110 protein-coding genes, 1 pseudogene and 1 riboswitch (1 of these 112 running past the window's edge) are annotated in these 115,343 nt (G+C 36.9%); of the genes and pseudogenes, 88 read left to right on the plus strand and 23 right to left on the minus strand.

What is annotated here, in order from left to right; translation table 11 throughout:
• Positions 1-211: 211 nt before the first annotated feature.
• The 7 genes from ACFX4R_RS20035 (at position 212) to ACFX4R_RS20065 (ending at position 6,286) form a co-directional block, all read left to right on the plus strand.
• Positions 212-688 carry a hypothetical protein gene (locus ACFX4R_RS20035; RefSeq protein WP_237074710.1) on the plus strand — a complete coding sequence of 159 codons (477 nt, stop codon included), beginning with the start codon at positions 212-214 and terminating at the stop codon, positions 686-688.
• Between the two features lie 202 nt (positions 689-890).
• The gene (locus tag ACFX4R_RS20040) at positions 891-1,325 is read left to right on the plus strand and encodes a GNAT family N-acetyltransferase (RefSeq protein ID WP_377570136.1); all 435 of its coding nucleotides are present in this window, start codon (positions 891-893) and stop codon (positions 1,323-1,325) included.
• A 179-nt stretch (positions 1,326-1,504) separates the two neighbouring features.
• A complete protein-coding gene (locus tag ACFX4R_RS20045) occupies positions 1,505-1,927 on the plus strand; it encodes a helix-turn-helix domain-containing protein (RefSeq protein ID WP_377570138.1) in 423 nt (140 codons plus the stop codon).
• Positions 1,928-2,376: 449 nt separating this feature from the next.
• Positions 2,377-3,528 (plus strand): SLC13 family permease, encoded by a 1,152-nt coding sequence (locus ACFX4R_RS20050; protein WP_043979262.1) that lies wholly within the window; start codon positions 2,377-2,379, stop codon positions 3,526-3,528.
• 163 nt (positions 3,529-3,691) lie between these two features.
• A complete protein-coding gene (locus tag ACFX4R_RS20055) occupies positions 3,692-4,228 on the plus strand; it encodes a cysteine hydrolase family protein (protein ID WP_377570141.1) in 537 nt (178 codons plus the stop codon).
• A 149-nt stretch (positions 4,229-4,377) separates the two neighbouring features.
• Positions 4,378-4,863: a dihydrofolate reductase gene (locus tag ACFX4R_RS20060; RefSeq protein ID WP_165575350.1), complete on the plus strand. Its 486-nt coding sequence runs from the start codon at positions 4,378-4,380 to the stop codon at positions 4,861-4,863.
• A 128-nt stretch (positions 4,864-4,991) separates the two neighbouring features.
• A riboswitch (ZMP/ZTP riboswitch) is annotated at positions 4,992-5,070 on the plus strand.
• 49 nt (positions 5,071-5,119) lie between these two features.
• A complete protein-coding gene (locus tag ACFX4R_RS20065; protein WP_377570143.1) occupies positions 5,120-6,286 on the plus strand; it encodes a phosphoribosylaminoimidazolecarboxamide formyltransferase in 1,167 nt (388 codons plus the stop codon).
• A gap of 155 nt (positions 6,287-6,441) precedes the next feature.
• Here ACFX4R_RS20065 and yeiL read toward each other — a convergent pair whose 3' ends face one another.
• Positions 6,442-7,104 (minus strand): transcriptional regulator YeiL, encoded by a 663-nt coding sequence (gene yeiL, locus ACFX4R_RS20070; protein WP_043979256.1) that lies wholly within the window; start codon positions 7,102-7,104, stop codon positions 6,442-6,444.
• A 108-nt stretch (positions 7,105-7,212) separates the two neighbouring features.
• On the opposite strand from yeiL, the gene ACFX4R_RS20075 reads away from it, so the two are divergent.
• Together ACFX4R_RS20075 and ACFX4R_RS20080 are read left to right on the plus strand one after the other, a co-directional pair.
• Positions 7,213-7,848: a class I SAM-dependent methyltransferase gene (locus ACFX4R_RS20075; protein WP_080781613.1), complete on the plus strand. Its 636-nt coding sequence runs from the start codon at positions 7,213-7,215 to the stop codon at positions 7,846-7,848.
• 52 nt (positions 7,849-7,900) lie between these two features.
• Positions 7,901-8,230, plus strand: a complete 330-nt coding sequence (locus tag ACFX4R_RS20080; protein WP_322552493.1) for a cupin domain-containing protein — start codon at positions 7,901-7,903, stop codon at positions 8,228-8,230.
• 261 nt (positions 8,231-8,491) lie between these two features.
• Here ACFX4R_RS20080 and ACFX4R_RS20085 read toward each other — a convergent pair whose 3' ends face one another.
• The gene (locus ACFX4R_RS20085) at positions 8,492-9,958 is read right to left on the minus strand and encodes a serine hydrolase (RefSeq protein WP_377570145.1); all 1,467 of its coding nucleotides are present in this window, start codon (positions 9,956-9,958) and stop codon (positions 8,492-8,494) included.
• Positions 9,959-10,259: 301 nt separating this feature from the next.
• Here ACFX4R_RS20085 and ACFX4R_RS20090 point away from each other — a divergent pair, with 301 nt between their 5' ends.
• Positions 10,260-11,075, plus strand: a complete 816-nt coding sequence (locus ACFX4R_RS20090; RefSeq protein WP_043979252.1) for a class I SAM-dependent methyltransferase — start codon at positions 10,260-10,262, stop codon at positions 11,073-11,075.
• Between the two features lie 794 nt (positions 11,076-11,869).
• On the opposite strand, the gene ACFX4R_RS20095 is transcribed toward ACFX4R_RS20090, so the two are convergent.
• The gene (locus ACFX4R_RS20095; protein WP_043979250.1) at positions 11,870-12,142 is read right to left on the minus strand and encodes an AbrB/MazE/SpoVT family DNA-binding domain-containing protein; all 273 of its coding nucleotides are present in this window, start codon (positions 12,140-12,142) and stop codon (positions 11,870-11,872) included.
• 897 nt (positions 12,143-13,039) lie between these two features.
• Between ACFX4R_RS20095 and ACFX4R_RS20100 the strand changes: the two genes are divergently transcribed.
• On the plus strand, positions 13,040-13,225 hold the full coding sequence (locus ACFX4R_RS20100; protein WP_013060044.1) for a hypothetical protein: 186 nt from the start codon (positions 13,040-13,042) through the stop codon (positions 13,223-13,225).
• 13 nt (positions 13,226-13,238) lie between these two features.
• Entirely contained in the window at positions 13,239-13,487 is a 249-nt protein-coding gene (locus ACFX4R_RS20105) for a spore coat protein (RefSeq protein ID WP_013060045.1), read from the plus strand.
• 157 nt (positions 13,488-13,644) lie between these two features.
• On the opposite strand, the gene ACFX4R_RS20110 is transcribed toward ACFX4R_RS20105, so the two are convergent.
• The gene (locus ACFX4R_RS20110; protein ID WP_043979246.1) at positions 13,645-14,031 is read right to left on the minus strand and encodes a VOC family protein; all 387 of its coding nucleotides are present in this window, start codon (positions 14,029-14,031) and stop codon (positions 13,645-13,647) included.
• Positions 14,032-14,242: 211 nt separating this feature from the next.
• Between ACFX4R_RS20110 and ACFX4R_RS20115 the strand changes: the two genes are divergently transcribed.
• Positions 14,243-14,446, plus strand: a complete 204-nt coding sequence (locus tag ACFX4R_RS20115; RefSeq protein WP_043979244.1) for a hypothetical protein — start codon at positions 14,243-14,245, stop codon at positions 14,444-14,446.
• A gap of 593 nt (positions 14,447-15,039) precedes the next feature.
• On the opposite strand, the gene ACFX4R_RS20120 is transcribed toward ACFX4R_RS20115, so the two are convergent.
• A complete protein-coding gene (locus ACFX4R_RS20120) occupies positions 15,040-15,222 on the minus strand; it encodes an aspartyl-phosphate phosphatase Spo0E family protein (protein ID WP_043979242.1) in 183 nt (60 codons plus the stop codon).
• A gap of 612 nt (positions 15,223-15,834) precedes the next feature.
• Between ACFX4R_RS20120 and ACFX4R_RS20125 the strand changes: the two genes are divergently transcribed.
• Entirely contained in the window at positions 15,835-17,448 is a 1,614-nt protein-coding gene (locus tag ACFX4R_RS20125) for a C40 family peptidase (protein ID WP_322551922.1), read from the plus strand.
• 136 nt (positions 17,449-17,584) lie between these two features.
• Positions 17,585-17,971: a hypothetical protein gene (locus ACFX4R_RS20130; protein WP_043979239.1), complete on the plus strand. Its 387-nt coding sequence runs from the start codon at positions 17,585-17,587 to the stop codon at positions 17,969-17,971.
• A 545-nt stretch (positions 17,972-18,516) separates the two neighbouring features.
• Here ACFX4R_RS20130 and ACFX4R_RS20135 read toward each other — a convergent pair.
• A complete protein-coding gene (locus ACFX4R_RS20135; RefSeq protein WP_043979237.1) occupies positions 18,517-18,894 on the minus strand; it encodes a RidA family protein in 378 nt (125 codons plus the stop codon).
• Between the two features lie 44 nt (positions 18,895-18,938).
• Between ACFX4R_RS20135 and ACFX4R_RS20140 the strand changes: the two genes are divergently transcribed.
• From ACFX4R_RS20140 to ACFX4R_RS20165, 6 genes are all read left to right on the plus strand, one after another.
• Positions 18,939-19,838 carry a DinB/UmuC family translesion DNA polymerase gene (locus tag ACFX4R_RS20140; RefSeq protein WP_241771355.1) on the plus strand — a complete coding sequence of 300 codons (900 nt, stop codon included), beginning with the start codon at positions 18,939-18,941 and terminating at the stop codon, positions 19,836-19,838.
• A 14-nt stretch (positions 19,839-19,852) separates the two neighbouring features.
• Positions 19,853-20,188 (plus strand): YolD-like family protein, encoded by a 336-nt coding sequence (locus ACFX4R_RS20145; protein WP_043979234.1) that lies wholly within the window; start codon positions 19,853-19,855, stop codon positions 20,186-20,188.
• An 83-nt stretch (positions 20,189-20,271) separates the two neighbouring features.
• Entirely contained in the window at positions 20,272-21,474 is a 1,203-nt protein-coding gene (locus ACFX4R_RS20150) for a macrolide family glycosyltransferase (protein WP_043979231.1), read from the plus strand.
• A 278-nt stretch (positions 21,475-21,752) separates the two neighbouring features.
• Complete coding sequence (locus ACFX4R_RS20155) at positions 21,753-21,902, plus strand: hypothetical protein (RefSeq protein WP_165575345.1); 150 nt, start codon at positions 21,753-21,755, stop codon at positions 21,900-21,902.
• 73 nt (positions 21,903-21,975) lie between these two features.
• Positions 21,976-22,152: a DUF8096 family protein gene (locus ACFX4R_RS20160; RefSeq protein ID WP_483879959.1), complete on the plus strand. Its 177-nt coding sequence runs from the start codon at positions 21,976-21,978 to the stop codon at positions 22,150-22,152.
• A gap of 27 nt (positions 22,153-22,179) precedes the next feature.
• A complete protein-coding gene (locus ACFX4R_RS20165; protein ID WP_043979228.1) occupies positions 22,180-22,638 on the plus strand; it encodes an SMI1/KNR4 family protein in 459 nt (152 codons plus the stop codon).
• Positions 22,639-22,882: 244 nt separating this feature from the next.
• On the opposite strand, the gene ACFX4R_RS20170 is transcribed toward ACFX4R_RS20165, so the two are convergent.
• Both ACFX4R_RS20170 and ACFX4R_RS20175 read right to left on the minus strand, forming a co-directional pair.
• The gene (locus tag ACFX4R_RS20170; RefSeq protein WP_052500314.1) at positions 22,883-23,443 is read right to left on the minus strand and encodes a CBO0543 family protein; all 561 of its coding nucleotides are present in this window, start codon (positions 23,441-23,443) and stop codon (positions 22,883-22,885) included.
• A gap of 415 nt (positions 23,444-23,858) precedes the next feature.
• Positions 23,859-24,197 carry a winged helix-turn-helix transcriptional regulator gene (locus ACFX4R_RS20175; RefSeq protein ID WP_029324137.1) on the minus strand — a complete coding sequence of 113 codons (339 nt, stop codon included), beginning with the start codon at positions 24,195-24,197 and terminating at the stop codon, positions 23,859-23,861.
• 615 nt (positions 24,198-24,812) lie between these two features.
• Here ACFX4R_RS20175 and ACFX4R_RS20180 point away from each other — a divergent pair.
• The 7 genes from ACFX4R_RS20180 to ACFX4R_RS20210 all read left to right on the plus strand — a co-directional run bounded on the left by ACFX4R_RS20180 (position 24,813) and on the right by ACFX4R_RS20210 (position 29,722).
• The gene (locus tag ACFX4R_RS20180) at positions 24,813-25,355 is read left to right on the plus strand and encodes an ester cyclase (protein ID WP_377570263.1); all 543 of its coding nucleotides are present in this window, start codon (positions 24,813-24,815) and stop codon (positions 25,353-25,355) included.
• 50 nt (positions 25,356-25,405) lie between these two features.
• A complete protein-coding gene (locus ACFX4R_RS20185; protein WP_043979221.1) occupies positions 25,406-25,957 on the plus strand; it encodes an NAD(P)H-dependent oxidoreductase in 552 nt (183 codons plus the stop codon).
• A gap of 32 nt (positions 25,958-25,989) precedes the next feature.
• Positions 25,990-26,703, plus strand: coding sequence for an SDR family oxidoreductase (locus ACFX4R_RS20190; protein ID WP_165575344.1), 714 nt, complete (start codon positions 25,990-25,992; stop codon positions 26,701-26,703).
• 276 nt (positions 26,704-26,979) lie between these two features.
• Complete coding sequence (locus tag ACFX4R_RS20195; RefSeq protein WP_237074718.1) at positions 26,980-27,579, plus strand: hypothetical protein; 600 nt, start codon at positions 26,980-26,982, stop codon at positions 27,577-27,579.
• Between the two features lie 134 nt (positions 27,580-27,713).
• Positions 27,714-27,989 carry a hypothetical protein gene (locus ACFX4R_RS20200; RefSeq protein WP_377570153.1) on the plus strand — a complete coding sequence of 92 codons (276 nt, stop codon included), beginning with the start codon at positions 27,714-27,716 and terminating at the stop codon, positions 27,987-27,989.
• Positions 27,990-28,785: 796 nt separating this feature from the next.
• Complete coding sequence (locus ACFX4R_RS20205) at positions 28,786-29,127, plus strand: hypothetical protein (RefSeq protein ID WP_043979213.1); 342 nt, start codon at positions 28,786-28,788, stop codon at positions 29,125-29,127.
• A 145-nt stretch (positions 29,128-29,272) separates the two neighbouring features.
• Positions 29,273-29,722, plus strand: a complete 450-nt coding sequence (locus ACFX4R_RS20210; protein WP_043979212.1) for a DUF6843 domain-containing protein — start codon at positions 29,273-29,275, stop codon at positions 29,720-29,722.
• 204 nt (positions 29,723-29,926) lie between these two features.
• Here the strand turns inward: ACFX4R_RS20210 and ACFX4R_RS20215 are convergent, their stop codons facing one another.
• Both ACFX4R_RS20215 and ACFX4R_RS20220 read right to left on the minus strand, forming a co-directional pair.
• Positions 29,927-31,351, minus strand: coding sequence for a spore germination protein (locus ACFX4R_RS20215; protein ID WP_237074720.1), 1,425 nt, complete (start codon positions 31,349-31,351; stop codon positions 29,927-29,929).
• Positions 31,352-31,560: 209 nt separating this feature from the next.
• Positions 31,561-32,454: an EamA family transporter gene (locus ACFX4R_RS20220; RefSeq protein WP_043979210.1), complete on the minus strand. Its 894-nt coding sequence runs from the start codon at positions 32,452-32,454 to the stop codon at positions 31,561-31,563.
• A 336-nt stretch (positions 32,455-32,790) separates the two neighbouring features.
• Between ACFX4R_RS20220 and ACFX4R_RS20225 the strand changes: the two genes are divergently transcribed.
• Positions 32,791-33,324 (plus strand): GNAT family N-acetyltransferase, encoded by a 534-nt coding sequence (locus ACFX4R_RS20225; RefSeq protein ID WP_043979207.1) that lies wholly within the window; start codon positions 32,791-32,793, stop codon positions 33,322-33,324.
• Here ACFX4R_RS20225 and ACFX4R_RS20230 read toward each other — a convergent pair.
• Positions 33,305-33,682 (minus strand): L,D-transpeptidase, encoded by a 378-nt coding sequence (locus ACFX4R_RS20230; RefSeq protein ID WP_280559333.1) that lies wholly within the window; start codon positions 33,680-33,682, stop codon positions 33,305-33,307. The genes ACFX4R_RS20225 and ACFX4R_RS20230 overlap by 20 nt on opposite strands.
• A gap of 236 nt (positions 33,683-33,918) precedes the next feature.
• Between ACFX4R_RS20230 and ACFX4R_RS20235 the strand changes: the two genes are divergently transcribed.
• Together ACFX4R_RS20235 and ACFX4R_RS20240 are read left to right on the plus strand one after the other, a co-directional pair.
• Positions 33,919-34,404, plus strand: coding sequence for a PaaI family thioesterase (locus ACFX4R_RS20235; RefSeq protein ID WP_043979205.1), 486 nt, complete (start codon positions 33,919-33,921; stop codon positions 34,402-34,404).
• A gap of 38 nt (positions 34,405-34,442) precedes the next feature.
• Positions 34,443-34,691 carry a hypothetical protein gene (locus ACFX4R_RS20240; protein ID WP_377570155.1) on the plus strand — a complete coding sequence of 83 codons (249 nt, stop codon included), beginning with the start codon at positions 34,443-34,445 and terminating at the stop codon, positions 34,689-34,691.
• 254 nt (positions 34,692-34,945) lie between these two features.
• Here ACFX4R_RS20240 and zwf read toward each other — a convergent pair whose 3' ends face one another.
• A complete protein-coding gene (gene zwf, locus ACFX4R_RS20245) occupies positions 34,946-36,460 on the minus strand; it encodes a glucose-6-phosphate dehydrogenase (protein ID WP_162213936.1) in 1,515 nt (504 codons plus the stop codon).
• Positions 36,461-36,624: 164 nt separating this feature from the next.
• Here zwf and hxlR point away from each other — a divergent pair, with 164 nt between their 5' ends.
• The 10 genes from hxlR to ACFX4R_RS20295 all read left to right on the plus strand — a co-directional run bounded on the left by hxlR (position 36,625) and on the right by ACFX4R_RS20295 (position 50,377).
• Positions 36,625-36,990, plus strand: coding sequence for a transcriptional activator HxlR (gene hxlR / locus ACFX4R_RS20250; RefSeq protein WP_043979201.1), 366 nt, complete (start codon positions 36,625-36,627; stop codon positions 36,988-36,990).
• A 202-nt stretch (positions 36,991-37,192) separates the two neighbouring features.
• Positions 37,193-37,834, plus strand: coding sequence for a 3-hexulose-6-phosphate synthase (hxlA, locus tag ACFX4R_RS20255; RefSeq protein WP_377570157.1), 642 nt, complete (start codon positions 37,193-37,195; stop codon positions 37,832-37,834).
• A gap of 363 nt (positions 37,835-38,197) precedes the next feature.
• The gene (locus tag ACFX4R_RS20260) at positions 38,198-40,621 is read left to right on the plus strand and encodes a GcvT family protein (RefSeq protein ID WP_377570265.1); all 2,424 of its coding nucleotides are present in this window, start codon (positions 38,198-38,200) and stop codon (positions 40,619-40,621) included.
• 30 nt (positions 40,622-40,651) lie between these two features.
• The gene (gene solA / locus ACFX4R_RS20265; protein ID WP_043979198.1) at positions 40,652-41,812 is read left to right on the plus strand and encodes an N-methyl-L-tryptophan oxidase; all 1,161 of its coding nucleotides are present in this window, start codon (positions 40,652-40,654) and stop codon (positions 41,810-41,812) included.
• Between the two features lie 66 nt (positions 41,813-41,878).
• Positions 41,879-43,027, plus strand: a complete 1,149-nt coding sequence (locus ACFX4R_RS20270) for an aromatic ring-hydroxylating oxygenase subunit alpha (protein WP_043979196.1) — start codon at positions 41,879-41,881, stop codon at positions 43,025-43,027.
• A gap of 80 nt (positions 43,028-43,107) precedes the next feature.
• Positions 43,108-44,361: a quaternary amine ABC transporter ATP-binding protein gene (locus ACFX4R_RS20275; protein WP_043979194.1), complete on the plus strand. Its 1,254-nt coding sequence runs from the start codon at positions 43,108-43,110 to the stop codon at positions 44,359-44,361.
• A 2-nt stretch (positions 44,362-44,363) separates the two neighbouring features.
• On the plus strand, positions 44,364-45,227 hold the full coding sequence (locus ACFX4R_RS20280) for an ABC transporter permease (RefSeq protein WP_043979191.1): 864 nt from the start codon (positions 44,364-44,366) through the stop codon (positions 45,225-45,227).
• 21 nt (positions 45,228-45,248) lie between these two features.
• A complete protein-coding gene (locus ACFX4R_RS20285) occupies positions 45,249-46,130 on the plus strand; it encodes a glycine betaine ABC transporter substrate-binding protein (RefSeq protein ID WP_377570159.1) in 882 nt (293 codons plus the stop codon).
• Between the two features lie 620 nt (positions 46,131-46,750).
• Positions 46,751-49,504, plus strand: a complete 2,754-nt coding sequence (locus tag ACFX4R_RS20290) for a CHASE3 domain-containing protein (protein WP_322551931.1) — start codon at positions 46,751-46,753, stop codon at positions 49,502-49,504.
• A gap of 18 nt (positions 49,505-49,522) precedes the next feature.
• Positions 49,523-50,377, plus strand: a complete 855-nt coding sequence (locus ACFX4R_RS20295; RefSeq protein ID WP_013056253.1) for a CheR family methyltransferase — start codon at positions 49,523-49,525, stop codon at positions 50,375-50,377.
• A 28-nt stretch (positions 50,378-50,405) separates the two neighbouring features.
• Here the strand turns inward: ACFX4R_RS20295 and ACFX4R_RS20300 are convergent, their stop codons facing one another.
• Complete coding sequence (locus ACFX4R_RS20300) at positions 50,406-51,548, minus strand: SpoIIE family protein phosphatase (protein ID WP_028408099.1); 1,143 nt, start codon at positions 51,546-51,548, stop codon at positions 50,406-50,408.
• Positions 51,549-51,733: 185 nt separating this feature from the next.
• Positions 51,734-52,348, minus strand: coding sequence for a LysE family translocator (locus ACFX4R_RS20305; RefSeq protein WP_322551932.1), 615 nt, complete (start codon positions 52,346-52,348; stop codon positions 51,734-51,736).
• A 289-nt stretch (positions 52,349-52,637) separates the two neighbouring features.
• Here ACFX4R_RS20305 and ACFX4R_RS20310 point away from each other — a divergent pair, with 289 nt between their 5' ends.
• From ACFX4R_RS20310 to ACFX4R_RS20385, 16 genes are all read left to right on the plus strand, one after another.
• Positions 52,638-54,011, plus strand: a complete 1,374-nt coding sequence (locus ACFX4R_RS20310; protein WP_237074724.1) for an amino acid permease — start codon at positions 52,638-52,640, stop codon at positions 54,009-54,011.
• Positions 54,012-54,183: 172 nt separating this feature from the next.
• A complete protein-coding gene (locus ACFX4R_RS20315; protein ID WP_043979174.1) occupies positions 54,184-54,876 on the plus strand; it encodes a Crp/Fnr family transcriptional regulator in 693 nt (230 codons plus the stop codon).
• A gap of 36 nt (positions 54,877-54,912) precedes the next feature.
• Positions 54,913-55,629 (plus strand): YjjG family noncanonical pyrimidine nucleotidase, encoded by a 717-nt coding sequence (locus tag ACFX4R_RS20320; RefSeq protein WP_165575337.1) that lies wholly within the window; start codon positions 54,913-54,915, stop codon positions 55,627-55,629.
• A 230-nt stretch (positions 55,630-55,859) separates the two neighbouring features.
• The gene (gene ggt, locus ACFX4R_RS20325; RefSeq protein WP_043979169.1) at positions 55,860-57,548 is read left to right on the plus strand and encodes a gamma-glutamyltransferase; all 1,689 of its coding nucleotides are present in this window, start codon (positions 55,860-55,862) and stop codon (positions 57,546-57,548) included.
• A gap of 588 nt (positions 57,549-58,136) precedes the next feature.
• Positions 58,137-59,591 carry a glycoside hydrolase family 68 protein gene (locus ACFX4R_RS20330; RefSeq protein WP_043979166.1) on the plus strand — a complete coding sequence of 485 codons (1,455 nt, stop codon included), beginning with the start codon at positions 58,137-58,139 and terminating at the stop codon, positions 59,589-59,591.
• Positions 59,592-59,688: 97 nt separating this feature from the next.
• On the plus strand, positions 59,689-61,254 hold the full coding sequence (locus ACFX4R_RS20335) for a glycoside hydrolase family 32 protein (protein ID WP_165575336.1): 1,566 nt from the start codon (positions 59,689-59,691) through the stop codon (positions 61,252-61,254).
• A 107-nt stretch (positions 61,255-61,361) separates the two neighbouring features.
• The gene (locus tag ACFX4R_RS20340) at positions 61,362-61,796 is read left to right on the plus strand and encodes a ferritin-like domain-containing protein (protein ID WP_013056263.1); all 435 of its coding nucleotides are present in this window, start codon (positions 61,362-61,364) and stop codon (positions 61,794-61,796) included.
• Between the two features lie 301 nt (positions 61,797-62,097).
• Positions 62,098-63,558, plus strand: coding sequence for an MDR family MFS transporter (locus ACFX4R_RS20345; protein WP_043979162.1), 1,461 nt, complete (start codon positions 62,098-62,100; stop codon positions 63,556-63,558).
• 475 nt (positions 63,559-64,033) lie between these two features.
• Positions 64,034-65,224 (plus strand): glycine C-acetyltransferase, encoded by a 1,191-nt coding sequence (locus tag ACFX4R_RS20350; RefSeq protein WP_043979160.1) that lies wholly within the window; start codon positions 64,034-64,036, stop codon positions 65,222-65,224.
• A gap of 37 nt (positions 65,225-65,261) precedes the next feature.
• A complete protein-coding gene (locus tag ACFX4R_RS20355) occupies positions 65,262-66,221 on the plus strand; it encodes an L-threonine 3-dehydrogenase (protein ID WP_043979157.1) in 960 nt (319 codons plus the stop codon).
• 210 nt (positions 66,222-66,431) lie between these two features.
• Entirely contained in the window at positions 66,432-66,896 is a 465-nt protein-coding gene (gene hutP, locus ACFX4R_RS20360) for a histidine utilization transcription antiterminator HutP (protein ID WP_013056267.1), read from the plus strand.
• A 355-nt stretch (positions 66,897-67,251) separates the two neighbouring features.
• Positions 67,252-68,472, plus strand: a complete 1,221-nt coding sequence (locus ACFX4R_RS20365; RefSeq protein ID WP_237074726.1) for an MFS transporter — start codon at positions 67,252-67,254, stop codon at positions 68,470-68,472.
• A gap of 258 nt (positions 68,473-68,730) precedes the next feature.
• A complete protein-coding gene (locus ACFX4R_RS20370; protein ID WP_377570163.1) occupies positions 68,731-69,396 on the plus strand; it encodes a type 1 glutamine amidotransferase domain-containing protein in 666 nt (221 codons plus the stop codon).
• 203 nt (positions 69,397-69,599) lie between these two features.
• A complete protein-coding gene (locus ACFX4R_RS20375; protein WP_028408112.1) occupies positions 69,600-69,890 on the plus strand; it encodes a putative quinol monooxygenase in 291 nt (96 codons plus the stop codon).
• Positions 69,891-70,206: 316 nt separating this feature from the next.
• Complete coding sequence (locus ACFX4R_RS20380) at positions 70,207-71,646, plus strand: aldehyde dehydrogenase family protein (RefSeq protein WP_043979153.1); 1,440 nt, start codon at positions 70,207-70,209, stop codon at positions 71,644-71,646.
• A gap of 152 nt (positions 71,647-71,798) precedes the next feature.
• A complete protein-coding gene (locus tag ACFX4R_RS20385) occupies positions 71,799-72,647 on the plus strand; it encodes an MBL fold metallo-hydrolase (RefSeq protein WP_043979152.1) in 849 nt (282 codons plus the stop codon).
• A 139-nt stretch (positions 72,648-72,786) separates the two neighbouring features.
• Here ACFX4R_RS20385 and ACFX4R_RS20390 read toward each other — a convergent pair whose 3' ends face one another.
• The gene (locus tag ACFX4R_RS20390; protein WP_043979151.1) at positions 72,787-73,023 is read right to left on the minus strand and encodes a hypothetical protein; all 237 of its coding nucleotides are present in this window, start codon (positions 73,021-73,023) and stop codon (positions 72,787-72,789) included.
• 165 nt (positions 73,024-73,188) lie between these two features.
• Here ACFX4R_RS20390 and ACFX4R_RS20395 point away from each other — a divergent pair, with 165 nt between their 5' ends.
• The 3 genes from ACFX4R_RS20395 to ACFX4R_RS20405 all read left to right on the plus strand — a co-directional run bounded on the left by ACFX4R_RS20395 (position 73,189) and on the right by ACFX4R_RS20405 (position 75,497).
• Positions 73,189-73,815, plus strand: coding sequence for a LysE family transporter (locus tag ACFX4R_RS20395; RefSeq protein ID WP_080781608.1), 627 nt, complete (start codon positions 73,189-73,191; stop codon positions 73,813-73,815).
• 127 nt (positions 73,816-73,942) lie between these two features.
• Positions 73,943-75,286, plus strand: coding sequence for an amino acid permease (locus tag ACFX4R_RS20400; protein ID WP_377570166.1), 1,344 nt, complete (start codon positions 73,943-73,945; stop codon positions 75,284-75,286).
• 70 nt (positions 75,287-75,356) lie between these two features.
• Positions 75,357-75,497 (plus strand): hypothetical protein, encoded by a 141-nt coding sequence (locus ACFX4R_RS20405; protein WP_013082476.1) that lies wholly within the window; start codon positions 75,357-75,359, stop codon positions 75,495-75,497.
• A gap of 43 nt (positions 75,498-75,540) precedes the next feature.
• On the opposite strand, the gene ACFX4R_RS20410 is transcribed toward ACFX4R_RS20405, so the two are convergent.
• The gene (locus tag ACFX4R_RS20410; protein ID WP_014460817.1) at positions 75,541-75,693 is read right to left on the minus strand and encodes a YpzG family protein; all 153 of its coding nucleotides are present in this window, start codon (positions 75,691-75,693) and stop codon (positions 75,541-75,543) included.
• A 228-nt stretch (positions 75,694-75,921) separates the two neighbouring features.
• On the minus strand, positions 75,922-77,595 hold the full coding sequence (locus ACFX4R_RS20415; protein ID WP_043979148.1) for a ribonuclease J: 1,674 nt from the start codon (positions 77,593-77,595) through the stop codon (positions 75,922-75,924).
• Positions 77,596-77,813: 218 nt separating this feature from the next.
• On the opposite strand from ACFX4R_RS20415, the gene ACFX4R_RS20420 reads away from it, so the two are divergent.
• The 4 genes from ACFX4R_RS20420 to ACFX4R_RS20435 all read left to right on the plus strand — a co-directional run bounded on the left by ACFX4R_RS20420 (position 77,814) and on the right by ACFX4R_RS20435 (position 80,309).
• Positions 77,814-77,954 carry a hypothetical protein gene (locus ACFX4R_RS20420; protein ID WP_165575335.1) on the plus strand — a complete coding sequence of 47 codons (141 nt, stop codon included), beginning with the start codon at positions 77,814-77,816 and terminating at the stop codon, positions 77,952-77,954.
• A 68-nt stretch (positions 77,955-78,022) separates the two neighbouring features.
• Positions 78,023-78,169, plus strand: coding sequence for a hypothetical protein (locus ACFX4R_RS20425; protein ID WP_157842256.1), 147 nt, complete (start codon positions 78,023-78,025; stop codon positions 78,167-78,169).
• A 181-nt stretch (positions 78,170-78,350) separates the two neighbouring features.
• A complete protein-coding gene (locus tag ACFX4R_RS20430) occupies positions 78,351-79,937 on the plus strand; it encodes a DNA-binding protein (protein WP_323618872.1) in 1,587 nt (528 codons plus the stop codon).
• Positions 79,938-80,084: 147 nt separating this feature from the next.
• Positions 80,085-80,309 (plus strand): hypothetical protein, encoded by a 225-nt coding sequence (locus ACFX4R_RS20435; RefSeq protein WP_028408120.1) that lies wholly within the window; start codon positions 80,085-80,087, stop codon positions 80,307-80,309.
• 96 nt (positions 80,310-80,405) lie between these two features.
• On the opposite strand, the gene ACFX4R_RS20440 is transcribed toward ACFX4R_RS20435, so the two are convergent.
• A complete protein-coding gene (locus ACFX4R_RS20440; protein ID WP_377570168.1) occupies positions 80,406-81,137 on the minus strand; it encodes a ZIP family metal transporter in 732 nt (243 codons plus the stop codon).
• A gap of 461 nt (positions 81,138-81,598) precedes the next feature.
• Between ACFX4R_RS20440 and ACFX4R_RS20445 the strand changes: the two genes are divergently transcribed.
• The 3 genes from ACFX4R_RS20445 to ACFX4R_RS20455 all read left to right on the plus strand — a co-directional run bounded on the left by ACFX4R_RS20445 (position 81,599) and on the right by ACFX4R_RS20455 (position 83,718).
• Positions 81,599-82,984, plus strand: a complete 1,386-nt coding sequence (locus ACFX4R_RS20445) for an amino acid permease (protein WP_043979140.1) — start codon at positions 81,599-81,601, stop codon at positions 82,982-82,984.
• Positions 82,985-83,139: 155 nt separating this feature from the next.
• On the plus strand, positions 83,140-83,361 hold the full coding sequence (locus ACFX4R_RS20450) for a hypothetical protein (RefSeq protein ID WP_043979137.1): 222 nt from the start codon (positions 83,140-83,142) through the stop codon (positions 83,359-83,361).
• A gap of 156 nt (positions 83,362-83,517) precedes the next feature.
• A complete protein-coding gene (locus ACFX4R_RS20455) occupies positions 83,518-83,718 on the plus strand; it encodes a hypothetical protein (RefSeq protein WP_013056287.1) in 201 nt (66 codons plus the stop codon).
• Positions 83,719-83,807: 89 nt separating this feature from the next.
• On the opposite strand, the gene ACFX4R_RS20460 is transcribed toward ACFX4R_RS20455, so the two are convergent.
• Together ACFX4R_RS20460 and ACFX4R_RS20465 are read right to left on the minus strand one after the other, a co-directional pair.
• Entirely contained in the window at positions 83,808-84,017 is a 210-nt protein-coding gene (locus tag ACFX4R_RS20460) for an alpha/beta-type small acid-soluble spore protein (protein ID WP_013058452.1), read from the minus strand.
• A gap of 90 nt (positions 84,018-84,107) precedes the next feature.
• On the minus strand, positions 84,108-85,091 hold the full coding sequence (locus ACFX4R_RS20465) for a LacI family DNA-binding transcriptional regulator (RefSeq protein WP_043979135.1): 984 nt from the start codon (positions 85,089-85,091) through the stop codon (positions 84,108-84,110).
• Positions 85,092-85,418: 327 nt separating this feature from the next.
• Between ACFX4R_RS20465 and ACFX4R_RS20470 the strand changes: the two genes are divergently transcribed.
• The 12 genes and pseudogenes from ACFX4R_RS20470 to ACFX4R_RS20525 all read left to right on the plus strand — a co-directional run bounded on the left by ACFX4R_RS20470 (position 85,419) and on the right by ACFX4R_RS20525 (position 103,104).
• Positions 85,419-86,660, plus strand: coding sequence for an MFS transporter (locus tag ACFX4R_RS20470; protein ID WP_043979132.1), 1,242 nt, complete (start codon positions 85,419-85,421; stop codon positions 86,658-86,660).
• Positions 86,661-86,672: 12 nt separating this feature from the next.
• Positions 86,673-88,139, plus strand: a complete 1,467-nt coding sequence (locus ACFX4R_RS20475) for a glycoside hydrolase family 32 protein (RefSeq protein WP_377570170.1) — start codon at positions 86,673-86,675, stop codon at positions 88,137-88,139.
• A gap of 273 nt (positions 88,140-88,412) precedes the next feature.
• Positions 88,413-89,873 (plus strand): protein adenylyltransferase SelO, encoded by a 1,461-nt coding sequence (locus tag ACFX4R_RS20480; protein WP_280559348.1) that lies wholly within the window; start codon positions 88,413-88,415, stop codon positions 89,871-89,873.
• Positions 89,874-90,461: 588 nt separating this feature from the next.
• The gene (locus ACFX4R_RS20485; RefSeq protein ID WP_043980541.1) at positions 90,462-91,913 is read left to right on the plus strand and encodes a glycoside hydrolase family 68 protein; all 1,452 of its coding nucleotides are present in this window, start codon (positions 90,462-90,464) and stop codon (positions 91,911-91,913) included.
• Positions 91,914-92,264: 351 nt separating this feature from the next.
• Positions 92,265-95,051: a sigma-54-dependent transcriptional regulator gene (locus ACFX4R_RS20490; RefSeq protein ID WP_377570172.1), complete on the plus strand. Its 2,787-nt coding sequence runs from the start codon at positions 92,265-92,267 to the stop codon at positions 95,049-95,051.
• A 254-nt stretch (positions 95,052-95,305) separates the two neighbouring features.
• Positions 95,306-95,746, plus strand: coding sequence for a mannose/fructose/sorbose PTS transporter subunit IIA (locus ACFX4R_RS20495; RefSeq protein WP_014460796.1), 441 nt, complete (start codon positions 95,306-95,308; stop codon positions 95,744-95,746).
• Positions 95,743-96,237 (plus strand): PTS sugar transporter subunit IIB, encoded by a 495-nt coding sequence (locus ACFX4R_RS20500; protein WP_013056296.1) that lies wholly within the window; start codon positions 95,743-95,745, stop codon positions 96,235-96,237. Before ACFX4R_RS20495 ends, ACFX4R_RS20500 begins: the two co-directional genes overlap by 4 nt.
• 12 nt (positions 96,238-96,249) lie before the next feature.
• Positions 96,250-97,056, plus strand: a complete 807-nt coding sequence (locus tag ACFX4R_RS20505; protein ID WP_043979122.1) for a PTS mannose/fructose/sorbose transporter subunit IIC — start codon at positions 96,250-96,252, stop codon at positions 97,054-97,056.
• Between the two features lie 26 nt (positions 97,057-97,082).
• Positions 97,083-97,910, plus strand: a complete 828-nt coding sequence (locus ACFX4R_RS20510; RefSeq protein WP_013056298.1) for a mannose/fructose/sorbose PTS transporter subunit IID — start codon at positions 97,083-97,085, stop codon at positions 97,908-97,910.
• A gap of 86 nt (positions 97,911-97,996) precedes the next feature.
• The gene (locus ACFX4R_RS20515) at positions 97,997-101,575 is read left to right on the plus strand and encodes a GH32 C-terminal domain-containing protein (RefSeq protein ID WP_377570175.1); all 3,579 of its coding nucleotides are present in this window, start codon (positions 97,997-97,999) and stop codon (positions 101,573-101,575) included.
• Positions 101,576-101,769: 194 nt separating this feature from the next.
• Positions 101,770-102,565: pseudogene (gene map, locus ACFX4R_RS20520) on the plus strand (type I methionyl aminopeptidase).
• A gap of 230 nt (positions 102,566-102,795) precedes the next feature.
• Positions 102,796-103,104 carry a DUF5634 family protein gene (locus tag ACFX4R_RS20525; RefSeq protein WP_052500311.1) on the plus strand — a complete coding sequence of 103 codons (309 nt, stop codon included), beginning with the start codon at positions 102,796-102,798 and terminating at the stop codon, positions 103,102-103,104.
• 866 nt (positions 103,105-103,970) lie between these two features.
• On the opposite strand, the gene ACFX4R_RS20530 is transcribed toward ACFX4R_RS20525, so the two are convergent.
• On the minus strand, positions 103,971-104,444 hold the full coding sequence (locus tag ACFX4R_RS20530; protein WP_013082511.1) for a YbaK/EbsC family protein: 474 nt from the start codon (positions 104,442-104,444) through the stop codon (positions 103,971-103,973).
• A 315-nt stretch (positions 104,445-104,759) separates the two neighbouring features.
• Between ACFX4R_RS20530 and ACFX4R_RS20535 the strand changes: the two genes are divergently transcribed.
• The 8 genes from ACFX4R_RS20535 to ACFX4R_RS20570 all read left to right on the plus strand — a co-directional run bounded on the left by ACFX4R_RS20535 (position 104,760) and on the right by ACFX4R_RS20570 (position 112,446).
• Positions 104,760-104,951 (plus strand): hypothetical protein, encoded by a 192-nt coding sequence (locus tag ACFX4R_RS20535; protein WP_034275619.1) that lies wholly within the window; start codon positions 104,760-104,762, stop codon positions 104,949-104,951.
• Between the two features lie 37 nt (positions 104,952-104,988).
• On the plus strand, positions 104,989-105,813 hold the full coding sequence (locus ACFX4R_RS20540) for an aldo/keto reductase (protein WP_043979105.1): 825 nt from the start codon (positions 104,989-104,991) through the stop codon (positions 105,811-105,813).
• 356 nt (positions 105,814-106,169) lie between these two features.
• Positions 106,170-107,681 (plus strand): histidine ammonia-lyase, encoded by a 1,512-nt coding sequence (gene hutH / locus ACFX4R_RS20545; protein ID WP_237074731.1) that lies wholly within the window; start codon positions 106,170-106,172, stop codon positions 107,679-107,681.
• Between the two features lie 50 nt (positions 107,682-107,731).
• Positions 107,732-109,393, plus strand: coding sequence for a urocanate hydratase (gene hutU / locus ACFX4R_RS20550; protein WP_043979099.1), 1,662 nt, complete (start codon positions 107,732-107,734; stop codon positions 109,391-109,393).
• Between the two features lie 16 nt (positions 109,394-109,409).
• Positions 109,410-110,699, plus strand: a complete 1,290-nt coding sequence (gene hutI, locus ACFX4R_RS20555) for an imidazolonepropionase (protein ID WP_043979098.1) — start codon at positions 109,410-109,412, stop codon at positions 110,697-110,699.
• Positions 110,674-111,657: an agmatinase family protein gene (locus ACFX4R_RS20560; protein WP_377570178.1), complete on the plus strand. Its 984-nt coding sequence runs from the start codon at positions 110,674-110,676 to the stop codon at positions 111,655-111,657. Before hutI ends, ACFX4R_RS20560 begins: the two co-directional genes overlap by 26 nt.
• 189 nt (positions 111,658-111,846) lie before the next feature.
• Positions 111,847-112,278, plus strand: coding sequence for a MarR family winged helix-turn-helix transcriptional regulator (locus ACFX4R_RS20565; RefSeq protein ID WP_043979092.1), 432 nt, complete (start codon positions 111,847-111,849; stop codon positions 112,276-112,278).
• Positions 112,279-112,281: 3 nt separating this feature from the next.
• Complete coding sequence (locus ACFX4R_RS20570) at positions 112,282-112,446, plus strand: hypothetical protein (protein ID WP_164797590.1); 165 nt, start codon at positions 112,282-112,284, stop codon at positions 112,444-112,446.
• Between the two features lie 85 nt (positions 112,447-112,531).
• Here ACFX4R_RS20570 and ACFX4R_RS20575 read toward each other — a convergent pair whose 3' ends face one another.
• The gene (locus ACFX4R_RS20575) at positions 112,532-113,470 is read right to left on the minus strand and encodes a nucleoside hydrolase (protein ID WP_237074732.1); all 939 of its coding nucleotides are present in this window, start codon (positions 113,468-113,470) and stop codon (positions 112,532-112,534) included.
• A gap of 39 nt (positions 113,471-113,509) precedes the next feature.
• Complete coding sequence (locus tag ACFX4R_RS20580) at positions 113,510-114,580, minus strand: isocitrate/isopropylmalate dehydrogenase family protein (RefSeq protein ID WP_043979087.1); 1,071 nt, start codon at positions 114,578-114,580, stop codon at positions 113,510-113,512.
• Positions 114,581-115,014: 434 nt separating this feature from the next.
• Between ACFX4R_RS20580 and ACFX4R_RS20585 the strand changes: the two genes are divergently transcribed.
• Positions 115,015-115,343, plus strand: the beginning of a protein-coding gene (locus ACFX4R_RS20585; protein ID WP_377570180.1) for a YfcC family protein. Its footprint extends 1,093 nt past the window's final position; 329 of the gene's 1,422 nt are visible here — the first part of the coding sequence; the start codon lies at positions 115,015-115,017; the stop codon falls past the right edge of the window.

Below are 115,343 nucleotides of genomic sequence, written 5' to 3' on the forward strand. Positions count from 1 at the left end.
TGAGTCCAGTCGAATACCGTACTCATGCCAACTACGTTGCTTAAATATAAATTGTCTAACTTTTTGGGTTCAGTTCACGGAACCGTTCTGCGACAAGGGTTCTTTTTTGGTATGTGTTCCGGAAAGAGTGTTTATGTAAACTAGGAATGAATATGATATTCATATTATTAGAGATATAATTTAAGTAACTATTTGTAAAGGAGTTAGTTTATTGAAAAAGTATGAAAAGATGTTAATAGCATTCAATGATAAGGAATTAAATTGTTATGCGAATCAAGGAGATTGGCTTTATATTGCAACTAAGAAGGATACAAAAAAGGGATTATTTCGTTTAGCTAACTACTTGCATTATTTTGTTTCTTTAAATTCAGAACGCATTCCTTCTGAATTTGGGGTTGTAAAGAAGATTGAAGGCTATGTTACAGCAGAAGATTTAGCTAAATTGGATTATGAAAGTAGAAAACAGGATGTATCACTTATAACAGATCAAGTGTTAATAGATTATGAAAAATTCCTTCAAAAGATAAATGCTCAACCTGAACATACTCCTATGGCAGTTACATGGTTAGAAAAAAGGTTCCCTAATAATACAAAAGAGTTAAGGGTACATAAAAAGTTTTTTTCTGGCATGTCTAAAGCAGAAAAGAAATCTATATTTGAATTTACAATTAGAGATGGCTCTCAATAACACAAGCGCTAACAATTTGACGTTAGCGCTTATGTTGTTCCTAAAATCTTGATTATGTTAACTGATTTTGTATATTATATTCACTTTTCATATTAGCATTCGAAACTTTTATTAGTAAAAAAAAGAAAGAACAACATAACATTTTCTTCCTGTGATAGCATCAATTTAAGTGAATTCATAAATAAATTAGGGAGAGATCACAATGACAGTTCGTTTAGTGAAAGGATCAGATTATTATATAATATCTCCGTTAATTAACGATTGGTGGAATGGAAGACAAATGTCTGACTTGTTGCCAAAGCTTTTTTTTGATCATTTTAAAAATACTAGCTTTATTGTTGAAGAAGAAGGTAAAATCATAGGTTTTTTAATTGGATTCTTATCTCAATCCTACTCGAATGAAGCATATATTCACTTTGTTGGAATCGATCCGGAGTACAGGGGAAAAGGTATTGGGAAACAATTATATAATCAATTTTTCGATGTAATTAAACAAAATGCCCGCAATATTGTTCGCTGTGTGACTTCTCCTGTGAATAAAGCTTCAATTGCTTATCATACTAAAATGGGTTTTGAAATTGAACAGGGGAATAAACAAAATCAAGATAAGGTTCTATTTGTAAAGTACTTGAATTAATTCAAGTACTTTTTCTACCGATAACTGTGATTATGTAAAGTTGTCGTGTATAATAAACGATTTTGGAAGCTATTTTTATAATCTCTGCTCTGTTAACCAATGGTTTACACGGTGTTACTAAGCGTTTGTGGCTCTTTTACCATAAATGTTATAAAGTGGTATACAAGAGGTGAGTGTATATGGAATTGGGAGAACAATTACAAAGGCTTAGGGAAGAAAAAAATCTTTCTAGGGAAGAATTGGCCCAAGCAATGAATGTATCTAGACAAGCCGTATATAAGTGGGAAAATAATAAAGGGTATCCCGACATTGAAAATCTCATTAAGCTAAGTGATTTATATAATGTGACGTTAGATGAATTAATTAAAGGTGATCGTTCTTTTCAGAAAAAAATAGTAATCGATCAAAAAAAGAATAAAATTGAGGATATATCAGATCCTGGTTTTGTAATTGGAATCATCCTTGTATTTGTAGGGTTATTTTTAGATTTAGGTGCATTTTCAGCCGGTGTTACAATACTAGGGTTCTTAACAATGTTTTTTTATGATGATTTAAAGAAAACATTTTGGACTATAAAAAAGGATTTTAAAGAAGAAAAGTAAGTAAAACAGGCTTTAAGAGAACTTGAAGCCTGTTTTTGTGCCTATAAATAGTTTTATGGTAACTAGAAAGATAGTTAAGAACCCTTAGGAGGGTGCCTCATTATGGTTTTAATCTATGATCATAAATATTAGACTTAACTAACTTCTACTTCCATGTAACGGATTCCACAAAACGTGTAATATGTAACGCGATAATTTTAAATTGATTTTTGTGTCACACTGTTCCACTGGTATTCATCCAGTTTGGCATAGTAACTTTACACCGTAAATTTGTCAATTGGTGTAAATTACCCCTGCCCATCAAGTCGAGACAAATCATTACCCCCATAACGGAAAAATGCCATTTTTGTGTAATTTAATGGAATTGATGGTGTTTTTTAAGTGCATTGAGATTTCAAATGCAAGAAACAGGGGTGTGTAGTAGAATAGATAATACTGGAGGGGGATTGATGAAAGAATATATTTATGTAGAAAACGAAAAAAAAATGAAATTGAAATGTGGATTTTTTAAAAAAGACATCGTATTTACCATATCACTCTTGTTAGCAATCTTAAGCTGTTTATTCCATGCACCAAAGCTAGAATATATAAATTTTAAAGTATTAGTCAGTTTATTTAATCTTATGCTCGTAGTTAAGGCTCTGGAAGAGCTTAAACTATTGGATAAGTTCGCCATTGCTATACTAAGTAAATGTCATAATAGTAAAAGTGTTTCAGCAATCCTAATTTTATTATGCTTTTTTAGTTCCATGCTTGTAACGAATGATGTTGCATTAATAACATTTGTACCATTAACACTTATAATTAGTAAGATTATACAAACTTCTATGTTAGATACTGTTATATTAGAGACAATTGCGGCTAACATTGGAAGCAGTCTAACTCCAATGGGAAATCCTCAAAATCTTTTCATATTTACTAACTACGGAATAAGGCCTATACAATTTTTCACAACAATCCTTCTATTAGTGGTTCTTGGAATTATTCTGTTATTCTTTCTTAATCAAAGATTGAATAGTAAAACATTGGAAATGGAACTTCCGTATATTCCTATAAATAATAAAAAAAAAGCAACAGTATGGGGAATACTATTTGGCATCATATCTGTATCCATACTAGGGGTTTTAAGCTATAAACTTGCGTTTATCATCGTATTGGGAACCGCATGTATACTTGACATAAAATTATTGAAGAAAATTGATTATTTATTGCTTATTACTTTTATATGCTTTTTTATATTTATAGGAAACATATCGGAATTAAAGGTAGTACAGACATTTGCCAACGAAAATCTCAAAAGTCCCACATCTATCTTTTTCAGTTCCATAATTTTAAGCCAACTGATAAGCAATGTACCAGCTGCGATCTTTTTATCAAAATTCTCCGTGAATTGGCAGCCTTTATTAGTAGGTGTGAATTTAGGTGGACTTGGCACGATTGTGGCTTCCCTCGCAAGTGTAATTTCATTTAAACTTTTTATTAAGAGAGATCCACAAAAAAGTAAAATGTACCTTATAAGGTTTAGCTTTTATAACTTTTCGATTTTAGCTCTTTTAACTCTTGTTTATTATTTTACGATGAAAAATCAACATTTCTTTTAATACAAAGTAATTGGTTTAAACAACTTTGGGGTTCTACCAATATAAAAAAACCAATTTCTCAAATTTTAATACTGAGAAATTGGTTTTTTATTATGAGATTTTAATTTGATATAATAGTATTTTTAATTTTTTTCCACATAACTCAATAGGGGGATACAACGAAATGAGTAAAAAAACGGCTTTGTTGCTTATAGATGTCCAAAACATCATGTTTTCTTATGAAGGTGGATCTTTATGGAATGAACAGCAAGTGCTTCAAAATATTACTTATCTAAGGGAAAAAGCTCACCAATCTAATGTGCCAATTATCTATATCCAGCATACAGACCCTAGTTATAATAGTATGCTTAGTGAAGGAAAAGTCACATGGGAAATCCATCGTGATGTTAGCCCCTTACCAACAGACATAGTTATTCAAAAATCTTCTTGGGACGCATTTTATCAAACAACTCTACATAAAAAACTTCAGGAACTTGAAATTGGAAGATTAGTCATTGCAGGGATGCAAACTGAATTTTGTTTAGATACTACTTGTAGAAGAGCATATAGCTTAGGTTATAAAGAGAATATCTTAGTAAAAGATGCTCATAGCACATTTGATACGGCTGTGCTTTCAGCTTCAAAAATAGTAGAACATCATAATAATATTCTAGGCGGCAGATTCGTTACATTAAAAGAAGTAAAGAAAATTATATTTTAATCTAATAAATAACTTTTCAAAGGAAAAAACAGCCTTTCAAAGGCTGTTTTTTGTTCCTGGAACGCACATTATGGTAACTAATTTCGTATAGGATATACATCTAGTCCTCCTTTATTTGTTAAAATTAAAGAAAAGGGGGGAGGGACCATATGATCATATCTGCAATGGTTGCTGTAGGAAAAGAAAATGTAATTGGGAAGGATAATGATATTCCCTGGAGACTCCCAAATGATTGGAAATATCTAAGAAAAGTTACTATGGGGCATTCAATTATTTTAGGTAGGAAGAATTATGAATCCATCGGAAAACCTCTGGAGGGACGTAAAAATATTATAATGACCACAAATGAAAATTATAAAGCTCCAGGTTGTTATATAGCTCATTCAGTTGAACAAGCTCTTTCCATGTGCGAAGGGGAAGAAGTATTTATCCTTGGAGGAGAGGAAATTTATCGACAATTCCAACCCTACACTCATAAATTGTACATAACTAAAATCAATCATTATTTCAAAGGTGATCGCTTCTTTCCAGAGTTTGATTTTTCTCTATGGAAAGAGTTATCGGTTGAAAAAGGTATTGAAGATGAAAGAAATCATTATGAACATTACTTTCATGTATATGAAAAAATCAACTAATTAAGTTAAGATACCAATAAATACCTTTTATGTAAATTAGATTAGTATATAATATATAATTTAAAAAGAAAAATTTAGATAAAAGTATTGTTAAAATTACTTTTATTATGTAAAATTTACCTATAAAACAGACTATGTGTTACTGGCGTAAACATGGAGGACCATGAGGAAGCACATAGATAACGGCCGTACGCCTGGGCAAAGTATTTGAACATGAGTTCAAATACTTTTTTTATTTAGAAAGGGGATTTTTTACATGAAAGAGATTGGTTTACGGTACGGAATGAACCCAAATCAAAGTAAAGCTAAAGTTCAGAATGCTAAAAACACGCCTATTAAAATCTTAAATGGAGAAGCGAGTTATATTAACTTTCTAGATGCATTAAACGCTTTTCAACTGGTTCGGGAGCTTCGACAGGCTACTGATCAACCTGCAGCTGCATCCTTTAAACACGTAAGTCCAGCAGGTGCAGCTGTGTACTCTCCACTAAATGAGACACTTACTGAATCCTATTTTGTTAAAGGCCTAGACCTGTCTCCATTAGCGATTGCTTATGCAAGAGCGCGTGGGACAGATAGGATGTCTTCATTTGGAGATTGTGCTGCTTTTAGTGATGAAGTGGATATAACTGTAGCTAATCTCCTCAAAACAGAGGTTTCTGATATGATTGTTTCACCAAGCTACACTCAAGAAGCACTAGAGATTTTGAAACAGAAAAAGAAAGGAAAATATCTAATTTTAGAGATTGATCCAAATTATGTGCCTGATCTAATTGAAAAAAGAACGATATTTGGCATTACTCTAGAACAACAAAGAAATGATGTACAGATTGGGAAAGAAGTTTTCAATCAGATTGTTACGACTCAATGTGATATCCCTGATCATGCAAAGAGAGACCTTCTTGTTGCTCTTATTACATTAAAATATACACAATCAAACTCCATTTGTTTCGCATTAGATGGCCAAACAATTGGAATTGGTGCTGGACAGCAGTCCCGTATTCATTGTACGAGGTTGGCTGCTGAAAAAGCTGATAAATGGTGGCTAAGACAACATCCAAGAGCCCTTAACATGAAGTTCAGAGAAGGCATTTCTCGTGTAGAAGTTAATAATGCAATTGATGGATGGCTGAATGATGATATTACTGAGGTAGAAAATGAGCACTGGAAACAATGTTTTGAGGAGGTCCCTGCTAGGCTAAGTAAGAGTGAAAAACGAGAATGGCTAAAAAGATTAAAAGGCGTTTCCTATGCATCCGACGCTTTTCTACCTTTCCGTGATAATATCGATCGTGCGGCTCAAAGTGGCGTTAAATATGTGGTTCAAACAGGAAATTCTTTACGAGATGAACAAGTTACACAGGCAGCAAATGAATATGGGATGATCATGGCACATTCAGGTATACGTGTATTCCATCATTGAGCTATGAATTAAATATGATTAGCCCAAAAGAGCCAAGACTTATAAAGGGATTGGCTCTTCTAGAATGTTTTCGATACATGCGATTATGGCAACTACATTTTATATCATTTACATATAGTCATCTTTCTTATGAAACGAGGTTATTATGAGTGTCTTTAATTTAATTCAGCTAATTTTTTCAAACGTTCTTTGTCCCTAATAATGTAACCTCGCGACTGCTTTTCAATAGTCTTTGATTTACATAGCTGGGCTAGTACATGGAGTAGATGGCGATATGATACACCCAAGTATTCGCATACTTCAGTATGTTTTTCTTTATAAAAGTTATCATCAGCCGACAACATTATAAAAGCAGCAAGACGGTTCTCGAGTGGATAGGCCTGATTTTGTGTATACTTTGCTGAAATTTTAGTTGCTTTCTCACTTAAAAAACTGCATAAATATCTGAGAAATGTTACATCTGTTAAGAGCTTATTTTTACAGGTGTTAATAGGAATAGCTAAACAAATGGTTTTAGTGACAGTTTGTATAGCTTTAGAATATCTTTGTGAATTTAATAGTTCCACTTCCCCCATAAATGTTGGAGCTTGTAAAAAATTAATCAAGGACACTTTCCCATTTTCGTGTGTAACATAGAGTTTTGCCTTACCTTCAACAAGATAATAAATATATTGAGGATAGGAGCCTTCCTTATAGATAAATTCACCACGTTCAAATTCGCAGACCTGAATAAATGGAGTAATTGGAAAGGAAAAAAGTGATTGAATAGAGTATTTCTCGATATAGTAACTTTGCATAGGCTCGTTTAAAAATTTCATTTTTTCTCCTACTATTATAAAAATATGAGATATCTCACATTATTTTATGTTTTTACATGCTATGATGCAATAAAAGTTGATAGATCAATAGGGAGTTGTTTCATAAAGATGATCAAACAAGATGAATATTGGAATGAAGTAGCTAATAAAAAAGAATTTACTACGCCTTTTCAACCTGAATTATTCCTAACACATGTTAATCACAATGCTGCCATATTAGATTATGGTTGTGGGTATGGACGGACTTTATTGGAATTAAGAAGTTACGATTATAACAATTTACATGGTGTAGACTTTTCAGAAGAAATGATTAAAAGAGCTAAGTCTCATAACTCAGAAATCGATTTTCAAGTTATTCAAAGTGGGAAGCTTCCTTTTTCTAATGATTCTTTGGATGCTGTCTTACTTTTTGCAGTTTTAACATGTGTTCATAAAAGTGAGGAACAAAACGCTATTTTAAATGAGATTAAACGGGTACTAAAGCCAGGAGGTATTATTTACATCAACGACTTTCTACTGAATAGTGATGAAAGAAATAAATTACGTTATGAAAAGGCACTCACTAAGTATCATACATACGGGGTTTTTGAATTACCAGATGGGGCCATTTTACGTCATCATAGCGAAGAACGTGTGAAAGAATGGGTAGATCAATTTGAAACCTTAGAATACAAGAAAGTAGAATATACAACTATGAATGGAAATCGTTCAAATGGTTTAGTTTACATGGGGAAATTAAATTGAATTTATTATAGATAACATATAAAGGGGAATTGTAATGCTAGAGAAATTAGAGCTGGAAAAGATTAATCTTCAAGAAATTACAAAAGATATTAAAGATCAACACGTGAATTTTCCTGTATCGAATATTAATAATCACTGTCTTCGTATAGCTGTATTTTCAGGCGAATACAAATGGCACTATCATTCTAATTCAGATGAGCTTTTTATGGTTTTGGAGGGAGAACTTTTAATTGATTTTAAAGATAGGGATACAGCCGTGTTAAAACCGAATGATACGTTACTTATACCAGCTGGAACAATACATAGAACCAGAGCGAAACAAAGAACAGTAAATCTTTGTTTCGAGGATATAAACGCTGATACCATAATTATTGATGAGTAAATGAAATAACATAAACATTGTAAAAGCCATTTAAGATAAGTCTTAAATGGCTTTTACGTATGTACAGATAAATTCTTATAAGCTGTTTTATGTAAACAGAATATGTTACCGATCTTCCAAGAAAAAATTCTGAAAAGGTATGTTGAACATCACCATTTAGTGAGATATATAAATAAAATAATGAAAAAAGTATTAAGCGAGAAGGTGCGTCTCGTCTAATACTTTTTTCATTATTTTAAGTGGTAAGTTTTATGTTTAATTTTATGAAATCCTATCTGTGAGTCTACTAAATACAATCGGCTTTGTACTCAACATTGGTGGTAAATGCAATTTAAACTGTGATAATTCGCCTTCTACGTCCATCTCATAGGCAATTAACACAGTCATTTCCGTATGAGAAAGATTCCACTTTGTCGTGTATACATTGTAATGATGATGTTTCATCTCTATATTAACTGATTCCCACTTTAAATATAACGTATCGTTTTGTTTATACACTTCCATTTTCCCATATGCAGGATGCTCAAATATCCCTGTATATTCTTCTACTGCATGTGTAAGGGTTGTCTCTTTTACTTGTGGAAGAGGCTTACCTAATTCTTTCATCATTTCTTTAAATTTAGCTGTATCTTCTATAGCTCTTTTACGCCAGTCAATTGCATCTAGCTTCAGAAGCTCATCATAAATTTGATTCGCAAGGTAAGATGGTAATAATGTTGTACCAGTGTTTGTTAATATAACAAGTCCGACATTTTCCTCTGGTATAAAAGATACGAGTGCTGAAAATCCATCAATATTCCCACCATGATGGATTACTCTATAACCCCGATATGCACTAATAAACCAGCCAAGTCCATAGCAATTTAGTGTTGTTTCTGATGTAGATAAAAGTGGTTCATCTGGAATTGGAATATGCGGTTGATACATCTGCTGTAACATATCAGGTGTAATAAGTTCATGTTCGCCCACTTTTCCTTGATTTAAGTGGAATAGCACCCATTTGGCCATATCTTCTATATTTGAGTTTATGCAGCCCGCAGCACCAACTGTATCGATGTTACGAAATGGAACTTTGACTATATCTTCGTTCTTTTCAATGTATGGAAGTGCATGATCATCTTTTGCTTGTGAAGTAGTAACTGAAAAATTTGTATCTTCCATATGAAGAGGTTGCAGGATATGTTCGGATACATACTGTTCCCATGTCTGATTTGTAATTTCTTCTACCATATAGCTAATGGTTGCATACATTAAATTATTATATAAAAAGCTTGTACGAAATGGTGCATCTAGCTCCAAATATTGAATTTTTTCTGCGATGTCTTTTCGTGTTAGTGAAGATCCATACCATAGTAATTCATGACGACTAACACCAGAACGATGAGAGGCCAAATCACGAGCTGTAGTTTGTGAGCTTGCTAGAGGATCATGGAGTGAAAAAGCAGGAATATACGTTTGAACAGATTTATCCCAATTAAACTTTTGTTGCTGAGCAAGTAAACTTAGAGAAAGCGTCCCAAAAGCTTTTGTAGATGAACCAATTGCAAACAGTGTACTTGGTGTAACAGGTTTTTTATTTTCAATGTCGCGATACCCAAATCCTTCAGAAAGAATAATTTCTCTATCTTTTATGATTGCGACTGCTGCTCCTGGCACATTTAAATCTTTCATCATTTCCTTTGTATAACCACCCAGGCGACCTGTAAGAGAGGATTTTATTTTTTGCATAAGAATTTTTCTCCTTTACCATTTTTTTCTACAAGTAGGTTATTTCGAGATAAAGAAGAGAAAGACCTTGTTGTTAACAAAGATGTCATATTTTTAGTTTCTGACTAGGAGTTATAGTTGACATATAAATATATTCTTTTTAAGAACAATGGACAAAGATTTTAGATATCTTGACTATTCATAACGCACATTATGTTAATTAACTTTGTATGTAATCTCCATCAATAGTTTACAAATTCTACAAAATAAATAATACTTATATTTATTGGAAGTTGCATAAGACATAGAAGGGGAATTTTTTATGAACAAAGTTATGGATTATTACTCAACATTTGATGAGTGGGGACGCCTAGATAGAGAACCCTTAGAGTTTCAAATAAACTGGCATTATATACAAGAGTATCTACCGGAAAACGGCAGTATATTAGATAATGGGGCTGGTCCTGGTAAATATGCAATGACACTAGCCGAGAAAGGATTTCAGGTAACGCTAACTGATCTCACTCCTAAATTAGTAAAGGTAGCTGAAAATAAAGCACAAGAACTTGAGCTTTTTAATCAATTTAATGGATTTCATATTATGGATGCAAAGGATTTAAATTTATTAAAAGACAAAGAGTTCGATGCTTCCTTGATGATGGGGCCAATGTATCATCTACAGAATGAACAAGATCGTGATGCTGCTGTTAAAGAACTGTACCGCGTGACAAAAGATGAGGGAGTTGTATTTGTTGCCTTTATGTCCCGAATTAGGCACGCTATCTCTTCACTGTTAAATCCAGAGGCGTGGAAACCCAATAATACAATGGACAATATCGAAGAGTTTATTGCTACTGGCGAATTTAATCATCAGGATGAAGGAAGATTTACAGGAGCATATTACTTTGATCTACAAGAAATTAATCCTTTTATGGAATCTAATGGATTTGAAACCTTAAGTCTAATTGGATCATCTAGTATTGGTTCTCTTTTATCTAAAGAACAATGGAATTATTGGACAGACAAGGGACAAGTTGAGTTTGATCGATTAATTGAATTATTAAAGAAAACAGCAACCGACCCTTATACTTTAGGCGTTTCGTCACATTTGCTTTATATTGGTAAGAAAAAAAGATAACTAAATAGTTATCTTTTTTCACGATCAGTCTTTAGATATATCTGATTGCATTAAGTAAATAATAAAGTACTTTACATATTATTAAAGTTTCACTATTTATACTTAGGGGAGACACATGTAAGAAAAGCCCTCAAAATTAATTGAGGGCTTTTCTTACATGTGTGGTTGATCATAGCTGCTTTTAATAGTTGATAAAAGTGTAATATATACATGTACATATCTAAAATATAGTATTGGGTTATAACTTGTCCAGTCAAAAGGTAAGCAAAATAAAAAGCCACCCAGTATTTGCAGGACAGGTGGCTTTTTACTATAAAATGCATGTGCAGACACATAATAACATATTTTTGCTATATAGACTATATTTTTCCGTACGAGCATATGTATAAAACATGCGCTTTTTATACATTTTTTCTCGTTCGTCTCCTACTAAAGCGTTAGTATGTCAAAGATATATAAAAAGCTGCATTAACGAGAAAATATCCTCATCGAGAACCCCTACTGCCACAAGGGTTCTTTTGCTTTCTTGCTTCCTTGAAGATGTTTTATGCTAACTATAAAAAGAAAGATAACATTAGATTATTTGTGTCAGACATTATAACAAAGTTATAGCTTGTTTATATCAGTTTCCGGTAATATAAAGTTAGTTGATTGAAGATTCAGAAATCCTTTTTTTACATAAAGACAGCACCTAAATAATTAGGTGCTGTCTTTATGCAGAGTGGACAGACATTTTAATTAAAATACTAGGTATAAAAGTCGAAAAGAGTCTGCTTTCATTCTTCATATTTGAGTTATAACTTTACTTCTAACTCTCTAAGCAGTTGCTTTACTCCCTCACGGCTTAGAATTACTTTTCCTTTTGCCAAGATTAGATTATCTTCGGAAACTTCACCTGTCACTTTACAGGCTAAATTAGGTGAATATTTTTTCAACACAATGTTCTCATTATCTACAAAAATTTCAACAGGGTCGTTCTTTTTAATATTTAATGTTCTTCTTAATTCGATGGGTAAGACTACTCTTCCCAGGTTGTCTAGTTTCCTAACGATGCCAGTAGCTTTCAATTTAAAACCTCCATAAAATATTACTTACATACCCATTAAGTGTACAATATGCTTTTTATTGTTTTCATTAGTAATATATTACATTTTAGGTAGAGGAAGATATTTCAGTATCATAAGGTTAGGAAGAAAGGTTGCATGGAAGAATTATAATGGAAATTGTTAAATCACTCAGCATTTTTAGTTTAACTCGATGTAGTAATTAGAAATATAACTTATTCAAGTTATTTATAACCTATATAAGACTAACTTTAGCATATAAGTAAATCGTAAAACATTTTATAAGAATCATTAATTTCACCATTTACACTTATTGACGACAAATTAGGGTTTATTTTAATTATGTATATAAATGATATAGTTTTATAATACGTGATATATAGATAAAAAAGATAATGTTATTTATATAAGTTTGATTTAATGTTTTTAATATATGTAATAGTTAACTTACTTACTTAAAATTTGTCGTCATTTAGAGTAAATGATAAAACTATCATTTTTATAATAGAGTTTATACATTTACCACTATATATAAAATTAATCTATATTTCATCTTTAATGAAAACTACATTTTTAAAAGTAAATCGAATTTAAATATTTATAAATTTTATTTTAAGTTATTATAAATATAAAAATTTCTTGAAAGGTAAATATAAGATAGAGTGGTATATGATAGGGAGTAGAATTCTCTATTTGTCGCCACTTTATTTAAATAATAAAACCAATCAATTTAACGAGATACTTTATTATTTACTTAACGTAATGTGATTTATATGCAGGAACGTTTATGAAAAGTTATATCCACTGTCTCATCCGTTCATCTTATTTTTTATTACGCATATCTTTTTTTATTTGTTTCATAATAAAAAGGAATGAATGAAGAAAGGAAGCGAAATCAATATGCAAAACTTGACGGAGCTAGAAGTAGAGAATTTGCGTCATCTTATAGGAGCACATGGGACACTGATTAATAAATTAGAACAATACGCACAAGAATGCAATGATCCACAGCTTACAGCAATGCTACAAAAAGATGCACGTGACGCTAGAAATACAAAACAACAGCTCATTTCATTTTTAGGATAGGAGACAGATAAAGATGAATGAAAAGGATATCGTAAATGATTATTTAGCAGGTCTTAACGCAAGTTTAACAGGTTATGCCAATATTATTAGCCAAACAAATAATCAACAATTATATGAGACACTTATTCAAATACGTAATCAGGACGAGACACGCCAACGTAGTGTGTATGAGTATGCAAAACAAAAAAATTATTACCAACCAGCTGCTCCAGCAAATTCTACTATTGTACAACAACTTAAAAATCAATTACAACAAGGATAGAAGAGGCTACCTAAGCATTAGGTAGTTTCTTTACTTTTAATCTGTATATGTCATCATTTCTAATGACCATAATACAGCTGCTCGGTAGTAGCACAAATAACTCTGTTTGAATAAATCAAAACAGAGCCATAATAAGTATTAAAAATTTTTTAATTAATTACAGCATTTTATATATTTCAATAAGATTCTTATCTGGATCCCGAAAATGTGCAATACGTGATCCCCATTCTTTACGATCGTGTGGTTCAGTAACAAATTCAATCTCATTTTCTCTTAAATAATTATAGGTCTTATCAACATCTTCTACTTCAAATTGAAGTAAAAAGTTTGATTGAACTTCACCATGTAAAAGCTTATTTTCCTTTCCAATCACCTCTGTCATGGCCTTTTGAGATAAAAGTTCAATTTTTGTTTCTCCATTATTGAAAAGTGCATACTCCATTTCTTCCTCATACCAACTTATTGGAATTCCTAATAAATCTTTATAGAATTCAGCACTCTTTTTAAAATCATTAACTAATAGTCTGATTTGTAGCAGCTTCAATTTAATCCCCTCCTCATAGTATAATTCTCTTTATTTACCAAAAGACCTTTGTATTTTCCCATCCGTGTACCCTGCTCATTTTTAATTATTCTAATCGAAATTAGTGTATAGGATATACAATTGTAGTTACCATAATACCAATTATCGGTAGAAGTAAAACACATTTTAGATAAATATGATAAAATTGAGAAAACTAAACTTAGGGGTAAATATGAAAACAGATGATAAGAAAAAACAGATTCAACAAAAATATAAGGAAGAGCTTGAGAATAAGAGTGAGTCCAAGCATTATCCTAAGAAGTTGCTCATTTTTGCTGTAATTGTTGTTATCTTTTTTGTTTTTAGCTACTACTTTGGAATAAGACCTTTTCCAAAAAAAGAAGAACCTGAAATTATCAAACCAATAAGTGAATAAATAAAAGCCTTCTATATAGCTAGGAGGCTTTTATTTCATATCAATCATTACTTTAATTTAATATTATTGTTGTTTCTTTTTACTTCTTAATAAAACAACGATCCATATTAAAGCAATCGTATTAATTAATTCTAATAAATGGCTAATCCTAGCTAAAAATAAACTAATAACATTCCATAACATTTACTTTTCACAACCTTCTAATCCAAGCTTGATTTGTAACACTTTAAAATGTATGTATCGACTTTTCGCTATGAATACTATATACAACATCAGTTTACATAATTCCTCTTTCCGATACACAACCCAAAAAAGAACCCTTGTCGCAGAACGGTTCCGCCGAGGGTTCTTTTTCCGGAGTATGCAGCTTTTTATACATCCTTGATGTAGCAACGTTCTCTAGCAAGGGTATTAGCAAAAGTGATGTATAAAAAGTGCACCTTTTATCCATATGCTTGTACGGTAAAATATAGTCTTTATGGAAAGAATATGTTACTATTTATCTAAAGTTATAGAGTTACCTTAAAAAGCAACCTCACTCCAATGCCATTAGAGAATGAGGTTGTTTTTACTCTTTTCATAAAAAACCAAAACTAATCAGTTGAAGTGATCTTTTCTAAGTGGTTTAACAATTGATCAACTAATTGACTGATTAGAATGGTATTATGACTAGTAAACCCTTCTTCTAACCCTACTTTAATCATAAGTTCTCTTGCTGCCTCTATATCTACAAGTAAAGCCTTTCTTAAAGTACCGTCATATCTATATCTCTGCAATTATGTAGTCACCTATCCCTCTAAGTTGTTAAATCTTTATTTAACAACAACTGGACTTCTACCGTATAACAATAATTGTTCTTGTAAAATGTAATTAAGAGCGTAGAATGCGGATTTTAGGGTTTGAACAGTTAAGTTTTTATACTTAATGCATAGTGTAAAAGTATACATTTTTAGTTACCATAATGAAGTTTATAATGATGCTAGAATTGATAAAAAAGGCTTTTCTCTATTAAGAGAAAAGCCTTTTTCTTAATGCCTATCAGTTTGTAAACTGATTTGATCACATATTCATTATTTAATGCGATGAGTTTTATAAGTTTACCTTCCAAGTTCTTGTTCGCCATCTTGATGTATCATTCGCTATATTTGCATGTATAAGCTCTTTTTTCATTTTTATTAGAAAGAACTAAATTAGTAAAAATGCATAACTAGAGGTTTAACTGCAACAAAACAAATACAACTATATAAAAAGCGTATCTCTGTGATAAAATAAAATTCTGTTTTATCTAGTAGATATTGGGTAACTAGACAAAAAACAGTTTTTTTAGATGTTTTATCCACTATCTAGTTACCAAAATAATAGTGAAGTAAAAAGAAAGGGTGAGAGATTTGCCAAAATGGTCGCATATATATATATTCCTAGGCGTTTTTTTTCTATCTGTTTTTCTTACTAATCCAGCGCTGGCAGATGAAGAACTAAGTATTTCGGAAACAGCTCAAAAATACTTGGGTGCTTCTTACCTTACAGACGGTCAAGAACCCAGTGAGGGATTCAGTACAGGTGGACTAGTTCAATATGTCTTTAAAGAAGCTAAAGGTGTAGAGTTACCTTTGTATCCAAGAGAACAATTCAAGCTTGGTATAGATGTGGACAAGGGGGATCTACAGCCTGGTGATCTCGTCTTTTTTAAAGGGGCAAATACGGATAATGTCACAAGTGTTGGCATTTACAATGGCAATAATGAAATGATTATTAGTTCTGTTTCAAAGGGCGTCATAAAGACTGAACTAACAGAGGGAGGCTACTACAATGATAAGTATATTGGTGCAAAACGCCTAGATACTGATAATATCTATCAGGTCGAATCTCCTCTTTTAAAAGAAGCAATGAAATACATAGGTGTAGACTATTCAGACAGTGGAAAGACACCTGATGAGGGCTTTAATTCTGCAGGATTTGTTCAGTATGTGTTTGAACAAGCCTTAAATCTTAAAATCCCAGATAATTCAAGTGAACAGTGGAGTTTAGGACAAAACATATCAAAGGAAAATCTTCAGCCTGGTGACGTTCTTTTCTTTAAAAATCTAGATACAGACTATATTACAACAACGTCTTTTTATCTAGGAAATAGGCAAATGATTTATAGTTCACCTTCAAAAGGCATTACCTTAGCTAATTTTGAGGATTCTTCTTATTGGAATGATCGTTTTTATGGAGCTAAACGAATAGAAGAAGTTGCAGATATTGATCGTGGAGATCCCTTAATCACCGAGGCTTTGAAGTATATAGGGGTACCTTATCTCGAAGGTGGAAAAACACCAAATGGATTCGATTGTTCTGGATTCACAAAATATGTGTATGAAAAAGCGATGGGAATTTACTTGCCAGGTGCACCTGAACAACAATGGGAGGTAGGTACACCTGTTGAAAAGAAGGATATTCAAGTAGGCGATCTAGTGTTCTTTCAAGATACGCATCGACCAGGTATATCCCACGTGGGAATATATGCAGGAAACAATCAAATAATACAAGCGTCAAGAACTGATACGGCACAGGTAAGAATCAATTACTTGTCCTATAATTTCTATACAGAAAAATTCGCTGGTATTAGACGTGTGAGAAATCTAATCATTCCTAAGAATATCCCAGTTGTTAAAGAAGCTACAGATCTTCTAAATGTTCCCTATCAATCAGGGGGGACATCACCCCAAGGGTTTGATACTGGTGGGTTTGTTCAATATGTTTATAAACAAGTAGGTATCAACTTACCTCGTTATGGGAAAGACATGCTTCAAAATGGAACAGAAGTGAAAGAGGAGGATTTACAACCAGGAGACCTCGTATTCTTTGAATCCACTAGCATCATCCCTGCCATCTATGTTGGAAATGGGCAAATTGCAGTGGTTTCGAGAAACGACGGAGTTCAAATTGTTAATTATAAAGTGAGCTCTTATTGGAACCCCATTTATTATGGTGCCAGACATATCAACATCGGAGAGTAAATTATTCTCATCATCGCTTTAACTATGTGATGATGAGAAGTTTTGGTTCTGGTGTAAAAATACTTTTTAGAAATATAAAGCGTCAATTTTGTCCTTAATTTAAAAACTATAAAGAAAGAGAAAGAGAAAGAGAATAATGGATAATTATAATGTATTTAGATTAAATTTGATCTTACGTACGGATAGTATGAGAACCTTGAAATTACTCGTGAATGATATAGTAGCAGAGGACATCAAAGGAGACTATTTTTACAAACTTAAAAACCATGAAGATTTTGTGAAAAGTTTAGAGCATCTGGTAAGTCAAAAATCTATATTGACTAAATCAAATCTCCTGCTATCTGATATGGAATATGTCTTTTTAAATGCAAATAATTATTTATATGATTCATACCTTCAATATTATCTTATTGATAAAATGCCAGAAATAAAGAAAGCGAAGATTATGAGGGTAGGTGAACTAAGAAAATTAATAGAAGAATATAATAAATTACATAAAGAATTACATAAAGAAAATTTTTGACTTCATTCCTTTAACGTTTGAAATGAAAGCAAACACACAGTCCGTAAAAGTATAACTTTACGGACTGTTCCGAGTATTAATTTTTGGAGACTATTCTTAATAAACTTAAGCCTAAATTTGTAATTCAGACATTGTATTCCTCAACACTATAAAGGCTAAAAGAATTATCTAGTTATCAAACTTACCCTTCATAAAACCAAGCTATGTATAGAAAAGATTACTGTGTAGAAATTTGAACAGTAGTTTTCCTTGTTTCTAGACTGTAAAACATATACGTTCTCATTACAAAAATAATTGTAATTATGGAATATAGACTATAGGTGTAAACTTTCTAGGCATCAAGAATTTACGAGTTGCTATAGTAAGATAAATCATTTGTTTTTTTCCTCATTATTATAAATTGGCTCACTAAGTAATACTGTGCCAATTTATAATTCTTGTCAAATGGCTTTATCTTGTATTTTTAGTTATATAAAACATTCTTTCACTCAAGTATCCACTAGAGTAGAAAAGTGCTCTATCCACAAGATAATTTCCTATATTTGTTATCTCTTAGCGATCATCTCTATTTCAATTCGTGCACCCATAGGTAAAGAGGCCACGCCTATAGTTGTACGAGCTGGATATGGTGCAGAAAACCGCGAAGCATAAACTTCATTCATTTTCGCAAAATCATCCATATTTGTTAAAAATACATTCACTTTTTTTACATCCTCAGGAGTTAAACCTGAAGCTTCTAATACATTAAATAGATTCTTAAAACATTGCTCTGTTTGGTCTGCGATATCACCTTTCAAAAGTTTTTGTGTCTGTGAATCTATAGGAGTTTGACCAGATAAAAATATTAAATCTCCTGCTTCAACAGCATGAGAATATGGACCAACGGCCACAGCACCTTCGGAATTAAAGCATTTTCGTGTCATGCAGAACATCCCCCTTAGTAATTATCCTTACCATAATTAAATCAATGCATTTATTTGCCCGAACACCAGAGGAGCTAGCTCATCGAATACGTAATGAGATCTATCGTAAAACAAGACTGACAGCTACCGCAGGAATCGGTCCTAATCTCTTACTAGCTAAAGTCAGCTTAGATCATGAAGCAAAGCACAGCCCAACAGGGGTTGCTTATTGGCGATATGAGGATATTCCCTTTAAGTTATGGTGCATTCATCCAATGAAGGATTTCTGGGGGATCTCGTCAGCTACAGAAAGACGCTTAAATCGTTTAGGTATCCATACCATAAAAGAACTCGCTCTTTCTTCGAAGGAGATGTTACAAAAAGAATTTGGCATTATGGGCGAAGAATTACACCAACATGCGAATGGAATTGATTTTAGTCGTATTTCCGATGTGTACATCCCTAGTTCCCGTTCCTTTGGGAAAAGTCAGATTCTCTTTCGAGATAATACAAGCCGAAAAGAAGTGGAATTATTACTATTGGAGCTATTGGACGATGTTTGTTTTCGTTTACGCATGCATCAAGTGGTAGCTCAAACGATCCATTTATCCATTGGCTATAGCAAACAAACAGGTGGAGGCTTCTCAAGACAAAAGAAAATGGGGCGAGCTTCGAACTTAAGCCACGATATCTTTCCGTACTGCTTAACCATTTTACATACGTTTGATAGTGGCATGCCCATCCGTTCTATTGGGATTTCACTATCGGATACGAGCATTGAAGAAGAGGAGCAAATGAGCTTATTTGAGAATATCGATCAGCGTGAAAGAGCCTATGCTCTTGCCAAAACGATAGATGAAATTAGGCTGCGTTATGGGAAGAATAGTGTTCTGCGGGCTTCAAGCTATCTAGATCATTCAACAGCTCGTTATCGAAATGGTCTTATTGGCGGCCATAAAGCTTAAAGGAGGATGATATCATGAATAACGATAGAGGAATGAAAAAATGGCGCCCGTTTGCGAGTATGCCCGAACAATACCTAGGATTGCAGGAAGTTATAAACAAGCAAGCAGAGGTACCTCAACCTCTTTTAACAGAAGAACAAATGGAACATATTAATTTCACCTTGATTAAAGCCTTACATACAAATAAACAAGTTTATCTTACATACTACAAAAAGGGACAATGTATTACAGAAAAGGGATTCATCCAATTTGGTGATTCCCTGGGGAATTTGTTTGTTTTTATCGATGAAGTGTTTGAATTAAAGAACAAAATGAGGTTAAGTGAACTAATTGATGTTCGATTCGTTTAAAATTAAATTTAGTTTCATTATTTTAAGTTAAGTAAGAGTTTTCAGTGGAATCCAAATAATATTTAACTTGAGGAGGAGTTATATTGGCACGTGTTTTATTTATTAATGGTGGATCAGAAGGACATGTCAATCCAACCATTGGAGTTGTACAGGAGCTTATTTCGCGTGGAGAAGAGGTCGTATACTTTTCAATAGAAGAGTTTCAAGAACGTATTGAAAAGACGGGAGCTGATGTGAGAACATTTGACGGCCAAAAATTTTTAAAAGCTTTCATCTCAGGTGGAAGAAATTATTTGATTGAAAGAATTAACGGTCTTTTACATACAGCAGATATCGTTATACCTAGTGTTCTTGAACAGATACAGGGAGAACATTTTGATTACATCATTCACGATTCTATGTTTGGGTGCGGGCGTTTACTTTCTCAAATTCTAAATCTCCCGGCCATTAACTCATGTACATCTTTTGCTCAAACTGAAACATCGTTTAAAAAAATGTTCGAATATCTATCTCAAAATATTCCATTAGAACATGCTAACAGAATAAATGGTGAGTTTCAAAGCTTAACAAGAAAGATTAAAGAGAAATATGGGGTTGAAATCACTTCTCCTTACGAAGTTTTTTGTAATCCTGCACCACTTACTATTGTATATACAACGAGGGAATTTCAGCCTTCTGGAGAAATGTTTGATCAAACATACAAATTCGTAGGGCCATCTATTGCTACAATGGAACCACAAGGAAGCTTTGATTTTTCTGTATTAAAAGGAAAAGACGTTATTTACATTTCATTAGGTACTGTCTTTAATCAAGAGATTGATTTCTATAAACTTTGCTTTAAAGCTTTTGAGAACACTGACTATACCGTCGTTATGTCTATTGGTGAAAAAACTCAACTATCTGATTTAGGGAAAATCCCTAAAAACTTCATTGTGAAAAATTACGTTCCACAAACTGACGTGCTAAAGTACACGAAATTATTTATCACACATGGTGGAATGAATAGCACCAGTGAAGGTCTCTATTATGGGGTGCCACTTATTGTAATCCCACAGAGTGCAGATCAGCCAGTGATTGCTCAACAAGTTGAGCATCTTGAAGCTGGAATGAAGTTGCAAATGCAAAACTTAACTGTAAATCAACTATGTGAAACTGTGAATCATGTGTTGGAACATTCCTCTTTCCAGAAAGCCCTTACAGATATAAGAAAATCTTTTCAAAAATCAGGGGGATACCGTCAGGCTGTAAATGAGATTTTTAAATTTAACAGGAAATTTAATATTTAAATAGAGAGCATATAAGAAATGAACAGATGAATTTCACCTTAATTGAAGCCTTACATACAAATAAACAAGTGTACCTTACCTATTATAAGAGAGGCCAATGCATAACAGAGATAGGATTCACTCAGTTTGTTGATTCTCTAGGGGATTTATTTATTTTCATCGATGACGTATTTGAGTTAAAGAATAAAATGAGGTTAAGCGAGCTCGTCGATGTTCCCTTGGCCTAGCTCCTGAAGAAATCGCGTACAGGAATCATTTATTTTGGTGGAGGTATATTCATGTGCAATTTTAGAGTATACACCTTACGTGACGGTTCGAAGAGAATCATTAAACTAAAAGAAGGAGAATCATTTCAACAGGAACTCCAAAGAGCAGGTATTCAAGAAACGCAAATTTTTCAGATGCAGCTAGTGGAGAAACCTGAGTAATTTTAACATGCCCCTTTTATATAGACATAAGTGTGTTAGTCTAATAAAAGCCAAATAGAAAAGAGTGATTAACCTGGAAGAAACAAAAGAGCAAGAAACAGATCTTGATAAAGTGTATGAATACGATGAATTTCCGGATAAAGTTAGTGGAAGATGCGATCACTGCAACTCAGCTTACTTCAAAAGTTCCGTAAAAGGTGGCGTTTTCTTACGTGAATGCAGGGAATGTGGCATGAAGAAAAGCATTTAGTTGGTAAGGGTTGAAAGGGATGGGGAAATGAGAGATATTTGGGATGATGGATACAGTCAATCAAAAAAATTAACAGAAGAAATGGTCAACCAAGCAGAAAAGAAGTTGGGTGTGAAGTTACCAAAATCCTATATTGAGTTATGTAAAATACAGAATGGGGGCAATTTAAAGTATTGTGACTATCCTACCTCTGTTCCAACAAATTGGGCAAACGATCATGTAAACGTTCCTGAAATTTATGGAATAGGAAAAGAAGGCATTTTATCCAGTGATTATTATATAGAAGAATGGGACTTACCTAAAGATATTGTTCTGCTATGTGGAGAGGGCCATTGGTGGGTTGCATTTGATTATCGGAATACAAAAGATACTCCTCCTATAATTTATATGGATCTAGAATGGGGAGAAGACACACTTATTTTGGAATTAGCTCCTGATTTCGAAACATTCGTAAATGGCTTATTTATTTATAAAAATGAAGAATGACTACATTTATACAATAAAAAGGAACTGGCAATCAATTGTCGGTTCTTTTTTATTGTTTTCGTATGATTTGATTCACCAAGCTCCCACTTATTCTCCTTTAGTCGTCGGAACCTCTTTGGACCTCGTCCATATTGAGGTATATATGACTCTGTCCCCTAGGAACGTTCTAAATGGTTTCATTATCCTTTATTCTCAGTGATTCAGAATCTTTAACATTATAAAGGGTATTTACACCTGTTAACAATCACTTAAGTGGTTTAGTGGCCTTACTGTTAACCAAATAATGAGCAATTAGATATATGACTATAAAAAACGGAAAAGACAAAATTGAATTCCATCCTGGATAATGATAATAACCTAACCAAAGAAACAAAGGTTCTGCTAAGAACGCTGTTATACTTGCAAAAATTAAAGCTTTAATAAACGGATTTGCCTTTGGTTTAATCTGTAAGAAAAACATTACTGTAACTGGCATCAGAGCAAAATCCCAGGGTATATAATCTGGCATTAATGGTATTAATTTATTATAGTATCTCCATAAGCCCATTGTCACCCCAACATAATCTAACCATGTAGAAATAAACATAGCCCAAAGTCCTCCCAATAATAAAATAGTTTTACTCTCTTTATTTCTAAAGATAAACCATACTATCCATGGGATAACAGTAAGAAATAATGATGTCCACCAACCAAAAGAAAAGACGATATTATCTGTCCAAATTTCCGTTAATTTATTATGAGCATCATCTAACATTCTATATTTTTCGTCAATTTGTGTTTTTATATTTTCTGAAGGACTGAACAATATGGAGGATCTTCCCTTCCTTTTAATTTTATAATAATCTTTTAGTTATAGTTCCCATTCCAGGATTGTTTATCCTTTTTAGACTAACCTGCCCATTCAGCGTTTTTTAACAATTAACTTTGCCTAAATGTTCTATGCCAAGGGCAATAGCCTGAATGTTTTTGTATTACATTCAACTCTAGTCGTTAGGACATCTTTTGCTCTTTTTATAAAAAAGATAAGCTAATAGGCCAAGCCCCACCATGTAAAAACCCATTACTTTTTACATAATTACCTACCCCTTACCTACTGCGATAAGGGTTTTATGTTATTAACTACGCATAGCTGGTTCGGTTGTTCTCCATAAATCAAATCATATCTAATATCGTTCATAATTGACGCACTCAAATTTAAAGAATGATCTATATTTAATCTCCTATAAATTTAATCCAAATCTCTTTAATTCAATGAAGATACTTTCCAATCGTTTCCCTTTTTCCGTTAACGTATATTCCACACGAGGAGGGACCTCTGGAAACACCTTTCTTTCCACTATCCCATGATTCTCCAGTTCCTTAAGGCGTAATGAAAGTGTTTTTGGACTAATTCCATCCATTGATTTCAACAAATCACGGAATCGCATCGTTCCTTCGATAAGCAGATCCCGAATAATTAAAAAGGTCCATTTAGTACCGATCACGTCAAGCGTTTTAGCAATGGGACAAGGCTCCCCTGATGTTCCTTTGGTTAGTACAACCGGCTCAATAGCACTCATCTGACACATCCTTCCTAAAAATTTTTTTGGCTAATTTTCCTTATCATATCACAATAGTATACTTTCAGAAACTTTATGAAATAAATATCACTACTTCCCTAAAGAAACTTACTATACATATAATATCGATGAGCCTATTATTCTAACCCTACATTGAGGAGGTGATCAAAATTAGTGCGAGCAATCAACCAATCACACTGCCCTTATTGCTCATTACTCTCTTAATCAGTACTTTTGCTATTGGTACTACATATTTTGTCATCATTGATATTCTTCCAAATGTAGCAGAAGGTTTGAATGTTACCTTAGCGCAGCAAGGTTATTGGTTACGTCGTTCAGCTGGTCCCTGAATCGAGGAGAGGAAACGTATCCTACATTAGCTGAGCTTGAATAAATCTGCGTAACTGCAAATTATGTATAAACGTTTATTGATGGAGAGGCACTTTAGAAAAAAGCACAATATCTCATTCCCTTGGGGCTTTCATTGTAAGTCCACACTTAGGGAGAAAGATTCGCAACCTATATCAAAACATTTGAGGAGAAAATATGATGAGGTTACAAAAAAGAACGATTCGATCGATAGTTAGTATTACCATGGCTCTTGGGGTAACACTCATGAGCGCCGCATGTGCCAAGAACAATACTGACTATAAACCTGCTAAAACAGCTCATGCAGACATTCAACTATTAAAGGATTTACCTCAACCAAAATCGATGACAGTCGATCTGTCATTGAAACCAAAAGAAGCTACGGCCATGGTTCAAACCGCCCAGCGTTTTTATGGGTTCTGGAATACTGGAAATGAGGATCTTATTTCACAAGCCGTTGCCTCTAACTTCTTTGATAACACATTGCCGAAGGGAAGACCTCAAGGTCCGGAGGGATTGGCCTTCGCTTCTCGCAACTTTCGTAAAGCTGTTCCTGATTTACGCTGTACTATTGAGGATTTAGTGGTATCTGATAACAAGGCTACAGCCCGTCTCTCATTCACCGGGACATACAAGGGTGAGTTTATGGGGAGAACGCCAACAGGGAAGCCGGTTCATTTCTTTGCCATTGATATTTTGCATATCAGGAATGGGAAAATCGTTGAGGATTGGCACTTAGAGGATAATCTTACATTAATGCAACAGCTCGGAGTAGTGTCTGAAAATTAAAGATCAACGGATTTTTTAAAGATTACAGAATTAAAGGGGACGGAAAAAAATTGAAAAATATACTTGTTATTAACGGCCATCAGAAATATGGTTCAGCGAAAGGGACTTTGAACCAAACATTGATGAACAAAATGATCAGTTTGTTAAGTGAAAAGAACAATATTAAAACAACAAATATTCAAAATGGATATAAAGTCGAAGAAGAACACCAAAAGTTTTTATGGGCTGATATTATAATTTACCAAACACCTATCTATTGGTTCAGTGTCCCAGGCTTATTGAAGACGTATATGGATGAAGTTTATGCTTATGGTTTATTTTTTAAGGGTGCTGATCAATATGGAAGAGGTGGGTTATTGACCGAAAAGAAATATATGTTTTCGACTACCTGGAATGCTCCCGAACAAGCATTTAACAATCCAACTCAATTTTTTGAAGGGAACAGCTTAGAAGATACATTAAGCCATTTACATCGTGTACATAAATTCCTCGGAATGAAACCTTTAAAGAGTTTCACTTGTTATGATGTAATTAAAAATCCCAATATTGAAAAATTTATATTCGAACTTGATATACATCTGAAAGAAGTATTGGATCTTTAATCTATTAAGTAAAATCATGGGGAGGTAAAAGCATGTTAAAAGGTAAAAAAATTGTGATTATTGGTGGAAGCTCAGGGATTGGTTTTGAGTCAGCTAAACAAGTAATAGCTCAAGGAGCAGAAGTAATTATTGCTAGCCGTTCCAAAAATAAATTACAGAATGCAAAAGAGCAACTAGGGGCTAGGGCCACGGCTTTTACGCTAGATACAACTCAAGAACAGCAAGTTCAGTCTTTCTTTGAAAAAGTTGGCCAATTCGACCATCTTGTGGTGAGCGCCGCAGAAACATCCAGTGGGTCATTCCTAGACACCAATACAACCCAAGCTCGGCAATTGTTTGAAAACAAATTTTGGGGCCAATACTACGCAGCTAAATACGGAGCTCCAAAAGTTTTACCACACGGTTCGATCATTTTATTCTCTGGAGTGGTAGCCTACAAATCGATGGTTGGTTCGTCAATGCTAGGTGCAGTCAATGCCGCCGTTTCAAATTTAGCTCAGACCTTGGCATTAGAACTTGCTCCGATCCGAGTGAACATCATTTCACCCGGTATCATTGATACACCTTCCCGCAACAAAATGCCAGAAGAAATCCGTAACCATTTCTATGCTACGATGGGAAACAAACTTCCTGTGAAACGAATAGGAAGAGCTGAAGATGTTGCACAAAGCGTATTATACTTGCTCCAAAATAGTTTTGTGACTGGAACCGTTCTTCACGTGGAAGGCGGGCACATTTTATCTTAATAATTTGAAGAAGAATTAGAAAGAGCATATAGATATGGGGTGCACATTTTATACATCTTATCTTCAATTATCTGCAGAGAAAAACGCGTTCTATCAAGGATGTATAAAAAGAAACAGGACCTTATCTAGACCCCTTCTCCCAAGAGGATTCTTTTTAGCGATGTGTTCTGGGAGGTATTATGTAAACTGATTTTGTATATGGTATACAGTTGTTAATCCCGATAAAGGTATAATTAAAGAGTAACACTTTTCTTCTAAGGAGGGAGGGATGGCTGAATGATCGATAATAGATTATCTAAGATTAAGAATCATGAAGTGGATGATTCTTTGAGTGAACTTACTGACACAGACATTTTGTTGAATTTCCAACAAGCAATTACGAGCTTATACCCTCATCTAATTCCCATACATGCTCATGCTTATGATGCTTGGGACGATATTGTCATTCCATTGTTTTATGAAATGGTTTATAAGACGTTTACTTATAAATACGGTATTGAGATTGAGCCAAATGAAACACGCGCTTATATGTTTAGCTTAAGATGTTATGAAGGTATCCATCATATTGAATGCTTTCCAAAAATGATACCCTTTAAAGGCATACTGAATAACAATTATTTTGAGGTTAACGATAAGGAACTAAAAGGAAAAAGGCTTGTTTTCAAGTCTTTTGGAGATAGTGTTCACTATTTAACAACTGGTTTGGATACTGAAAATACTGATGCTATTAATTTTAAATTAGTTGAGGTAGACGTTATATGTTCTCAATCAAACAGGATTACAGATATTGATGGATGTACTACATTTTTTATCCATAAAGACGATGTAGAATTTATGTTTATTGCTGAGACTTTTAATCAAGACTTTCAGAAATAAAGAGGAGCTAGAGCTCCTCTTTTTACTTCCTAGAATTTTGATTATGTCAACTAGATATGTATATGATACACACTTCTTATAACGATTGGTATGATATAAATAAAGAAGCTTTTGGGTTGAAAGGTGGCGTTTTTTTGGATCATTTTTTTGTTGGGTTAATTCCCAATGGATTTTACGATTATGAAGAGAGTGAAACGCTACCAGCGCATGATTTAATTCTTCATCCACTGCTTACATATGCTCAGGAATGCTATGTTTATGGCCTTAACAAAGACACAGAGTTATTTCATCAGTGCACGGATATACTTTCTCTTACTCGTAACAAGTATCAACTAGATTTAAAAAAGAAGTTATCAAAGGATATGAACAGCTTTGGAATGCAACAGGATGGCAGAGGGGGTTTATTTTAATCTTTCTAGGGATAGAGAAGTTCAAGGAGCTAAGTATTTTTGCTTCCAGCTATGATCCTGGTATCTTGGAGAATCCGAATACAGGAGAAAGTATTGCAGCCATTAGGTTCTGTAAAGATGTAATCCGGAAAGAAAAAAAGTGGGTCTTTGTTTTTCAGTTTCTAATGGCATTGAGTGGATGAAAGTTTATGCAGAAAAGGATACATTGAAAGAGTTATACCAGTTTGCCATAGTACAGTCATTATCTTCAAGTTCAGACTCTATATATAAAGTTAAAAAAAACGTAGGAACTTGCCTAAATAGCAAGATCCTAAAATTAACATTAAGTTAACTTATTTTTCTATATGGGTTTCATAGACTAAAGTGGTTTTGTCATGGTACTTAACATGGTTGAGAAAATCGTAACAAATAACCATCTGGATCTTGAACTATAAACTCTTTTTAAATAAATCCACTATAATTATTTAGCATACTCTCTCTAAAAAGTTTGATTCTGTGCCTCTTTAAGTTTTGTAAGATACTTTCTATGTTTTCTACTTCAATTTGAAAGTTGATTCCTCGACCATATGGATATTCAAGTTCTCCAGTTTGCCAGTGTACATTACATTCTTCGATCATTATTTGAGCACCGTTGAGTGAAATAAATGCAAACTTTTCTTCTGCGCGTTCATATATAAGCTGAAATTCAAGAATTTCTAAATAGAATTCTTTTGATCTGTTTATATCTATTACTTTTCATATATTTCCTTTATTTGTAGTGCTATATTAATATTAAAAAGGAAAATTTATACATTTTATGATAAAGAAAAGAAAAAAGATGTTTGCTGTTGTTATCATTGCACTGTTATTAATCGGTTATTTCAAGCTGGCTTATACTCCATCTCATGATGTTGAAGAATTTCCTATACCTCGCGAAGCCCACTTAGTAAAAACAACTGTAGGTGAGGACTATGTCACTGAAAAATATAAATGGTTTATTGCCTCTGAAGCAGGAAGTATTCCTCCTTGGTACCAAGTAAGTATTTGGTTATATGGATGGAGAAAGGGAGAAACAATGGGGGCAGATCAAGTTTATAAAAAAGGTTCTAGAGAAGTTAATCTATCTACTTTTGATAAGGAATTTTACCTTAGTAAATAAAATAAAGATATGGAAAAGGACTTAATATGACCGCAGGCTCCTTAAGAGGAGTCCTTTTTATTAGCGATAACGTTTGTCATATGAACTAACCTTGTATTTTTTATAAATTTATTAAAGATTTGTGCTGAAATCGAAGGAGTAAAGAATGAAAAAAATCGGATACATATTTATGGGATTATTGTTGTTAGTTGGTACAATCTATTTTTTGTTTTTTCATGAACGAAAGGGAACAGACACGGTATATTTAATCCCGAATGGTTATACGGGTTGTGTGGGTATCTTTTATGATGTGAAAGGCAAGGCACCTTTAAAGGTCCAAAATGAGAAAATCATTCATAAAATTTCTAAAGATGGAAGGTTGGAAACGTCTTCCCCAGAATCTTTTGGTTGGTATTCAATGGTAGATTCAGGTTGGCATAACTCAGAATATTATTATGTGAATGAGCAGGGAAAAAAAGTAAAAAAATTAAATTGGGAAAAAGACATTAATTGGGAAATGACGGCTGAAGATGACTACAACGGGAACTATTTTACCTTTTTTGTAGGTGGGAAAGACGATGCTAGCACACTTCAACCCGAATGTTTTAGTCAGTAAGTATAAATTAGTGTTTTTGTATCCTTTTGCCTATAAGTAACATTATGGTAACTAACTTTGTATACGATATACAGCTTAAAAGCAGAAAAAACAACTGGGGCCAATCAGTTGTTTTTTCTATTTCATGAATGATAATCAATGCTTAGCTGACGTTTCAGAACATCTTGGATAATTTATTCAAAACGTTAAAAGTTTATGTTTTACCTATTCAACATTTGGAAATTCATGAGACTTTCTTTGAAGTTTACGCAAATTCCCACGGACGAATATATCTTGAAATTCATCACACCTAAATGGAATAAGAGGTGATAAATACGGTACACCTACTGATTTTAACTGTACAAGATATAGAATAACAATAGTTGAAACAAGCATAATGCTTGGCAAACCAAAGTAATAGCAAGTAAAGAAATATAAAAATCTTAATGAACCTATTCCACTTTGTCCTCGATAAATAACTAAAGTAGATAGATAAACACTTAATCCTGTTACTACTAAGCTTGCGGGATGGATAAGTTTAGCTGAAACAGACATTTCACCAATAACAATAGTTGCTAACAATGTGATGATGATAACCGTTCCTTTGGGAGCACGTGTGCCTATATCAATTAATATACGAAATAAAATAAGTAAAAGGGCTATTTCCCAAAACGTAGGTAATAATTCTCCATGGTTAAACAGATCTTTTTGGATTTTTTTACTGTATGTATCACTATGGAATTTTTCTAGACCAACATAAATGCCAGGAATAAGAATCGAAGTAATAAAGCCAAAATATCGAATAGACCGATTGATCAAACGTCCAGTTTTTAAATGAAAGTCATCTGCGGATTGAAAGAAATCGACAAATAAACTCGGGGCTATAATCGAATAAGGGGATCCATCTACGAATACAATTACTTTACCTTCTAAGAGAGCTGAAGTCGTTGTGTCCACACGCTCTTTTGTCATAACTAGGTTAACAAAAGTTTTAGGTTTTCCTTCAATAGCATCTTCGACTATTCTTGAAGCTAGTATGTAGTCTACATCTATCTTAGAGATTCGATGCTGTACTTCTTGTAAAATGGATCGATTCACCAAGTGTTTCATGTAAATGATAGATATATCTGTTTTTAAATGTGTGCCACATGGTTTTGTATCAATGATTAATTGGGGTGTCTGAATAATACGTCGTATTATATTTATATTGGTCGTTAGAGTTTCTGTGAAACCTACTGCTGGTCCTCTTATCGCTCGTTCTCCTAATGTTTCTTCTAACCCTCGCTCTATCCATTTAGTTGTAGGTATAAGCAATCCACTTGTTTCTCCCTCTATAAGAAGAAAGGTATTTCCTTTAACCAAAGCATCTTGGATCTCTTCAACTGACTGAGTTTCTTTCAGAGAAGCAGAATTAACAATAGTCTTTATTTGCTGGATAGATGGATTATCTTCATTAACCGTTTCCCATGTTTGCTGTAAAGGTTCAATAATATATTTTTGTATCTGGTCTTTATCTACAATTGTATTTAAATAAAATATTGTAATTTTATCTTTTAAAATAGTCCTTTTCTCAAAATCGCTTGTGATTTGAAATTGTCTTTCAATTCTCTTTGAAATATTTTGAGAAGATTTATTTAATGAAGAAGACATTATATTCACCTTTAAATTAGTTTTATTGTTTAATTTGTGCATATTCAACCATTATTATGCGGTGTATATAATCGTTAAGAAAATAAAGCTCTTACCCAATATCAGTTAGAATGGAATATTATATATCATTAAGTAAAAAAACTACCCTTTGCCAAAATAGATTGTTTGGCAGGGTAACTTTTCAATTATAGAAATAGTGAGTGCAAATGTTATACGTTTTTCTTTATTAAACGAGTGGTCTTATGACTCTGAACGTTTGGATACGCAATTCCACCTAGAATGATGATCACACCGATCCATTGAAGGAAGGTGACGGTTTCGTGGAGAACAAGTGTAGACATAATTACGGCCGTTGGTAACTCTGATGCACTTAGAATGGTCCCTAAGCTTCCACCTACTTTAGGCATGCCAATATTAAAAAAAATAGGTGGAACAAGTGAACCGAAGAATCCAGTAAGAAGACCATACATGAATAGTCCATCTGTAAGCGCACTGTTTATAAGAAATACTGGTGGTAATGAAATAAATATAAGCAATGACGCTCCGGTTGTCATAATAGCGCTTTTATAAATAGGATGCACAGATATATTTGTGTTCCCACTTATAAAAATAAAGAAAGCAAAGGAGCAAGCAGCAAGTATACCCCAACTGATTCCAGCAAAAGAAAAAATGATGCCAGTTTGCAAAAATCCAGAAGCAAGGACAGAACCGAGAAGAATAATTATCGTTGAGATGAAGCTTTTTCGACTGGGTGCTTCTTTAGTAAATACATATTGCAAAACCATACTTATCCATGTGAATTGCAGTAGAAGGATGATGGCAAATGAGGCATTAATATAACCAAGCGCTTGATTATAAAAAATACCTGTTAGCCCCATCGGTATGCCTCCTATGGCCAAAGTAACCCACTGTTTACATTTCAAACGGTCTTTTGGAACAAAGATTGCAATAGCCCACAACATGATAGCACCAAAAAAATATTGACTTCCTGTTACTTCACTTAGTCTAAATCCCTCACCATACCCTAATTTGACAAACGTTGATACCACTCCATAAGAACAACCACCCAGAAAAACAAGTAAAGCATAGTTTAAAATTTTCATTATTAAATCCTCCATACAACACAATAAAGCCACCCATCTCAAATATGAGATGGGTGGCGAAAAGTAAAATAATAAATTCAAACGAAAAATCCACCTGCTGTAAACAGACTTTTACAGCTTTTAGTTATTTTAATAATTTATATTATAGAATTCCCACCCTTAAGTATCAAGCTGAAATTTAGAGAAGACGCTGGAAGAACTATAATTTCCGGGAATTTACATTATGGTAACTACCTCTGTATATCACATACTTTCAATATTAGATAATAAAACTTTTTTTATATATAGTAAGTACATAAAGTTAATTATGTTTAGAATGTAGAAGGGGTGCTTAAGGTGAAAATTAGAAAAGCAAACATAAACGATATAAGGGTGATATCAAAGATTTATGTTGATACGTGGAAGACAACTTATAATGGTTTAGTTCCAGACAACTTTCTAAACGAACTATCGTATGAAGAAGCTAAAAATAAATGGATGAAATTTTTTAGTGATTCACTACATAAATCATTTATTTACATTGCTAGTAATGACTCTGAAGAAATTATTGGATTTGCAGCAGCTCAAATTAATAATGACAAGGAATTTAAAGGAGAATTATACGCACTTTACCTGTTACCTGCTGCTCAAGGACTAGGTACTGGAAGAAGTCTAATTTCAACTGTTGCTGAACATTTTATGAATGAAGGTATTTCTTCTATGATGGTATGGGTGATGAAAAATAACAAATCTGGACGTGGATTTTATAAACGTTTGGGAGGTAAGTATTATACTCACCGAGAGAGCCAATTTGGAGAGTGCATAGTAGAAGATGAAGCATATGGATGGAAAGATATTTCCATTCTATCGCTCAGTAATAGAAGTAAATAATTATGAAACAACAAGCATTGTTATTGCCGTGAATACCGTTTGCATTTAATCCTAACCACCTTTTTCCTAATGGGTTGCGAGGATCGCCCCCAGGAATATGTCCTGTATAGTAAGGGCGGTTTTTAATTTTGTTTACCACCTTAAAGAAGCCAACAGATGTTTTTCCCGTTGCTACTGGATCAACGATTTCAATATAACCATTATGAAAATAGGCAAGCTTGTTATAGTACTTGTTAATGATGATTAGATCTTGATTCGCTGGTTTACTTGCTGCTTCTGTTTTCACCTGATTTACTCCACATAATGCGACCATTAATAAGGTAAGAACGGTCATTGATTTCATAAAAATGTTCTTCATAAAAACTCTCCTCTTTTTTATATTTTTATAAGAAACAAAAAAGCACCTTTCAATTAGAAAGATGCTTTCTCGTCACCATCATTTATAAATAAAAACCTAGTTAATCGATTATTTTTCAAGTGAGGCTTTTCTTCTATGATGATTTTTAGTTATTTAAGCTTGAAAATAGTCCGTTTAGTTCTAACGATTGTAGGAGAAAATGTGTTAAAATATTCTGAAAAAAGGAGTGGTGAAGCATGGGAAAAGTAGTAAAAGCGATTCAAGACGAATATCCGGATGATTTTGCATGGTGTTACGGCTGCGGCCGATTAAATCAGGACGGCTATCATTTTCGGACAGGATGGCTAGGAGAAAAAACCATTACCCTTTATACACCTAAGCCTGAACATACAGCCATACCAGGATTTGTTTATGGCGGACTTCTTGCCTCACTGATTGATTGCCATGGAACAGGCTCTGCATCTCTTGCTCTATACCGTAAAAATGGCTACGAAATAGGAGATTCAGCAGAGCCGCCGCGGTTTGTTACCGGTTCTCTCCACGTGGATTTTAAAAAACCAACGCCGCAGGGTGAAGTACTAAAAGCAATAGGAACGGTTGAAGAAATTCACCCGAAGAAATGGAGAGTTAAAACAGAAGTATACGCGAGTGACATCATTGTTGCGACCGGAGAAGTTGTGGCAGTTGTTATGCCAAGTACGTTTAAACGAAAAGAAGACTAAAAAATGCAAAACAGTTACATAAAAAGGGAGGAAAAGGTATGGGTAAATGTAATTTAGACCACTCGGTAGAAGATGTACAGCAGAAGTTTAACTCGCAGTCACAATGGCTGCCAGAAGATATTCGCCCGTTATTTCATGAGTTTCTCGTACGAAATCCTTCGCAAACAACATTAAACGAGATGTTTCACTTGCTGAAGAAATATGATTTGGTTGATGAACACGAAAAAAAAGAGCGAGATCGAAAAATCAAATGGCTGATATTAAATAAAGAAGATACGAACAACTAATATACATGAGCTGAACAGCTTGTGATACGGCAGCTGATTTCCCTACAAGACTTCGCTTTCCGCAGGCGGCAGGAGTCTTCGTCTTGCCCTATCAACAATTAGAAGCAACTACATACATTAAACCTGCGTTTACAACCACAATGAAAACATCCGAACGAGTTGGATTCTCCATCAAGAATCTCGCTTCATCGTTCGGATCTTTCTTCAAATAAAATGCTTTTACCCCAGCCTCTTTTTAACGAGATTAAAAGTAATCACCACCACTTAAACCCGTCGTCTTCTAACAAATGATTTGAAGCTGCTGGGCCCATCGTACCCGCAGGATAAAAATGAAGAGGAAAGCGTTCATTATTAAAAACTTCTAAAATAGGTTGCACCCATTTCCAAGATAATTCAACCTCTTCCCAATGAGCAAAAAATGTGGAGTCTCCCTGTAAAGCATCAGATAACAGCAGTTCATAAGCTTCGGGTACTTCTTTTTGATTTGTTGAGAAATTGATGAAAATAGGTTCGATTTTATTGTCATTCAAAGGATTTTTGCTGTTTAATTGCAGTGAGATACCTTCATTTGGGCTGATTTCGACAACCAAAAGGTTAGGAATAACTTCTTCATCTTTATAAACATCTTTTAAAGGATGTTTAAATTCAATGACGATACGCGTGCATTTTTTACTCATTCGTTTTCCTGTGCGAAGATAGAAGGGTACTCCTTTCCAAAGCTCATGATCAATCCATACCCGGACTGCTATAAATGTGTCATTAACGGAAGCTGCATTGATGCCGGGCTCATCTTTATATCCTATAACGGAACGATTTTGGATTTTTCCTCCTTCGTATTGACCTCTTATGACGTTCGAATGGATAAACTCTTTTTGTAGAGGGCGAAGGCTTTTCATAATTTTTATCTTTTGTTGGCGAGTTTTTGCGATGTTAAGTGTCTTTGGCAGCTGCATGGCAGTCATCATCAGCATTTGAAGCATATGGTTTTGGAACATATCCCTAATTGCACCGGACTGATCATAGTAAGGCGCTCTTTCTTCTACACCAACTGTTTCACTAGCTGTAATTTGGACATTTGCAACGTAGTGATGATTCCATAGTGCTTGTAAAATAGGGTTTGCAGATGCTAGAGCCTCCAAATTTTGAATCATTGGTTTTCCCAGATAGTGGTCGATACGATAAATCTCTTCTTCATTGAACGTTTCAGTAAGCTTTTGATTTAACACTTGAGCAGATTGTAAATCGTGTCCGAAAGGCTTTTCGATAATAAGACGTTTCCAGCCTTTTGTAGATCCCAATCTGCCGCTATTTATATTTGAAGCAATAACGTCTACAAATTCAGGAGCCACTGATAAATAGAAAAGACGATTTTCAGGAATATTTAATTCTGCTTCGCCTTCTTGAATAGCCTGCAGCAACTGGTCATATCCATCACTATTGGTAACATCCATTTTATGATAGCCAACTGTCTTAAGAAATTCTTTTATCTTGGATTCACCTTGGCTAAAGCGCCTTGAAAAAGTCTTTACTGATTCTTCTACATATATTTGAAAGGCATCATTAGACCAGTTGCTTCTACCCGTACCAACAATAGAAAAGGAAGAAGGCAGTTTTTTATCTAAAAATAAATTATATAACGCAGGAAAAATTTTTCTTTTAGCTAAATCTCCTGTTGCTCCAAATAAGATAAAGGTCATGGAATCCACTTCTAACGCTTGTGGTGAATGAGACTTGAGACAATTATCACGTGAACGAGCTACACTGCCCAATTGATCTCCTCCTTTATTTTAACGGTCTATTACAGTGAATATAGTCTTTTACCGTCTTTACAGATTACAGTATAGCAGGTACAATTTTCCTTTATAAGTAGGCACTTTATTTTCATATAGTGTCTAAAACTATACTATTACGCATAAAAAGGGAGGAAAAAGGATTGAGCAGACTTTTTAGCAAAACGTTTAACTGTGAAAAGGAATTAACGTTAACGATTATTGGAGGCAAGTGGAAAATGTTGATTATGTGGCACCTAGGAAAAGAAGGGACGAAACGATTTGGGGAGTTAAAGTCCATGATGCCGGGAATTACTCAGCGAATGTTAGTAAGTCAGCTGCGAGAATTAGAAGAAGATCAAATCGTTCACCGAAAAGTCTATCCGGTTGTCCCTCCAAAAGTTGAATATTCCTTGACTGAACACGGGAGAAGCTTGATGCCCATCCTTGAGAGCATGGATGAGTGGGGAAAAAATTATATGGAAACCGTTATAGATCCTGAAATGAATAATTCCAGCCATATGGGTTAAAACCTTTTGTTGAAAAAGAATAAAACTACCCTTATTATTCAGAATTTTCTAAAATAAACACGAATGATACGCTGCATTGAAGCGTCCATAGTATATTTTTAGTGACTATATGTTTTAAAAGTGCCTACTTTTTTTTTGAAAGTAACGGTTTTACAATGAATTCATGCTAGACAACCCCATTTAATGAAGGAGTGAAGTAAGTATGGAACTTCAATTAGCATTGGATCTTGTAAATATTTCAGAGGCAAAAGAAGTAGTGCAGGAGGTTCAAGAGTATATCGATATTGTAGAAATTGGAACTCCAGTTGTGATTAACGAAGGGCTAAAAGCAGTCAAAGAAATCAAGGAAGCCTTTCCGTCTTTAAAGGTATTAGCTGATTTGAAAATTATGGATGCAGGTGCTTATGAAGTAATGAAAGCTTCTGAAGCGGGGGCTAGTATTATTACCATTCTTGGCGCTACTGATGATTCGACTATAAAAGGCGCTGTAGAAGAGGCCAAAAAACAAGGAACACAAATTCTTGTTGATATGATTAATGTAAAAAACCTTGAACAACGTGCAAAAGAAGTCGATGCACTCGGTGTTGACTATATTTGTGTACACACAGGGTATGATCTTCAAGCTGAAGGAGAAACCCCGTTCGATCACCTTCAAACGATTAAACGAGTTGTGAAAAATGCAAAAACAGCGGTCGCAGGAGGTATTAAACTGAATACACTTCCTGAAATCGTGCAGTCACAGCCGGATCTTGTGATTGTAGGCGGGGGGATTATAAGTGAAAAAGACAAAAGAAACGTTGCAGAAGAAATGAAAAAAGTAGTCAAACAAGCAACTTTGGTCTAAAAATAAGCAAAAGTATTTAGACCTTCAAAATTAATTAATCGGTAAATGGTTGAAAAAGAAGATAGCTAAGTTATTTTAGCTATCTTCTTTCCGTCATTTTTTGGTATAACCATTCATCGATAAGTGTCATTTTGACAGATAGATAGTTTCTTTAAAATTCGTTATTCGAAAGAAAAAGACGGCAGTTTTTCTGGTATTTTAAAGTTAAGAAAGCGTTATCCGAACATTAGCGGAAGAAAGTCTGAAAAAATCTATGTCACACTTTTTGACAAAATACTTTGAAAATTATGAATATTAAAAATATAATTAACTATCGACAATATTTAACATCTTCAAACCAAAAAAGGAGGGAGATATGAAGTGATGGAACATAAGAGGATAGTAGTGATAGGAGCTGGAATTGTCGGGTGCAGCATTGCCTACTATTTAAGCAAAATGGGGCAAAGAAACATAACAGTGATTGAGCAAGGCCCTTTGTTTGAAACGGGAGGATCTACTTCTCACGCTCCGGGGCTTGTATTTCAGCTTAGCTTTTCAAAAATCCTGACAACACTAGCTTCTCAAACAGTCGAGACCTTTAAAGAGTTGAGTACAGATGAACAGCGCTCGTTTTATCCTGTCGGCAGTTTAGAAGTTGCCCGTACACCAGAGCGATTAGAAGACCTAAAGAGAAAGGCTGGTGTTGCCAGCTCATGGGGAATCGAAGCTTTTCTTCTTTCACCGCAGGAATGCGCGGAAAAAAATTCGCTGATTTGTCCTGAGCGTATTTGCGGAGGTCTCTATGTTCCGTCAGACGGTATTGCCAAACCTTTGCATGCCGTTGATAAAATGACTCGTTTTTCTAAAGAGTGTGGAGTAGAATTTTACGGTCATACAGAAGTGAAGAATATCGAAGTGACAAATGGTCAAGTAAAGGCAGTGTACACGAGCGCTGGAAAATTTGAAGCAGATGTAATCGTGTGCTGTGCCGGATTTTGGGGACCTCGCATCGGAGAAATGGTTGGTGTAACGATTCCTCTTCAGCCGATGGCTCATCAATATGTGTTTACAAATGATTTACTTGAATTAAACGGAGAAACGGAAGAAGCCGCGACTCCTCTTATTCGAGATCAGGATAATGCAATTTATTTTCGTCAGGTAGAGAAAGGGCTTGGGATTGGATCATATCAGCATGAGCCGTTTCCAGTCGAACTCAGTGACATTACAAAATACGGAGAAACAAAAGAAATGCCTTCAGTTAATCCTTTTACACCAAAAGATTTTGAAAAACCGTGGGAAGATGCAATGGAGTTAATTCCGGCATTAAAACGAGCAGGAATAAAAAAAGGAATCAACGGCATTTTTTCCTTCACACCTGATGGGATGCCGCTGCTTGGCAAATCACAAGCAGTAGAGGGATTTTGGGTAGCCGAAGCCATATGGGTAACGCACTCTGCAGGTGTCGCTAGACAAATGGCTGAATGGATGATGAATGGTGCCCCGACTGTGGATTTGGAGCTATGCGATATCAATCGTTTCGATACGTATGCATGCAGCCCTGTTTATTACAAACAGCGGTCTATTGAAGAGTATGAAGAGGTTTATAGCATTCATCATCCATTTATGCAGCGAAAAGTATCGCGAAACATGCGCGTAAGTCCATTTTATATGCGTCAGCAAGAACTAAAAGCGTATTTTAACGAAAAAGCAGGGTGGGAGCAGCCGCAGTGGTATGAAGCTAACTATCCGCTTATATCCACATATGAAAAGAAGATGGTAATAAGAAAGGGATGGTCCGCTGAATATTGGTCACCGATTATCGAGGCTGAACAGTTGCATACTCGTCAGTACGCAGCGATTTACGATACAACGGCAGCAAAGAAAAGGTTGGAAATTAAAGGGGAAGGAGCTCTCCAGTTTTTACAGAAGCTAACGACAGGAAATATAGACATTACAGTAGGTCAAAGCATACGTACGTGTATGTTGCATGAGCGAGGCGGCATAAAAGATCAAATAACGGTTATTCGCAAAAATATATCCACTTTCTTGATTGTTTGTACGGGAGCTGTAGAAGCAAGCTGGATTCAAAAACACGTGCCTCAAAACGGTCAAGTCGTTTTTCAAGATGTAACGTCAGGGACATGCAGTATAGCATTAATTGGTCCTAGAGCTAAAGGAGTAATGAAGTCCGTGGCTCAACGATCAGACCTTAGCAGCGCTTGGATTCAAGGGCAAGCGAAAACCCTGTTTATTGAAAATAGTTCAGTTCTTGCTCTGCGTGATTCCTACGGGGGAATGGAGAGCTGGGAGTTGATTACGACTTCCGATCAAGGCCTGAATTTATGGGATTTATTAATTGAACAAGGACAGCCTTATCAGCTGATTGCCGCGGGAGACCGGGCTCTTGAAAATCTTCGAATTGAATCTTTTTCGTTAAAAAGCGGGAAAGACTTTTGGAGTGAGCATCATCCATATGAAGTTAACCTTCATAAAATGGTTGATTTAACAAAACCATTTTTTATTGGAAAAGAGGCATTGCTTGATCGTCAGCGAAAAGATTCTAAAACAGTATTAGCGACGCTCATATTAGATGATCCTTCAGCGATAGTAATGGGATATGAACCGGTCTTTTATGGAGAAACAGCCCTCGGATTTGTGACAAGTGCCGGCTATTCATACAGCTTAGGAAAAGGAATTGTACACACTTTATTATCTCGAGCTGTAGATGAAGAAATGGTTTTAGAAGTCGAATACTTTGGTCAGCGTTATAAAGCAACAATGATGACACACTCCCCAGCGGTAGTTTAATTGATCAATCGAAAGACAGGAGGAATGCAGATGTCAACACATTATGATGTCATTATTATCGGATTAGGAGCTATGGGGAGTACGGCTGCTTATCAGCTCGCCAAAAAAGGTCAGCGGGTATTGGGGTTAGAACAATACGGTCCCGCTCATGACCTAGGATCGAGTCACGGCGGTTCTAGAATCATTCGACAGTCGTATTTTGAAGACCCTGCTTACGTTCCATTATTGCTTCGCGCCTACGAATTATGGAATGAAATTGAAAGAGAAAGCGGTCAAGAAATTCTTACGGTTACCGGTGGACTTATGATGGGACCTCCTGATAGCTTGACGGTTTCTGGAAGCATCGAAAGCTCTAAACAGTGGAATCTTGCGTATGAGATTCTAGAAGCAAAGGATATTTACAAACGGTTTCCGGCGTTTACACCTTCACCTGCTACGGTTGCTCTATATGAAGAAAAAGCTGGATTCGTTAGGCCGGAAGCGAGCGTATATACTCACCTTCTTCAAGCAGAAAAGTACGGAGCTGAGCTTCATTTTTTTGAGGAAGTGGTGTCGTGGGAAGCTCATCCTTCTGGTGAAGGCGTGCGCGTTGTAACAGCTAATGGAATATATGAAGCTGGAAAAATCATTATTTCTGCAGGCGCTTGGGCACCCGATTTATTACGGGATTTAGGTGTTAGCTTACAAGTAGAGCGTCATATGCAAATGTTTTTTGAACCAACACAAGGAATAGATGTTTTTTCAGTGGGAAAACAGCCGATTTATATTTGGGAAGCAGATGATTATGTACAGTTGTATGGTTTCCCTTCTTTTGGATTAAAGGCTGAAGGAGCAAAAGTGGCGTTTTTTCGAAAAGGAACAGCGTGTACGCCGGAAACGATTGATCGAAATATATATGAAGACGAAGTGAACATGATGCGGCACTATCTATCTCAAGGTATTCCACAGCTTAACGGTCGATTTTTACAAGGGAAAACGTGCATGTATACCAATACACCAGATGAGCATTTTGTCATTTCACTGCATCCTGAATATCCTCAAGTAGCGATTGCAGCTGGATTTTCTGGACATGGTTTTAAGTTTGCAAGCGTAGTAGGAGAGATTTTAGCAGATTTAGTGATAGAGGGAAAAACTAATCACCCAATTGATTTGTTTACTCCGCAGCGATTTGCGGCGAATAAAATAGTATAAATCGTCGTCAGCTCTTGCGAATGGTTCTATTTAAATGTTTCTAAAGAAGCGAAGGAGGAATAGTAGATGGTTATGGAACATGGTTTAGTGAATGATAATGGGAGACTTGAGCCCACGTTGAAAGGAGAGCTGTATACATCTTCGGACATTTTTAAGTTAGAAAAAGATCATATATTTTCTAAATCATGGAGTTTAGTTGCATTTGAATACGAAATAGCAGAGCCGGGACAATATATTACGACGAGAGTTGAAGGCGAAAATATTTTAATTACTAGGGGAAAAGATCACGTGCTGCGTGGATTCTTGAACGTATGTCGGCATCGAGGAGCTAAGCTGTGCAGCCAAGCATCCGGTAAAGCAGGTGTTATTCGCTGTCCATATCATTCGTGGAGTTATAGCTTAGATGGTGATTTAGTGGGTGTTCCTAACACAAGCCACTGTCGAGAAGAACTCGTGCATAATGAAAATTACGGACTAACATCCGTTCACATTGAAGTGTGGCACGGTATGGTTTGGGTTAATTTATCTGACAATCCTATGTCTGTTGAATATCAGCTAGACGCACAAATTTTTGATCGTTTTGGAGAACTTTATACGTTTGCTAGATATGAAATTCAAAACTTGAAATCCGCTCATCGTGAAGAATATGAAGTCGAGGCAAACTGGAAGCTTATTGTAGAAAACTTTCAAGAGTGCTATCACTGTTCCTCTATTCATCCTGAACTTACGGCCACGCTGCCTGAATTTCGTTTGGGAGTGGGCACTCAAAATTCCGTGGGAGGCGGAGCTAAGTTTGGAAATGAATTAGAAGCTTTTTCAATCAGCGGGAAAGGAAGCCGTCCTATGCTAAAAGGATTGCTTCCGGAAGATGACCGCACGTATTTTGGCATTACCGTTCTGCCGCTTGTATTTATCAATTTAACACCGGATCACGTTATTATTCATCGTATTATTCCAATTAGTGCGGAAAAGTCTAAAGTGATTTGTGAATGGTTATTCGACCCGGAAGAAATGGCTAAGTCTGATTTTGACCCAAAAGATGCCGTGGAATTATTTCACCGCGTTAATTTACAAGACTTTGAAGCGTGTGAGTGGTGTCAAGAAAATATGAGCTCAAAATCTTATAAAGAAGGAGGTATTTTAGTACCTATCGAACAGCACGTTTCTCATTTTTACAATTATGTATTGGAAGCAATCGGTATGAAGGTCGAATAGTAAGTGGAGGTGGTCTGACACGTTACCTTGAGGTGTCAGACCACCTCTAACAATCTACTTTAAAATAAGGGGGAAATAAATTGAGTACAAGCTCTAAACTAACAGAACCCATTATCCGCGTTACCGATGTTTCAAAAGTATTTGGTCGCCAAAAAGAACAGGCTCTTAAGCTACGAGAAGCTGGAGAAAGTAAATATGAAGTCGAACAAGCTACTAAGACAACCGTTGCTATTTACAATGCTCATTTCGAAGTGAAAAAGGGAGAAACCTTTGTGTTAATTGGATTATCAGGAAGCGGGAAATCTACTTTACTTCGATGCTTGAACGGACTTGTAGAACCGACAGAAGGGACGGTATATCTAGAAAACAAAGATATTTCTCATATGCCAAAAAGACAACTTCAGGAAGTCCGGAGAAATAAAATTGGGATGGTCTTTCAAAATGTGGGCCTCCTTCCAAACCGCACCGTGATTGACAACATTACATTCGGTCTAGAGATACAAGGTGTATCAGCAAACGAAAGAGAAAAGCGAGGGAAAAAGGCCCTTGAAATGGTGGGCTTAAATGGACAAGCTTATAAAAGAATTTATGAACTATCAGGAGGTATGCAGCAGCGGGTTGGACTAGCGAGAGCTCTTGCTTCTGAACAGGAGATTTTGCTGATGGATGAGCCTTTTTCAGCTTTAGATCCTCTTATTCGAAGAGATATGCAAAAGCTATTTCTTGATATTCAGGGAGAAGTACAAAAAACAGTTATTTTTGTGACGCATGATTTAGATGAAGCATTAACTTTAGGCCACCGGGCTGCCGTGATGAAAGACGGGGAAATTGTACAGCTTGGAACCGCTGAAGATATTTTAAGTCAACCGGCAACCGGTTATGTAAAGCTGCTTGTTCAAGACGTTAATTACGGTAAAATTCGCCTTGCTAAAGACGCGGTGGTTCCGGTAGAAACGGCTGCCTATGAGTATGAATCACCGCAAGTCGTATTAAGAAGAATGAGAACCAATCATTTATCTACTATTTTTGTTCTTGATAGTGCTGACCGCTTATTGGGCTTAATGAGCATTTATACGGTGATGGAGCTGATAGAAGCTCATAAGCATGATTTAAAAGGAAAAGAAATGACACAGCCGCATTGTGTTAATCCCGATATGTCTTTACAAGAAATGATTCCTTTATTTACAGACAGTCATTCGCCTGTAGTCATTGTTGATAATCATCATCGCCTACAAGGTATGATTTCCCCAAGCACCCTTATTGCAAATCTCACTGAACGTACTGCAGTGACGGAGCAACAAGAAGTTAAGTCATATCAAATGGAGGTCCGATAAATATGATGGTAAATTCCGCGACGATTCCTCGTATTCCTTTAGATAAATGGGCAAACTCATTTGTTGATTACATGATTGATAGTTTTTCAGGTGTATTTACTGGAATCAACCAAATAATGACCAGCTTAATAAGCAGTCTCGAATGGGTATTGACCGCTTCTCCTCCGCTAGTAACGGTCATTGTTTTTGTTCTATTAGCGCTATGGTTAACAGATTGGAAGATAGCTGTATTTACGTGTTTTGGTTTACTTCTTATTATTAGCTTGAATTTATGGGAAGCATCGATGCTGACCTTATCTCTCGTTTTAGCTTCTACTATTATCTCACTTCTATTTGGCGTTCCTTTAGGCATATTATCACACCGCTTTAACAAAGTTGGAGCAGTGATAAAGCCCATTCTTGATATTATGCAAACAATGCCTGCTTTTGTTTACTTAATTCCGTCCGTACTTTTATTTGGATTAGGGAATGTTACAGCTCTTATTGCTACTTTTATTTTCGCAATGCCGCCTGCCGTTCGTCTGACGCTGCTTGGACTTCAGCAAGTTCCCCAGACCACTTTAGAAGCAGCAGAAGCTTTTGGAGCGACGGAATGGCAAAAATTAATTAAAGTCCAGCTGCCGCTCGCTTTGCCTATGATTATGTCGGGTGTAAACCAGGTTATTATGCTATCTCTTTCGATGGTTGTTATTTCTTCAATGGTCGGTGCAGGGGGCTTGGGTGCTGAGGTATTAAGAAGCATCAGTATGTTGGATGTAGGCTTAGGATTTATCGGCGGGATTGCAGTTGTCATTATTGCCGTTATTTTAGATCGTCTGACGCACCTTTCTACTCAAAAAAGAAAAGGTATTCAATCAAGTAAATAAAATGAATAAAGGTGGGAGTATATGAAACAATCAAAAAAATTTTCTTTTATTATGCTAACAATCGTCATTATGCTGCTTGTCTCCGCATGTGGTAATAGCAATACGGCAAGCAGCACGACGACTAAAAAAGAAATTACAATTGGATACATACCATGGGACGAATCCGTAGCTGTTACGTTTCTATGGAAGGAATTATTAGAGGAAAAAGGTTATAAAGTTAAAGCAGTTCAAAGCGACGTAGCTCCGCTTTTCTCAGGAATTGCTCAAGGAAACATTGATTTATTTTTGGATGTATGGATGCCGACCACCCATAGTTCTTATATGAAAAGATTTGGAAAACAAGTTGACGTGCTCGGTACTTGGTATGATCAAGCAGATAGCGGATTGGCCGTTCCCGACTACGTAGACGCGCAGTCACTAGCTGATTTAAAAAATAAGAAAGATGAGTTTAACGGAAAGATTATTAGTATTGAACCAGGATCTGGAATAAATGGTCTTACTAAAGATCATGCGATGCCAAGCTATGGGTTAAAAGACTGGAATTTAGTAGAAAGCAGCACAGCCGCCATGTTATCGGAATTAGATAAAGCCATTGCTAATAAAGAACCCATTGTTGTTACGTTATGGCGCCCGCACTGGGCTTTTGAAAAGTATAATCTCAGATACTTAAAAGATCCCAAAAATACGATGAATCCAACTGGACCTGAAAAAATACAGTCGATTAGCAAAAAGGCATTTAAAGAAGATTATCCAGAAGCAGCAAAGTGGCTGAAAGATTTTTCTATTAGTGCCGATCAACTAGCATCTTTAGAATCAGAAATTAACAGTGCAAAAGACGAAACAAAAGGTGTGAAAAACTGGATTTCTAAAAATAAAAAAGTGACGGAAAGCTGGGCAAAATAATAGAAGGAAAAGAAAAGGCTGTCTCATAAGTGAAGCTATTAACTTAGAGACGGTTTTTTTGTGGGAGAACTTTTTATCTGCAGCTTTTCTAACGGAGTAAGGTCGGTAAAAGCTCAATAAATGAAAGTTTTTTAACCTGATATGTAAATTAAAAAAATATATTTAAATTAAAAAAAGTGGCATTGCTTTCTACTATCCAAGTACAATTTAAATAATGAATGCTTTACGTTTCGCATGTAAGTATTTATTTATACCTATGTTGTCATAATTTATGTGATTCCCCAAAGCATAAATTACTTTTCATTACCTTATTGTGTACAAAAATAGTGTAAGATAGGCTCATGCTTTTAACAGCATGGGCCTATTTTTATAGACAGCTTGAAAATAGATATTTCCAAACTGGAAAATTAATCTTTCCCTCTTGTACAATAAATATTCTTCTGTACAAAAATAGAGTGTATAATAGGAATGTTGAATTGATAGGAAAAAGAGAGAAGCCCTATCAAGCAAAGGAAGATGGAGTGGAGAGTGTGTACTGAAAGTAAAATTGTCCAGCGGCAAAAATAAACATGTTTTTCGGATGCTTCTAGAAGAATATCTAGAATGAAAGTAGGAACATTATGGAAAAGAAAATGAGGTTTGGCATTAAATCCAAAATTATTATTGGATATTTAATTGTTATTGTCTGTTTATTTATTGCATTTATTGTTTTAAACAGTCAAATTTCATCTTTGCAAAAAGAACGAAATTTTATCATTGATCATGATATTGAAGTGCATGATCTGACCAATCGAATTGAAAAACACCTGCTCGATATGGAAACCGGACAAAGAGGCTATATTATTACAGGAGAAGCGAGTTACTTAGAACCTTATAACAGCGCAGCATCAAGTTGGGAAAAAGATTATAATGCACTGTATCAGCTTCTAAATAATAATCCAAATCAGCAGGAGAAACTGGAGAAGATTAAAGGAAGCATTCAAGACTGGATTGAAGCCGCTGGTGAACCGACCATTGCATTAAAAAAAGAAAATAATACAAAAGAGCTTCAGCAGTTTTTTGAGAAAGATCCTGGGCGCCAGTATATGGATGATATACGCAGCCAGTTTACTTCTTTTAGAAATGTAGAGAAAAAATCGACTGAAACAAGAGCAACAGAGTTAGACGAGAAAAATCAAAAAATTAAAATTGGACTTTACGGTTTGCTGTTATTTGTTACGCTTATTTCACTTGCTATCGCTATTGTTTTATCCAATTCCATTGTGAATACGATTAAAGAAGTTACGCAAACGATCAAACGAATTACGGCTTCAAAAGGCGAGTTAAAAGGAAGAATTAAAGTTCGATCTAATGATGAAATTAAAGATTTAGGGATAGCCACGAACGCGTTGTTAGAAAATATTGAAGAGCGAAACTGGCTGCAAACGAACATTGCTCATGCTGTAACGATGTACCAAGGCATAGCATCTGTAGACAAGCTTGCGGAAAAATTTCTCTTTACGGTTTCAGAAATGACAGGAGCTTCTTTCGGAGCATTTTATGTTCGAGAGGAAAATGATAAAGGAGATCTATTCGTCAAACAAGCTGCTTTTGCAGATAGAAAAGGCGACGCGGGAAGAGAGAGCTTTTTGATAGGCCAAGGGCTCATTGGACAAGCTGCTTTAGAAAAAAGAACCCTTGTCATAAACGATGTACCTGACACGTACCAGCTCATTGCTTCAGGATTAGGAGACGTAAAACCTAAGAGTATTTTTATTGTGCCCGTCTTATTTGAAGATGAAGTAATTGCAGTTATCGAGCTGGCATCGCTGCACGAATTTACAGTTTTAGAGCAAGAACTTATTAGTCAAGTGATTGAAACGTTTGGTCTCACTATCAATGGTGTAATCAGACGAATGGAAATTGCCCGTCTATTAAAAGAATCTCAGGCGATGACAGAAGAGCTCCAGGCTCAGTCTGAAGAACTTCAAACACAGTCAGAAGAACTGCAAATGCAGTCTGAAGAGCTGCGTATGATTAATGAACAGCTAGAAGAAAGAACGAAAGATGCAGAAGAAAAATCGTTTGAATTAGAGGCTGCAAAAGAAGATTTAGAAGAAAAAGCGCATCAGCTGGAATTGAATTCTCAATACAAATCTGAATTCCTTGCTAATATGTCGCACGAGCTTCGAACACCGCTTAACAGCATTCTTATTTTGTCTGAAATGCTTGAGGAAAACGCGGCTAAAACGCTATCTGAAGATGAAGAAGAATATGCTCGTATTATCCATTCTTCAGGAAAAGACTTGTTGGCATTAATCAACGACATCTTGGATTTATCAAAAGTAGAGTCTGGAAAACTAGATGTCTTGCTTGCTGAGATGAATATGAGTGAGCTTCCAGATCAAATTGAACGTAATTTCAGCCACGTTGCTGAACAGAAAAAAGTACAATTAAAAATTAATAAAGCACAAGATGTACCTGACATCATTCACACAGATGAAAAGAGATTCCAGCAAATTGTGAAAAATCTTTTATCAAATGCATTTAAATTTACGGAATCGGGATCTGTCACAGTATCTATTCAACGAGTAGCTGACCATCGTCTTACAACAGCTATGCGTACAGTGGATACGGATTGCTGGCTAGAAATAGCTGTAGCTGATACAGGGATTGGTATACCAAAAGAAAAGCATCAGCTTATCTTTGAAGCGTTTCAGCAGGCCGATGGAGCTACGGTTCGCAAGTACGGAGGAACGGGACTTGGCTTATCTATTTGCAGTGAGTTTGCAAAATTATTGGGCGGCTGGATTTCCCTAAGCAGTGAAGTAGGAAAAGGAAGTACGTTTACACTCTATCTTCCTAGTCTCTCTAACGGTCTTGTTGACTATGAAAAAGTAAATTTTGCATATGAAGAAGTAGCAGTATCTGTAGAAGAAGCTGAACCTGAAGCAGAAATAACTGAAATTGATCATCCTGTACAACCAGTTGAACCTTCATTACAAGATGATGAAAATGTATTTCAGGATAAGCGAGTGCTCATCGTAGATGATGACCAGCGCAACATCTTTGCCTTAAAAACTGCGCTAGCTAAACAAGGTATGAGCATTATGACAGCTCATAACGGAATAGAGTGTCTTGAAATGATGAAGAATAGTGAACCATTTGATCTCATTTTAATGGATATTATGATGCCGCAAATGGACGGATATGAAGCGATGCAGAAAATTAGAGGAGAGCTAAAGCTTGTTGATTTGCCTATTATTGCACTAACCGCTAAAGCGATGAAAAATGATCGTGAAAAATGCTTGGAAGCTGGAGCATCAGATTATATCAGCAAACCTTTAGATTTAAATCAGCTGTTCTCCGTTATGCGTGTATGGCTAGTAAATTAAGCGGGGTATGAAACATAAATGGATATGAAGCACCTAGACTTAAGTGAAGACTTAGTTATGAATAAAAAAACAGATTTGGAGATTGATTTACTGCTGACGGCTATTTATCGATTAACAGGATTCGATTTCAGACAGTACGCTAAATCTTCTATCTGTCGCCGGGTCTATAATCGAATGAAAATTGAACGTATTCCAACTGTGTCTCGATTGCTAGAAAAAGCGATTCACGAAGAAGAATTTATGAATCAGCTTTTAAATGATTTTTCGATAAATGTGACAGAAATGTTTCGCGATCCGAGCTTTTTTAAAGCATTTCGCACAAAAGTGATTCCGGTATTAAAGGATTATCCGGAAATTCGCATTTGGCACGCTGGCTGTGCAACGGGCGAAGAGGTATTTTCTATGGCGATTCTTTTAGAAGAAGAAGGGTTAATGGATAAAACGGTCATTTACGCAACCGATATGAACGAAGATGTATTAGAAAAAGCAAAACAAGGTGCCTTTTCTTTACGTAAAATGAAGTCATATACAAAAAATTATATTCAAGCCGGTGGAAAGAACGCCTTCTCAGAATATTATCAGACGGATCATCACTATGCATATTTTCATCCGTCGCTGTTAAAAAATATTATCTTTGCTCAGCATAATTTAGTCACGGATCAGTCATTTAATGAATTTCACGTCATCATTTGCCGAAACGTCCTTATTTATTTTACAGCTCAGCTGCAAAATCAAGTGTATAATTTATTTTCAGAAAGCCTTTGTGCAAAAGGATTTCTTGGGCTTGGTGATAAAGAAACGCTTCGCTTTGCTGAAGGAGCAGCTTCTTATATCGAGTTTGCAGGGAACGAGCGCATTTATCAAAAGCAATAAAAAAAGACCTCATTTATGAGGTCTTTTTTTATTGTGCTTGTGCTTGAATCATAAGCACGCACATATCATCAGGCTGATTTAACTTTTGTTCTTCTGAAAAAATTTCATTCATAAATGTCTGCGGATTTGTCCATTTTTGTTCAGTAAGCTTTTGAAGACGAAGGGCAGATTCATTTTCGCAAGGGCCCATTGATTCAAGAGCTCCGTCTGTAAATAGCAAAATTTGCACATCGTTCTCAAAGCTGACAACAGATTTCTGAACGTCCATTTCTTCAAAAAACCCTACAGGGCAGCTTCCTCGTTGAAGAGGAACAAGCGTATGTTCATCCACTAACATATAACCTTCTGGATGCCCGGCATTCACATATTCTACTGTCTTAGCTTCCGTATCAATCACTAAATAAATAGCAGTGAAATAGTAAGGGATTTCATCTTTTTCGCTGTGCAATAATTCCATGTAGCGATTCAACTCTGTAATAACCTGCTCAGGGTCTACGAGAGACTTGATAGCTTCTCTGAGCACAGACGAAATAAACATACAAACAAGCGAGGCAGAGATGCCGTGCCCCATCATATCAAAAAGGATAATTCCGTACCGGTGCTCGTCAATTTTGTGCCAATAGTACATATCACCCGCTAATTTAAAAGAAGGATAATATGAAACTTCCATTTGAATATCTTTCTCTCGTAGAGGGGGACTGAGTAAGTTTTGCTGTACGTGCGTAGCTAAATCTAACTCAGTTTGAATTTTCTTTTCATGTTCCGTGTGCCAGTCAATTTCTGCCTTAAGGCGTAAAGCTACCCGCATACGAGCCAGCAGTTCCACTTTATTGATCGGCTTTGTGACGTAATCTGTTCCACCGGCGTCTAGAGCTTCTACTAATTTGCTGCTGTCCTCTAGAGCTGTGACAAAGATAATTGGAATATGTTTTAAGCGTTCTACCTGTTGAATTCGCCTGCAGGCTTCGATTCCATCAATTTCGGGCATCATAATATCAAGTAAAATCAAATCGACCGAATTCGTTTTTGAGTTCTCATCGTCCAGGTTAAGATAGTCGAAAAGGGCATGGGCAGACGTAAGAGACACACAGTTATCGTAGCCAGCGCCTTTTAAAATTTTTTCAATCACAAATAGATTGACTTGATTGTCATCTACTAGAAGAATGGTCATGCTTTATTTCCCCTTATTATGTTTGAAGACTAATGATTGAATATGTAGTTTTCAAGCATTTTTATACTTTTTCTGTTTTTCTATTTATCTATTATACAGAAAAGACAGCGTTTAGGGTATTTTTTAAGATTATTCTTTTCTATTAAAAAAGTCATTCGTCCCCAGAAAAGGAGACAAATGACTTTTTATAGCAATTTGTATAACGCAAATATCCCGAAAGTCAGTACAACCGCTCCCGAAATACGATTTACCCAGATTAAGCTGTTATTCGTAAACTTCGAACGGGCAAGACTAATAGCAAAACTGAGCGAAAGCCACCAGCAGGCCGATCCTAAAAATACGCCTGCAACCATTGTCAAAGCAGAAGCAGCATCAAATGCTGATTTACTAATGCCTACACCAGAAAATACGCCAATAAAAAATAAGATCGTCATTGGATTCGTAACCGTTAAAAAAAGAACGGATGTATAAGAACGAAGTAAACCTTCTCCTCTAGCAGCGGCAGCGTGCTCTGCAGGTCGAGAACGAAAAGTTTGTACACCTAAATAACATAAAAATAATCCCCCAATCAGCTGAAGCCAAATCTTTTGGGTTAGTAAAAAGGTTGTAATGAACGTTAGGCCAAACGCAGCGATGCATCCATAAAGAGCATCTGCTGTAGCTGCTCCCAGACCAGATACAAATCCGTGTAATCGCCCTTTAGATAACGTGCGATTAATACATAAAATACCAATGGGACCGACGGGTGCAGCAACGGAAAAGCCGATCACTAACCCCTTTAGAAAATAAAATAAGTTCATCTTTTAAGTAGCTCCTAAGAAGTTTTTCTTTAGTATAGTACAAAAGCAATCGTGAATGAAGCCAATTTTGAGAAAGTTGTTAACACATATTTTTAGTCTGTTCGGGTACATCATAATGATGTTATAAAAAACATCACTAGCAAATTTATTTTAATCATTAAAAAGTTCAAAAACTAAATTATTTTACACAGAAAATTAAATGTAGTAAAATAATTCACTGTTACATATATAGAAAGATCTACCACTAAAAAGTAGTCATTCGTAATGAGATGAAGAGAGGTTAGTCATCATGAGTAATCTGTTTGCAAAAAAAGATGTTAACAAGCTGTTAGAGGAAAATGCGGCAAAAGAATCAACTAAGACACTAGGGTTATTTGATGTGATTTTGATGGGAGTAGGAGCAACTATTGGGACAGGAGTTCTGGTTATAGCAGGGTTAGTTGCCGCGAGGGATGCAGGGCCCTCGGTCTCCATTTCCTTTGTTATTTCTGCAGTAGCCTGTATTCTTGTTGCGCTGTGTTATGCAGAATTTGGTTCAGCTATTCCAAGTTCAGGAGGCGCATATACATACATATATGTTTCACTAGGAAAATTTGTAGCGCATTTGATAGGATGGTCCATCGTGGGATGCTATACGGTATCTTTAGCTTCCGTAGCGGGCGGATGGTCATCTTATGTGAATAATGTGCTTACTGAATTTGGTATTAGACTTCCTGAATCGTTCACGGCCATACCAAGCGGTGGAGGTATTATTAATCTTCCTGCGGTATTTATTGTGCTGTGCATGTCGTTTTTATTAACAAGAGGGGTAAAAGAAAGTAAAAAAATAAATAACTTAATGGTTTTAATCAAGATAGGTATTGTTCTTTTATTTGTAGCCGTCGGCGTCTTTTTTATTCATACAAATAACTGGCACCCATTTACTCCTTTTGGTGTGAAAGGAATCTTTGCAGGCGCAGCTTCCGTCTTTTTTGCTTATAACGGATTTGATGCCATTTCTACTTCGGCAGAAGAAGTGAAAAATCCGCACAGAAACTTGCCGCTAGGCATTTTGATTGCACTAAGTGTTTGTGCAGTCATTTACGTAGTAATTGCATTAGTATTAACAGGAATGGTTTCTTATAAAGAGCTAAACGTAGGTGATGCGTTGTCATATGCGCTCAATAGCGTAGGACAAGAATGGGCAGCGCTCATTGTATCTATAGGAGCGGTTATTGGTATTATGGCCGTCGTATTTGCTTATTTGTTTGTCGTGCCTCGCATACTGATGTCAATGAGCCATGATGGATTATTGCCGTCTCTTTTTGCGAAAGTAAACCGAAAAAACAGCGAACCTGTCATATCCACATGGCTTGTGGGCGCGTTAGGCGCTGTTGTAGCTGGTTTTGTTGATTTAAAACAGCTGGCAGATTTAGCGAATATGCTAGCGATTGTCACGTTTGCTGCCGTTTCATTTTCGATTTTGGTTCTGCGAAAAACTCAGCCTAACCTAAAGCGCGGTTTCAAAGTACCTTTTGTACCATTTATTCCGATTATTGCTATTCTTTGCTGTATCTTTCTCATGTTCAACTTATCAATGAAAACGTGGATGTATTCAATCGGCTGGATGCTGATTGGCGTCTTTATTTACGTTGGATACGGTAGAAATAAAAAGAGCGTTTAGCAAAAAAAGACTCTAAGCGAACAAGCTGGAGTCTTTTTTGTGTATATATTTATCTTGAAAGTGAGCTATGAACATAACGTAAAAATTAAAAATTTATTTGAGACATATGTCCTTTTTATTTTAGGAAATGTTATTGTTTAATAAAAGAAACCGTTATGATGGAGAGGAAAACATGAGGGAAATTACAAGTGAGAAACAGCTGATGGAGTATATAAATACTTATAAATTAGAGTCGGTTTTCAAAAAAGAGTTACTACCGCATTTGTCACTGTATGATGTCGACGCAGGGGAACGTCTTTGTTCTCAAGGAGATGCGTCCCACTGTTTGTACATATTGATGAAAGGCAAGGTTAAAGTTTATACCATATCGCCCGAAGGCAAGACGCTTGTTCTTTCTTTTAAACAGCCCCTGGAAGTAATAGGTGATATTGAGTACGTACAAGATGTTGATATTATGAATACGGTTGAAGCCGTTTCACCTTTAGTTGTTATTGGTATACCATACAAACGATTAAAACAGTATGCGAGCAAGGATCCACAGCTGCTGACGTTTTTATTGGAAATGCTCACAAAAAAGTTTTGCGCAAAATCGAACTCGCTAAGCTTTAATTTAATGTACCCAGTTGAAGTGCGGCTGGCTAGTTACTTACTCTCTATTTTTTGTGAAGAATCGCATTTGGTTATGAATCAAAAAACAGAAAGCTTAAAAGATATAGCTAATTTAATCGGAACGACTTACCGGCATTTAAATCGTGTTCTTCAGAAATTTGTAGCGCAAGGAGTTATTGAAAAAAAGAAAGGCTCCATTATTCTCAAAGATAAGGAAAAACTGAGCTGTCTAGCAAATGACAATATATACGAATAGAAAAAGCAATAGATTAGTTGAAGGGGAGAGAGAAGAATGAAAACATACCGAACGCTGCTATTTGACATTGATAATACACTTTTGGATTTTAACGCAGCCGAAGAGCAGGCTTTACAGCTTCTTTTTGCTAACCACGATATTCCGCTGACTGAGGAAAGCAAAAAACGTTATAGTTTGATCAACCAGGGGTTATGGACAGCTTTTGAAGAAAATAAAATAAGCCGTGAGCAAGTTGTAAATACCCGCTTTTCTACTCTATGTAAAGAATATGGAATAGAAAAAGACGGAAAGCTACTTGAAACAGAGTACCGAACATATTTGAACAATGGCCATCAGCTCATTGACGGAGCGTTTGAGGTAATTAAAAACCTGAGCTGTCACTATGAGTTATATGTTGTTACAAATGGCGTATCGGCTACGCAATATAAACGCCTTCAGGACTCAGGTCTATATCCTTATTTTAAAGAAGTATTTGTTTCAGAAGATACGGGCTTTCAAAAGCCTATGAAGGAATATTTTGATTGTGTTTTTTCACGTATAACAGAGTTGTCCGTACATGAAACATTAATTATTGGAGATTCTTTGAGTGCAGACATTCAAGGCGGGCAGCTGGCGGGTATTGACACGTGCTGGCTTAATCCTCAGAAAAAAAAGAATGATACAAATTGGAATTCAACCTATGAAATAGGAAGACTTCTAGAGCTTTATGACCTGCTGAACGTAAATAATGAAGTAGCTCCGGTACAAGTGTAAAAGTGTATAAACGTTAGAAAACGCAAAAAGTGCTAACCTTTTTTTAGAACAAAAAGGGTGGGCACTTTTTCTATTTTACGGCTTTCAAAGGCTTAAAATACGCTAGGGATATTGGTCTATAAATAGGATTGTTAAAGTAATCAATACAAATTTAAACAGTTTTATCTCAAAAGCAATAGGGTATTTTACCAATATCCCAGATAAAGTAAGTAACTAGGAGGTCGTAAAAGATGATTAATGGCAAAAGTTTATCTCGTTCAGGAAAGAGTTCATATAGAAGAGAAACAGCGGTTGGAAAAACAGGAATGGTAGCCAGTGCTCATCCAATTGCAACAGATGCCGGAGAACAAGTGCTAAGAGCCGGAGGCAATGCAATTGATGCAGCAATTGCCGTTCAGTTTGGGCTCAACGTTGGAGAGCCGATGATGACGGGTATTGGAGGCAGCGGCTTTTTTATGGTATACCACAATGAAAGCAAAACAACTAAAATTTTTGACGGGCATTCTCAGGCTCCTAAAGCAGCCTATCCTGAAATGTTTCTTGATGAAAATAAAGAAGTTATTCCGTTTAGAAAGCGTTCTACTCATGCAACGGCAATTGGAATTCCAGGGATTTTAAAGGCGATGGAAGCAGCTCGTAAAGAGTATGGAACAAAACCCCTTGCTGAATTGATTGAACCGGCTGCCAAAGCAGCAGAAGCAGGTGTGGAAACAAACTGGGTTCTTGGAGATATTTTAAAAACATATGCCTATCGACTAGGAGAACATGCTAAGCAGCTATATTCTCCAAACGGCAAGCCTATGCAAGAAGGAGATATGATTAATAAAAAAGATCTTGCTAAAACCTTCCGCATTCTTCAAGAGAAAGGTATTGAGGCTTTTTATGAAGGTGAAATTGCAGAAGCCATTATTTCAACGATCAAAGAGCACGGCGGTTTTATGGAACTGTCGGATTTGAAAGAATACCAGATTAAGATTGATGAGCCCGTGTGGGGAGATTATAAAGGATACCGAATTGCTTCTTCCAACATGCCTAGTGCAGGAGGAACCACCGTGCTGCAAATCTTAAAGATATTAGAGGACTTTGATGTGTCTCAGTACGACGTGAAATCTTGGGAAAAATATTATTTGTTTGCAGAAGCTATGCGTATTGCATTTTCAGATAAAATTGCATTCTCTGGAGATCCAGCCTACAGTGATATTCCACTAAAAGGGCTTTTAAATGATGAATATATAAAGGAACGTCAAAAATTGATTAATTGGAAGCATAAAAATGAGAAAGTTGATTTTGGCAACCCGTGGGATTATGAGAAAGGCCAAAAAGTGAACGTTGTGCGTCAGCCTTATGAACCTGAACGTGAGCTTAGTGAAACAACTCACTTCACGGTAGTTGACCGCTGGGGCAATATTGTCGCTTGTACATCAACTGTGGAACATCCTTTTGGTACAGGAATTATGGTTAAAGACCATGGGTTTTTACTCAACAACGAGCTTACTGATTTTGATGCTATTCCTGGAGGATTAAATCAAGCGGATGCAGGAAAGCGTCCGGTTAGCTGTAAAAGTCCAACCATCGTTTTTAAAGACAGCGAACCTGTACTTACTTTAGGGTCTCCAGGCGGACCAACGATTGTAGGGTCTGTGTTTCAAACGCTTATGAATGTCTTAGACTATGGAATGGATATAAAAGAAGCGATTGAAGAACCAAGAATTTTTAATAGTACAGGATCACTTATCGGTTGGGAAGCCGGAGTGGATATGAATGCCAAGGGAGAGCTAGAAGCCATGGGATTTAATTTTGGAGATGAGCCATTCCCAATCGGAAATGTTCAAGGTATTCAAATTGATAAAGAAACCGGCCGTTTATTTGGAGCAGCTGATTCTAGCCGTGAAGGAAAAGCAACTGGCTTAGACTCTTAATATTCAAAAAATGCATTATACGCTCTCTCTTTTTACAAAAGGGAGAGCGTATAATGCATTAAAAAAGATAAAAATGAGTAGGTAAAAAGAAGGAATATTTTTTTCTAAAAACATACTTTAGACCTTTATTATTATCATCCTAATCTTTAGAAAGGAAAAAGAATAGAACGTTTTCATATCCGGCTAATAAAAAAAAGTACTGATTTTTTCAAGAGATTGATGAAAATAGAATGGTCGGAAAGTATAAAAAACAGAATAGCGCTTTCAATGCTGGAAAGATAAAGTGTTTAATCATGTAGAAAGTATAAAACGCAACGGCTGGAAATCGTGGTTTGAAATATAAAAAAAGCCTTACACTTTTGTTGGAAAAACGGTTACATAAAAAAGGCCCTTACACGTAAACTTTGGTCCTAGTTACAGCTCAAGGAAAAAGATAAAAATGAGAAATAGCTACATTTGGCATGTTTGACTTTCGCCATTTATCCAAGTAATCTTTTGGTTGAACGGAACCGGTTCTGTTTTCGGATTTTTGATAGCTAATTGAATTAATAAATTTATATTCTTTACTAACACAAAAGGAGAAAACATATGAAAATGAAACGAGTTGCTAAGCATACAACTGCTGCTACATTGGCTGCAGCCCTACTAGTAGGCGGGGGATATCAAACATTTGCTAAAGGAAACGACAGCAAAGACTTTAATAATAGCTACGGAATTTCGCATATTACTCGCGATAATATGGTGAAAATTCCACAGCAGCAAAACAGTGATCAGTTTAAAGTTCCTGCTTTTGATGAATCAACTATTAAAAACATTGCTTCTGCTAAAGGAAAAAATGCATCCGGAAATACAATTGACTTAGATGTATGGGACAGCTGGCCATTACAAAATGCTGATGGAACAGTAGCGACTTATCATGGATATCAAATTGTGTTTGCCCTAGCAGGTGATCCAAAAGATTCGAATGACACGTCTGTTTATCTTTTCTATAAAAAAGCTGGAGACAAATCAATTGATAGCTGGAAAAACGCTGGAAGAGTGTTTAAAGACAGCGATAAATTCGTTCCAAATGACCCGCATCTTAAAAATCAAACACAAGAATGGTCTGGTTCTGCCACGTTAACAAAAGATGGTAAAGTTCGTTTGTTCTACACGGATTATTCAGGTAAACAATACGGAAAACAAACGTTAACGACAGCTCAAGTGAACATGTCTCAGCCAAACGATAATACGTTAAAAGTTGATGGAGTAGAAGATTACAAGTCAATCTTTGACGGTGACGGAAAGATTTATCAAACGGTTCAGCAGTTTATTGATGAAGGCGGTTATGACACAGGGGATAACCATACGCTAAGAGATCCTCATTACATAGAGGACAACGGACATAAGTATCTTGTTTTCGAAGCTAACACAGGAACAGAAGATGGCTATCAAGGCGAAGACTCTCTATATAACAGAGCATACTACGGAGGAAACAATCCTTTCTTCCAATCTGAAAAGAAAAAGCTTCTTGAAGGATCTAATAAAGAAAAAGCTTCTTTAGCAAACGGGGCTTTGGGCATTATTGAGTTAAATAATGACTATACGCTCAAAAAAGTAATGAAGCCGCTTATTACATCAAACACAGTTACAGACGAAATTGAACGTGCAAACATTTTCAAAAAAGATGGAAAATGGTACTTGTTCACCGATTCTCGCGGATCTAAAATGACGATTGATGGAATCGGACAAGATGATGTGTATATGCTAGGCTATGTTTCAAATACATTAACAGGAAAATATAAGCCTTTAAATGATACAGGATTAGTTCTTCATATGGATTTAGATCCTAATGATAAAACATTTACGTATTCTCACTTTGCTGTACCTCAAACAAAAGGCGATAATGTCGTTATTACAAGCTACATGACAAATAGAGGCTTTTATGAAGACAACCACTCTACATTTGCACCAAGCTTCTTAGTGAACATTGACGGTTCAAAAACATCTGTTGTAAAAGATCGTGTTCTTGAGCAAGGTCAGTTAACAGTAGATGAAGACTGAGCGCTTTGCAATAGTAATAAAAGGAAATGGTGATTGTAATCACCATTTCCTTTTGTTTTATTCGATGTAGACAAAAAAGAGAAAGGTTGGGGTTTGTTTGAAGAAAAAAGGTGCTTATAAATGGATAACGCTTGCCGTTCTTTTAGTTATAATAGCCGGACTTATTATAACAGCCGTATCCAAAAAAGAGGATACAAAAGACCAAGGAAAAGAAAAAGAGAATAAAAGTGAATCCACTTATCGCCCGGTGTATCACTTTAGTACGCCTGATAAATGGAAAAATGATCCTCAAAAGCCCATTTATTTTGACGGGAAATATCATTACTATTACTTATACAATCATGATTATCCTAAAGGGAACGGGACGGAATGGCGACATGCAACGTCTAAAGATTTGGTTCATTGGAAAGATGAAGGAGTAGCTATTCCAAAGTATACAAATAAAAATGGCGATATATGGTCCGGATCCGTTGTAGAGGATAAAGATAACACAGCAGGCTTTGGTAAAGACGCAATTGTAGCCATTATGACCCAGCCTTCTGCCGATGGACAAAAGCAAGAACAGTATCTATGGTATAGTACCGATAGAGGAAAAACCTTTAAATCATATAGCAAAAATCCTATCATGCCTAATCCAGGCACCAAAGATTTTAGAGATCCCAAAGTCATATGGGATAATGAACATGACAAGTGGGTTCTCGTCATGTCAGAAGGTGAAAAAATCGGATTTTATGAATCTTCTAACCTAAAGGATTGGACGTATACGGGAGGATTTGTAACTAAAGACATTGGCATTACCGAATGTCCAGATCTTTTTCAAATGAAGGCAGATGACGGGACAGTTAAGTGGGTTCTCGGGACAAGTGCAAATGGAAAAGAAAGCGGAAAGCCAAACACCTATGCTTATTGGACAGGAAATTACGATGGAACAACATTCACTCCCGATATGGACGAGCCGCAATGGCTCGATCATGGTTTCGATTGGTACGGGGCAGTAACGTTTGAAGACGGTAAAAATAAAGGTTCCTTAGAAAAGCGCTACGCTTTTGCATGGATGAACAACTGGGATTATCCGGATAAGACGCCAACGATGAAAGAAGGGTTTAACGGCTTCGATTCAGTAACCCGGGAAATTACGCTTTCAAAACAAGAAGACGATCAGTACAGCCTGTTATCAAAGCCTGTCGAAGAATTAAATCAGCTAACTGATTCAACAAACTCTGTTGAACAAGTAGAAGTAAACGGAGAGAAAAAGTTAAAGGTAAAAGGTGAAGCTTATCAGCTTGATACAGATATTTCATGGTCAGATGCAGAAAATGTAGGCTTACGACTTCGAGAGTCCGCAGATCAAAAGCGGCACATTGATGTGGGCATTTTTGCAAAAGATAACGTCTCATATGTGAACAGAAGCTATAGCAATCAGCCTGATCAAAGCAAAAAGTATGTGGAAAGCCGTGATTACTTTGATGCAGGCAAGAAAAATGTTCATTTGAAGATATTGGTAGATAAAACAAGCATTGAAGTCTTTGTTGATGATGGAAAAACCGTGCATTCTAGCGAAGTGTTTCCGCGTCACAACGACCAAGGAATTACGCTTTTCTCTCAAGGAGGAACGTCTCTCTTTAAAAATATAGAAATCAAACATCTTCGCTCTCTTCAGTAATTTCCCTACTTTTAAAAAGAAGGAGCAGAATATCGCCTTATTGTGGTTTAGGACTAGATAGAAAGGGTACATGTCTACTAACAGCAAATGAAAGGGTGTTTATTCAAATGGAAGAGAAAATGAGACAACTAATAGAGGGACTTAATACCGATTTAGCGGGTGAATATTCGGCGGTTATTCAGTACACTTACTATGCGTCTACAGTAACCGGCCTAGAATATCAAATTTTAAAACCTTTCTTTGAAGGAGAAATTCCTGATGAGCAAGGACATGCCCTTTATTTATCAGAAAAAATCAAAAACCTTGGCGGTGAGCCAACAACAAAGCCAGCTGAGGTGAAGCACGTCTCAAACGTAACGGAAATGCTTAAAGAAGCGAGCAAGGCTGAAAAAGAAACTATCCAGCGCTACGAAGAGCGTAAAAAACAAGCGGAAGAGTTAGGGTTAACAGAGCTTGTTGTAAAGCTTGAAGATATGATTGCAGATGAAACAAATCATATGGAAGAAATGGAACGTTTATTAAAAGATCCCCGCTTAAGTTGATCATACAAAATATATAAAAGCATCCCGTACCAGGTGTTACGGGGTGCTTTTTTGCAATTTAAAAAGGAAATAAAACATCATGTACGCATGTTTCTATCAATGAGAGGAAAGTCATATTTTTGAAATTATCTATCGCTTTGGAAAAATTTATAGTAAAATAATTATTTGGCTGCATATGGCAGCAACTATATGCGGGGCATCACATACATATAAAGGCTAAAAGGGTATCCGTATATTGAAACCGCTTTTATCTTCTATAAGAAAAAACATGGTATGCCCGCAGTTGCAAGGAGAGAGAAAGATGAGGAAACGAATCATGACAGCGCTGCTGCTTGTCACTGTTTTAGCTGCAATGGAAGGAACCATTGTCAGTACGGCTGTTCCAAGAATTACAAGTGATTTGTCGGGCATTGAGCTAGTTAGCTGGGTATATGCCATTTATATGCTGACAACTGCTGTATCTACACCTATATACGGAAAGTTAGCGGATCTATTCGGCCGCAAAAAAGTTATGCTTGTTGGAATCATTATTTTCTTAATCGGATCGATACTTTGCGGACTTAGCTTTTCGATGCAGCAATTAATTGTCTATAGAGCGATCCAAGGGCTGGGCGCCGGGGTCGTTATGCCGCTTACAATGATTATTATTGGCGACTTGTATGAAGAAGCAAAAGAAAGAGCCAAAGCGCAAGGGTGGATTAGCGCAGTTTGGGGAGTTGCGGGAGTTCTCGGGCCTCTTCTTGGAGGATTCTTAGTGGATACGCTGTCTTGGCGCTATATTTTCTTTTTAAATATACCGTTTGGACTAATGGCTTTTTTTGTTCTTTTAGTAAACTATAAAGAAGAAGTGGTAAAAGAAAAACGCTATATCGATTATATTGGAGCGGTGACGTTTTCAGTGGGAACAATTGCGTTTTTATACGCGCTTTTAACCGGAAGTCAGCATCAAAACTGGGGAGATCCGACCATTATAGGGTTATTTGTTCTAGCTGTTCTAACATTCATTGGCTTTATTTATATAGAAAAGAAATCTCCCGAACCTCTTATCCCGCTTGAACTGTTTTCCATTCGAAGTGTATCTGTTATAAACTTATTAACACTTCTTGTGGGATCAGTAGTTATTAGTATTACGGTCTACCTTCCAATTTGGAGTCAAGGAGTGCTGGGGAAAAGTGCAACCGCTGCTGGTTTTGTATTAATGCCTATGCCAGTATGCTGGACGATTGGTTCACTGCTTTCAGGGAATTTAGTAGGGCGTCTTAAAACGCACTCCATCCTTACGCTGGGCACGGCAATTGTAAGTACGGCTTGTTTTATGCTGTTTTTAGTTTCCACTCACTCACCCGTATTTTTAATTTATGTAGCCGTTGGGGTCCTTGGGTTAGGAATGGGTATTATTACGCCTATTTTTATGCTAGTTATTCAATCATCGGTCCCGGCTAGCAAAAGAGGAGTAGCGGTGGCTCTTAATACGTTTACAAATACATTTAGTCAAACGCTAGGTTCTGCGGTGTTTGGTACAATCTTTAATTTAGTGACACTTTCACAAGCAAAGAAATTAGGGCAAGAAAATTTAAATGCTTCGTTTGAGACAGGCGGAGTACCAGCAGAAGAACTGTCAAAGCTGCATGAAATTCTTGCATCAGGTGTGCACATTATTTACAGTGGAACGTTTTTAGCTGCATTACTAAGCTTTGCTGTTTCATGCTTATTAGTAAAAAACGAACATAAAAAAATAAAGACTATATCTATGCAAAAGTAACGAAAGAGGCTGTTACAAAACCAGTTTAGTTGAAGGATAATCCGAACGAGTTTGATTAGGAATCAAATTCGTTCGGATTTTTTATAGGTATGGTGAATGTAGCTTTCACATATCTAGCTGTTGAGTGGATTGATTTCGTTATATATCAGTCTCTTCCTTGGAAGAATTATCAAAGAAAGAAAATAAAAAAGATATTGTCTGATAACGTTCCCGTAAACTCATTCATAATAAGAAGGATTCTTATCAATGCAGAAAATTTTTTATTTTTTGTTTTTTTAGTATGGACATTTACCTAGTTGTTTATTATTATGAATTCTATAAGTATTGAATTTTAAGCGCTTTCAAAAGAAACATTTGTCTTTCTCAGGAATACACTTGATTTTTAACTCATATACTGTAAGTGCTTAGATTAATCTTTTAATGGGGAAAAGAGAAGTTTATAAGACGCGTTGAACAACAATGAGGGGGATGGAAGATGACAAGCAGACGTTTAAAAGAATTCTTGAATAATAATTTAGAAGATTTAAAAGATAAAGGATTATACAATGTCATTAATCCGGTAGAGGGGCCAAACGGACCTGTGATTCAAATTGAGGGAAAGCAATTAATTAATTTATCATCCAACAATTATTTGGGTCTTGCTACAGACGAGAGGCTTATTAACGCGTGCAACGAAGCCACTGAAAAATACGGAGTGGGGGCTGGAGCTGTCCGAACGATTAATGGAACTCTAGATATTCACATTAAGCTAGAGGAAAAGCTAGCCGAGTTTAAGCATACAGAAGCAGCTATAGCTTATCAGTCTGGCTTTAACTGTAATATGGCAGCCATCTCCGCGGTTATGGATAAACATGATGCGATTTTATCAGATGAGCTGAATCACGCTTCAATTATTGACGGATGCCGGCTATCAAAAGCAAAAATTATTCCTTTTAAGCATTCAGATATGGAAGATCTTCGTGCAAAAGCGGGCGAAGCACAAAAATCCGGTTTATATAATAAAATAATGGTAATTACCGATGGTGTATTCTCAATGGATGGAGACATTGCTAAGCTTCCGGAAATTGTAGAAATCGCAGAGGAATTTGACTTAATCACATACGTAGATGATGCTCACGGGTCGGGCGTATTAGGGAACGGCATGGGCACAGTCAAACATTTTGGCTTATCTGAAAAAGTAGACTTCCAGATTGGAACATTATCAAAAGCGATTGGAGCTGTAGGTGGGTACGTAGCCGGAAAAAAAGACTTAATCGACTGGTTAAAAGTAAGAAGCCGTCCGTTTTTGTTTTCGACTGCTATTACACCAGGCACGGCTGCTGCCTGTATAAAAGCAATTGAAATCCTAAGCACAAGTACAGAGCTGCAGCAGCAAATGTGGGAAAACAGTCGGTATTTAAAGCAAGGACTAAAAGAACTAGGCTTTAACATTGGAGAAAGTGAAACACCTATCACTCCGTGCATCATAGGAGATGAAAACCAAACGCAGATTTTTAGTGAGAGATTAATAGAAGAAGGGGTATACGCTAAATCAATTGTTTTCCCAACCGTTCCAAGAGGGACAGGACGCGTTCGCAATATGCCGACGGCTGCTCATACGAAAGAAATGTTAGATGAAGCACTTCGTATCTACAAAAAAGTAGGCAAGGAAATGAAATTAATCTAAACGTTTAATCTAGGCAGTACACGAGGAGGATATTGACATGAAAAAAGTATTAATAACGGGTTCTTTAGGGCAAATCGGTTCTGAGTTAACGACGAAAATGAGAGAGATATATGGTTCAGAAAATATTATTGCCACCGATATTCGCAAAACGACGAGCGATGTCGTGACTTCAGGTCCATTTGAGATTTTAGATGTAACGGATCAGACTGCGTTATTTACGATCGCTAAAAAGCATAAAGTTGATACGATTATTCACTTGGCTGCGCTGTTATCAGCGACAGCCGAGCAAAAACCGCTTCTAGCTTGGAATCTAAATATGGGCGGATTAGTAAACGCGCTCGAAGTAGCACGCGAGCTGCAGTGTCAATTTTTCACTCCAAGTTCAATTGGTGCATTTGGTCCAACGACTCCAAAAGACTGGACGCCGCAGGATACAATTCAACGTCCTACCACGATGTATGGTGTTAATAAAGTAGCGGGTGAATTACTTTGCGATTACTACCACCATAAATTCGGAGTAGATACACGAGGGCTGCGTTTTCCAGGTTTAATTTCATACGTAACGCCTCCAGGTGGAGGAACAACGGACTACGCTGTTGAAATTTATTATGAAGCCGTTAAGCATAAGCGATATACGTCCTATATTGAAAAAGGAACATATATGGATATGATGTATATGCCTGATGCATTAAATGCTGTTATCCAACTAATGGAAGCAGACGGTTCTAAGCTTAAGCACCGAAATTCATTTAACGTTTCTGCCATGAGCTTTGATCCAGAACAAATGGCGACTGAAATCAGAAAAACGATTCCGGAATTTGTGCTGAATTATCAAGTAGATCCTGTTCGACAAGCAATTGCTGAAAGCTGGCCTAACCATATAGATTCCAGCTGTGCGATAGAAGAGTGGGGATTTAAAACAGAATATAACCTAGAAAAAATGACGAGAGAGATGCTGGGAAAGTTAAAAGTTGAATCACAGCTTGTCTTAACGTAAGTAGAGAAAAATGATTTCTTCTTTGAAAATAAAGTAAGCGCTTACTAAAAGGTAGGTTCCTTGTTTATGCAAGTTCTACTTCGTAACAGTGTTGGGCAATACACATAGATCTCCTAATCCTTTAAGTGAGCGCTCGTTCGTTGAATAATCAGCACCTTTTTAGGTACCGTCTGTTAAAATAATAAGGGGATAGAAGGGAGGGAATGACAGTTGAGCAATAAATTTCAACAAGTTAATGATTTTTCAATGGGAAGATTAACATCTTTACTCGTTCTTTTACATAATACGGAACTAGCTGAAGGTATTGAAAAGGAAATTAATGAGAGAGGATACAGCTACACAGTAGGAAAAGTCGGAGCGATGGAGCTGTCTAAAGTCGTGGCGGCAATTGAAACGAGCGCCAAGACAAACAAAATTATTAATGCCCAGTCGTACCGGGAAGTTCACGCTCTTTATCATGCTATACTTGAAGCCATTCAAGGAGTTAGTCGAGGAACGCTGCAGCTGGGTGATATTTTACGGACGGTCGGACTCACATTTTCAATCGTGCGCGGAAAAATTGAGTTTTCAGGATCAAGCGACGAATGGATTAGCGTTTGTGTGTATGGAACGATAGGTGCGCCTAAAAAAGGCTTTGAACATGATACATTAGGCTTTGGTTTTAACCATATTTGAAAAAATAATGAACGAAATAGTATGTATGTAAAAAGTGAAAGATGTACATAGCTGCTTTAAAGAAGATATTTTTCTTATTGAAAGGTTCTGTGCGGCGTGTTAACATAATGATTAATATAATAACTGCCTTTAAGACGGTCCAGAGAGGCCGAAAAGGACGGATCACTCATTTACTGCTTCTATGCCTATCTGTGCCCTTTTGCCCTCTGCGACAAAAGGGCTTTTATGTGTTACTTACCTCTTTTAAACGAAGTCCAGAGAGGCTTCAAAAGAGAATGGAGATATGTTATTTATCCATTCCTTCAAAAAAGAAAGAGCGTTGATACGGAAAGAATACACTGGAGGGTGGAACAATATGAATTATCGTAACAAGACAGTTGTAGCATCAGTAGCAGGTTTGACGTTAGAAGGGATGGACATTATGTTTATCTCGTTTGCTATGTCAATGATTATTGCTGAATTTCACATTGATTTAGCAACAGGTGGACTTATTTCTTCTATTACGAATATAGGAATGCTGATAGGTGGAGTCATCTTCGGAATTTTAGCAGATAAATTTGGAAGGGTGCGGGTTTTTACCTACACGGTTCTTCTATTTGCAGTCGGAACGGCATTAACAGGTTTTGCAGCAAATGTTGAACAAGTGTATGCTTCGCGATTTATTGCCGGAATTGGGGCTGGAGGAGAGTACGGGATCGGTATGGCTCTTGTAGCAGAAGCGTGGCCGAAACATAAGCAAGGACGAGCTTCATCCTATGTTAGTATTGGCGCACAATTTGGAGTGATCCTTGCGGCGCTTTTAAGTTCTCTGATTCTGCCGATTTTCGGATGGAGAGCGCTGTTTTTTGTGGGAATCATCCCCGTCATTTTTGCTTTTATCGTACGAAAAAATTTAAACGAATCTCCTGAGTGGCTACAAGCTCAAAAAGAGAAAACAGCGGTTGTTAAAAATAATGGTAAGCTTCGTCAATTATTCGCTACGCCTAGGACGGCGATGACGACTATTTCGCTGGCAGTGATGGCTACAGTCCAAATTGCAGGCTATAACGGACTTATGATATGGCTTCCGTCTATGCTTCAGCAATCACAAGGCCTCTCTGTTTCAAGTTCAGCTCTTTGGACAATCAGTACAGCCGTTGGAATGATTATAGGCATGCTAACATTTGGTCAATTTATGGACCGTTTTGGATCGAAACGTACTTTTGGAATCTTTCTTCTTGCTTCAGCTTGTGCGGTATTTTTATACTCGTATGCCGAAGGAGGTGCAGGGCTGCTTATAGGAGGAGCTGTGGTCGGATTTTTCTCAAACGGAATGTTCGCGGGATACGGAGCATTGATCAGCAGCCACTATTCAGTAGAAGTTCGCAGCACTGCAACGAACACCATTTTTAACTTTGGGCGAGCGCTCGGAGGGTTATCACCCATTCTTGTCGGCTATCTTTTGCAAAGCTATGATATGACAGTAGCGATGACGTACTTGGCGGGGCTGTACTGTATTTCGTTTATTTTTATGGTAAGTCTTAAAAGAATGGGAGAAAAGAAAGTGAAACAAATGAACGCTCAATCTGCTCTTTAAAATAAAAGATAGATTCTATGCTTTTCTGGAAAAAACCGCGCTTATTCAAAAGGGCGGTTTTTTTGAGTGTATAAAAAATAAATTCAGATATACGGTTGTTTTTTCGCAGGTGCTTTATTAACAAAGACACATTATCTATAAAAATATTTATGGATAAGCAGATATTTTCTAATTTGTATTATAGTAATTCCTCTCTTACAATAGGGTGTGTAAGGCAGAAACAGAAAATACTATCTTTATTTACAGGAGGACGTTACTATGTCTAAACATATATTAATGGTCTTAACAACGGCTGACAAAATGAAAGAAAATCATCCAACAGGCCTTTGGCTTTCAGAATTTGGTGAAGCGTACGTAGAGTTCGAAAAAGCTGGATTTACGATTACTGTAGCAAGTCCTGTAGGAGGAAAAGCGCCGGTGGATGCTCGCAGCCTTGAAGGGGAGACTTCTCAAGAAATCTTAAATACAGCTAAGCATCTAGAGAATACCCTAAAACTTGATACCATTACAGACAGTGCTAAATTCGATGCTGTTTTCTTACCAGGCGGTCACGGCACAATGTTTGATCTGCCAGATAATCAAACGCTCCACGCTTTAATTCGTGAACTATACGAAGGAGACAAAGTAGTAGCCGCTGTATGCCACGGACCCGCAGGCTTAGTAGGTGTTACATTATCAGATGAAAAGCCGTTGGTCGAAGGAAAGGATGTCGCTGCGTTTACAGATGATGAAGAACGTGAAACAACATTGGACCGCTTCATGCCGTTTCTTTTGGAAACACGTCTGCGTGAACTTGGGGCAAATGTAGTAACTGCTCCAAACTGGGCAGATAATGTACAAGCAGATGGCAACCTAATAACAGGTCAAAATCCTCAGTCAACAATCAGTGTAGCTAAAGCAGTCGTGAAACACTTATTGAAATAAGATGTAAAAAAGCCTGTAGGCTTATAGCCTACAGGCTTTTTTATGAACAGCATCAAGAAAGACCGATGTGGATAACATGTATGTTGTGCCGTCTTGAACTAGAGAAATCAATCATCATACAAAAAATATGATGGTCAGTGTAATAAATTCAAAAAGAGGGAAGCTTTTTATGGAGAATATTTTTAAAGAAATGAGGAAAAACGATGTCAGAAATTATTATTAACGCCATTTTGCAAGCCAAGCCAGGAAAAGAAGAAGAGCTTCGATCAGAGTTAGTAAAAGTTATTAAACCATCAAGAGAAGAAAAAGGATGTATTCAATACACTCTCCACCAGGATACAGACAAAGCAGGCACATTTGTTTTTTATGAGAAATGGAAAAGCCAAGAAGATGTTGAAGCTCACATTGAAACACCTCACTATCAACAATACAGACAGCAAACAGAACCGTTAATTGAAAGCAGAGCGGTACATCGTTTACAAGAAGTACGTTAATACAAAAAGAAGGGGAACAAAAGTGTTTTAGTTGAAGGAAGATCCGAACGAGGAACCGAGATTCTTGATGGAGAATCAAACTCGTTCGGATTTTTTTGTGGTTATGGTGAACGTAGGTTTCATTTAGTGAGATCACGCAGAAGCGTAAGCGATGAGGAAAAATAATGTCAGCTGCGAAACGCCGATTGGAAAAGGGGTAAGACAGTGAAAGAAACAAAAAATAATAGAAGCGGTGTTTGAGAAGCAGACAGGCGGGTAGATAAAAACTAGATGACATAGTTCAACAATTAACAAACTAAAAGGAGAGATCAAATCAATGCGTACAAATTTAAAACACTTTATTAACGGAGAATGGATTGAATCAACAGGAAACGAAACGTCAGATGTGATCAATCCTGCTACTGAAAAATCAATTGGTAAAATTAGCTTAGGCACAAAAGAAGATCTAGATAAAGCCGTGGCAGCAGCTAAAGCAGCTCTTCCCACATTTTCAAGAACAACAAAAGAAGAGCGAATTAAAATGCTTCGCAATATTGCAAAAGGATATGAAAAGCGTAAACAGGAGCTTATTGAAGTTATGACTGAAGAGCTTGGCGCTCCTTTAAAGATTTCAGAAGAAGTTCACTATGAAATGGGACTTAGCCACTTTAAAGAAGCAGCTAATGCACTTGAAGAGTACACATTTGAAAAAGATCATGGAAGCTACAAGGTCGTGAAAGAGTCTATTGGAGTAAGCGGACTTATTACACCATGGAACTTCCCAACAAATCAGACCTCTACTAAAATTGCAGGAGCTATCGCAGCAGGAAGTCCAATGGTATTAAAACCATCAGAACTTACACCGTATGCAGCGATGATATTAGCAGAGATCATTGATGAAGCTGGTGTACCAAAAGGTGCCTTTAACCTTGTAAACGGAACAGGAAGCACAATCGGTGACGGTATTAGTTCTCACCCGGACATTGATTTTGTATCATTTACAGGATCAGGTGCTGTAGGCGAGAAAATTATGCAAAACGCGGCTAAAACAATCAAAAAAGTAGCGCTTGAGCTAGGCGGGAAATCACCGCTAGTTGTATTAGAGGATGCGGATGTAGAAGAAGCGGCTAAAATAGCAGTTTCACACATTGCAATGAATACAGGGCAAGTATGTACGGCAGCAACGCGCATTATCATTCCTGCCTCTATGAAAGAAAAATTTGAAGAAGCAGTGAAGAAGGTTCTACCATCATTCCCAGTTGGTGATCCATTAAATAAAGACAACGTAACTGGACCGCTCGTAGCAGAAAAACAGTGGGATCGCGTACAGGATTATATTAAAAAAGGAATGGACGAAGGTGCAACACTTCTTACTGGCGGAACGGGTAAACCAGACGGCTTAGAGACAGGATATTTTGTTAAACCGACAGTCTTTACCGACGTTTCAAATGATATGGTTATTGCACAAGAAGAAATCTTTGGACCTGTAACAACTATTATTACGTATAAGGATCTAGAGCAAGCTCTTGAAATTGCGAATGATACAATTTATGGACTTGCAGGCTATGCGGTCGGAAAAGATCAAGAAACACTTGACTATGTTGCTAAAAATATTAGAGCTGGTCAAATCATTGTTAACGATGCCGAGCAAGACAGAGCTGCACCATTCGGTGGATTTAAGCAATCTGGTATTGGACGCGAGTGGGGAGCATTTGGTATCGAAGAATATTTAGAGCCAAAAGCGATCATGGGTGTTAAAGTTCCGGCAAAAGTATAATTGGTGTAAAAAAAAGAAAGGAGTTTTTCTCCTTTCTTTTTTTATGGATACATAAAAGAGAGCTAGTTAAAAAAAGAATAACGAAAGCAAAGGTGGATAGCATAAACGTGTATGGCGCATATGAAGTGACACGTTAAAGGAGGGAATTATAATTGGATAGAGAGATGCACGGAAGTTCATCAACGGAAAGCTTTATTCCCATGAGCTCTATAGCCAGTGGAAAAGGAGTCGAAGTGGCACCGGATATCTACAGCTACACTACGCAGATTGTTAACATATGTTTTATAGGAAATCCAGATAAAGATAATAGTTTTGTACTTGTGGATGCGGGAATGGCTAATTCGGCTTCTATGATTATCAAAGAGGCAGAAGAAAGGTTTGGAAAAGGAAAAAAACCAAAAGCAATTATTCTTACACATGCACATTTTGATCATATTGGATCTATTATTGAACTAGTGGAGAAGTGGAACATACCGGTATATGCACATCCACTTGAACTTCCATATGTGACGGGTGAAAAAAATTATCCTGCACCGGATGGTACAGTGGAAGGCGGGCTCGTGGCAAAGCTTTCTCCACTATTTCCAACGGAAGCCATTGATTTAGGCTCTCATGTGCAAGCTTTACCAGCCGACGGCTCTGTACCTCATATGCCGGAATGGGAATGGATTCACACCCCTGGCCATTCTCCAGGACATATTTCTCTTTTTAGAAAGCAGGATCTTGCACTTATCGCAGGAGATGCTTTTGTTACCACTAAGCAAGAATATTTACTGGATGTACTAGAGCAAGAATTGGAGATTAGCGGTCCTCCTCGTTATTTAACTACGGACTGGGCATCTGCTAAAAGATCAGTTGAAGTGCTTCAGTCACTTCATCCGTCTGTGGCGGTGACCGGACATGGAAAACCGGTTTCCGGAGAATGGCTTTCAACTAATTTATTGAAGCTTGTTAAAAACTTTGATAAAATTGCCCGTCCGGATTACGGAAAGTATGTATAAGAATAAAGAAATAACTCTAATCTTTACTCAGGTCTTAAAAGTTGCAGATGAAGATCAAAAGCTCTACGAACTCACTGAGTTCGTAGAGCTTTTTTAGTTTTTTCTTATAAAAGTAAGAAAAGAGCTATTTTTACTTTCATTAAAAATTTTGCTGAATAGCCTGCTGGGCTTCGCGTAAATGTCTTAAATGCTCTTCTATTCGTCTTAATTCTTTATCGCCAGACGTTGCTTCTTTTTGTTCATTAATTTGCTGCTGAACGATGTTCAAATGCATTTGAGCATTTTGAAAATTAGCTCCATTCAAATTCATCTGTCCTTGATAAACAGCTTGTTCAGCTAATTGTAGTGCTTCTTTAATATGAGTGTATGAATTCATGCCTCTCATCCTTCTGTATAGTATTTACAGTTAACATGCGCTGGTTTTTCGCAGGTATACAAACGGATTTAGAAAAAAATAAAAATTACGTAGTACAAGCTAAGCAGGCTGCATACATTTATCATAGTTCAATTTATAAAACCTCAGAAGCAGGGAGGGATGCATGTGGGAGCTTTTTTTAGCTATATGTTATTAGGGCTATCGTTAGCCGCACCAATTGGTCCTATCAACGCCGCTCAGCTTGATAAAGGAATCAAAAATGGCTTTTTACATGCTTGGTTCTTAGGGATAGGAGCAACATCGGTTGACGCTCTTTATATGCTTGTAGTTTATTTTGGGTCCGTTCATTTTTTAAGCAGCGATTTTATGAAAACGTTTCTTTTTTCGTTTGGATGCTTCGTATTAATTTATACCGGTATTGAAGGGTTAATGAGCGCAGGGAAAATTACACAGCATCGGAACGCAAAAGGAGATTCGGTCGTAAAGTGTTTTTTTTCAGGTTTTTTAATTTCATTAACAAACCCGCTTACTATTCTTTTTTGGCTCGGTATTTATGGCTCTGTTTTAGCCAAAACAGCTAATACATACGAAACAGAACAGCTTATTTTATACAGCTGTGCTATTTTTACAGGGATTTTATGCTGGGATATTGCTATGGCAGCTTTAGCAAGCACTTTTCGCAGGTATTTAGCAGCGACGTTTTTGACTGCAGTTTCCGTTATATCCGGCCTTTCTCTAATAGGATTTGGTATATATTTCGGCTGGCAAGCTGTACAGCAATTCATTATTTAAAAGGAGAGAAAGCAGAATTGAATTTAAAGCGTTTTCTATCTGCTGAAAAATAATAGAAAGCTGCCTCTTTTTGCGCATAAATTTTTCAAACTATCACACACTACATCGAGGTGTAAGGAGTGATAGTATGAAAAAGAAAATAGGCTGCGGAGGTCAGGTTGAAGGGAAATTAAAATGGTGGCAGCTGTCTTTAATCGGAGTAGGGTGCATCATCGGTACAGGCTATTTTTTAGGATCAAGTATTGCAATAAAAGCCACGGGTCCCTCTGTATTAATTGCTTTTTTACTAGCAGCAGTATGTACATTTATTGTATTTGACGCTCTTGCTAAAATGAGTGCTCAAGATCCTCAAAAAGGTTCGTTTCGCTCCTATGCTAAAAAGGCTTATGGAAGATGGGCAGGCTTTAGCAGCGGATGGGTATACTGGAGTTCAGAGATGTTGATCATGGGGAGTCAGCTCACTGCTTTATCTCTTTTTACACGTTTTTGGTTTGATGGTATTCCACTGTGGGTCTTTGCCTCTATTTACGCTGTTTTAGGCATTGCTGTTGTATTAATAGGAACAAAAGGCTTTGAACGAATGGAAAATGTATTTGCTATCACAAAAGTGGCTGCCATTTTAATGTTTATTGTATTAGCTAGTCTCGCTTTATTTGGATTTTTAGACGAAGGTGCCAAACAAGGGATGCCGCGAACGATAAGTGAAGTATTTCCCCACGGGTTTTTAGGTTTATGGGGCGCTTTGCTTTATGCCTTTTATGCTTTCGGCGGAATCGAAGTCATGGGGATCATGACGGTTCGTTTGGAAAAAAAAGAAGACGCACCGAAAGCAGGTAGAAGTATGCTTATTCTCCTTGGAATTATTTATATCGCTTCACTGAGTTTAGCTATTTTAATTGTGCCATTTCATGATTTTCATGGAAATCAAAGTCCATTTATAACGGCTTTAGAAACATACCATCTTCCATTTTTCCCTCATGTTTTTAATGGAGCAATGATTATCGCTGGATTTTCAACAATGTCGGCTTCTTTCTTTTCTGTAACAACGATGATTGTCACTCTTTCAGAAGATGGAGATGCTCCTGCATTGTTTTCAAAGCAAAAAAAGAAAAAGCTGCAATTTCCTATACCGGCTTTACTTTTAACAACAGCGGGATTAGTTGTTTCTATTGTTCTTTCCTTGCTATTGCCTGGGAAAATTTATGAGTATATTACAACAGCAGCTGGACTGATGCTGATTTATAACTGGTTCTTTATTTTAATTTCTTTTCATCGCTTAATCAAACAAACAGTTTGGGATAAAGTAAAACAAGCTGTTGGCCTCTTATTAATACTGCTAGCGGTAAGCGGTACGCTGTTAGAATCTGCAAGCAGGCCAGGTTTCTTTGCAAGCTTAGGCTTTTTAATTGTTATAAGTCTTGTTATTTTGAAATTGCGCCATAAGTGGAAAGAAGAAGAAGCCGCTAGCTAACATATATTTAATCTTTATGAGGGACACTATGCACGTTGTACAATTACAAAAATAAAAGGTGGTTATGATCATGCCAAAAAACAAGCAGACTCCTTCTTCACAAGTAGATCAAAAACAAGTAGTAGATGACAAAGCAAAAGCGCTACGAGAAAATAATTATGAAGATGGTCATATTCGCAAGATAACTCAAAGCGGGGCAGACGGCCAATAACAAAAAAAGACGCGTTCGCGTCTTTTTTTGTTGAAGTGTATCCTTACCAACGATGAGCTTTTGCATTACTTCGCAGGATGATGTTCGTTTGAGACATCTCTGTATGTCCATTTACTTGGGACTTTGAACGCTTCGGTCTCGTCCAGTTGTGGCGGAATAGTTCTGAATGCTGATCTACATGATTTTTATCATTCATCATAATCACCTCAAGGATAGGATACTTTCACAAGATATTTGCGGTGAAATATCTCTCTTATAGAATGGGGTAAAAAAGAAGAAATACACCTAACACTTTTAACCATACATATAAAAGCAGTGCCTATTCATAAACTACAGAAGGCCACTTCTAACTTTAGGTTAAGCTTCGGATTTATAAAGCAAAAACTGCCTTAGTGGGGACTAAGGCAGTTTTTTAGTGGAGTAATCAAACTTCAATAATGACAGGAAGGATCATAGGTCTTCTTTTGGTTTGGTTATATAAAAATTGGCCAAGCGTTGTCTTGATTTCTTTTTTCATAATGCTCCATTGGTGAACATGAGCTTTTTGTAATTGGTTTACAATTTTAGTCACTTGTCGGTTAACATCTTTTAATAACTGCTCTGAGTCTCTTGTATAAACAAATCCTCGTGAAATGGTATCTGGACCAGACACAATTTTCCCTTCCGCCTTATTCAGAGTAATAACAATAACCAGCATACCATCTTCTGAAAGCTGTTTGCGGTCACGTAAAACCGCGTTTCCAACATCCCCAATGCCAAACCCATCTACATATACATTGCCTGCAGGGATTTTTCTTGTTTGAACAGCTGTTCCGCCCTTGATATCAACAATATCACCGTTATTTATAATGAAAATGTTCTCTTTTTCCACCCCGACGGATTCTGCTAATAAGCTGTGGTGATGAAGCATTCGAAACTCGCCGTGAATGGGGATAAAATACTTTGGCTTCATCAATGTAGCCATTAATTTTAGCTCTTCTTGATAGCCATGTCCTGATACGTGCATACCTGTTGCGCTTCCTGAACCGTAAATCACATGAGCCCCGAGTGTGAAAAGACTGTCTACAATACGAGAGATATTACGTTCATTGCCAGGAATAGGCCCTGCTGATAAAATAACCGTGTCTTCAGGAAGAATTTCTACTTGTCGGTGATTTCCACTGGCTAATCTAGATAGAGCGGCCATCGGCTCGCCTTGGCTTCCAGTGCAGAGAATAGCGACTTGTTCAGGCGCAAGTGAATGTACTTCATAAGGTTCAATTAGCATCCCTTCAGGAATAGTTAAATACCCTTTCTCTAACGCAACTGATACAACGTTAACCATGCTTCTTCCAAGAAGCGCAAGCTTTCTATTCGTTTTAATCGCTGCATCTACAATTTGCTGTACGCGGTTAACGTTGGAGGCGAAAGTAGAAATAATCACTTTTCGCTTTGCTTTACGAAAAGCTTCTTCTACATGTTTGCCAACTAGCTTTTCTGAAGGCGTAAATCCAGGGCGTTCAGCATTTGTGCTTTCGGATATTAAAGCCAGTACACCTTCACTGCCGATTTTCGCCATTTTATGAAGATCTGGATATTGGTCGTTAACAGGAGTTAAATCAAACTTAAAATCTCCCGTATGCACAACAGCTCCTTCAGGGGTATGAAAGACAATGCCGAGACAATCTGGAATGCTGTGATTCGTTTTAAAAAACGAAAGCGGAATATTGCCTAATATAATTTCGGACTCTTCGTTGATTTCAATAAGCTCCGTCTCAGCAGATAATTGATGCTCTTGAAGTTTAATATCAATTAATCCAAGGGTAAGGCTTGTTGCATAAATAGGGAGATTTAACTGTTTTAAAAGATAAGGAATACCTCCAATATGGTCTTCATGACCATGAGTCACAACCAGTGCGCGAACTTTTTCTCGATTCTCTTGTAAGTATGTAATATCAGGTATGATCAAATCAATTCCTAATAAACTTTCATCAGGAAATTTAGACCCGCAGTCAATCACAATGATGTCATCGTCATATTGAACGGCATACATATTTTTTCCTATTTCATTAATGCCGCCTAAAGCAAAAATGGATAGTGTATTGCTATTTGTACTCACGCTTATTTCCTCCTATATTTTCAAAATGAATATGCAGAATTTCTACTCTTAGTATGAACATTTATTTCTGGTGCATTCTGTTAAATATGGAGATTTTATTTTTATTTAAATAGGAGGAATACAAGCAAAAAGAAAAGAAGGTCATTTTCCTAATACTACCTCTTATTTTCTTTTTATAACTCCATAAAATATAGACGTTACACGTGGAGGTGGATGGAATGAGTAAACAAAATAAAAGCAAAAATCAAGGATTCAGCAGCAGTGAAGCTGCTGTCGATAATGTGAATAAAAGTATTTTATCAAACGATATTCATACAGATGAGCTTCAAAAAGCAAAAGTAAGCCGTCCTAGCAAATAAAAGAATGACAACCAAAAGAGCAGCTTTGAGCTGCTCTTGATAAAATAGAGATAGGGAAGTGAAAAAACATGTCAGAAAACAAAAGTTCTCAATATAAAGAAGAAAATATGTCAACTCCTAGTCGTCCTCTTGAATATAAAGAACGCGCGAACGAATCAAAAAGTACACGTCAAATGCTGCGCAGTATTCTTGAATATTCAAGTCGTTATCGTTAACAAATTTTACATATAATCATGGGCATATTTCAAAGGGCTCCTATCGACAAATATAAGGTATAAAGAACCTTTTTTGAAAAAATATATATTATTTACAATAAATTTAAAAAAATCATAAATGAACCTGCTATAATCCTCTTGAAAAGACAAGCCTTGCAAAAATTTGAGAGGAGCATTTTATATGCGAAAAAAATATAATCGCGTAGGTTATGCCGTTTTAACAATGTGTACAGCTTTATCTATCTCACTGCCTTTTACTACTCATTCAGCATCAGCAGAAAGCGCTGCTGACCCTGCACCAGAAATTAAAGCCTCTGTCGTAAATGAAAATAACGGTAAAAAAATCTTATTTGATAATACGCATGGTCAAACTGCGGGTACAGCAGATTGGGTTATTGACGGAGGTTTTTCTGATTTTGGGAAAGGACTGGCAGGTAGTGGGTTTGATGTAAAAGAGCTGCGAAAATCTACGCCGATTACATACAGTGACCTCAGTGGCTATAGCGTGTTTGTTGTGCCAGAAGCGAATATTCCGTATAAATCTTCTGAACAAGCCGCCCTTTTACAATATGTTCAGAACGGGGGGAGCGTCTTTTTTATTGCTGATCATTACAATGCAGACCGAAACAAAAACCGGTGGGACTCTTCAGAAGTTTTTAACGGATACCGTCGCGGAGCATGGACAAACCCCGCAAAAGGCATGACAACGGAAGAAGCAACCTCCGATGCAATGCAAAACGTAACAAGCTCTGACTGGTTAGCGAGTAACTTTGGTGTTCGCTTTCGCTATAATGCCATTGGTGATGTGACAGCCAATGATATTGTAGCTCCTTCTCAGGCATTCGGTATTACGCTAGGTGTTTCCACCGTTGCTATGCATGCAGGTTCTACGGTTGCTATTACGGACCCAAACAAAGCAAAAGGAATTGTGTATCTTCCTAAGACAACGACAAAATGGTCAAATGCTGTAGATCAAGGAGTGTACAATGGAGGAGGAAGAGCCGAGGGACCTTTTGCTGCTGTTTCAAAAGTAGGGACAGGTAAAGCTGCTTTTATCGGAGATTCTTCACCGGTTGAAGATGCTACACCAAAATATAAACGAGAAGATACAGGATCTTCTAAAACCACATATGACGGATTTAAGGAACAAGACGATTCTACACTGCTTGTAAATATGGTCAATTGGTTAGCGAAGCAAGAAAGCTATACCTCTTTGAATCAAGTCTCAGGACTTCAATTAGATCAGGCTACAGCATTACTTTCGTCGGAAACGCCAAGTCAGTCCACTGAGCCTCAGCCAGAGCCATGGTCAGCACCTACAGCAGGCTATAAATGGTACGATACGTCAACTTTTGCATCTGGTTCATATGGTTATAAAGGTGGAACCACACAGCCCCCAGCTGCTAGTGCTTACGTGTTGGAACATCAAGCCATTTTACCAACGAGCGGCATATTCCAAATACGCGTAAAAGTAAGCGGACTTTCAGCTAACACTACGTACAGCACGTTTAATCTAGGTGCATATAACGGATCAGGAACTCAAATTGCTAAAGTTCAAAACGCAGATGGAAGCTGGCCGTCATCGTATGGATACAGCAGCAATTTTTCAATTACAACGGACGCAGCTGGAAATGGAGAAAAGGTTTTGAATGTCCAATTAAATCCAAGCGCAGCGGGGAGTGCCAATCTTCGCTTACGCCAAAGCGGTACGAATGCATATACAGAAGCTGTGACGGTAGGGAACGTAGCGGTTGAACCATTGCCTTAATAAGGCGGAAGCAAGCACTTGTGCTTGCTTTTTTATTGTTGTATTCTCTATCTTTGAGCGTTAAAGAAGCGTCAGACGAGAGGCTTATCCATAAAGGAGAAATATGATATCTTAGAAGAAAGAATGAAGTAAAAGGAGTCAGCTAATATGTCTAAATATAAAGAATTAGAGACGGGTTATCTAATGGATAAGATTAAAGAATACAAAAACTTAATTTGGAGAGTAGGACCAGGAAGTGAAAGAACTATAGAAGCTGTTCAAGAGATTCAAGGAATGGAAAAAGAGTTAAAAGCACGCAATGCAGAATTTGAAGCTACGGATTGGAAAGCTTTTACTCGGGAAATAAAAGAAAACTACGATTTTACTTATTAAGAAGACACATTCATAATAATGTGATAAGGAAACACGTCTCCAAGTAGAAGGCTTTGTGCTTTCTACTTGGAAACGATAGAAATAGTATGAAGACAATTAAGAAAAATGATCTAATATCAGCGAAGCAAGTAATCCAAGTGCAGCAATTAATCCCGTAATAGAACCTCCTTCTTCATAGGCCTCTGGCATCATTGTAGAACCTACCATAGCAATGATACCACCGCCGGCAAAAGCAGCAATAGTAGCCATAAGTGTCTCAGATGCATGGTCTAAAAAAACAAAACCTGTCCATGAGCTAAAAGCTGAAATGAACAAAACAGCTGCCCATAGTAAAAAAATTTTCTTTTTAGAGAATCCGCTTTTTACTAGACCGGTCGTACTGGACAGTCCTTCAGGAATATTACTTATAAAAATAGCGATAACAAGAAGCCAGCTAACGGTTGCATTTTCAATTAAGCTAGCCCCAATCATAATGGACTCTGGGATGGCATCCATTACGGTTCCTATAAATATAGCAATTCCAGAACTACTCGCAGCCATTTGTTTGGTAGACCTCTTTCTTTTATTCGCTCCTTGACGTGAAATTAGATAGTCTAAAAAAGTAAAAACGACAGCCCCGGCAAGAAAACCAAGAGAAGTAGCTTTTAACCCGCCGTTATGAACCGAGTCTCCAAGCAGCTCATAGGTAGATGCTCCGATTAATACACCTGTCCCAAAAGCCATAATATAACCAATTATCTTTTTGCCGATAGGCAAAAAAACTGCTGCCAAAGCACCAAGAAGGACAGCTGATCCTGAAATTCCGCCCCACATCGCAGCTTGCCACATGAAAAATCCCTCCTCATCTCTATTTTCTATGGATACTTTCCCTAAGAAGAGAAAGAAGAAACGTAAAAGGAGAAGAAAGGAATTTTTTCGATTAAGTAGTGGTTTCATTTCGTTAGCCTTAAGAAATAGAGTGTTCCCGTACCCTGCGCCTATATTTATTTTGAATGTTCATAAAATTTAAATTATACTGAAATAAAAAACTATTTCACTCAAATGATTGATTTAATAAAGGTTAAAGGTTTAATTGAGTGTTTTTCTGAAAAAAACAATTGTATTTCTGAGAGAAATTTATTATTATAAAATAAGTAATTATACAGTCGGATAGCTAAAAATAGAAAAAGTAGTTTAGTTGTAAAGGTACTAGGTAAAAATGGAAGGTTTTAAAAACGATAGCTGTTCCATCAGACACAAAAAGTATCTTTCCTAACAGAGCTATAACAAGTTTAGGAGGAGGAAATGGAATGGCAGACAAAGAGCTAAAAAGAGGCTTAGAATCCCGTCACATTCAAATGATCGCGCTAGGCGGAACAATTGGCGTTGGATTATTTATGGGATCAGCAAGCACCATCCAATGGACAGGTCCATCGGTATTGCTTGCTTACGCAATCTGCGGAATGTTTATTTTCTTTATTATGCGTGCCATGGGCGAAATGCTGTACATGGAACCAAGCACAGGTTCATTCGCTACATTTGGCCACAAATATATTCATCCATTGGCAGGTTATATGGCTGCGTGGAGCAACTGGTTTCAATTTGTAATCGTAGGGATGTCTGAAATTATAGCGGTGGGAGCATATATGCATTATTGGTTCCCACATTTACCAGCTTGGGTGCCTGGTATTATCGCCATGTTGATTTTAGGTACAGCAAACTTAATTTCAGTAAAATCATTTGGAGAGTTTGAATTTTGGTTTGCGATGATTAAGATTGTAACAATTATTTTAATGATTATCGCAGGACTTGGGTTGATTTTCTTTGGATTTGGAAATGGCGGAGACGCAATTGGGTTATCAAACCTTTGGGCACACGGCGGTTTCTTTGCAGGCGGATGGTCAGGCTTTTTCTTTGCTCTATCTCTTGTTATTGCAGCTTATCAAGGAGTCGAGCTAATTGGTATTACAGCTGGTGAAGCAAAGGATCCTAAAAAAACGTTAACAAGCGCAATTCAAAGCATCATCTGGCGAATTTTAATTTTTTATATTGGAGCAATTTTTGTCATCGTGACGGTATATCCGTGGAATGAGTTGGATTCCTTGGGAAGTCCGTTCGTATCTACATTTGCTAAAGTTGGCGTTACAGCAGCTGCAGGTATCATTAACTTTGTAGTTATTACAGCAGCGATGTCAGGCTGTAACAGCGGAATTTTTAGTGCAGGACGCATGCTTTATACGCTTGGTGTAAACGGTCAAGCACCTAAATTCTTCACAAAAATTTCTCGTAACGGTGTTCCGATTTACAGCACACTCGCTGTTATGATTGGGTTAGTAATTGGCGTTATTTTAAACTATATCGCTCCACCGAATGTATTTGTTTATGTATACAGCGCTAGCGTGCTTCCAGGAATGATTCCTTGGTTCATTATTCTTATCAGCCAAATTCGTTTCCGTAAAGCTAAAGGGGCTGAAATGGACAGTCATCCTTTCAAAATGCCTTTTGCGCCTGTAACAAACTATATAACTATTGCTTTTTTACTTATGGTGCTTGTAGGCATGTGGTTTAATGATGAAACGCGTATTTCACTTATTGTAGGGGTTATTTTCCTGGCTCTTGTTGTCATCAGTTTTTACGCATTCGGAATAAATAAGCGCATGATACCTGATACAGAGAACGATCAACTAAAGAAATAACTATGCTTTTTCATAAATGAAAAGCAAAACAAAAAAACGGCTGAGAAAAGCCGTTTTTTTGTTTTGTTTAAATGAAAGATACAAGAAAAATGTTATTGTGCGCTGATAGTTTGGATAAACTATATTCGTTCATATAACGTAAAGGAGCGAATGTTATGAGAAGCCACAGATATATTATCAAAGATTCACTAAAAGCTGATGAAGTTGCTAGAGATTTGGAACTGCAGCTGGATATAAACCGAATGTCGGATGTCAGAATCCTTTCGGTAAATGCACAAAACCAAATACTCGTTCAAATGGAGGAGGAGAACGAAGAAGCAGGAGATGTTATTGATGTATTTATGAAAGAGTATAAAACCGCAGAAATTATTGAATAGCATGTAATTGAGAAGAATATTGAGGGGTTTCGTTGAATAAATAAAAAGAAAACACCTTTAATTTTTATTAAAAAAGGAACGCACGAAGAAAACTTCTTGTTTATCAAGAAGTTTCTTTTGTATCTGAACATTCGTTTGTATAGGTAAGGAGAGGTGATGAAGGTGAAAAGAAATGGTGAGGGTCACGTCTTTTTTATTATTCTTGGAGGCCTGTTTATTTTAATAGGCACACTCTTTGCAAATACTTCCGTTTATTTTCTCATCTCCGGATGGATAGCAGCCGTCTGTTGTTTAGGAATCAGCGCTGTACTAAAGAAAGGAAAAACAAAATCAGTCAGTAAAGAGGAGGAAGAATAATAATTTTTATATAAAAATGGAAAGTAAATATATGAAAAGGAAGAATGGATATCCATTCTTCCTTAAGTCATGGTGTGTATGAAATTGTCTTAGAAACGTCCGCCGCCAAGTTGTTGCTCAGCTAATTGTACAAGACGTTTTGTGATTTCGCCGCCTACTGATCCGTTTGCACGTGCAGTAGTGTCAGCTCCTAAATTTACTCCGAACTCGCTAGCGATTTCATATTTCATTTGATCGATTGCTTGTTCAGCTCCGTATACTAATAATTCATTATTATTGCTGCTTTTGTTGTTTGCCATTGTATTCAACTCCTTTCTGTAACGTTAAGGTGTGAATAAAGGAAGAAGAATATGCAACAAACTGATATTTATTTTATAAAAAATGTATTTTTACGTTGTTTGTCCTTCTAGAAGCTTAACGGGAAGGCAGATTTCACGAGGTATATTGCTGAATTCTCCTTCAATTTCTTTTAGTAAAATATCAATGGCTGTTTGAGCAATCGATTCAATGGGCTGTTGAACTGTAGTTAGACCAGGTAACAAAGTCTGACTGGCCTCCGTTCCGTCATAGCCCACGATTTTTAAATCTCTTGGGATGTTTTTTCCTCTTTTTTGTGCTTCTGCAACTACTAAAGCTGCAAGTAAGTCATCACTTGCAAAAATACCATCTACTTCCGGATTTTCTTCAAAAACCTTAGAAATAGTTTCTCTCTGGATGTTGCGGTCGAAGGTATTTGAAATTTCATACGTGATAGGCTGTTTTTCGTATTTTTTCATCACGTTTTCATAAGCTTTCCTTCTTAAGTTAGCTGGAGTTTCGAGTTTAAGGGGGCCGTTAATATGAATAATATGCTTACAACCTTTTGAAATGAGCAATTCCGTGGCTTGTTTTCCTCCAGCATAGTTATCAGAAGATACGGTAGGAATATCTGTTGATAAATAATGATCCACTGCTACCACAGGAAGACTTTGACTTTCTGAATCAAAAATACCTCTATTATAAGTGACGGCAATCACACCATCTACCTGATTTCTGATAAGCATCTCTACATATTTTTTTTCTTTATCAATTCGATTAAGACTGTTGCAAAGAAGTACTTTGTAGTTAAGAGAAGCACATATACTTTCAATGTGAAAGGCTAACTCTCCGAAAAAAGGGTTGCTCGTTTGCGGGACAATCATACCGATTAAATTTGTTCGCTTATTAAATAATGAACGTGCAATATCATTTGGGAAATAATTAATTTCTTTCATTGCTTTATAAACATTTTCTCGCGTTTCTTTGCTTATGTAACCACGGTTATTTAATACACGAGAAACGGTAGTCGGTGAAACACCTGCAATTTTTGCTACATCACTAATCTTGGCTTTCATCTAGTTTCCTCCTAATTTCTCCAAAACATTGCTTTTATAGTATATATCAGACATGTAAAAGCCTTAAAATAAATTGCAATCAAGCAAATAGCTTTCAGTCGTTACGTTTTCTTTTGAGTGATAAAAATCTATGTAAGGATTGTAAACGGTTTATTAAACAATTTAAACATACCACAAAGCCCACTTTTACACCTAATACAATCTTTTTTTAAATATAAAATGTGAAACCGGTTGACATATGAAACCGGTTGACATAAAATCAAATTGAAAGTGCTTTCATTTTGTTAGATAAAAGATTTTATATCTTAAGCTAAAGGGGTAACTAAAATGAAAAGTTCAAAAAGTTTATATTGGAAGCTGAGTGCATATTTTTTCTTCTTCTTTTTTACGTGGTCGTCAAGCTACTCTTTATTTTCTATCTGGTTAGGGCAAGAGATTAAGTTGAACGGATCAGCAACAGGCTTAATCTTTTCTGTAAACGCTATCTTTGCTTTGTGTATGCAGCCTTTGTACGGATATATATCTGACAGGATAGGTTTAAAGAAACACGTTTTATTTTTTATTAGCTGTCTTTTAGTGTTTGTAGGACCATTTTATATTTTTGTTTATGGACCTTTGCTTCAATACAATGTGTTGATAGGGGCTATTATTGGAGGCCTATATTTAGGAGTAGCGTTTTTGGCGGGCATCGGAGCGATTGAAACATACATAGAGAAAGTCAGCCGAAAATATAAATTTGAGTACGGAAAATCTAGAATGTGGGGGTCATTAGGCTGGGCTGCAGCTACGTTTTTTGCAGGACAATTGTTTAATATTAATCCTCACATTAATTTTTGGGTGGCATCTGTTTCAGCAGTTATCCTAGTGGCTATTATTTTTTCTGTAAAAGTAGAAATGAGCAGTTATGAAATGGAAAAAGCTGAATCCGTCACGCTAAGAGATGTAGGGAGTTTATTTTTATTGAAGGAATTTTGGTTTTTTATGATTTATGTTGTTGGTGTTACATGCGTATATGGGGTATATGATCAGCAATTTCCTATCTATTATGCATCTTTGTTTCCTACTGAATCGATAGGTAACCAAGTATTTGGCTACTTAAATTCGTTTCAAGTATTTTTAGAAGCTGGAATGATGTTCGCAGCACCGTTTATTGTAAATAAGATCGGTGCAAAAAATAGTTTAATTTTAGCAGGGTTTCTAATGGGATTTCGTATTATTGGGTCAGGGCTTGTTGTTGGTCCAATTGGAATATCTTCGATGAAGCTTATTCATGCATTAGAACTTCCTATTATGCTCATTGCCATCTTCAAATATTTGGCAGCTAACTTTGACACGCGCCTATCTTCTATCCTTTATTTGGTTGGATTCCAATTCGCTTCACAAATAGGTGCTTCAGTTCTTTCACCCATAGCGGGAGGATTATATGATAGCGTAGGTTTTTCCCGTACCTATTTAATTATGGGAGGTATGGTTTTGGTATTTAACGTTATTTCAATGTTTACACTACTAAACTCTAAAAAACATAGATTTATAAGAAAAGATGTACAAGAAAACACGCAGATTATATAGGGGGATATGATGATGTTAACGGTAAATAAAATCGAGCAAGCTCAACATTCATTAAATGAAGCAGAGAAAAAGGTGAATCATCAATATCGGTTAGGGTATCATATTATGGCGCCAGCGAACTGGATTAATGATCCCAATGGGTTGGTTCAGTATAAAGGAGAATATCATGTTTTTTATCAACATCATCCTTATGACGAGAACTGGGGACCGATGCATTGGGGACATGTGAAAAGCAAAGATCTTGTTCATTGGCAGCACTTGCCGATTGCTTTAGCTCCTGGAGATCCATTTGATAAAGATGGATGTTTTTCTGGAAGTGCCGTGGATAACGAAGGAGAGCTTACGCTAATTTATACAGGACATAATTATATAGACAAAGAGCTGGATACTTTTTTTCAAAACCAAAATATAGCTGTTAGTAAAGACGGCATTACCTTTGAAAAAGCAGAGGCCAACCCAGTTATTGCTGAGCCGCCAGCAGATAGCTCTCATCATTTTCGGGATCCTAAAGTATGGAAGCACGAAGATTTCTGGTATATGATTCTAGGAAACTCAACAAAGAAACAAGAGGGCCGTGTTATCTTATACCGATCTTCAAATTTACGAAAATGGGAATATGTTGGTGTCCTTGCTAAAAGCGATGGAGATCTAGGGTACATGTGGGAGTGTCCAGACTTCTTTGAGTTAGACAGAAAGCATGTGTTAATGATTTCTCCTCAAGGGATAGAAGCAAAAGGTGATTCCTATCACAACCTTTTCCAAACGGGATATTTAGTTGGAGAATATAATTATGAAACCAATACATTTCATCATGGGTCATTTACTGAATTAGATTACGGCCACGATTTTTATGCTGTTCAAACGCTTTTAGATGATAAAGGGCGGCGAATTGCAATTGGCTGGATGGACATGTGGGAAGCTAATATGCCAACGAAAGAGGATGGATGGTGCGGTGCGCTAACGCTTCCGAGAGAACTAACTTTAAGAGGGGATAAAGTGTTAATGAACCCCGTCCAAGAGCTTACATCACTTCGGAAAACTCAGTATAATATGCTAACCAATAAATCTCTTTCTAACAGTTATGTAGTAGAAGTAAATGAAGACTTGCTAGAGATACAAGCTGTATTTGATTTAGCGGACTGCCAAGCTTCATCGGTAGGAATAAAAATTCGTGGAATAAACAACGAAGAAACGCTTATGTGTTACAACCTTAATGAGCAAAAGCTATTGCTTGACTGTACTCACTCGGGAAAAGAAGATGGAGTGAGGAAAGTAGCGCTACAAGCAGGTGAGACACTAGCTTTACGAATATTTGTGGACCGTTCTTCCGTTGAAGTATTTGCAAACGAAGGACAAGCGACCATGACGAGCCGTATTTATCCAAAAGAAAGCAGGCTCGGAATTGAATTATTTACTGAAGGAGGAAACGTAATCGTAAAAGAGTTAACGTATTGGAATTTAAAAGATATTTGGGGGTAAAATACAGAGGAAGAAGTATATTAATACTTCTTCTTTTTTGAGCATTTAATAGCTCGTCAACAAAGCGGAGGTATATAAATGGATAAGGCACTTTAGATTAAAAGTACGAGCAAATACGATATAATAGTAAAAGAGAAAATAAATGAAAGAGAAACTGTCCTGCTCTAAGACCCCCAAAAGAAAGCAGGGTAGAGCAAGGCTTACTGCGCTTATAAAACAACGATCAGTAAAGAAAGAATTATTTTTTAAGGCACAAAAAGAAAAGGAGATACGATGACTAATCAAAAAGAAACAGGATGGAATTTACGTAATAGCTATGCGGAGTTACCAAACATCTTTTTTACCCCTCTTGATCCTAATCCAGTGAGTTCACCTAAAATAGTTAAATTTAATGACTCTTTAGCCGCGTCTCTAGGATTACAAAAAGAACAGCTGCAAAGCCCAGAAGGAGTTAGCATTTTGGCTGGAAACAGTTTTCCAAAAGGTGCTTTCCCGCTTGCACAAGCTTATGGGGGGCATCAATTTGGCCACTTTAACATGCTAGGAGACGGCCGGGCTATGTTAATAGGAGAGCAAGTTACGCCTTCGGGTGAGAAAGTAGACCTTCAGCTTAAAGGCTCAGGCCGAACACCGTATTCCCGAGGAGGAGACGGCCGGGCAGCTCTAGGACCTATGCTGCGTGAGTATATTATTAGTGAAGCCATGCATGCTCTTGGTATTCCGACTACTCGGAGCCTAGCAGTCGTAACAACAGGTGAATCCATTGTTCGTGAAAAAGAACTGCCGGGGGCGATTTTGACGCGTGTAGCTTCCAGTCACCTTCGTTTTGGCACATTTCAGTTCGCTGCAAAATGGGGAACGGTCGAAAACCTTCAAGCTTTAGCTGACTATGCATTAGAACGTCACTTTCCCCACATAGAAAAGAACGAAAAAAAATATTTATCATTGCTTCAAGAAGTGATTAAGCGTCACGCTACCCTAGTTGCTAAATGGCAGCTTATTGGTTTTATTCACGGCGTCATGAATACGGATAATATGACAATTAGTGGAGAAACAATTGATTACGGACCATGTGCATTTATGGATACCTATGATCCAGAAACTGTATTTAGTTCAATTGATGTACAAGGGCGCTACGCTTATCAAAATCAACCAGGCATTACAGGGTGGAATCTTGCGAGGTTTGCTGAGGCTTTATTACCGCTATTGGATCAAGATATAGAAAAAGCAGTTGAAATAGCGCAAAGCGCTGTGACCGAATTTCCAAAATTCTATCGGGAAAACTGGCTGGCAGGTATGCAGGCTAAACTTGGGCTTTTTAACGAAGAAAAAGAAGATGAAGCATTATTCCAAGACCTTCTTACAATAATGAAAACCTATAAAGCTGACTATACAAATACGTTTCGTGCATTAACTTTCGATAAGCTAGAAAATAGTGACTTGTTTGAAAGCAAAGAATTTGCACAGTGGCATGAGCTATGGCAGAAAAGATTAGGTAGACAAAAACAATCTAAAGCGGAGTCACAAGAGCTTATGAAAAATAATAATCCGGCTGTCATTCCTCGAAATCACCGAGTGGAAGAAGCGTTAGACGCAGCACAAAAAGAAGACTACAGCGTCATGGAAACCCTTCTTGAAGTGCTTTCTAGCCCATATGAATCTCCGATTCAGCCAGAGTATTGTACACCGTCTGCTCCGTCTAATCAGCCTTATCAAACGTACTGCGGAACTTGATTCTTAAATAAGAACTGCTATTTAAAAACAGCATAAATGACGTCAAAAAGAGCTCTTTATAAAGAGCTCTTTTTGATTTCCTGAAAAATGTATTATTGATTCATTAAAATGATAACGATTTCTCGTGAAAAGCTACATAAAATTTAATAGGATGAAAGAATCAATTCAAAAATTAATTATCTAATTCTTTTGTCTCTTATTATTTCCAATAGGAACTATTATATAATAAATTATTCCACTATTTCACAAAAAATACATTAACGATATTTTTTTGAAAATGGCTTACTTAAACAGCTGTAGAAGAGCTTATAAAAAATATCAGGTTAAATATGATGATGAATTTGCCCATTTAATCAAAAAGTTGAAGGTGTAAGACTTTATAACCAAATGAAAAATATAAGGGGAGAAAAAATGAGATGATTACTCCATTTTACCTATTTGACTTTTCAATATTATGCAAGTAATCTTGGAAAGGTAATGGAACCGGTTCTGTTATTTCGCCAGATTGATATTACTTCTCGATACATAGAAAATGAATTGCTTGTGAGTGACACAAGAAAAGGTATTGTACAAAAGGGAGAAAAACAGATGAATATTAAGAAAATAGCAAAGCAAACTACAGCTTTATCTTTTGCTACAGCTCTGTTAGTAGGTGCTGGATCTCAAACATGGGCTGCTGAAAGCAATCATAAAGATACCAACAATAATTATAGAGTTTCCCATATTACGCGTGATAACATGCTGAAAATTCCTCAGCAGCAAAAAAGCGAACAGTTTAAAGTTCCAGCTTTTGATAAATCAACAATCAAAAATATTGCCTCTGCAAAAGGGTATGATAAATCGGGCAATTTAATTGATTTAGATGTATGGGACAGCTGGCCTCTGCAAAATGCTGACGGAACAGTAGCCAACTATCATGGTTACCAAGTTGTATTTGCACTAGCAGGTGATCCGAAAGATGCTGATGATACATCTATTTATGTGTTTTATCAAAAAATCGGTGAAGATTCGATTGACAGTTGGAAAAATGCAGGAAGAGTGTTCAAAGACAGTGACAAATTTGTACCGAATGATCCTCATTTGAAAAAGCAAACACAAGAATGGTCAGGATCTGCTACTTTAACATCAGACGGAAAAATACGCTTATTCTATACTAACTTTTCAGGTACAAACTATGGAAAACAAACCTTAACAACAGCTCAAGTAAATGTATCCCAGCCAAGTGGAGATACGTTAAAAATTGAAGGTGTTGAAGATCATAAATCCATTTTTGATGGTGATGGTAAAAAGTATCAAAATATTCAGCAGTTTATTGATGAAGGCGCATATGGTTCAGGAGATAATCATACATTGAGAGATCCTCACTATGTAGAGGATAAAGGGCATAAATACCTTGTGTTTGAAGCAAACACAGGAACTGAAGATGGTTATCAAGGTGAAGATTCCCTTTACAATCGAGCTTACTACGGTGGAAATAATCCATTTTTCCAATCAGAAAAAGAGAAATTACTTCAGAGCTCTAATAAAAAGAAAGCCTCTTTAGCAAACGGTGCATTAGGCATTGTTGAACTAAATAACGATTATACCTTGAAAAAAGTAATGGATCCACTGATTACTTCAAACACGGTGACAGATGAAATTGAACGCGCAAATGTATTTAAAAAAGATGGGAAATGGTACTTATTCACAGATTCTCGCGGATCTAAAATGACTATTGATGGTATCGGCCAAGATGACGTATATATGCTAGGGTACGTATCAAATACGCTGACAGGAAAATACAAGCCGCTAAATGATACAGGACTTGTTTTACATATGGACCTCGATCCTAATGACAAAACGTTTACGTATTCACATTTTGCAGTTCCACAAGTGAAAGGAGACAATGTCGTAATCACAAGTTACATGACAAACAGAGGCTTTTATTCAGAGGAACATTCTACTTTTGCTCCTAGCTTCTTGTTAAATATTAAAGGATCAAAAACAGCTGTTGTGAAAAACAGTATTTTACCACAAGGGCAATTAAGTACCGATAAATAATTTTTAAAAACGAAAGAAGATGGCGGTAACTGCTGCTGTTTTCTTTCGTTTTATTATTTAATCAAAAATGTGCTGTAAACGCAGTGCTGATTAAAATAAAAAGCAGTATATACATTGATAGTTATTTAAAAAAATGAAATATTCAGACAGAATATAACTTTAAGAATGAAACCGGTTGACATGCAGGTTTGACTAACTTAATATATTTACATATAATGGTTTGAAACGTTTTCATAGATTAGTATGACATGAGGGTACTTGTAGATGAAATAGCTTGTAGTAGTAGGGAATGATCATTTCTTTGAAAGAGAAAATTCCAATCGTGAACTGAAAATAAAGAAGGTGCTTCTAATGAAACGAATTGATAAGGTATACAATCAGCTGTTGAGTAATTTTCAAGAGTTTACAGAAGTGGAACTTTTACATAAACAAGGAAGCTCAGCGATTGAAATTGCTGAACAGTTAGATTTAGAGAGATCTAATGTAAGTCTTGAACTTAACAAACTTGTCCGCATGCAAAAAGTAATCAAAATTAAAATGTTCCCCGTTCGCTACGTTCCGCTAGAGGTTGTTGAAACCATTTGCCATCAAAAGTGGGATACGAATAAGATGGAAGTAGAAAAACTAGAGCAGCTATCTAATGGAGGAAAAGAAGAAGCTCTTCCTGCTAATCCTTTTGAATTAATGATTGGAGCTACCGGAAGTTTGAAAAAATCGATTTCTCAAGCAAAAGCTGCTGTTCTTTACCCGCCTAATGGATTACATATGCTGCTATTAGGTCCCACGGGATCGGGAAAATCTCTTTTTGCAAAACGAATCTATCAATTTGCCTTATATTCAGAGAGGCTAAAAACAGATGCCCCGTTCATTACCTTTAACTGCGCTGATTATTACCATAATCCTCAACTACTTCTTTCTCAGTTATTTGGTCATAAGCAAGGGAGTTTCACCGGAGCAACTGAGAGTAAAGTAGGTTTAGTAGAACAAGCAAATGAAGGGATTCTCTTTATGGATGAAGTACACCGGCTTCCTCCCGAAGGCCAAGAAATGCTTTTTTACCTCATTGATCAAGGTACGTACAATCGCCTAGGGGAAACAGATCATAAGCGAACGTCTAAGGTATTAATTATTTGTGCTACAACTGAAAATCCCGGTTCAGCCTTACTGCAAACTTTCTTAAGAAGAATTCCGATGACTATCCATATTCCCTCATTAGAAGAGAGGTCTTTAAAAGAAAAAATTCGCCTCACCACGTTTCTTTTAGAACAAGAGGCTAAACGAATTAATAAAAAGCTAAGTGTTCACATTGATGTATTAAATGCTTTAATCCACACTGAAAAATTCGGAAATGTAGGGCAGTTAAAGTCGAATGTGCAGCTCGTTTGCGCACACGGATTTTTAAATAACCTTGATAGTAAACATATGGTGGAACTTACAGTGCGAGATCTGCCTGACGATATTAAACGAGATTGGATTTCAAATAGTAAAAATATGGAGCGTAGCAAAAAAATTTCTGAATATGTAAACCTTAAAACGATTATCTCCCCGGCTATGGAGAGCCAAGAAATAAAAATGGAGGAAGACGTATCATTTAATTTATATCAGTTAATAGAAGAAAAAGTAGATGTTTTAACAAAAGAAGGTTTATCTCAAGAAGACATCAATCAGTATATTCTTACCGACATTCATTTGAATGTTCGAAGCTTTTTTAATCAAAAAAATGGCCAGAGCTCTAATTTAATGAAATTCGTAGAAGACGATGTGATTCAGCTTACAAAAGAATTAAAACAGTTGGCTGAAAAAGAATTGAACTGTAAATTTGATCGCAGATTTATCCATTTTTTAAGTATGCATATGGAATCCTTTTTAAAACGAAAAAAACAAGTAGACGTATTAAATACAAAGGAGATAGATGAAATTCGTGAAACATATCCAAAAGAATATGCGGTAGCACTGCTTTTTAAAAATCGAATTGAAAAGTGGTTTAACATTAGCGTGCCAGAAATAGAAGTCATTTATCTCACAATGGTTATTCAATCAATTCGAACGTTAGAAGAAAATAAACGAGTAGGGATTGTAGTTGCTGCCCATGGAAACAGCACGGCAACTTCTATGGTTGAAGTTGCTACGGAGCTTTTAGGAAGCACTCCTATTATAGCTATTGATGTGCCTTTGACGGTATCTCCGGTTGAAATTGTAGACAGGTTAATCCAAGGAATTAAGAAAGTAGATGAAGGAGAAGGCGTATTAATGCTCGTGGACATGGGTTCGCTTGCCATGTTAGAAAGCAAGTTGGAACAAAAAACAGGGACTAAAATTAAAACCATCAGCAATGTGACGACGTCTATGGTATTAGACACCGTTAGAAAAGTAAATTATTTAGATTTAAATTTATATGCCATATTTGATTCAGTGCAAAAAGACTTTATGGAATTTATAGATAAGCAGCAGCACGTGTTTGGAAAAAAGAAAGCACTTGTTTCTATTTGTACAACAGGAAGCGGTACAGCAAAACAATTAGAAAAAATCTTAACGATTATTTCACGCAAAGTATCTCAAGAACCTATTAAAATTCTAACCGTTTCTTCTATTAAATTAGCAGCAAACATTCGAGAAATTCAAAAAGAATATGAAATTGTTGCAACGGCAGGTACTAAAAATCCAAGGATTGATGCGCCTCATGTATCATTAGAAGTCCTCATTGAAGGGCAGGGAGAGCGAATACTTCAACAGGCAATTACAAAAGAAACGATAAACTATGATGATGAGAAAACCGAAGCGAATATTGTGGTGCGTGAACTTTGCGAAGAAAACTTGCGAAAGTACCTTCTATTTATTAATCCGTACCTCATAAGTGAAATTCTGTTAGAATGGTTAAGTCATGTACAAGATGAGTTAGAAATGGAATTAAGCAACACTGTTATGATTCGAATTGTGATGCATACAGCCTTTGCTTTAGAAAGAATGATAAAAAATGAACCTCTTACTTTTCCCGAGGATGAAGAAATCACTCACCAGTTAGAAAACATTTATCAAAAAACGGAAAAAACATTACAAGCCGTCGAAAAAAAGCTGAAACTTACCTTAACAAGAGATGAAAAATTATTTATTGCCACCATTTTTGCGGATGAAATGTAAAAATCATATTATAATTCTGAGAAACTAGTTTGATTTATATGCCACTAGTTTCTTTTTTTATCCCATTTTTTAAATAACAGAAAAACCTGTATTAAAACGCATGACGTTTTGATACAGGTTTGTTTATTTTAAGGAACCTGTATCGACAACGCAGAAAAAGGTATTGAAAAATAAATGAAAGCGCTTAATACTCTTTGTTGGCACGATACTTGCAATAAATAAGTGTAGAACGTAAAAGAGAGGAGCAAGTGTACATGATTTCAGTCATTATTAGTGGACATGGTGATTTCGCGCCAGCGTTAGAGGGGTCTTCCAAAATGATATTTGGTGAAGAGAATCACGTAGTAGCCGTACCTTTTCTAAAAGGCGAGGGTATCCAAACCCTTGAAGAAAAATATAAGCAGGCACTAGAGGAGATGCCCTTAGAAAATGAAGTGCTTTTTTTAGTAGATATTTTCGGAGGTACACCCTACAATGCGGCTACTCCCTATATCCTTAAAAATAAAACAGCGGATATGGTATCCGGAGTTAACTTGCCTATGTTATTAGAAGTGTTAGCCATGAGGGAACACGTTACATTAAAAGAGATGCTAGGAAGATTAAAGCAGGTGAATGAAGAAAGTTTTCAAGTGTGCAGTGAACATTTGGAGAAAATCCAGCAAGCAAACCAAATCGGAGAGGATGGATTATTATGAAAATCGTTTTAGCAAGAATTGATGACCGCTTTATTCACGGGCAGGTATTAACAAGATGGATCAAAACAAATGCAGCAGATCGAATTATCATTGTTTCAGATGAGGTGGCAGCGGATGAAATGCGAAAAACGCTTATTCTTTCTGTGGCTCCTTCGAATGTAAAAGCGAGCGCTGTCTCGATTTCTAAAATGACAAAAGCATTTCACAGCCCTCGCTATCAGGATACAACAGCCATGCTGCTGTTTGAAAACCCCGCAGACATTGTCGCTCTTGTTCAAGCGGGCGTACCTATTGAGACAGTAAACGTAGGGGGCATGCGTTTTGCTAATGACCGAAAACAAATCACTAAATCTGTAAGCGTTACCGAAAAAGATATCGATGCTTTTGAGAAACTGCAGGAACTAGGCGTAAAGCTTGAGCTGCGCCAATTACCTTCAGATTCTAGTGAAAATTTTATTCAACTACTGAGAAACGAAACAAAAATCAAATAAGGAGATGAGTTTATGTCTTCCATACAAATTATTTTATTATTAGTCATTGCAGCAATAACTGGCATCGCAAGCGTGTTGGACGAAGGGCAATCCCATCGTCCTCTCATTGCCTGCACGTTAGTAGGCTTGGTGCTTGGAGATTTAAAAACCGGCATTATTTTAGGTGGAACACTGGAATTAATGGCTCTTGGATGGATGAATGTTGGATTGGCGATGGCACCTGATACGGCTATTGCTTCTGTTATTTCAACTATTTTAGTTATCACAGCTGGTCAGGGGATTGGTGAAGGCATTGCGGTAGCCATAGCTTTAGCAGCTGCAGGGCAAGTACTCACCATTTTTGTTCGTACCATCACAGTATTTTTAATTCATCGAGCTGATAAGTACGCGGAAGAAGGAAACTTTAAAGGAATTGAAATTATGCATATTACTGCTATGGGTTTTCAGGCTCTACGCGTTATGATTCCAACTTTAATTGTTACATTAATCAGCGTAAGCGCCGTGCAAACTTTCCTCGGAAATATTCCGGAAGTTATTACAAAAGGCCTGCAAATTGGAGGAGGCATTATCGTGGTCGTAGGATATGCCATGGTTATCAATATGATGAACATTCCTCATTTAAAGCCCTTTTTCTATATCGGGTTCTTATTGGCGGCATTTACAGGGTTTAACCTGGTAGGATTTGGAGCGCTGGGTCTTTGTTTAGCACTTCTTTATCAGCAAGTAATGCAGCAGCGAAATCAAATGCAGCCGGCAGGCGTTCCCGCAGCTACAGGGAGCGAACAAGTATATGATGATGACGATGATTTAGATGCCTAAACGGCGAACTTAAGGGAGGGATAGAGATGGAAAATGAAAAAAGATTAACGAAAAAAGATATCTTTAGCATGTTCATTCGTTCGAATTTTTTACTCGGTTCATTTAACTTTGAGCGTGTTCAAGCAATGGGCTACTGTTATGTTATGATTCCAGCAATCAAACGCTTATATGGACCAGGAGCTCAGCGAAATGCAGCATTAAAGCGTCATTTAGAATGGTTCAATACACACCCATGGATTTCCGCACCTATATTCGGCGTCACGGCAGCAATGGAAGAAGAAATGGCAAACAAAAAAGATTTTGATGAAAAAGCTATCAGCGGAATGAAAATTGGATTAATGGGCCCACTTGCTGGTGTAGGAGACCCTATTTTCTGGGGAACGCTTCGACCAGTTCTCGCAGCCCTAGGCGCCTCGCTTGCGTTAGGCGGTAACATTGCCGGACCACTGCTGTTTTTCATCTTAATTAATGCAATTCGATTAAGCACAAAATATTATGGATTAAAATATGGCTACTTAAAAGGAACAGAAATTTTAAAAGATTTAGTAGGGAATCGAATTCAAAAACTGACGGAAGGTGCATCCATTTTAGGACTCTTCGTAATGGGAGCGTTGGTTTCGAAATGGACTACTATTAATATACCAGTGGTTGTTTCTAGGATCAAAGATGATTCTGGTAAAGTTGTGGTAAAAACTGTGCAAGATGTACTTGATAGTATTCTACCGGGGCTGCTTCCTTTAGCGCTAACTTTATTAGTAGCATGGATGCTTCGAAAAGGTACAAATCCGCTGCTTATTATTTTCGGTATTTTCTTAATTGGTATAGGGGGTTATTGGATAGGCTTTTTAGGATGATAAATAAGAGGAGTCATCTATTCTTTTAGCATCTGCTGGTGAAAATGTTTTACATAACCAGTATGCAAATAAAGGAGGAAAGGAAGATGAAAAGAACCGTTAAAAAGTTATTGATGATTGGAGTCGCTTGTTCCATAAGCTTGTTTTCTGCATGCCCTGTATTAGCTGATAATACAGGGTATTATCAAGAAAAATACCGGAATCAATTTCATTTTTCTCCAGAAGCGAACTGGATGAACGATCCAAATGGAATGGTCTATTATAACGGAGAGTATCACCTTTTTTATCAGTATTACCCTTACGGTACCACTTGGGGACCTATGCACTGGGGGCATGCAGTTAGTACAGATTTAGTGAAATGGAAACACCTGCCGATTGCTCTTTCTCCAGATGAGAACGGAGAGATTTTTTCAGGAAGTGCCGTTATCGATTGGAATAATACCGCAGGGTTTGGAAAAGAAGCAATGGTAGCTATCTTTACACACTCGGGCAGAAAAGGACAAGTGCAAAGTCTAGCATACAGCAAGGACAGCGGAAGAACGTGGACCAAGTATGAAGGAAATCCTGTTATGCCGAATCCCCCAGTTCCAGACTGGCGCGACCCAAAAGTGTTTTGGCATGACCAAACCAAGCAGTGGGTGATGTCTTTAGCCGCTAAAGATAAAATTATGTTTTATACATCACCTGACTTAAAAAATTGGAAATACGCAAGTGAGTTTGGACCTGATGGAGGCATCCAAGCAAACGGTCAAAGTGGTGCCTACACATATACTTTATCCGAACAAAAAGGTCAATCCTTTACTCTGGAGGGAGAAATTACGCTTGTAGAAAAGAATGGACGCGCAGGCGCAGGCGGTCTTGTTTTTCGTTCTAATAAAGACGCAACAAACGCATATACCGTCAATTTAGATGCAGAAAAGAACCTCTTAACACTTAACAAAGTAGAGAAAGGAAACGTAACGACCGTTGTTTCAAAGTCGGTGAGGCTTGATACATCACAAGCATATCATGTAAAAGTAGAAGCAAACAGTCACTACTTTAAGGTACTGTTAAATGGAAAACAAGTTCTAGAAGGCAGTGATGCATCTTTTGAAAATGGTCAGTTTGGATTAACAGCATGGAATTCCACAGCTGTCTTTCGTCATGTTAAATTTACGAATCAATCTAATTTTATAACCAATCTATCTAACTGGAAACCTGTTACGGGAACGTGGAATGATACTGCTGATGGAAAAATCGGTAAATCTGACAGCGATGGATATATTATGAGTGAAGAACAGGGAGATCAGTTCATTTTTAAGTCAAATATGACATTTTTAGATGAAAATCCTGGTTCAGGTGCACTACTCTTTCGGGCAGACGCGGAAGCCAAAAACGGATATATAGCTAGCGTGGACGCTTCTAAAGATACAATCAAACTAGTAAAGCTTCAAAATGGCATTTCAACTGTCCTTGCCGACACAAACGAAAAAATTGATACGAGCAAATCACATCAAGTAAAAGTAACTGCATCGGGAAATAAACTTGATTTGTATATAGACGATAACTTCACCCTTACTGCAAAAGATGAAACTTTTTCAAAAGGATTGTTTGGATTACATGTTCATCAATCTTCAGTCCAGTTTCAAGATGTTAACATGACCAAGTTTATTGATACAGATGAAAAGGAAATTAAAAATAAAAGTTTTGAAACAGGCGATCTCACCGGCTGGAAAACGATAAAAGGAAATGCATTCACAAACGATCATGTAACGGATGCAACCGCAAATTGGAGCGGTCTCTTTGAACAAAAAGGAAAGTATCATTTATGGGGGTTTTCCGATAAGCAAGATGGCGATAATGCCACTGGAGAATTACATTCATCTTATTTTAAATTGAGCGGCTCAGGTGAAATCAATTTGTTAATGGGAGGCGGAAACGACCCCACAAACCGCTATGTCTCCTTAGTCAGGGCCTCTGACGATAAAGAATTGATTCGTCAAGCGAATACAAAGTTTGCAGATGAAAAGTATCAGCGCTACGTATGGGATGCTTCTAAGTATATAGGAGAAGTATTGTATATTAAAGCCGTTGATCAAGCTGTAGGCGGATGGGGGCATATTAATCTAGATGATGTTAATGTATTTAATACAGAAAAAATGCCGGATAAAGTAGACAGTGTAGCAAAAGAACCGGAGGAAGTTAAACAAAGGGAAAGCGGAGAGCTTTCAGATTGGAATACTGTGTCAGGAGAATGGGTGAAATCAACTCATGGAAGCAACGGAGGGATTTGGGAGTGTCCTACTTTACTCGAACTGCCGGTTGATGGAGACAGCACAAAGAAAAAATGGGTGCTGCAGGTAAGCATCAATGATGGAGCGGCAGCTGGAGGTTCAGGTATGCAGTACTTTGTTGGTGATTTTGACGGAAAAACATTTAAAAATGAAAACCCGCCAGAGGAAGTGCTTTGGACAGATTATGGTGCTGACTTTTATGCTGCTGTAGATTGGAGCGGAGTTGAAGGAGATAACGGAGAAAAGTATTGGCTAGGCTGGATGAGCAACTGGCAATATGCAAACAATACCCCAACTACTACTTGGAGAAGCTCTATGTCGATTCCAAGAAAAATAGAACTCACCAACACAGCAAAAGGACTTCGTTTAAAACAAATACCTGTTTCAATTGATTCAATTCGCAATAAGCAAGAAAAAAAGGTGTTGAAGAATCTGATGGTCGTTGAAAATAAAAATCTTCTTTCGGGCATACAGGAAAACAAATATGAAATTATGGCAGAATTCGATGTTTCTAATACAGATGCACAAGAATTTGGTTTTCAAATTCAAAAAGAAGGCAGTGAAAATACAAAAGTCAGCTATAACGTAAACAAGCAGCGATTATTTGTTGACCGAACAAACTCTGGAAATTTTGATTTTGGTGAAAATGTGAAAGGCAAACACTCTGCTTCCATGTTTCCAAAAGACGGAAAGGTTAAGCTTCATATGTTTGTAGACCAGTCATCTGTAGAAGTATTTGGTAATGACGGCACGGAAGTAATAACAGATCAGCTCTTTCCAACGCTTTCAAGCAATAAAATAAGGCTTTATAGCAAAGGAGGAGCTGTGAAATTGAATTCCCTGAAGATGTATCCATTAAAATCTATTTGGAATAAAAGTCCTGTTGAGACAAATTTATCAGTGTGGAAAAGCATTAGCGGACTATGGGCCGATACGATTAATGGAAAACAAGGACGAAGCAAAGAAGATGCCTTTGCTTTATCATCAGAAAAAGCAAAGAATTTTATATATGAGGCAAAGATAAAGGTGTTAGACGATCCTGTTTCAAATTCTACAGGAGCAGGAGCTCTAGTATTCCGTTCGGATGAACAGGCAAATAACGCTTACGCTGCGAATGTAGATGTGCTTAATAATCAAGTAAAACTCATTGCGTTTAGAGACGGAATAGGCAAAGATCTCATTATTTACGATGATGGGGGAAAGCTGGATTTAAAGACAAATACGGATTATCGCTTGAAAGTAACGGCTGAAGGAGAACACATTCAAGTTTATCTCGATGATAAGCTTGTGATTGATGCAGTGGACCATACCTTTTCAGAAGGCTATGCGGGGTTGAATGTATGGAATTCTACTAGTTTGTTTAATGAAGTGAAGTTTGAAACAGTGGATTAAGGGATTGTGAAAGCTTCTGCTTGTTTGAGGGAGCTTTTATATAACATAAAAAAGCATGCTGCGGTAAAGTAGCATGCTTTTTTGAATTTCATAGGTTAATGAAGAGGATTTTGACATATGATAAATATCTTACTAGTCTAATTAATCGTACATTTTAGTTCTTAAAAGGTCTTTTGAAAAATCCTCATAGAAATATGATAAAATCGGATAGGATATATATTTCGAGGAAGGAAAGTGTTTTTTATGATTATTGGTAACGAACAAGATTTAGAAAGTTTACGCAAAATTGGACGCATCGTTGCACTTGCGCGCGAAGAGATGAAAAACCAAGCAAAAGCAGGCATGACAACAAAAGAGCTTGATATGATCGGTAAAAAAATATTGGATGAACACGGTGCTATTTCTGCACCTGAAAAAGAATATAATTTCCCAGGTGTAACGTGCATTAGTGTAAACGAAGAAGTGGCTCACGGTATTCCGGGAGATCGAGTATTAAAAGATGGCGATTTAGTAAATGTGGATGTATCTGCCGTACTTGACGGCTATTATTCAGATACCGGTATTTCATTTGTTATTGGGCAAGACGAAGAAAAAGAAAAGCTGTGCCAAGCTGCAGTAGATGCATTTTGGGCAGCCATGAAAAAAGTAAAAGCTGGTTCAAAACAAAACCAAATTGGTCGTGCTGTCTCTAACTTTGCACATCAAAACGGATATGCTGTTATTGAAAACTTGACGGGTCACGGTGTGGGCCGCAGCTTGCATGACGCTCCTAACCATATTTTAAACTATTATGATCCAATGGATAAAGCCCTTTTGAAAAAAGGCCTTGTTATTGCTGTAGAGCCGTTTATCTCTATGAAAGCTGATCATATCATTGAACGCGGAGACGACGGCTGGACGTTTGTTACACCTGATAATAGTCTTGTAGCACAATGTGAGCATACAATTGTTGTAACAAACGGTGAACCAATTATTTTAACGGAACTATAATCAAGTTTCGCACGTCTTCTTATTTTTATAGATTCCATTAATTAATAAAAAGCTACTTCACTTAGCAATGTTTTTTTATTGTGTTATAGTGAGGTGGCTTTTTTGATTTATTATGCAATCAATGATGATCATATTGATTTGCTTTGTTCAGATAACGTTTGAAAGATAGTGTAATTGAATATGCTCAAGGGAATGCTAAACATAAATCAAAATGAAAAGGGGTATAAAATGTGGAATATGTAAAAAGAGAAACGGCTATAAGTGAACTGACGCATCATATGGATGACATTTTAAACAAATATAACCTTCAAGGCGTCTCCGTATATGAAGAAGAAGGAGAAGGTAATCACTATTATCTTGGCTACACAGTAAAAAAGAATGATCAGGTGTTTATGCTTAACAGACCTTATCTAAAAGATAAAGACGGGAAACTAGCAGTAGAAAAGCAAGAATGGACCGTTCAAGGTAACGAAGGAGAAACAAATGGACATGCTTCACTTGAAGATGCATTTCAAAAAATTGATGAAATCATACATTAAATAAATTTGATGAATTTCACTGCGGATGCTTTTCTTTGAACGCTTGAGTACGAGCAGTAGAAGCGCTAATAGGTGACGGGTGTCTTTCATCTATACTATCTAAATTTTCTTTGCTTTAAAATCTAGAAAATTATATAATAAAAAATTGTTTTTTTACGTTTTACTATATAAATACGGGGTACACATATAGTACAGCAGCTATCATGCAAATGGTTGTTGTCAAAGGTTAAATACTTAGCGTATGAAGGGACTGATTAGTTTTGAAAGGCTTAACAGCGACTTCAGCAAATGTATTACCGCAAATTGAAAGCAGATATTCGTATCTGACACAAGGCACTTTGGTTATGAACCGATATACGTAACGAAAGGGCCTGAATAGGCAAACAAAGGAAAGACTGAATCAACGAGAAGAAGCCTGCATCTAAAAATGTAGGCTTCTTCTTTTTTACAGATGAAACTAAGATGACGAATGAGTACATAGCGGGTATGAATTCAAAAGATTCACATTCAATCAATTTTCCGTGCACGTTTTTCTTGAAAAAAGGTCATAAGTTGAAGATACTGTATATAACTATGTAAAAGAATTTTTGAAGACAAAATAGTAAATCTGCTTGAGGTGAAAATGATGAGAAAAGCAAATAAAAGTGAATTTCTGTGGAATACGTTAGACGGCTGGCTTTTTATCCCTAGGAACATTCCTTTACTATTTCTTTTTGTATTTCTCTTAGGGGTTTCTTACCTAGGTTGGGTTAAGCTGTTTCATAAATTCGTTTAGATACACCAACAAGCTGAAACAAAAACTGTTTCAGCTTGTTGGCGTGCTGATTGATTTATTTTATGTATAGCTGTACTGTAATTCACCTAAATTATTCATTCCACCCTTTGCATACATCAACCCACTTTAAGCATTTCGAAAATTCTTCTAGTTCGGGTATTGTTAATTCGATTGCACTATTTCCACTTCCACAGGCAGGGAAAACGGTGACAAAACGTTTCAGAGATTCATCTAGATACACGTGAACACCTTCATTAACGGCAAACGGGCATACTCCGCCTACAGCATGACCAATCAGCGTTTCTACTTCACTTGCTCCAAGCATTTTTGCTTTGGTTCCGAACTCTTCTTTATATTTTCGGTTATCAATTTTCGCATCTCCTGCTGCCACAATCAATAGAACAGTTCCTTCGGCGTTAAAAGAAAGACTTTTTGCGATCCGTTTCGGCTCGCATTTTAAAGCTTGCGCTGCTAGTTCTACAGTAGCACTGGACTCATCCATTTCGATAATTCGATTCTCCATACCGTATTGTTTAAAATATGCTTTTACTTTTTCAATCGCCATTTTTTATATCCATTCCTTTCGTTAACTCTTGCAAATATGTATGATTGCCTTACAGAGAATGTGCAGTTGTTCTTTACAGTGAAAAAATCTTATTATTTTAATATACAGAAATCATACAAAACTTTGAAGTTAAAAGCACATATTCGTTTTAATTAAAAAAGTTACGTAGGTAAAGTATTTTTAACTGATTAAAGCAGGATTACGGAACCCTTTGACGAATGTAACTATGTCGGCTGCGAAAACATAGGCATTAGAACGAAAGATAAATGATGAAATTGAAAAGGCGCAAACGTTCTAGTGAAATGAGGAGAAGTAATGCCAAATTTACACACTGTCGTCAGTTTTTTTAGCAGTACATGTATGGCAACGATGAGTATGATTTATTTGTTTTCCCTTGTGCCGCGCGCATGGTCTTTTAAATTTCGATTTGGAGCCATGATTATAGGAATCCCAGTCGGCATTATAATGGGACAGGTTGCTATGCTGATCGGCTGGCACCATCATTAAAACTTTGAACTTTTTAACAAAAAAGGAGACGTGTAAAATGAATATTGTTACATTAAACAACGGTTTAAAAATGCCTCAGCTTGGATTTGGCGTATGGCAAGTAGAAGATAACCAAGCAGCAGCTGCAGTGTCAAAAGCAATTGAGGTTGGGTATACCTCTATTGACACAGCCATGATTTATAAAAATGAAGAAGGAGTAGGTCAGGCGATTAAAGAATCTTCTGTTTCTCGAGAACAGCTGTTTATTACAACAAAAGTTTGGAACAGCGACCAAGGCTATGAAAATGCATTACGTGCATTTGATGAAAGCTTAGAACGATTAGGACTTGATTATGTCGATTTATATTTAATTCACTGGCCTACACCTCAATATGATGAGTATGTGGAGACGTATAAAGCATTAGAAAAGCTTTATCACGATGGAAAAGTAAAAGCAATTGGCGTCTGCAACTTTGAGATTGAGCATTTAGAGCGCTTGTTAAACGAATGTGATGTAACACCGGTTTTAAACCAAATTGAGTGCCATCCGTATCTTGCTCAAAACGAATTAAAAGAGTTTTGCGCCAAACATAATATTTTTGTGGAAGCATGGAGCCCTCTTGATCAAGGAGGAGAAGTGTTACAAGACGAGGTCATTCAAAAAATTGCTGAAGTACATAGCAAAACTCCGGCTCAAGTTGTATTGCGCTGGCACTTACAAAACAACACAATTGTCATCCCTAAATCAGTTACACCGTCTAGAATAGAAGAAAACTTTAACGTGTTTGATTTTGAACTCACTGCCGATGACATGGCAGAGATTAATGGGTTAAACAGCAACCGCCGCAAAGGTCCGCACCCAAGTGACATGAACGTCCGATAACGTTTAAAGAAATAAGAATGTGCAGCTGTGAACCATCGCTGCTATAAGAAATAATGAGTTTATTTCAGATTATTTAAAATTTTCTTAAATAATAATTGACAAATGATTAATTCAGCGTAATACTTAGTGTAGGTACTCTAGTTGCTTTAAGTTGTACAGCTTAAAGTGTATAGTGGTTTAGTCATTTAGTGATTGTTTGTATGTATAAGTTGAAATGCCGATTATTAATAAAAGCCCATAGTGTAAGTAGGTTAGTTTATAGGGGGCTATATCAAAAGGAGCTTGTTTCCTCTTTGATATAGCCCCTTTTTGTGTTCAAAAAAGGTAGTCTACAGTTTAACAAGGGAGCGGATATGATGTTTATTCAAATCGACGGAAATTCACTGACGTTCGACCAAATCTACAAAGTTATTTACCAAGGATACTCCGTGAAAATTAGCGATCACGCAGTTGAACATATACAAAAAAGCAGAACGTTAGTTGAAGAGAGTATTACGAACAACAACGTAATTTACGGAGTAAATACTGGATTCGGAAAGTTTAGCGATACGGTTATTTCAAAAACGGACTTAGCTGATCTGCAGATTAACTTGATTCGCAGTCATGCCTGCGGGCTAGGAGAACCATTCTCTTTAGAGGCAAGCAGAGTGATGCTGCTGTTACGAGCGAATGCATTATCTAAAGGGTATTCAGGCATACGACTGGAAACCTTGCAGCTGCTTATCGATTGCTTAAACCAAAATGTAGTGCCGGTTATCCCAAGTCAAGGTTCACTTGGAGCTAGCGGTGACTTAGCTCCATTATCACATCTAGCGCTGCTGTTAGTTGGAGAAGGGGAAGCTGTATATAATGGTCAGCGAATGCAGGGAGAAGAAGCTTTAAAGCTAGCGGGGCTTGAACCTATCCAATTACAAGCAAAAGAAGGGCTAGCTTTAATCAACGGCACTCAGGCAATGACAGCTGTAGGAGTAGTTTCGTACCTTGAAGCTCAAAAGCTAGCTGATCTTGCTGACGGGATTGCAGCACTGACGTTAGAAGGTCTGCAAGGCATTTTAGATGCATTTATGCCCGAGTCTCATGCGGTAAGACCTTATCCGGAACAACAGCAGGTAGCTGCCCGAATTCTTTCTTATTTACAAGGCAGTCAATTAACTACTTCTCAAGGGCAAATAAGAGTGCAAGATGCTTATTCACTGCGCTGCATTCCTCAAGTTCATGGTGCTATTTATCAAGTTTTAAATTATGTAAAAGAAAAGCTGTTAATTGAAATTAATTCAGCAACCGATAACCCGCTCATCTTTGCCGACAGCGGCAAAGTAATTTCTGGAGGGAACTTTCACGGGCAGCCCATTGCGTTTGCTATGGATTTTCTAGGAATTGCACTGGCGGAGCTTGGGAATATTTCTGAACGGCGCATTGAACGAATAGTCAACCCTCAGCTTAGCGGGCTTCCGGCATTTTTAAGTGCGGATCCTGGTTTAGAGTCTGGGCTCATGATTACTCAATACGCTGCTGCTTCATTAGTTTCCGAAAATAAAGTATTGGCGCATCCATCAAGTGTCGATTCTATCCCATCTTCAGCGAATCAAGAAGATCATGTCAGCATGGGAACGACTGCTGCACGTCATGCTTATCAAATTATCCAAAATACACGAAGAGTTCTATCGATTGAAGCAATTTGTGCGGCTCAAGCAGCCGATATTCAAGGAGTCGATAAACTTGCTTCGGAAACAAGAAAAATTTATTCAAGAATTAGAAAAACCGTACCAACCATTACTAAAGATCGAATTTTCTCACGTGATATTGAAGCGTTAGCAGCTGATTTCAAAACCTTTGTGCAAGATACTAATTATGAACTAGCGCTGTAATAAAAATGTTCGTTTAACAGTTTTTCATTTTTATAGAGGAGGAAAACAAAATGGAGACAAAACAAAGTGGAATGAAAGCACCTCGTGGGACGGAACTAACGACAAAAGGCTGGGTACAAGAAGCTGCTCTTCGCATGCTTCTAAACAATTTAGATTCTGAAGTAGCGGAGCATCCGGAAAAGTTAGTCGTATACGGAGGAATCGGAAAAGCAGCCCGTAACTGGGAGGCGTTCGATCGTATTGTCGCAGCGTTAAAAGAGTTAGAAGAAGATGAAACGCTTCTCATACAGTCCGGTAAGCCTGTTGCGGTTTTTAAAACCCACAGTGATGCACCGCGTGTTTTATTAGCGAATTCGAATCTTGTTCCTGCTTTTGCAAATTGGGAGACGTTCCATGAGCTTGATAAAAAAGGGTTAATGATGTACGGACAAATGACTGCAGGAAGCTGGATTTATATCGGAAGCCAAGGCATTGTTCAAGGAACGTATGAAACATTTGCTGAGTGTGCCAACCAGCATTTTAACGGAACTTTGAAAGGAACGATTACGGTAACAGCCGGATTAGGAGGAATGGGTGGTGCACAGCCGCTAGCCGTTACGATGGCAGGCGGCGTTGTAATTGGAATTGATGTTGATCGCACGCGTATTGAAAAACGTATCGAAACAAAATATTGCGATACGGTAGTCGAAAGTGTAGCTGATGCAATCACGTTAGCTGAAGATGCAAAAAGATTGGGCAAAGCGCTTTCCATTGGGTTAGTTGGAAATGCAGCCGAGATTCTTCCTGAAATGATAGAGCGAGGATTTATCCCAGATATTGTGACGGATCAAACATCGGCACATGATCCACTTAACGGATATTTGCCGATTGGAGTCAGCTTAGCAGAAGGAGAAAGATTGCGGAATACAAATCCAAATGAATATATAAAACAATCAAAAGCCAGTATGGCTATCCACGTTCAAGCCATGTTAGAGATGCAAAGAAAAGGCACGGTTGCTTTTGACTATGGCAATAATATTCGCCAAGTGGCGCTTGATGAAGGCATCAAGAATGCATTTGATTTCCCAGGATTTGTCCCAGCGTATATCCGTCCGCAGTTCTGTGAAGGAAAAGGACCGTTTCGATGGGTCGCTTTGTCAGGAAACCCAGAGGATATTTATAAAACAGATGAAGTCATTTTACGTGAGTTTTCGGATAATACGCATCTTTGCAACTGGATTAAAATGGCGAGAGAAAAAATTGAGTTTCAAGGATTGCCGGCTCGCATTTGCTGGCTAGGATACGGAGAAAGAGCGCGCTTTGGAAAAATTATTAATGATATGGTAGCAAACGGAGAACTGTCAGCACCTATCGTTATTGGCAGAGATCATCTAGATGCCGGTTCTGTGGCGTCGCCAAATCGTGAAACTGAAGCAATGAAAGACGGCAGTGATGCAGTAGCAGACTGGCCGATTTTAAATGCATTAGTTAATACGGCAGCAGGCGCAAGCTGGGTATCTGTTCACCACGGAGGAGGAGTAGGCATGGGGTATTCTCTTCACGCTGGAATGGTTGTAGTAGCAGACGGGACGGAAGAAGCCGCCAAACGTCTAGAACGTGTTTTAACAACAGACCCAGGCATGGGTGTAGTTCGTCATGTAGATGCCGGCTATGATAAGGCCATTCAAACTGCAAAAGAAAAAGGAATACAAATTCCGGGGTTAAATGAATAAAAAAGGAGGGATACGTATGACTATTACGTATATCAAATGCGCTGCACAAGTCATTACGGTTAAGGGAGGAAGTCAGCCTAGACGATCGGAGGAAATGTCAGATCTAGGAATCATTGAAAACGGCAGCGTACTCGTGAAAAATGGAAGAATTGTATTTGTTGGGCCTGACGTCAAAGCGCAGGAATACCTTGAGCATATTCATGAACCTATTAATATAATTGATGCCGAAGGAAAAATCGTAACGCCTGGGTTAATTGATCCACACACTCACCTTGTGTTTGGCGGCAGTCGTGAAAAAGAATTAGAAATGCGCTTAAACGGGGCAAAGTATATTGATATTTTAAAAGCGGGAGGAGGAATTTTACAAACAACCGTTAGTACACGACAAGCAACAGAAGAGGAGCTAATCAAGCAATCTACAAAACGTTTAAATAAATTTCTGCAGTACGGAGTTACAACTGTCGAAGCCAAAAGCGGGTACGGTTTAAATCTTAAAGATGAAATCAAACAATTAAAAGTAGCGAAGAAACTGAATGAACAGCATCCGGTAGATGTTGTTTCAACCTTTATGGGAGCTCATGCGGTGCCAGTTGAGTACAAAGGAAATGAAGATGAGTTTGTTCGTTTCGTTATCGAAGAAATGATACCAATCGTTGCAAAAGAAGAGCTAGCGGAGTTTTGTGATGTATTTTGTGAAGAAGGCGTGTTTACAGTTGAACAGTCAGATCGTATTTTACAAGCTGGAAAAGCATACGGACTAAAACCTAAAATCCACGCCGATGAAATTGTGTCTTTTGGAGGGGCAGAATTAGCAGCTAAAGTGGGAGCTGTGTCAGCGGATCATTTGTTAAAGGCATCGGATCAAGGAATTAAGCAAATGGCTGAAAGCGGAGTTATAGCCGTCCTATTGCCGGGTACTGCATTCTTTTTAATGGAAGAGCCGGCGCGTGCTAGAAAAATGATTGAAGCAGGAGTGCCTGTTGCTTTGTCTACAGATCGAAACCCAGGATCTTCTCCTACGGAATCGCTGCCGTTTATTATGAATTTAGCTTGTTTAACGATGAAGATGACGCCAGCAGAAGTTTTAACCGCCTGTACGATTAACGCGGCTCATGCCATTTGCAAAGGGGATCAAATCGGAAGTATTGAAGTAGGTAAAAAAGCCGATTTAGTGCTATTTGACGCTCCCAATTACCAAACGCTGCAGTATAACTATGCCGTAAATCTTGTAGACACGGTATTAAAAGATGGAAAAGTTGTGGTTGAAGGCGGTGTTTTACATGAACTATCCGTACCCACAGCTTGATCGACCGCCTTTTTGCTGGCAGCGTCAAAGTACTTCTGACCCCAAAGTAAGTGATTGGATTCAGACAGTTGAAGATGGGAGCAACGTCGACTTTACATCGATAGATATTACGGTCTTAGGCGTACCTCTTTCAAGATCTTCCATTAGCGCTTCTGGAGCCAGTGAGACGCCAATGGCCATGAGGAAGCTCTGGAAATCCTTTAACCCGTATCATATTGAGTATGATACGGATTTGACTTCCTTGTCAGTGCTGGATTTAGGAGACGTCAAGCAGCACGTCACGGATATAGGGAAGTCTCATCAGTATATAAAAGAAGCGATGATGTCTATGCGGAAATGCCATCCGCATGCGCTTCCTATTATGCTTGGAGGAGATCATTCTATTACAGCTATGTTAGTAAAAGGGTGGAAAGAGTCATATCCCGAACAGAAAATAGGGATTTTACAGTTTGATACGCACTTTGATTTACGCAGCTTAGAAGATAACGGTCCTTCTAACGGAACCCCTATACGTAATTTAATCGAAAGCAACACGATTGATGCAGCTCATGTATGGAATATCGGACTTCACGGGTTTTATAATTCAAAATCGTTAAAGGAATATGCAGATAGCAAAGGCGTCCATTCTGTAACGTTACTGCAAGCAAGAAAAGCAGGAATAACTCATACGGTGAAAGAAGCATTAAAACAGCTGAGCAAAGAGGTAGACATGATCTATTTAACAGTTGATATGGACGTATTAGATATCGCTTACGCACCGGGAGTTCCAGCAGGAACGACAGGCGGAATGAGGACAGATGAGTTGTTTGAAGCAGTATACACCGCCGGGAGTCATCCGCTTGTTCAAGCAATGGACATTGTATGTCTAGATCCGCTGCGTGATGTAGGAGAAATTACCGTGAAAGCAGGCGTACACGTGTTTTTGAATTTTTTAACGGGCGTTGCAAACAGAAAGTAAGGAAGTGTGCTTCCTTACTTTTTTTATGGCTCTTTTTATAAGATTAAGAAACGATTGTTGAGATTGGGATAAAATAACTTTAGAAGTATGTATGGATTTTAGTAAATATATTTTTACTAAAATAAACGATTTTTATTGTTTTTATTTAAATTTAGTAATAATATATTTACTAAAGAAGGTGGATATCTCATGAAGGAAAAGCTGGCTAAGGAATATATCGCTTTAATACCGGTTTTATTTGAAAATTTCAAGAACTTAAATAAAAATGAAGTGAAATTAACACATTTACAAAATCACGTAGTTGAATTTATGTATATGCAAAAAAAAGATTTGAATATTAAGGAAATTAGCCAAGGGTTAAATATTGCCAAACAACAGTTAACGAATGTTATCAGTGAATTAGAAAATGAAGGATATTTAATCAAAATGCCTGATCCGCGAGATAAGCGTGCGGTTTTAGTCTCATTAACGTCTAAAGGAAAAAGTATTCAAGAGGAAAAATGGAGAGGGATTTATAGTAACTTTCATGCAAATCTTGCGAAGTTAAATGAAGAAGAGCAATTAGACCTGCACTTCGCTCTTCATAAATTAAATGTTTTATTAAAAAAGATGGAGGGATAAATCATGAATCAAAGAGAGCGAATTTCACTTATTAGTGTAGGCGTTATAGGCGGGACAGTAATGGGAGTAATTTATAAAGATATATCAAACTGTTTAATTACAGGTGTTATTGTTGCTTCAATCATTACTGTAATGCTCAATCAAAAAGCGAAAAAAACAGCTAGATAGTATGAATAAAAGTAAGTCAGCACCAGCAAGTTGCGAACTCGACGTTCTGGTGCTGATCTTATAAAACCTATCTTCTAGATGAACATTACGAAGCCGAATATGTGTTAAGAGCCTCAATCATTAAATCCCAAAAACCATCTACATCAAGGGTTAAACCAAACTTCGCATTTGCTATCCTTCCTGTAACTCCAAGCAAATCAACTGAAGTCGTTCCAGCCGTGTATTCTCCGCGTGTTTCTACTACAATATTAACTTCTTTGAGCGTAAATAGTTCTGGAGCTATGCAATAAGCAACGGTTAATACATCGTGAACAGGCGGACCATCAAAGCCAAACGTTTCTTTATAGGCAGATTTAAAAAACGCTAATAATTCACCCACCTTTTTTGCTACGTTATTATCAATGTTCATCACTTGGTTAATAACGTTATCTGTTGCAACGGCTTGATGCGTAATATCTAACCCCATTACTACTAGTGGAATACCGCTATCAAACACTTTTTTAGCCGCTTCTGGATCTGCCCAAATGTTAAACTCAGCCGTTGGCGTCCAGTTCCCGAAGGTTCCACCGCCCATAAGGATAATCTCTTCAATGTTTTCTTTAATTTCTGGAGCTTTTATTAAAGCTAAAGCAATGTTCGTTAAAGGACCGGTAGGCAAAAGCGTAATGGGATCTTCTGACTCTTTGACCATTCGTATAATAGTATCTACTCCGTGTTCTTCGCTCCAGCTGCGAGAGAGAGCCGGGAACTCAGGGCCGTCTAATCCTGAATCCCCGTGTATACTAGGCGCGTTTTCACGTCTGCGCATCATTGGTTCGCTTGCTCCTTTTGAAACAATCACGTTATGTAACGATACTAAATCACACACTTTCAAAGCATTCATCGTCGTTTTTTCAATTTCTGCGTTTCCTGAAACAGTTGTAATCGCTAAAATATCTAATTCCGGTCGTGCGGCAGCCAAAATAATAGCAATAGCATCATCATGACCTGGATCACAGTCCATAATAATCTTTCTTTTTTTCATTATGATCACCTCTATAGAATGGATAAATTGCTGTTAATTTTACATGGATTTTATTTTTTCTAAAATAGCTTCTGTAAACTCCGACGTAGAGGCATGTCCGCCTAAATCTTTCGTTTTCACTTCAGCTTGGAGCGTTTGATAAAGTGCGTGTTCTACTGTAGCAGCTACTTCTGTAAGTTTGTGATCCGCATGTTTTTCAGCCAACCATTTCAGTAGCATGGCTGCTGAAGAAATAATACCGGTTGGGTTTGCTATGTTCAAACCTGCGATATCTGGCGCAGAACCATGAGCTGCTTGTGCCATAGCGATATGTTCATTTGCATTAAGAGAAGGGGCTAATCCTAAGCTTCCTACAAGCTCGCCGGCTAAATCTGAAAGAATATCACCGTACATGTTTTCTGTCACAATGACATCAAAATCGGCTGCACGACGTACGAGATGAGCAGCCATGGCATCGATATGGTAGTCGTCCACTTTTACTTCAGGATATTGCTCAGCTATTTCTCGACAAACGTTTAAAAATAGTCCAGTACTTAATCTTAAAACATTTGCTTTATGTACGATTGTTACTTTTTTACGACGCTGCATAGCCAATGCAAAAGCTTCACGCGCAATTCTTTCTACGGCTTTTCGCGTAAATACGCCCGATGTCACCACAACGTCTTTTGTAATCTGCCATTCCCCATGTCCAGAATACATATTACGATCGGCATAAAATCCTTCTGTATTTTCTCGGACGATCACTAAATCAGCTTCTTTCACGACGCTTTTAATACCTGGCATTGTTTTAGCAGGGCGAATATTTGCGTAAAGATCTAAACTGTGACGAAGCTCTCCGCTAGGATTACGCTTTTCTTTGTGTTCAAGAGGGTAAGCCGCAGAATCATGCGGGCCAAGTATCCATCCATGCGTATGTTTTAAAGCATCTATCGTTACTTCTGGAAGAGGATCGTTATATTGTTTAATTCCTTCCCATCCCATAGGCAGATAAATCCATTCCATTTTTACTCCTGCTTTGCAAGAAGCATTTTTAACTACCTTAACTGCGGCATCGACAATCTCCGGCCCGATGCCATCACCCCCCAATACCCCGATACGATAAACAGTCATTGTTTTGAACACCCTTTCATTATGCGCAATGCTTTTATAAATAGATTGAAGGTTTATAGTATTAATCTACTTAAAGAAAAGACAATAATAAAATAGTATTTTTTTATGTTTATAGATTAAATTCTTTTATCTTTCTTTTTGCAGCTTTTTAAAAAAAGAACTAGCTAATGCTTCGTGCTCCAGATTTTCTATCAACCAACATCTTAATTGGCGCTGTTAATTTTTTAAAAACACCCAATTAACACCTAAAACACGATTTAATTATATCATAATTCAGAAAATTAAACGGTTCTACGTTGGCACGAAAATTGCTTGTACTGTATATGAGGAATATAAAAGAAAGGAGCAATATGTAGTCGCAGATAAGGAAGCTGCTTTTAAAGAAAGAGATGTTTGTCTAAAGCTATTATTTCACAATGAAGGGGAGAAGAGGAATGAGTGAACTGCAAAAGGAAATGAGTTCATTAAATCAGGTACGGAAAAAAGAGAGGAAAATAAACGTTTTTGCTTTATTGTTAGGCTTTCTTGTGATTGCTACCATTTTAACGTATATCTTGCCAGCTGGAGAATATGCGCGTGTAGAAGTAGACGGGAGAACAACAGTAGATCCTCAATCGTTTAAATGGATTGATTCTACACCTGTTGGATTCTTTGAAATGGTCAAAGCAATACATACAGGAATGGTAGAAGGAGCCGACATTATCTTTTTTGTATTAATTATCGGCGGTTTCTTTGGTGTACTAAGCGCTACGGGGACAGTAGA

This window comes from Priestia sp. YIM B13490 (genome assembly GCF_042787735.1).
Classification (GTDB): Bacteria; Bacillota; Bacilli; order Bacillales; family Bacillaceae_H; genus Priestia; species Priestia megaterium.

Coding starts and splice junctions, on each gene's coding strand:
- ACFX4R_RS20040 (WP_377570136.1), top strand. CDS start 891: ATGACAGTTCGTTTAGTGAAAGGATCAGATTATTATATAATATCTCCG.
- ACFX4R_RS20045 (WP_377570138.1), top strand. CDS start 1,505: ATGGAATTGGGAGAACAATTACAAAGGCTTAGGGAAGAAAAAAATCTT.
- ACFX4R_RS20050 (WP_043979262.1), top strand. CDS start 2,377: ATGAAAGAATATATTTATGTAGAAAACGAAAAAAAAATGAAATTGAAA.
- ACFX4R_RS20055 (WP_377570141.1), top strand. CDS start 3,692: ATGAGTAAAAAAACGGCTTTGTTGCTTATAGATGTCCAAAACATCATG.
- ACFX4R_RS20060 (WP_165575350.1), top strand. CDS start 4,378: ATGATCATATCTGCAATGGTTGCTGTAGGAAAAGAAAATGTAATTGGG.
- ACFX4R_RS20065 (WP_377570143.1), top strand. CDS start 5,120: ATGAAAGAGATTGGTTTACGGTACGGAATGAACCCAAATCAAAGTAAA.
- yeiL (WP_043979256.1), bottom strand. CDS start 7,104: ATGAAATTTTTAAACGAGCCTATGCAAAGTTACTATATCGAGAAATAC.
- ACFX4R_RS20075 (WP_080781613.1), top strand. CDS start 7,213: ATGATCAAACAAGATGAATATTGGAATGAAGTAGCTAATAAAAAAGAA.
- ACFX4R_RS20085 (WP_377570145.1), bottom strand. CDS start 9,958: ATGCAAAAAATAAAATCCTCTCTTACAGGTCGCCTGGGTGGTTATACA.
- ACFX4R_RS20090 (WP_043979252.1), top strand. CDS start 10,260: ATGAACAAAGTTATGGATTATTACTCAACATTTGATGAGTGGGGACGC.
- ACFX4R_RS20100 (WP_013060044.1), top strand. CDS start 13,040: ATGCAAAACTTGACGGAGCTAGAAGTAGAGAATTTGCGTCATCTTATA.
- ACFX4R_RS20105 (WP_013060045.1), top strand. CDS start 13,239: ATGAATGAAAAGGATATCGTAAATGATTATTTAGCAGGTCTTAACGCA.
- ACFX4R_RS20115 (WP_043979244.1), top strand. CDS start 14,243: ATGAAAACAGATGATAAGAAAAAACAGATTCAACAAAAATATAAGGAA.
- ACFX4R_RS20130 (WP_043979239.1), top strand. CDS start 17,585: ATGGATAATTATAATGTATTTAGATTAAATTTGATCTTACGTACGGAT.
- ACFX4R_RS20135 (WP_043979237.1), bottom strand. CDS start 18,894: ATGACACGAAAATGCTTTAATTCCGAAGGTGCTGTGGCCGTTGGTCCA.
- ACFX4R_RS20140 (WP_241771355.1), top strand. CDS start 18,939: ATGCATTTATTTGCCCGAACACCAGAGGAGCTAGCTCATCGAATACGT.
- ACFX4R_RS20145 (WP_043979234.1), top strand. CDS start 19,853: ATGAATAACGATAGAGGAATGAAAAAATGGCGCCCGTTTGCGAGTATG.
- ACFX4R_RS20155 (WP_165575345.1), top strand. CDS start 21,753: ATGTGCAATTTTAGAGTATACACCTTACGTGACGGTTCGAAGAGAATC.
- ACFX4R_RS20165 (WP_043979228.1), top strand. CDS start 22,180: ATGAGAGATATTTGGGATGATGGATACAGTCAATCAAAAAAATTAACA.
- ACFX4R_RS20175 (WP_029324137.1), bottom strand. CDS start 24,197: ATGAGTGCTATTGAGCCGGTTGTACTAACCAAAGGAACATCAGGGGAG.
- ACFX4R_RS20180 (WP_377570263.1), top strand. CDS start 24,813: ATGAGCGCCGCATGTGCCAAGAACAATACTGACTATAAACCTGCTAAA.
- ACFX4R_RS20190 (WP_165575344.1), top strand. CDS start 25,990: ATGTTAAAAGGTAAAAAAATTGTGATTATTGGTGGAAGCTCAGGGATT.
- ACFX4R_RS20195 (WP_237074718.1), top strand. CDS start 26,980: ATGATCGATAATAGATTATCTAAGATTAAGAATCATGAAGTGGATGAT.
- ACFX4R_RS20205 (WP_043979213.1), top strand. CDS start 28,786: ATGATAAAGAAAAGAAAAAAGATGTTTGCTGTTGTTATCATTGCACTG.
- ACFX4R_RS20210 (WP_043979212.1), top strand. CDS start 29,273: ATGAAAAAAATCGGATACATATTTATGGGATTATTGTTGTTAGTTGGT.
- ACFX4R_RS20215 (WP_237074720.1), bottom strand. CDS start 31,351: ATGTCTTCTTCATTAAATAAATCTTCTCAAAATATTTCAAAGAGAATT.
- ACFX4R_RS20220 (WP_043979210.1), bottom strand. CDS start 32,454: ATGAAAATTTTAAACTATGCTTTACTTGTTTTTCTGGGTGGTTGTTCT.
- ACFX4R_RS20230 (WP_280559333.1), bottom strand. CDS start 33,682: ATGAAGAACATTTTTATGAAATCAATGACCGTTCTTACCTTATTAATG.
- ACFX4R_RS20235 (WP_043979205.1), top strand. CDS start 33,919: ATGGGAAAAGTAGTAAAAGCGATTCAAGACGAATATCCGGATGATTTT.
- ACFX4R_RS20240 (WP_377570155.1), top strand. CDS start 34,443: ATGGGTAAATGTAATTTAGACCACTCGGTAGAAGATGTACAGCAGAAG.
- hxlA (WP_377570157.1), top strand. CDS start 37,193: ATGGAACTTCAATTAGCATTGGATCTTGTAAATATTTCAGAGGCAAAA.
- ACFX4R_RS20260 (WP_377570265.1), top strand. CDS start 38,198: ATGGAACATAAGAGGATAGTAGTGATAGGAGCTGGAATTGTCGGGTGC.
- solA (WP_043979198.1), top strand. CDS start 40,652: ATGTCAACACATTATGATGTCATTATTATCGGATTAGGAGCTATGGGG.
- ACFX4R_RS20270 (WP_043979196.1), top strand. CDS start 41,879: ATGGTTATGGAACATGGTTTAGTGAATGATAATGGGAGACTTGAGCCC.
- ACFX4R_RS20280 (WP_043979191.1), top strand. CDS start 44,364: ATGATGGTAAATTCCGCGACGATTCCTCGTATTCCTTTAGATAAATGG.
- ACFX4R_RS20285 (WP_377570159.1), top strand. CDS start 45,249: ATGAAACAATCAAAAAAATTTTCTTTTATTATGCTAACAATCGTCATT.
- ACFX4R_RS20290 (WP_322551931.1), top strand. CDS start 46,751: ATGGAAAAGAAAATGAGGTTTGGCATTAAATCCAAAATTATTATTGGA.
- ACFX4R_RS20295 (WP_013056253.1), top strand. CDS start 49,523: ATGGATATGAAGCACCTAGACTTAAGTGAAGACTTAGTTATGAATAAA.
- ACFX4R_RS20300 (WP_028408099.1), bottom strand. CDS start 51,548: ATGACCATTCTTCTAGTAGATGACAATCAAGTCAATCTATTTGTGATT.
- ACFX4R_RS20305 (WP_322551932.1), bottom strand. CDS start 52,348: ATGAACTTATTTTATTTTCTAAAGGGGTTAGTGATCGGCTTTTCCGTT.
- ACFX4R_RS20310 (WP_237074724.1), top strand. CDS start 52,638: ATGAGTAATCTGTTTGCAAAAAAAGATGTTAACAAGCTGTTAGAGGAA.
- ACFX4R_RS20315 (WP_043979174.1), top strand. CDS start 54,184: ATGAGGGAAATTACAAGTGAGAAACAGCTGATGGAGTATATAAATACT.
- ACFX4R_RS20320 (WP_165575337.1), top strand. CDS start 54,913: ATGAAAACATACCGAACGCTGCTATTTGACATTGATAATACACTTTTG.
- ggt (WP_043979169.1), top strand. CDS start 55,860: ATGATTAATGGCAAAAGTTTATCTCGTTCAGGAAAGAGTTCATATAGA.
- ACFX4R_RS20330 (WP_043979166.1), top strand. CDS start 58,137: ATGAAAATGAAACGAGTTGCTAAGCATACAACTGCTGCTACATTGGCT.
- ACFX4R_RS20340 (WP_013056263.1), top strand. CDS start 61,362: ATGGAAGAGAAAATGAGACAACTAATAGAGGGACTTAATACCGATTTA.
- ACFX4R_RS20345 (WP_043979162.1), top strand. CDS start 62,098: ATGAGGAAACGAATCATGACAGCGCTGCTGCTTGTCACTGTTTTAGCT.
- ACFX4R_RS20350 (WP_043979160.1), top strand. CDS start 64,034: ATGACAAGCAGACGTTTAAAAGAATTCTTGAATAATAATTTAGAAGAT.
- ACFX4R_RS20355 (WP_043979157.1), top strand. CDS start 65,262: ATGAAAAAAGTATTAATAACGGGTTCTTTAGGGCAAATCGGTTCTGAG.
- ACFX4R_RS20365 (WP_237074726.1), top strand. CDS start 67,252: ATGAATTATCGTAACAAGACAGTTGTAGCATCAGTAGCAGGTTTGACG.
- ACFX4R_RS20370 (WP_377570163.1), top strand. CDS start 68,731: ATGTCTAAACATATATTAATGGTCTTAACAACGGCTGACAAAATGAAA.
- ACFX4R_RS20375 (WP_028408112.1), top strand. CDS start 69,600: ATGTCAGAAATTATTATTAACGCCATTTTGCAAGCCAAGCCAGGAAAA.
- ACFX4R_RS20380 (WP_043979153.1), top strand. CDS start 70,207: ATGCGTACAAATTTAAAACACTTTATTAACGGAGAATGGATTGAATCA.
- ACFX4R_RS20390 (WP_043979151.1), bottom strand. CDS start 73,023: ATGAATTCATACACTCATATTAAAGAAGCACTACAATTAGCTGAACAA.
- ACFX4R_RS20400 (WP_377570166.1), top strand. CDS start 73,943: ATGAAAAAGAAAATAGGCTGCGGAGGTCAGGTTGAAGGGAAATTAAAA.
- ACFX4R_RS20405 (WP_013082476.1), top strand. CDS start 75,357: ATGCCAAAAAACAAGCAGACTCCTTCTTCACAAGTAGATCAAAAACAA.
- ACFX4R_RS20410 (WP_014460817.1), bottom strand. CDS start 75,693: ATGAATGATAAAAATCATGTAGATCAGCATTCAGAACTATTCCGCCAC.
- ACFX4R_RS20420 (WP_165575335.1), top strand. CDS start 77,814: ATGAGTAAACAAAATAAAAGCAAAAATCAAGGATTCAGCAGCAGTGAA.
- ACFX4R_RS20425 (WP_157842256.1), top strand. CDS start 78,023: ATGTCAGAAAACAAAAGTTCTCAATATAAAGAAGAAAATATGTCAACT.
- ACFX4R_RS20430 (WP_323618872.1), top strand. CDS start 78,351: ATGCGAAAAAAATATAATCGCGTAGGTTATGCCGTTTTAACAATGTGT.
- ACFX4R_RS20435 (WP_028408120.1), top strand. CDS start 80,085: ATGTCTAAATATAAAGAATTAGAGACGGGTTATCTAATGGATAAGATT.
- ACFX4R_RS20440 (WP_377570168.1), bottom strand. CDS start 81,137: ATGTGGCAAGCTGCGATGTGGGGCGGAATTTCAGGATCAGCTGTCCTT.
- ACFX4R_RS20445 (WP_043979140.1), top strand. CDS start 81,599: ATGGCAGACAAAGAGCTAAAAAGAGGCTTAGAATCCCGTCACATTCAA.
- ACFX4R_RS20450 (WP_043979137.1), top strand. CDS start 83,140: ATGAGAAGCCACAGATATATTATCAAAGATTCACTAAAAGCTGATGAA.
- ACFX4R_RS20455 (WP_013056287.1), top strand. CDS start 83,518: ATGAAGGTGAAAAGAAATGGTGAGGGTCACGTCTTTTTTATTATTCTT.
- ACFX4R_RS20460 (WP_013058452.1), bottom strand. CDS start 84,017: ATGGCAAACAACAAAAGCAGCAATAATAATGAATTATTAGTATACGGA.
- ACFX4R_RS20465 (WP_043979135.1), bottom strand. CDS start 85,091: ATGAAAGCCAAGATTAGTGATGTAGCAAAAATTGCAGGTGTTTCACCG.
- ACFX4R_RS20470 (WP_043979132.1), top strand. CDS start 85,419: ATGAAAAGTTCAAAAAGTTTATATTGGAAGCTGAGTGCATATTTTTTC.
- ACFX4R_RS20475 (WP_377570170.1), top strand. CDS start 86,673: ATGTTAACGGTAAATAAAATCGAGCAAGCTCAACATTCATTAAATGAA.
- ACFX4R_RS20480 (WP_280559348.1), top strand. CDS start 88,413: ATGACTAATCAAAAAGAAACAGGATGGAATTTACGTAATAGCTATGCG.
- ACFX4R_RS20485 (WP_043980541.1), top strand. CDS start 90,462: ATGAATATTAAGAAAATAGCAAAGCAAACTACAGCTTTATCTTTTGCT.
- ACFX4R_RS20490 (WP_377570172.1), top strand. CDS start 92,265: ATGAAACGAATTGATAAGGTATACAATCAGCTGTTGAGTAATTTTCAA.
- ACFX4R_RS20495 (WP_014460796.1), top strand. CDS start 95,306: ATGATTTCAGTCATTATTAGTGGACATGGTGATTTCGCGCCAGCGTTA.
- ACFX4R_RS20500 (WP_013056296.1), top strand. CDS start 95,743: ATGAAAATCGTTTTAGCAAGAATTGATGACCGCTTTATTCACGGGCAG.
- ACFX4R_RS20505 (WP_043979122.1), top strand. CDS start 96,250: ATGTCTTCCATACAAATTATTTTATTATTAGTCATTGCAGCAATAACT.
- ACFX4R_RS20510 (WP_013056298.1), top strand. CDS start 97,083: ATGGAAAATGAAAAAAGATTAACGAAAAAAGATATCTTTAGCATGTTC.
- ACFX4R_RS20515 (WP_377570175.1), top strand. CDS start 97,997: ATGAAAAGAACCGTTAAAAAGTTATTGATGATTGGAGTCGCTTGTTCC.
- ACFX4R_RS20530 (WP_013082511.1), bottom strand. CDS start 104,444: ATGGCGATTGAAAAAGTAAAAGCATATTTTAAACAATACGGTATGGAG.
- ACFX4R_RS20535 (WP_034275619.1), top strand. CDS start 104,760: ATGCCAAATTTACACACTGTCGTCAGTTTTTTTAGCAGTACATGTATG.
- ACFX4R_RS20540 (WP_043979105.1), top strand. CDS start 104,989: ATGAATATTGTTACATTAAACAACGGTTTAAAAATGCCTCAGCTTGGA.
- hutH (WP_237074731.1), top strand. CDS start 106,170: ATGTTTATTCAAATCGACGGAAATTCACTGACGTTCGACCAAATCTAC.
- hutU (WP_043979099.1), top strand. CDS start 107,732: ATGGAGACAAAACAAAGTGGAATGAAAGCACCTCGTGGGACGGAACTA.
- hutI (WP_043979098.1), top strand. CDS start 109,410: ATGACTATTACGTATATCAAATGCGCTGCACAAGTCATTACGGTTAAG.
- ACFX4R_RS20560 (WP_377570178.1), top strand. CDS start 110,674: ATGAACTATCCGTACCCACAGCTTGATCGACCGCCTTTTTGCTGGCAG.
- ACFX4R_RS20565 (WP_043979092.1), top strand. CDS start 111,847: ATGAAGGAAAAGCTGGCTAAGGAATATATCGCTTTAATACCGGTTTTA.
- ACFX4R_RS20570 (WP_164797590.1), top strand. CDS start 112,282: ATGAATCAAAGAGAGCGAATTTCACTTATTAGTGTAGGCGTTATAGGC.
- ACFX4R_RS20575 (WP_237074732.1), bottom strand. CDS start 113,470: ATGAAAAAAAGAAAGATTATTATGGACTGTGATCCAGGTCATGATGAT.
- ACFX4R_RS20580 (WP_043979087.1), bottom strand. CDS start 114,580: ATGACTGTTTATCGTATCGGGGTATTGGGGGGTGATGGCATCGGGCCG.